The sequence below is a fragment of the Paraburkholderia sp. BL9I2N2 genome, from assembly GCF_004339745.1.
GTDB lineage: Bacteria > Pseudomonadota > Gammaproteobacteria > Burkholderiales > Burkholderiaceae > Paraburkholderia.
Map to the genome: position 1 here is coordinate 1,553,696 of NZ_SMGP01000002.1, position 115,343 is coordinate 1,669,038.

Below are 115,343 nucleotides of genomic sequence, written 5' to 3' on the forward strand. Positions count from 1 at the left end.
GCGCTGGCTTGCGGGTTACGAAGACACGGTCCGCTTGCTGAAGCGCGCGCCCTGGCGGGAATCATTGGACCCGATGGAAGGCCTCTCGGTCTTTCGCATGGCCTCGGCGGAAAGCCAAAAATAATCGCGTTAGCACCGCCGGCAGCGACTAGCGATGCCGGGCGCGGCGTAAGCCTCGCGCGCCCAACCGCCGCAAATCCCATTTGTACCTCGCACGCAAGACTGTTTGTCCATGGCGGGTGTTCGAGATCGGCGCCGATGCGCCTAGATTTCATACCCATCGGAGCCGCTGGCCCGATCAGCATTTGATCCCAAGTTACTTATCCGGAGATTTAGCCATGAACACGTCACAAAAAGTCGTCGTCGTTACGGGCGCATCGCAAGGCATCGGCGCCGAACTGGTCAACGCGTTTCGCAAGCTCGACTACCGCGTCGTCGCCACCGCACGTTCGGTCAAGCCCTCGGAAGATCCCAACGTCCTGACCGTGGCAGGCGATATCGGCGACCCGGCCACCGCGCAGCGCGTGATTGCCGAAACCATCGCCCGCTTTGGCCGCATCGACACGCTCGTCAACAACGCCGGCATTTTCGTCGCCAAGCCCTTCACCAGCTATACGGCCGAAGACTACGCAAACGTCACCGCCGTGAACCTCAACGGCTTCTTTTTCATCACGCAACTCGCCATTGCCGAGATGGAAAAGAATGGCAGCGGCCACGTGGTCAGCATTTCGACGAGCCTCGTCGACCACGCTATCGACGGCGTACCGTCGGTGCTGGCCTCGCTGACCAAGGGCGGCCTGAACGCGGCCACGAAGTCGCTGGCCATCGAATACGCGAAGAGAGGCATCCGCGCGAACGCCGTCTCGCCGGGCATCATCAAGTCGCCCATGCATGCGCAAGAAACCCATGCGGCGCTTGGCGGGCTGCATCCTGTCGGGCACATGGGCGAAATGAGCGATATCGTGGGCGCTGTCCTGTATCTGGATTCAGCGCCGTTCGTGACGGGCGAAATCCTGCACGTCGACGGCGGCCAGAGCGCGGGCCACTGATCACGCCAGGGCGCCGCTGATCGGCGCCTTCACGTCAACCGAGAGTTACGGAGAACGCCATGCCTATCGTCACAATTCAGGTGACCCGCGAAGGTTCCAAACCCGGCAACGATGCCGTCACAGCCGACGAAAAAGCCCAGCTCATCGCAGGCGTCAGTCAGGTGCTGCTGGACGTGCTGAACAAGCCGCTCGCAGCGACCTTCGTTGTCATCGAAGAAGTGGACACCGAAAACTGGGGCTGGGGCGGATTGCCGGTCGAAGCCTATCGCAAGCAGCTGGCCCAGAAGCCGGGTTGAGCGTCGGGCGGGGATCGCTCTACCCGTTGTGGCCTTCCAGTTTTTAGCTCGCGAACTGCCGCAGCTGCTCGATGCTCTGCTTCAGTTCGCGCTCCAGCTGGACCATCAGTTCCGCCGCGGGCATCGACCTCGCCAGCGCGGCGGCCTGGCCTGCCCAATGCGCGCCGTAGCCGAACTCGCCTTTCGCCTTCGCTGCCGCATTCAGCGCCTTACCGGCGTCGTAGGCAATCGGATAGGCGGCCGGCCTGGGTGAATGCGGGTCGGCGCCGAGCGCCGTGAAGCTGTTCGCCATGCTTCTCGCCAGCCGCCCGGAGATCGCCGCCGTGAACGTCGTGCGGCGAGCCGCCTCGCCGAGCATCGCGCGACGATAACCCTCGTCGATCGACGTTTCCGGGCACGTCACAAAGGCCGTGCCAAGCTGCGCGGCCTGAGCGCCGAGCGCGAGCGCCGCCGCAATGCCGGCGCCGTCCATGATGCCGCCGGCCGCGATCACCGGCAGCCGGCATTCCCTGACCAGCAAACGCGTCAGGGCGAACGTGCCCAACCTGTCGTCGAATGCATCCGGGTCGAACACACCGCGATGCCCGCCGGCCTCGATCCCTTGCGCCACGATCGCATCGACGCCGGCCGCTTCGACCTGCGCCGCTTCCTCCAGATTGGTCGCACTGGCAAGCAGCTTGATGCCCGCCTTCCTCAGTTCGGCGATGACATCGGCGGAAGGCAAGCCGAAGTGGAAACTGACGATCGCCGGCTTCTCCTCCAGAAAAACCGCCAGCATGGCGGGATCCGCAAGAAAGCTCGTGTAAATCTCCGACAGCTTGGCCGGCGGCGTTGCCCCATATTTTTCGAAGTGCGGCGCAAGCCAGCTCAACCATTGCTGCTCGAGCGCCGCGTCCGCTTGCGCAGGCTGATGGCAGAACACGTTGATGTTGAACGGCTTGCCCGTCAGTGCGCGCGTCTCCCTGATCACCTTGCGCGCGCCGTCAGCGTTCATCGCTCCGACGCCCAGCGAGCCGAGCCCGCCCGCATTGGAAACAGCCGCAGCCAGGGCGGGCGTGGTGACGCCGGCCATCGGCGCCTGAATGATCGGTTTGTCGATGCCCAGCACGTGCAGCAAGGCGCGGTTGTCTGTCTGATTGCTCATGTCGCTTCCTCATCGAGTCTCACTACAATATAGTCCTGATATTCCGTTTGAACCCTTGTTCCGCATCCAACGCGGCCGCGCCGCCGTTGCGTTCGCGCTGCGGCCGTTCCGGGCGGCATTCTGCCCGGACAAGACAGCGCGATCAGGCACTTCGCCGAGAGACCATGCAGCGTCAATTTGAAGATGTCCTTCTGGGCAGTATCGAACTGTTCTGTCTCGCGGCCGAACTGGAGAGTTTCACCGAGGCCGCCAACGCCGCGAGCGTCACGCCGGCCGCCGTCAGTCGTACGGTCGCGCGTCTGGAAGAGCGCCTCGGCGTGCGATTGTTCGTGCGGACCACCCGACAGATCCGCCTAACCGATGCGGGACGACGCTACTTCGAACAATGTCGTCTGGCGCTGGCCCAGCTCGCCGAAGCCGAGCGCGAAGCGACCGGACAGCAAACCGCGCCGACCGGCGTGCTGCGCATCAGCATGCCGACGCCGTATGGACACTACCGCGTGCTTCCCCTGCTGGCCGAGTTTCGCAAGCGCTATCCGGGCGTGACGGTGGAAACGCATCTCAGCAATCGCAACATCGATTTTGGCGAAGAAGGCTTCGACCTGGCCATTCGCGGCGCGGCGCCCGGAGACTCGGGGCTGATCGCGCGCACGATCGAGGACGCGGAACTGGTGGTCATCGCTTCGCCGGCTTATCTGCGTGGCGCCGCCAAGCTGAAAACGCCGGACGACCTGAACCATCACGACTGTGTCCAGTACGCGTTGCCGAGCACCGGCCGCAATCTTCCGTGGCTGTTCAAACACGAAGGCGAAGTTGTCGAGACGATGACGAGCGGCGCTTGCACGTCATCGGGCGACGTGCTTGCCGGGGCGACGCTCGCGCGTCACGGTGCGGGTATTTTTCAAACCTACCGGTTCATTGTCGAGAAAGACCTTGCTGAGGGAACGCTCAAGGAATTGCTCATTCCCTATGGCGGTTGCTCGCGGCCGTTCGTGCTGCTTTATCCGCATGCGCGGCATCTGTCCTCGCGCGTGCGCAGTTTCGTCGACTTCCTGATGGAAAGGCTGGGGTCGTAGGCTTGCGGACGGTCGCGCGACGCTCTCCGCCACGGCCCGTCACAGGCGCAGCGGGAAGATGAACTTCGCCGCCAGCAGTCCAAGCACGCCGCCGAGGAGCGTCTCCCAGGCGCGCGCGCCAAGAATCGAAATGGAGTGCACGCCGCCGATCGCCAGCGTCACGATCAGCGTGAAGGCGAACGCTCCGCAAGCGATGTCGTAGCGATCGGGCAACGTCATCGCGTAGACGATCATGGCGGCCGCGACGGCGGCCCAGGCGAGCAGCGGCGCGTGCTCGACGAGCGGCAGGCAGGCTAGACCCACCGGAACGCCGATCAACGTACCGATGATCCGTCGGCGCACCCGTTCCGCCGTGCCGCTCGCGGAGCCCGCCACCACGTAGGTGCTTGCCGTGATCGCCCACGCCGACTCCTTGAGTCCGATCGTCTCGTTCAGGACAACGACGACCAGCGCGCCGCTTGCCGCCTGCAGGCCCATGATGAGTTCAGCCGAAAGCATCCAGCGATCCGGCACGTTGACAGGCGAAAGCACCGTCATGGCGGGACGCTCCGCCGGGCCGCTGAGCAACCGCGGAACGATGCACGCGATGATCGCGATCAGTCCCGCCACCCCGACCGCCGGCAGATCGACCGTCGTCAGATGGACGTTGTAGGCCAGCAATTGGCCGATGTATATCTGGGAGCCCATTCCCGCGCCCAGAATGCCGAAGCGCTTGAGATAGCCGACCAGAAAGGCGCCTGTGACGAGCGTCAGTTCCGGGCCCGATTTGCCGATCGACTGCAGGAGCGGGGCGAATGCGATGAACATGGCCGCGCCGAGCACGGCGGCGGCACACAGGAGTGCCAGGTCGCGGCTGGATTCGGGCCGCGAGACGCGCGCTTCCGAGACGCTGGCCCACAGCGCGAAGTTGCCGGCCAGCGAAGCGACGAGCGTCGCGCCGGGCAAACCATGCGTGATGTCCTGCAACGTCCCGAGCGCAGCGGCGATGCCGTAGGCGGTGATAAGCCGCAGTCCCTTGATCCGGCGATGCGTGCCGGGATCGATCTGTTCCAGCCATGTCGTCGCTCTTCTTAGGACGCCACGCCCGTCCTCGCCCGTAGGTTCGCCTCGAATGCCATCGCTCGCCGCGCGGTTTTGCGCGTCGGCGCTGGTCTCTTTCTTGTCGTTCTCCGGGATCGTCGTTCGCTTCACGGCGTTGGGCGCGTCGGATTGGGCTACCCGTAGTCTAGTTGATCGGAACGGCGTGGACCGGTCTGAAATCGTGGTCAGCGGCTTGTTTCGCCAACCCGGTAAGACAACCGCTTCCTGACAGCCATCGACTAATCGCGGCTTTGGCTATGGAAAATCGTATGCGATTTAATCTCATGCGCTTGACAAGGCCAAACTTCTCCCTCATTATGCGACGCATGCGATTGCATCGCATGCGATTTAAAGCGATTAGACACCCTCTCTCTTTCAAGGAATTCATCATGACCAAGATCGAAACCGTCCTGCTCACCGGCAAAACCCACACGAAGTTCAGCGGCCGCGGCGGCCGCGTCGACCTCAATCTGTCGACGGCCAAAGGCGCCGGCGACGACATCGCGTTCCCGGCCGTCCAGGCGCATCCGACCGCGGAGCAGCTGTTCGCGGGCGCCTGGTCGGCCTGTTACATCTCCGCGATCGGCCTCGTGGCTCAGGCGAAGAAGGTGACGCTTCCGGCCGATCTGTCGGTGGATATCGAGGTGGATCTGGGCATGACCGGCGACGCCTACTTCCTGCAGGCACGCTTCGACGTCAGCGTGCCGGGCGTGGCGCGCGAAGTCGCCGAGGCCCTCGCGCACGAAGCGCACGAAATCTGCCCGTATTCGAAAGCAACGCGCGGAAACATCGACGTCGTGGTCAACGTGGTCTGATCCTTTTCCATCACAGAACCGGCTTTTCGGGGCGCGATCCGGCAAGGCTCGCGCCTCTTACCAAACATCTTTTAAGCGGAGTTCCATCATGAAAACCAAATTCGTTGCTGCATTGCTCGTCGCACTTTCTGCTTCCGCCGCCGCGCCCGCATTCGCCAGCGGCTATGGTCCGGCCCCCTTCTATCGCCCTTCGGTCGGCGCCCCGGCGTCGCAACGCGGGCAGAGCGCGCAAACCGTCGCGGCGAGTGCCGACGACGCAGCCGGCTCGCAAGCCGCGTATGGCGGTGTCGTCTCCGGCCACTCCGAGTCCGCGAGCCGCGCCGCCGTCGCGCTTCACGACAATCTTTACGCACGTCACTAAAGCGCGCCGCCGGCCGCGGCACGCAGCGCGGCCGGTTAGCTTGCCAATGCCCCAGGTCGGCACGATGGGCTTTGCCCGCCGGCCGACTGGCCTGGCCGATCTCTGGCATGCTTGCGGGACCGCAGCCGATAAAACGGCGAGCCAACCACTGACGAAAAGGATTGGATAGAAATGACGACGCAAACCGAAACCGCCATCCTGGCCGGCGGCTGCTTCTGGGGCATGCAAGACCTGCTGCGGCGCTATCCCGGCGTGCTGTCCACGCGTGTGGGCTACACGGGCGGCGACGTGCCCAACGCCACTTACCGCAACCACGGCACGCACGCAGAGGCGCTCGAAATCGTGTTCGACCCGCGCCAGATCAGCTATCGCAAGATCCTGGAGTTTTTCTTCCAGATCCACGATCCGACGACGAAGAACCGCCAGGGCAACGACATCGGCATGAGCTACCGCTCGGCCATCTTCTATCTCGACGATGAGCAGAAGCGAGTGGCCGAGAACACCATCGCCGACGTCGAGGCATCGGATCTCTGGCCCGGCAAGGTCGTCACCGAGATCGTTCCCGCCGGCCCGTTCTGGGAAGCCGAGCCGGAACATCAGGACTATCTGGAGCGCATTCCCGACGGATACACGTGCCACTTCGTCCGCCCGAACTGGAAGCTGCCCGAGCGCGGCTGAAGGTTAAATCAAGCGCCAACGGTCGAGCAACGCCGTGGCGCAAAGAAGAAGCCCGCGAACATCGTTCGCGGGCTTCTTCGTTTTGAAAGGCGCTTGATGCGCGCACGGATCGCGTGATCCGCCGCTCATTCCCCGTTCTGAACCGCTTTGACGAGATTGTTGCGCAGCGTCACGATCGCCTTCTGCACTTTTGAGAACTCGTCCGGCGCGAGGCCGGTTGCCTCAACGAGGTCCATGTTCAGGCCTTTTTCGCGCAAACGCCGACCGCTTTTCGTCAAGCCGACCCGCACCTGACGCTCGTCTTCGGGGTCCCGCTGCCGTTCCACATAGCCCGCCGCCTCCAGCTTCTTCAGGATCGGCGTGAGCGTGTTGGACTCCAGGAACAGTTTCTCGCCCAGACTGCTGACGGTCTGGTTGTCCTCCTCCCACAGCGCAATGATGGTGATGTATTGCGTATAGGTGAGCCCAAGCTCTTCGAGAATCGGCTTGTATGCCTTGCCGAACGCCAGGTTCGCGGAATAGACCGCAAAGCACAGGAAGTCGGAGAGCTTCACATCCGCGGAAGCTGGTTGGTCGGTCGATTTCATCTGCGTCCTCGTTGGGTAGAGGCTAACGCCTCGCTAACGACATTATACATCGCATGCGATTTTATCGTAATCGCGTCAAATTTGCCGGGTTGGCGGACGAGCACTGACGATCGGCTTCACCGGCCCCGTCGGCACGAGTAAGCTACCAGCGCAGACAATCACGACCTCGAATCGGCCGCTGCGCCGAGGATTTGAAGGTCCGCACGAATTTCCCTGGGAGAGCGTCTTGAAGCGGATCGTGGTGATCGGCGCAGGCTTCGCCGGACTCTGGAGCGCGGTGGGCGCGGCGCGCAAACTCGACGAACTGCGCGTTCCCGCCGATCAGGTGGAGGTGGTCGTCATCAACGGCACGCCGTACCACAGTATTCGGGTGCGGAATTACGAACAGAATCTGGACGAGACGCGCGTGCCGCTAGCCGATGTGCTCGAGCCGATCGGCGTGCGGCTCGTCGAAGGCACGGTATCCGGCATCGATGTGGCGAACGGCGGCATCACGCTTCAGACCCAAGGACAGACGCAAACACTGGCTTACGACCGGCTCGTCATCGCGGCGGGCAGCCAACTCGTCCACCCCGATATTCCCGGTTTGACCGAGCACGCGTTCGACGTCGATACGTTCTCTGGCGCAACGAAACTCGCCGCGCATCTGCGCGGCTTGCCGTCGCTCGCGAGCGCGGCGAGTGCGGCGAGTGCGGCGAGTGCGACAAGTGCGTTTACGGCCGTGGTGGTCGGCGCCGGTTTGACCGGAATCGAACTGGCGGCCGAACTGCCGGCGCGGCTGCGCGGCATCGCGGGCGACGCGCATCGCGACGCCGTGCACGTCGTGCTGGCCGATCGCTCGGCGAAGATCGGCCAGGCCATGGGCGGCGCGCAGTCTGTCATCGAGCGCGCAATGGATGCCCTCGGCGTCGAGATGCTCGCCGGCGTGTCCTTGCAGTCAGTGGACGCCGACGGCGTCGAGCTCACGAATGGCCGGCGCATTGAAGCGGCCACGGTGATCTGGTGCGGCGGCATGCGCGCGAACGCGCTGACCGCGCAAATCCCCGTGACACTCGATCCGCTCGGACGCCTTCCAGTGGATGCGTTCATGCGCGTGGAAAACGTAGCGCATGTATTCGCTGCCGGCGATTGCGCGCGCGTGTTGATCGACGGCGCGCGGCCATCCGTCATGTCATGCCAGCACAGCCGGCCGATGGGACGCTATGCCGGTCACAACGTCGTCTGCGATCTGTTCGGCGGAGAGATGCTGCCGCTTCATATCGACTGGTACACGACCATTCTCGATCTCGGTCCCTGGGGCGCCGTGTACACGGAGGGTTGGGACCGGCATCTCGTGTCCGAAGGCGACGCCGCCAAGACGACGAAGCAAACCATCAACTGCGTACGCATCTACCCGCCGCGCACTCGCGTTCGGGACGACATTCTGCAAGCTGCCGCGCCCGTCGTGCAGACCCCGCCGCCAACAGCCGCGGCCCGATAAACACGCGGAGTTCACGAAACCACGCAAATCGATCCGGTTGTCAGAAATACGCGCCGCACACGCAACTGGATGTGATGCCGGGCCTCGTCGATCACGAAATCTTCGCCAACGAATGTGATCAGTACGGCCGGGACACGTGGCCGGAAATGTGTATCGATGCGCCCGGCGTGGATCGCACCGAACTGCACGAGTACATTGGAAATGCGGCGCTGAAGTTCTTCGACACCAATCTGAATGTGACGCGCAGCCCGCAAAACTAATCTAATCGCTCAACGTTCAAGCCGTGCCATTGGATTCGAGTTGCGCTTCGATGGCCGCCTTATCGATCACTGACCACACCTGCTCGATCTTTCCATTGCGGAATTGATAGAACACGTTCTCCGTGAAGGAAACGCGCTTTCCGTTGACGGCGAGGCCGAGGAACGTGCCCTTTGGCGTACAGACGAAGCCGAGCCGGCTGGCTATATAAGGCGGATCGGAAATCAACAACTGAATGTCGAAATGAAGGTCCGGAATTTCACGGAAGTCTCTCTCGAGCATCTCGCGATAGCCGGATAAGCCGATGCGCTGACCGTTGTAGTGCGCGTCGTCGTCGACGAACTGGCCGAGATTCGGCCAGTCCTGTTTGTTCAGGCAGGCAATGTAATTCCGGTAGAGGTTGGAGAGATCGGTCGTGTCCACGGCAATTGCTCCGTCCTTGTACGAGGTCCGTGCTGCGAGCCTAGCGCATCCAGCGGCACGACGTCAGGCCGCCGCACCAACTTGCGCGCGTTGCATACCAACCGCCTCCAGCACCGCCTGCGCGACCCGCTCGACGCTCGGCCAGTTTCGTGCGTGTTCGCCCGCGACATACTGCTCGGGCGACACGCTGCGATACGGCGGCGGATAACCCCAGATGGCGTCGTGCCGGTCGGGTTTGGTCACGCTCCCGCCGATCACCGCGACGGTAGGACGACGAAACGCCGCCGCGACGTGCATCAGCATCGACGAGTTCGTCAGCACGACGCCGGCCCCTTCGGTGAGGGCGAACATGATGCGCATCGGCACTTCGCCCGCCAGCGAGCGGACCGGCACGTCCGGCCCCGCCGCTGCGATCGCCTCGGCGGCGCGCAACTGATCCGCCTTGCTGCCGACGATCACGATATCGCACGCGTCGCCGGCTTTTTCCAGTGTCTGTGCGATCTGCGCGAGCGCGGCGCCGACCTGGCGTGCGTCCCACGCCTTGGTGGGAACACCGGCCCCGACGCCGACGATCAACCGCACGGTTCGGCGCCCCGGCACGCCGCCCGCATTCCAGATTTGCGCGGCTGTTGCACGCTCGACGTCGGTCAGGAACAGTTGCGGGCGCGCTTCCGGCAGCGCCGTCGCGCCGAGCAGTTCGCCCTGCGCGAGCGCCGCGCGTCCACATTGCCGGGCGGCGAATTCGATAAACGCCTGACATCCGCTCCAGCCGCCGCGATAACCGCGCACGCCGATGCGATAGCGCACGCCCGTGCGCATCATCAGCAGCGCGCCCATATAGCTGCCGAGCACGTCGATACCGACATCAAAGCCGCCGCGCGCGCGCAGTAAGGCAACCTGCGGGGACTTCGACAGAAAACGCAACACGTTGCCGTGTGAGCGGTCCTCGACCAGCTTGTTGTTCCAGGGCGCGTCGATCTCCACGATCTCGTCGACGAAGGGATTGTTCTCGAGTATCGGACGCCCCCAACTGCCCACGCCGGCGATCAGGCGCGTCGTCGGAAAGCGTTTGCGCAGCGCCTCGAAGAGCGGCGTGGTGGTGAGCAGTTCGCCGAAATCGTTCGGACGCAGCACCAGAATCTCGCGCGGCGTGTCACGATTCGGATCGAACCGTGGCGGGTAGAAACGGGCCATCAACCAGACCGGCGTTTCGATCAGCAGACTTTTCCAACCCATTGCTTCTCCAATGCGGCAGGTGGTGATCGCCGTCACCGTGCATCGGTTCGCGCGGCAGGCGGCCCGGACGCGCAGGGCGCAAGTGTGCCGCAGGCGCCGCCCGGATAGCGCTTTCGATTGTGCATGGTTGCCGCAGCGCGCTCTGTGGCCGGGCGTACAGAGCCGTGCGCTGCGCATGCGTGCGCCGCGTAAAATCCCCGCCGGTCGAATCTTGCCGCGTCGCCCGCGAATACCGCCGGGGACGCCGCCCGGTTCTGCGCCTCGCTCTCAGCAGGTCTCGACCGCGCGGCGATTTGCTGCACGGCCGGCGAACACCAGTATCAAGCCCGCCGCGGCCAGCACCGCGCCGGCAATCGGTACGGCCGTGTAGCCCAATCCCGCCGAAATCACCGCGCCGCCGGCAGCGGCGCCCAGCGCATTGCCGAGATTGAACGCGCCCACATTGACCGACGACGCCAGCCCCGGCGCGTCGGCCGCCGCGTGCATCACGCGAATCTGGACCGGCGGCACGATCGCGAACGTGGCCGCGCCCCACACGAGCATGCCGATCAACGCCCCCACGTGGCTGGTGAGAACGAACGGCAGCGCCACCATGATGACCGCCAGCGCGCCGAGAAACAGCTTGGTGCTGCCGTCGAGCGACCAGTCGGCGAGCCGACCGCCCAGCCCGTTGCCGATCGTGAAGCCGATGCCGATCAGCACCAGCGCAATCGTGACGAAACCGGCGGAGGCGCCCGTCATATTCTCGAGCACCGGCGCCACATAGGTGTAAAGCGTGAACATCGCGCCGGCGCCCATGACCGTGGTGGCCATCGCCATCAGCACGTCAGGACGGGCCAGCACGCGCAACTCGCGGCGAATGTCCGGCATCTTGCCTGCGTCGCCTCGAGGCAACGCGACGGCCAATGCGGCGATCGCCAGCACACCGAGTCCGGCGGTGCCGGCGAACGCCATGCGCCAGCCGATCTGCTGACCGATCCAGGTCGCCGCCGGCACGCCGCCGATGTTGGCGATCGTCAGGCCCATGAACATGGTGGCGACCGCGCTCGCGCGCTTCTCACGCGACACGAGATTCGCCGCGACCACCGAGCCGATGCCGAAGAACGCGCCGTGGTTCAGGCTCGTCACGAGGCGCGCGGCGAGCAGCGTCCAGTAGCCGGGAGCCATCGCCGAGAGCAGATTGCCGATGACGAAGATCGACATGAGCGCGATCAGCGCTTTCTTCGCGCGCAGCCTGCCGAAGGCGAGCGTCATCAACGGCGCGCCCAGCATGACGCCGAGCGCATAGGCGCTGATCAGCAGGCCCGCGGCCGGAATGGAAACGCCCACGCCGTTCGCGATCACCGGCAACAAACCCATTGGCGCGAATTCCGTGGTGCCGATGCCGAATGCGCCGACAGCCAGGGCCAGCAATGCCCAGGTTGATTTCATGCCTTTTCTCCGTCCAGATATCACAAGCGAAGAATTGTCGGCTAACGGCCGGCCGACAAACAGCCCTGCCGCAGCAATTGAATCTTGATCGCGAGGCACGAATGACGATTCATGCCGGAGTCCGGGCACGTCACGTGCTTCCTCATACCAACGTACGAAGCTGACTGTTGAACAGCCATCAAGGAGCCGAAAATGAAAGCAAAAACTCTGATTTGCGCGACCGCACTCGCCGCGATCTGCGCCTCACAAGGCGCCTACGCGCAGATTGCCGGACTGCAACCGCTCGGTGGCACGGTCGAGCAAACCAATGCGCTGCTGAAGGGCTGGAGCGTGCGGCGCGCCCTGGTCGACCAGCCGGTCTACAACGATCTGAACGACAAGATCGGCAGCATCTATGACGTGATCATTTCCCCGGACCGTAAGGCGACGTATGCGGTCGTGTCGGTGGGCGGCTTCCTCGGTATGGGCAAGCACTATGTGGCGATCCCGGTCGATCACTTCGAGATCCGCGACGGCAACCTGTTCCTCGCCGGCGCGACGAAGGATGCGCTGAAGTCGGTGCCTGAGTTCGAGTACAACAAGCTCGAAAAAGCCACCAAGCCGCACAAGGTCAAAGTGGAATGACCGGGGTGGCAAGCCGTGAGCGAGAGTGAGACGACTCACGCTCGCACCGGCCATGCGACGGGCCGCGTTCAGCGATTCGCGGCCGTGACGAGTTGCAGCGGTGTTTCGATCACGCTCGACAATTCACTCTGCTTCTTCTGTTCGGTGACCGCCTTCAACGCAACGTCGACGCCGAATACGGCCTGCCGCGCGGCGAACTGATTGATCGTGGCGAGCACGCGGCCATCGGCGATCAACGGCTTGATCGCATCGATATCGTTGTAGCCGGTGACGTAGACGCCGCCGGTTCTGCCCGCATCGCGGACCGCGTCGACCGCGCCCATCGCCATATTGTCGTTGCCGCACAGCAGTCCGCGGATCTGCGGATGTTCGCTGAGCATCTTCGATGCGGCGTCGCGGCCCTTCCCATACTCCCAATCGCCGGCCTGAACGGCGACGATATTGATGCCCGCCGCGTTCATCGCATCCCTGCAGCCGTCCGTGCGTTGCTGTGCATTGCGATCGGCTGAACTGCCTTCGATGATGCCCACCTGATCGCCCGCCTTGAGCCGCTGCGCCAGATAATTGCCCACCTGCTGCGCGCCCTTGCGATTGTTCGGACCGACGAACGGCACGGAAATGCCGGCCGCGTCCTGAAACGCCTCGTCGAGCGGATTGTCGATCGCGACCATGATGATGCCCGCCTTGATCGCACGCGCGACGACCGCCGTTAGCGCCTTCGAATCGGTCGGCGCGATCACGACCGCGTTCATCTTCGCCTTGATCATGTCCTCGACCATGCGGATCTGCCCGGCCGTGTCGCTTTCGGTGGCCGTGCCGCGCACCGTCAAATCGAATTGCGATGCGTAATGCTGCTGGTAGTTCTGCGCGGCGTTCGCCATCGCCACCGTGAACGGATCGCTCAGGGACTTCAGCACGAGCGCGATCTTGAGCTTGCTGCCCGGCGTGACCGCCGCATCCGCCGCGCCGCTGATGCCGGCCGCGGCCAGCGCGCCGGCAAACACCATGCGGCGGCGCATCCCCCAGGAGGACGTCCTTCGGGGCGTCTTCTGCATCATCGAATCTCTCCTTCTGGACAGGGCTGACGAATCGCTGCGCTGCACTCGGATGAAAGGCTGCCGTGGCTCTGCCTGCCGCTCATCAATCGCCCTTCAGCGCCAGTAAACGCGCTGCGATTTCGTCGAACAACGGCCGGCTGTCGATAGCCTCGCTCAGGCAATTGTCCTTCAACTCCACCAAGCGCGCCTGGATGTTCGTCTGCGCATGCGGCCAGACGCATCGTTCGAGCAACTCTTCGAGCAGACAACCATAGGCTCGAACTTCGAGGCGCTGAAGCGCGAGACCGATGTCGCGATCGTCCAAAGCATAGAAAGACGCGGCGCCGAAATCTCCCAACAGCGCGCGCCCCTGTCCACCGTACAGGATATTGTGAGCGTACAGATCGCCATGCATGATGCCCTGCTCATGCAGATGACACGCCGCCGATGCCATCCCGTACGCAATGCCCAACGCCGCAGCCAAATCGAAGCGTGTGTCGGCGCCGTAGATATCGCGCGTGCAGGAGTCGAGGCTCGGCGGACCGGCAAGGTTGGTGAATTGCGGATCGATCAGTTCCATCACGAGACCGTGCGTGCCTGCGGGATGATCCTTCACTTTCCCCGCCACCGGAATCAGATTCGCATGATCACCCGCGCGAATGCAGGCTGCCATTTCGCAGTCGGGCAAACCATCGCTGGTCACTGCGCCCTTGAACAGTTTCACCGCGACGTGGCGCAATGCGCCGTGCTGATCCGCCAGCTCCGCGCGATAGATGACACCGGAGGCGCCCTCGCCCAACACCGCCTCGAGTTTCAAGTCAGGCCACGCAATCGCGGCGGTCGGCGTGTCGATCAACGCCTCCGCTTCGAGCGCTTCGCTGAACGGATTGCCCGCATACGCCAGCCAGGACAGCCGCGGCAGCCGCAATAGCCAGGCAGGCAGTCCACTGAGCTGATTCGCCGCGAGACGCAGCAATTCGAGCTGCGAGCAGGCGGCCAATTCCTCGGGAAGCGTCCGCAGACGATTGCCCGCCAGCATCAACTTTTGCAATTGCGTGCAGCCGCCGATTTCGGCAGGCAACGCTTCGATCTCGTTGTCCGTGAGAATCAACCAGCGCAATTGCGGCGGCAGCGCATTGCCGGACACTCGCCGGATGCGGTTGGCCTTGAAGCCGACCATGCTCAATTGCGAGCACTGTCCCAGCACTTCCGGCAATTCGGTGAACGGGTTGTCGGAGCCGAAGAGAATACGCAGCTTGGTGAGCCGTGGCAGATCGTCGGGCAGCGACGTGAGCGCGTTGCCCGACAGGTCGAGAACTTCCAGTGTCTCGGCGAGGTCGAAAATCTCGCGCGGAAATTCAGTCAGGCCGCAGGCCAGTTTCAGCCGGCGCGTGCCCGCGAGTTGGCCAGCCCGCAATTGTTCAAGTGTCGTCGTCACAGTCGTGGAAGAGAGGTCCGGTTGCCGATGCGCTTCGTATCGAAGGTATCAATTCTACTGAGTCGCGGGCCTGGCGCGAAAAGGGTTGTACAGTGATGCATCGTCCCGTCCAGAACAACGAGCCGCCCGGCCGTCATCGGCCGCGAGGAATTGGACAGCAAGTTTCGGAGCGCAATCAGAGAGTACGAGACTCACACTGTCGGATATCGGCGCGCTTGGCGCGTGTATTCGCAGACTCGCCTTGCAGCAGCTGCGCCTCCAACCAGTCAGGAGCAAGCAAAGTGACATACGCCTACAAGTTGATGAACTCGCCCGTCGGCCAGTTGAAACTCGTTGCAAACGGCGACCACCTCGCCGCCATTCTGTGGGAGCACGACAAGCCGAACCGGGTGCGCCTCGGGGAGCTGGTCGAAGCGAACGACCGGCCTGTGCTGATCGAGACCGAACGGCAGTTGAACGAGTATTTCGCCGGCACGCGGCATGAATTCGACCTTCCGCTCACCTTCCAGGGAACGGACTTTCAGAAGCAGGTGTGGGCCGCGCTGTTGACCATACCGTTCGGCCAGACGCGCAGCTATTCGGAAATCGCGACGCAGATCGGCAACGTCAATGCCGTGCGGGCGGTCGGCGCGGCGAACGGCAGAAATCCGATTTCCATCGTGGCGCCGTGCCATCGGGTGATCGGCGCGTCCGGTGATTTGACCGGGTTTGCGGGCGGTTTGGCGAACAAGATGCTGCTGCTGTCGCTCGAAGCCGGACAGACTTCGATCGAAGCGGAAGCGGACGGGCAAGCGGATATGTTCGCGGCCGAAGAAAAGACCGAGACCGAGGGCAAGGCCCAGTTCAAATCCGAAGCTCAGACGAAACCCCCGCGCCATGCGCCGAGCCGCGGCACGCAAGCCTCGCTGTTTGGAAATTGACCGGATGCATGGTCCGCGATGGCAGTGGACTCACTGCGTCGCGTTGACCGCTTCGTAATAGATCACCTTGCCGGCCGCATAAAGCAACTATCCTTAAGAAGCCCTTTTTGGGCATCAACAGGAGGATGACATGCGCATGCTTCTCAACATACGAATCCCGCACGAACCGTTCAACACCATGGTGCGTGATGGCACCGTCGGACAAGTGATCGGGAAAATACTGGAAGAGATAAAACCGGAGGCCGTCTACTTCACCGAGCAGAGTGGAGCGCGCGGAGCAGTGGTCGTGGTGGATGTCGAAAGCGCATCGTCGATTCCCGCGCTCGCGGAGCCGTGGTTTCTGAAATTCAACGCCGACTGCGAAATGCGCATTGCGATGTTGCCGGAAGACCTGATGAAAGCCGGACTGGACAATCTCGGCGCGAAATGGAAATAGTGTTTGCCATCGGCGGTCCGCAACTGGCACCGCCAATGGCTGCGCAAACAAGCCTCTTCACGCTGCGCTCTGGTCAACCCAGCTCGAACGACGTCACGCCGAACACGCGTTCCATGGAAATAGCGGGCGGTTCCTCCGTGTACATCCGCGCGGTTTCAAACACGCTCGTCATGCCGTGCCGTTCGGCCAACGCAACGGCATCCACGTTGATCTCCGGCACATCGAAGAAAAACACCTCGCCGGCAATGCTCGACGTCAACGCAGCGAACAGACGACCGGCAATCTCGTCGTTATCGGCGAAGAGCGGGCCGATCTTGTAACCCGTCAAGCAACGCCGCAACACGCCGTAGCCCACCACGCGGCCGTCGCGCAGCGCGACTCGCGTCATCGCGCCAGGCTGCGCGAGCCATGCGGCGAGAAAGCGCTCGCGCGCTGCGGGAAAGCACTGCCGATCGTAGTCGCTCAACGATTCGAAGGGCAGCGCCGAAGCATTCAACACGTCTGCATAGTGCTCGCCCTGAGTGGTCTCTTGCGCGACGCCCTGAAAGCGAATGTTGCGATAGGCAAGCTGAAATCCAGACTTCTTATAGTTCGCCTGCTGGGCGACCACGCCGTCCAATCCGATATTGCGGTTGCGCAAATAGTCCATGCCGTGCTGCCAGACACGCATGCCGAAGCCTCGACCGCGAAACGCCTGTTTCACGATATAGAGCCCGATAAAGCCAAAGTCCTCGCCGTACGCGACAGCGGATAGACACGCCACCGGCTCGCCGCGCCATTCGCCGATGAAAAACCCGTCCGGGTCGGCCGCACGAAAACAGGCGGCATCGTGCAGACCAGGGTTCCATCCTTCCTGCGCGGCCCATTCGACCGCCAATGCGACGTCCTCGGCCGACATCGTGCGCACGACAAAATCGCCCGGCTCGCTCACGTTCGTCACGATCGTTTCGCCCATTGTTCCTCCAGAATCGCCGCGGCAGCCGTGGCCGCAACCTGACAGCCGAGAACGATATGCGCCTCGGCCGTATCCTCGATGAAATCGTGGCTCACGCCGCCGATGCTCGGCACGAACATCATGCAAGCCGGCATGCAGCGGGCGATGACCTGCGCGTCGTGCGCGGCGCCGCTCGGCATGCGGATCCATTGGCCGGGCGCCACCGCGTTGGCGGCGCGGGCGAGATGGTCCGCGAGCGCGGCGTCCATGGTCACCGGTTGCATCGGTTCGTCGATGGTCGTCAGTTCCACGTTCACCGAACCGCGCGCATTGAAGTCGCGCACCAGCTCGGCGAGCCGGACTTCCATCGCTTGCAAACGCGCGGCGTTCGCGTCGCGGAATTGCAGGTCCATGTCGGCCGCGCCCGGCACGACGCTCAGCGAGCCAGGGTCGAGGTCGATGCGGCCCACTGTCCAGACGGTATCGGCATCCGCGAGTTGCGCGAACGCTTCGTTCATCTGCGGGACAAAGGCGACCAGCGCCGCGCCCGCGTCGCGCCGGATCGCCATGGGCGTCGTGCCGGCATGGTTGCGCTGCCCCGTGAAGCGCAGCCGCAATTCGCGCAGCCCGACGATCGTGGTGACGACCCCGATGGACATGCCGGCCGCTTCCAGCCGGCCGCCCTGCTCGATATGCGGCTCGAGATAAGCGACCTGCCGGCCAGGCTCGAAGCGCGCACGCGGCCGCCCGGCCAGACCCGCGGTTGCGAGCACGTCTTCGAGACGCTGGCCTTGCCGGTTCGTGGCGTCGCGAATCGCCTCGTCGACGCTATCGCCCACAAAGCTGCGGCTGCCGAGCAGGCCGGAGAACGTGCCTTCTTCATCGATCCACGATGCCACGTCCAACGCGAGGTGACTCGTCGCGTCGTTCTCGGCCAACGCGCGCGCAATCTCCAGCCCGTAGATCACGCCCATCGCGCCGTCGAGCCAGCCGCCGGTCGGCTGCGTGTCGGTATGAGAGCCGATCACGAGGGCGGGGCCGCTTTTGCGCGAGCGTCCGAACACGGTCCCCACGCCGTCGATCACGGCCTCGAGTCCCGCCTCCGTCATGCGCCCGGCCAGCCATTCGCGCGACGCCAGATCCACCGGCGACAACGCCAGCCGGACAACACCTGGGCCCGTGGCGCCGAAACTGCGCAGCCGCTTGAGATCGGTCAGCAACCGGTCCGGATCGATCTTCACCACGTTCTCATCTCCTTCGATTATCGGTTCATGATGCCTTGTCACATCGACAGATTACACGGCCTAAGCCTTTCCTAAGGTTGGCTCGTTATCATCGCTCGACATCAGTGCGCCGGAGCGGCGCAGACGTCCATCGAGAAACACACCGTATGCAGACACTTGAAGCGTTCAACCAGGCGCTCTTTCTGATGATCAACGCCACGCCATCGACACCCGCGTGGCACATCGACCTCGCGCGTTCAATCGCCGATTACGTCATCTATCTCGTGCCGCTCTGCCTGATCGCCATGTGGCTCTTCGGCGACGAAGGTCAGCGCGAAACCGCCCTGCGCGCATGCTGCGTGACGTTCCTCGCGCTCGGCATCAATCAGCTCATCGGTCTGGCGTGGCCGCATCCGCGGCCGTTCGTGATGGGCATCGGCCATACGTTTCTCGAACACGCGCCGGACCCGTCGTTCCCCAGCGATCACGGGACGATCTTCGCGAGCATCGCACTGAGCTTGCTGCTCGGCGGCGTGCCGCGGTACGGCCTGCTCATTGTGCTTTCGGGGCTCGCGGTCGCCTGGGCGCGCATCTTTGTCGGCGTTCACTTTCCGCTCGACATGGCAGGCGCCGTCGTCGTGGCGGGCGTGGCCTTCCTGTTGGTGGCGCCGCTGTGGCGGCTCGCCGGCGCGAGCGTGACGCGCGGACCGGTCGCGCTGTATCGCAAGTTGCTGGCGTGGCCGATCGAACGCGGCTGGTTGTCGTTCTAGGCGATGTGTCGACACGCAAGCGCGAGTTCACGCCCACCGCGGCGAGCCGCCATCCCCTATCGGGTCAACGCCCGGAAATCGCTCGGCGACATGTCGTAAGCTCGACGAAACGCGCGAGTGAAATCCGACGCGCTATTGAAGCCGAGGCCATAAGCGATCTCGACGATCGCTTTGTTCCGGTATCGATGCAGATCTTCGGCGGCTTCGCGCAGCCTGCGGCTGCGGATGTAGGCGGCCAGCCCGCCTTCGGGCTCGAACAGGCGATAAAGCGTAGACCGGGACAGTCGCGACGCGGCGAGCACGCTGTCGGGCGTCAGATCCATCTGGTCGAGATTGGCATCGATATAACGGCGCGCCGCGGCAAACATGGCGGTGCGAGCAGCGGCGCGCGCATTGCCGCTTAAACCGGCCTGCTTCCCGAAGGCCGCCGCGATCAGCAATGCGCAGCTTTGGATGGCGTCGTATGCCGCCTGCCCGCTCATCGTGGGCAAGCTTCGGCTCAGGTCGGCGAGCTGTGCGGGAATCATGCGCGCAAGCGGCGAGTGATAGTCGATCACGCTGCCATGAATCGACTCCGCCTCCGGCAAAACGGATTCCACCAGCTCACGCGGCAGGAAAAACGCCTGCACGCGGCAGGCGCTGCGGTCCATGTGCATGGGCTGGTTCATATCGAGCGCGAGAATGCCCGGCGTGGACTGGGTGGCCTTGCGCTTCGGATGCGGTCCGGTGCCGGTTTCGATCGTGCCTTCCACGGCCACGTGGAATACGAACTGGCGCACCGAGTCCGTGGAAATGCGCGCGACGGATCGCGTCTGCGAGACCGGATCGGTACGGCAGTCCATGAATGCCAGATCGGCCACACGGTAGCTGTCGATCAGACCACTGAAGCCGTCCGCCAGTTGCCGGCGCGATATGGGTACATCGAGAAAATGGCCCAGACGGTCGCGCCACGCGGGCAACTGCGCGCGCGGCGCTTCGTGGTGCGTACTAAAGTGGCTATGAATGCAGTTCGCGGGAGCCGCATCTCTCGTCACGGACTCGGTCGTCAAGTTTTCCCCCGCCAGATTCGTTGTCTGCGCATGATAGCCGCACTTCGCGAACATCGCTCGGGGCGGAATTTCAGCTTTGCACCCGCTCAGAAGGTGTCGAAGAACGCCCGCGCCGCCACCAGGCAGAATGACGCGACCAGTTGGCCATGATAGGCCCGCAGCACCGCTGACGCCCCGCCGTCGGTCGCACCACCGGCCACGGCCTGACTCGCGACCTCCGCCTTCGCACTCGCGAACTCCCGCTTGATGGATGCATACGGATCGCCGGGCCCGACAACGGGAGAGTCTACATCCAGCACGGACGTGAGCCCCGCGGGCACTTTGGCGTTCTGCCAATACGCCTGCTCGATGCGCGCGTTGAAAAAGAACACCGTGGGATCCGACTCGCCGCCACACATCAAAACGGGCGTAACCGGCAGCCAGTTGCGCAAGTCGTTGCGCTTGAACGCCTGGCGCAAGGGATGCAGCGGATTCGCGGCCGGTTTCATCGCAAGCGTCGGGTTGGGAAACGCACCGTCGGGATTGGCGGCGGCGTCCTCCAGCAGCGTCAGGCGATAAGCGTTGCGCACGAGGTTGGGATTGCCGAATCCCGCGGCAAACAGCGGTGTCAAGGCGGGCGGCGTCAAAGGCGTCGAAGCAGGCGGCGTCATCGAGGCGAACTGCGGCGCGGGCGGCAACTTGCTGAAGAGATGCGCGGACGGCAGTTTGCCCGTGGTGAATAGCGTATTGAGCGGCTGCAGGCTCGGCAGCAGCGTTTCGATACCCGGCGCGTAGGCCGCGTCGTAGAAGTCGCCGGGGCGGCGGTAGATATTCTCGTAGGCATGCTGATAACCCGTCACGATCAGCGTCGAGAACAGCGTCGAGCCCAGGTTGACCTCGCCTTCGATGAGTGCGTCGGCGGTAGCGGCGAGTGCGTATGGCCCCGAACCCGGTGCGGACGCTGTCACCTTGACGCCAGCCGCCTGCAGCGCGCGATGCGTCGCCATTGCAACGAAGCCGCCTTGCGAATAGCCGGTGACGAACAGCTTGCCGTTTTCGCGCGGCCTGCTGTCCGGCGCTATTCCGGCTAGCGCCGCGCGCGCGGCTCGCAACGAGTCGATCATATCGGCGGATTGCTGGTCGGCATTGAGATACGGGTGGTACGGGAGGTCGGAGCCGGCGTAGCCCGCGTAGTTGGTCGCCACCACGATATAGCCTTGCGCCGCATACATGGCCGCCACGCTGATGCCTTCCCCGGCGCCGTCGCCGTTGCCCGGGTCCGTTTGCGTGATATCGGCGAGGTTGTAGTTGCGATACGCGGTGGTGCCGTGTGCATAGAGCATCAGCGGAAGCGCTCGGCTGCATGCCGCCGAACGCCCCGAAGGGATCATCAACGCACCGCTCGCGTTGGTGGGCTCGCCCGCGCCGCCGATGGTCCCGTAGCGAAAGCTCACGATCTCGATGCCGCACGCGGGCGCGCCGGCAATCTGCACGAGCCGCCGGCCGCCCGCGCTCGACGCCAGCAATTTTGAAAACGCCGCGGCGCTCAGCGTGAGCGTGACGCGGTGATCGAGAAGCTGGCCGCGCGCATGGCACCCTTCGTCGCATCCGGAGTCGGCTTGCGCAGCGGCACTGGCGCCCAACGTGAAACATGTCAGCAGCCCGAGGGCCGCGCTTCGCATTGCTACAGACATGTGAGGCTCCGTCTTGTTGGTATGACGACGAGTGGGCGGCCTTGCAGAGTGACAGGAGTATAGGTAAACGGGTCGGCGCGCCGCCAGCCTGACCGCTCTGGAAATGCGGTGGCGCCAGGTGTGGTTGAAACCGATACGTCGAACTTCACGAAGACCGACGCGGGACGCGCGGTGACGCTGGGGCTGCAGGAATTGAAACGCGTGGCGCAAGCGGATGACATCGGCGGCGCGGTGGCCTTTCTCACCTCGGATGCCGCTCGCCGGATTGCCGGCGAAACGTTGCATGTCGACGGCGGGTCGAAACTCTCAATCCGTAAAAGCGATCCTGTTTGCGATCTCGCCGGGAAGTCTTTCTGGAATGCCGCCCATGCATGGCGGCACGCCCGCGGACTTCACCGGCGCGACCCCGACGCGCTCCGCCCCGTTAGCCGGACGTAGCGCGTCTCAAGCGGCGAGCGAGCCGCTTACTTCCACAAGGTGCGGCCGAAAAACGTCAGCGTGCGATCCCAAGCCAATTGCGACCACACCGGATCGAACTGCGTCCTGGCGATACGGCCCGGACCGACCGCCGTTTCGTTCGCGAACGCGTGGTGTGCGAGATAGCGGTGAAACTCGACGTCGACATTCGCGTCTTTCAGTTTCCTCTCCAGCGCGTCGACCGTTTCGGACACGAAGAACTCGTCTTGCGTCGCCCAGTGACCGATCAGCGGCGCCTTGATTTTCGAAGCGTCGATATATTCCAGCGGCGGGAAGCCGTACCAGACCACGCCGGCCGACACTTCCGGGATATTACACAGCGCGAGCAAGGTCAGCGCGCCGCCCATGCAAAAGCCTGTCACGCCGACATTCGTCGCGTGCTGCTTCAGATATTGGACAGCGCCGCGCACATCCTGAGTAGCGGCGTCGCCGAAATTGAGCCCGTCGAGCAGATGGTGGGCTTCTTCCTCTTCCACCGTCGTTTTGCCTCGAAAGAGATCGGGCACCAGCGCCAGATAGCCGGCCTGCGCGAGCCGGTCCGCCACGCCGCGAATCTGGTCGTTGACGCCCCACCACTCCTGAATCACGACGATGGCGGGCGCGCCCTCCAGCTTCTGCGGCTTGGCCAGATAGCCCTGGATCTGCTGGCCGTCGGGCCGGTTAAAGGTGATCATCGAACCTGCTGCCTGTTTCATCAGTTGCTCCTCGAAGTAGACGAAAGCGCTAGCATAGTCCTAGCATGGCAGGTTCTGCTCGCCCGCTGCCGCGTCCGGCCGGCGATGCGAACAGCGCGCCGTGCAGCGAAGGAATGTGCCGCTTGGCGCCAAGCTTGACCTGGTCGAGTTGCAACGTCATGAAAGGCCGCTCCGCCTCGTCAATGGAATCCACGGCCATCAAAAAGGCCGAGCGGCAAGTTGCGCCTCAGGTCTGGAAATAGCGCGGCCGGTCGAGGTCGGCGATCAAGCCCGGCTGCTTCGGTTCCCAGTCAAGCAGCTTGCGCGTCTGCTCGCTCGAAGTCGCGGCATCCATTCCGGCAAACAGCGCGAACCAGCCGAAATGGTGGGCCGCCTCATCAACCGATTGCGCGACGACCGGCACGTTCAGGCGTCGGCCGATCACACCGGCGATCTCGTTGAACGGCACACCTTCTTCGGCAATGGCGTGATACCGGCTGCCGGCGACGCCGCGTTCGAGCGCGAGCCGGTAGACGCGCGCGGCGTCGAGCCGGTGCACGGCGGGCCAGCGGTTGAGGCCCTCGCCGACGGTCGCCGAGACGCCCTTTTCGCGCGCGAGACCGATGAGATGCGGAACGAAAGCATGATCGCCATCGCCATGCACCGACGGCGGCAGACGAACCACCGACGCACGCACGCCGCGCTCCACCAGCGACGCAGCCGTCGCCTCCGACACGCGAGGATAGGCGTCGGAGCGTGGAACCGGCGCGTCGTCCTCGGTCGCGAGGCGGCCCGACGCCAGCAGCGCGACCCCGGACGTGACGAGGAGCGGCCGCTCCGAGCCGACGAGCACGGAGCCGAGCGCTTCGATGACGCGCCGGTCCAGCTCGCAGTTCTCCGCGAATCGGGAGAAGTCGTGATTGAACGCCGTATGAATGACACCGTCCGCAGCGGCCGCTCCGGCTTTGAGGCTGTCGAGATCCTCGAGCGAACCGCGCAGGACCTCCGCTCCGGTCCTGGCCAGAGACTCGGCCGCGGCGTCCGAGCGTACCAGGCCGAGCACGGAATGTCCGGCGGCAATGAGTTCGGCAACGACGGCGGAGCCGACGAATCCCGTCGCTCCGGTAACAAAGACGCGCATCGTAAGACCCTCCAGTTGAAAACGAAGGTCGACTATCGGCGGGTTTCCTTCCGAGGTGAAGTAGTGACGTTTTAGGGGTATACGGACTAACAGGCTGCGCCGTTCAGGCGCCAGGCAAGCATCTTGCTGAGCTTACCGAAGATGGGTCGTGCATCTTCACTGCCGGGAGCGCGGGATGCGTCAGTTAAACCGCTTTGTCTTATTCATGCTGCTGCCGCTCGCCGCGTGCGCGGCGGGGCCGTCGAGCCCCACCGATACCGGCTTTGGGCCGTCACCCGTATTGCCCGCGCCAGAATCGTCGCTGGTTACCACGGTCAATATCGCGCCCGTCCGGCCGAGAACCGCCGACTTTCTCCCAACCGCTCCCAACGGCTTTGTCGTGACGGAATTCGCTCGCGGGCTGACTCACCCTCGCTGGCTCTACCCGTTGCCGAACGGCGACGTGCTCGTGGCGGAAAGCAACGCGCCGCAGCGACACGACGAAGGCAGCGGCGTATTCGGCTGGATTAGAAAGCAGGTCATGAAACGCGCGGGAGCGGGCACACCGAGCCCCGACCGTATCGTGCTATTGCGCGATACCAACGGCAGCGGCGTCGCCGATCAACAGACGGTGTTCCTCCGTGGCCTGCACTCGCCGTTCGGGATGGCGCTGATCGGCAACCAGCTCTATGTCGCCGACACGGACGCCATTCTGCGCTTCGACTACACGCCCGGCGCGACCCGGATCGACACGCCCGGCGTGAAGGTGGCTGATTTGCCGGCTGGCCCAATCAATCATCACTGGACCAAAAACATCCTGGCCGACCGTTCGGGCAAGCATCTCTACGTGACGGTGGGATCGAACAGCAACGCGGGCGAAAACGGCGCCGAGGCCGAAGCGGACCGCGCACGGATTCTCGAATTCGACGTGGCGTCCGGCCAGATGCGGCCCTTCGCGACCGGCTTGCGCAACCCCAACGGACTGTCCTGGCAGCCGGAGAGCGGCGCGCTGTGGACTGCCGTCAACGAACGGGACGACCTGGGCAACAACCTCGTGCCGGATTACATGACTGCCGTGAAAGACGGTGCGTTTTACGGGTTTCCTTACAGCTATTACGGCCAGCATGTCGACACGCGCGTCAAGCGTCAGCGCCCCGACCTGGTCGCCACGGCAATCGCACCGGACTATGCGCTCGGCAACCATACGGCATCGCTCGGGCTGGTTTTTTACGACCGGACGCTATTCCCGGCGCACTACCGCAGCGGTGCCTTTGTCGGTCAGCATGGGTCATGGAATCGCAAGCCGTACAGCGGCTACAAAGTGGTGTTCATCCCATTCGTCAAAGGCCAACCCGCGGGCGTCCCGGAAGATTTCCTGAGCGGCTTTCTGACCGCCGACGGTCACGCCGTGGGCCGGCCAGTCGGTGTCGCGCTGGATAAGCGCGGGGCACTGCTGGTGGCGGACGACGTCGGCAATACGGTCTGGCGCGTGGCCCCGCGCACCGATACCGGCGCGGCAGTTGGCACGCCGCCCGCTCAATGACAGCGGATCCGCCTGCCACTTGCGTGGCATAACAACGGACGATCCACTTCAGTCTGCTCACGCAGATCAGAAGCGCTCCAACACGCCAAGCTGCACACCCTTGACCGGCGCGCCGGGATACGCGACCGGCAGCCCGATCACGTTGACGCCACGCAGCGTGAAGCTCGCATCGTCGTGATTCGCCAGATAGGCCGCGCTGAAATAGAACAGCAAAGTACGCGACACGTTGTATTCGAACGCCATGCTGAACTGGTCGGCGCTCGCGCCCGCGCCGGTATAGTCGCGCACGTGCGCATAGCCCAGCGACGCGCGCGCATTCGAAGAAAAGCTGTATTGCGCTGAGAGCGATCCGCCCGCGCCGTGATAAAGCGGCGTGCCGCCATCGCCGTTGAAGAACGCGAGCCACACCCGCACTTTATCGATCGCGTAGGTCGCGCCGCCGAGATTCGCCCGCAGCGCGCCCGCGCCGTGCGTCTGCTGACGCGCGTACAACAGCCTGAGGTTGTCGAGCTGGTAGGTGGCGGTGACGTAGTATCCGTCGATACCGTTGCCGTCGTTCTCCGACGGATCGCGCGTGGCCATCATGACCGTCGCGCTGAATCCGCCGACGACCGGCGACAGATACTCGATCGCGTTGCTCGCGTAGGGTGTGATCTTCGACAGGTTGTTCAGCCCGGACGCGATCGTGCCCGCGCCGAACGCATCGAGGTCGCCCTTGAACGGGATATAGATGGGCGAATATTGCCGGCCGAAGCGCACCTCGCCCAAGGCGTTCCGCGCGCCGATCCACGCCTGGCGGTTGAATAGAACACCGGGAGTCTGAAGCGTGCCGTCGACCGAGCTAAAGCCGTTTTCCAGCGTGAAGAGCAGGTCGGTGCCGTTGCCGAGCGGCTCGCTGCCCCGCAAGCCGACCCGCGAACCGCGATAGGCCCCCGAGTCCAGACGTGGGGTCCAGCCGGACCCTGGGTCGGTTACTTCGAGGCTCGTGTCCAGCACGCCATACAGCGTAACGGTGCCCCCGCCGCCATCCGAGGCCGCCGCGCTCTGCAAGCAAAATAGCAGCCCCGCGCCGCCCATGCCCGCGCGCCAGCCCACGCGACGGCTCCAGGCGGCGATCTGCGCGACCGGATCCCACTTTCGTCGCGGCTTGTCGAGTGAAGTTTTCGCGGCGCCGACCAGATGCAGTCCTCCATAGGCACGTCGAACGTGTGTTCCGGGAACGAACTTCTGCCATGTTGAGACAGGACGTTCGCCGCCGAATCACGAGTGGGATGTGAGCAGGCATTGAACGGTCCAGCAGCGAACATAACAGACCTGAGCCGGTTTGCAATTTTCAGCGCCCTTAATTCGGAGCGTTCAGGTGCGTCTATGGGTGAGCAACGCTCAAACGACGGCTGCGAATTCGCGTGCTTCTTTCGCCGACGGCCTATGGACCCGCAACGAGCCGCCTTCGTCGCCGGAACCCTGCGGCTCCAAGTTGAACTGGCTGATCGACACTTGCAGCAGCCGCGCCTGTTCGGTCAGCGTCTGCGCCACCGCCGCGGCCTGCTCGACCAGCGCCGCGTTTTGCTGCGTCACGCTATCCATTTGCGCGACGGCGTCGCCGACCTGATTGATACCGGCGCTTTGCTCGGCAGCCGCCGCCGCGATCTCGCGCATGACGCCCGACACTTTTGCAATGGCCTCACGCGCGGAGTGAATCGTCGCGCCGGTTTGCCCGACGAATTCGGCGCCGGTCCCCACCTTGTCCACCGCGCGGCTGATCAACGTGCGGATTTCCTTCGCGGCCGCCGCGCTGCGCTGCGCGAGCGTGCGCACCTCGCCGGCGACCACCGCGAAACCACGCCCCGCATCGCCGGCCCGGGCCGCTTCCACCGCCGCGTTCAGCGCGAGAATATTGGTCTGAAAGGCGATGCCTTCGATGACCGAGATGATCTCCACCATCTTGTGCGACTCCGTCGATATCTCCTGCATCGTCGATACCGCTTGCGCCGCCATTTCGCCGCCGCGATTGACGATCTGCTCCGCGCCGGAGGTCAGTTGGCTCGCTGTCTGAGCGTTCTCCGCCGTCTGTCGCACCATTGCCGTCATCTGTTCCATGCTCGCCGCGGTCTCCTCGAGCGACGCCGCCTGATTCTCCGTGCGTGCCGACAGATCCGAGTTGCCGCCGGCAATCTCGCGCGCGCCTGTCGCCACCTTGTCGGCCGCGCCCTTGATCTGTTCGATCGTGTGGGCCAGCGCGTCGCGCATGCGCTGCATGGTGTAAAGCAGGCTCGAGTCGTCGCCGTGACGGAGGTCGACGGGAATGGCCAGGTTGCCCTGCGTGATTTCGCCGGCCACTTGCGCAACGTAGGCCGGATCGCCGCCGATCGTGCGCTGGATGCTGCGATTGGTCAGCGAGACCAGCGCCGACAGCAGCAGCGCGACGACGGCAAAGATTCCGCCGACGAAATACAGCGACTCCTTGAACGCGGCGTCGATGTCGTCCACGTAAGCGCCCGTTGCGATGATCCAGTCCCACGGCGCGTAACGCACGACGTAGCCGATCTTGCCGACCGCGGCGGCGGGCGGGTTTTGCGGATGCGGAAACACGTAGTCGACGAAACCGCCGTTCGGCGCCTGCGCGACCTTGGCGAATGTCACGTAGTGGTGACGGCCGTCGGCATCGGCGGTGCCGGCGAGATCCTTGCCGTTCAACGCGGGCTTCATCGCATGCATGACCATGCGCGGTGTCGAATCGATCACGAGGAAGTAGCCGTCCTCGCCGTAACGTACACCGCGCAGCCGTTCGAGCGCCTGCCGGCGGGCGTCCGCTTCGCTGAGCGCGCCGCTTTGCGCCAGCGCCGCATATTCCGTCACGATACTGAGCCCGACATGGGCCACGTTGACCAGATCGTTCTTGCGCTCCTCGATGCGGGTCTGCCGCGACAGCCACGCCGCCGACACCGACACGGCGAGAAGTGCCACGAGGCTGACGACCAGCGGCAGCCAGAGCTTCTGTGTGAAACTGAATCGGACCATGCACGCGCCCCGCATCTGTATCGAATGATCGAGCCGGATCTCATCATGGCAACACGTGCCGATATCGGAATCGACACGTCGTTGCTTGGATGCGACCACCCGATTCATTTATCGGCAATCGCGTGCATGTTCTGTGTAGAGACAAACCCTTTACGGGGAATGAGCGAGCCTGAGCTACAGCAATGCGTTCGGCCCGCAGTTGCCTCAGTGCTTCTCGTACTCGTCATGCCGACGCCACCACACCCCCGTCTCGTTACGCCCTTTGGGCGCGCGGTCGAGCCACTGATACATGCCCCACAGCGCGTCCACGCCGCGCCCATAAGTGGAATACGTGTGGTACACCACGCCGTCTTCGAGCACGAACGCGCTCATGCCGGGCCTGTCCAGCGAATACGTCGGCGCGTCGGTCCCGCAGGCGGCCGCGAACTCAACCACGGGCGCCGGCGCCGGTGTCGCATCCATCGCATGGCCACCACGCTGGAAGTTGTATTCGACGCTTCCTTCGCGTTGCTGCTGCTCGGTGAACGAGACGTTGATATCGAAGTTGAAGTCGCTGCCCGCCGACGACGCCCACGGAAACGTCCATCCCATGCGCCGCTTGTACGCCTGCAGCTTCGCGAGCGGCGCGCGCGATACCGCCGTCATCGCGACATCGTGATTCGCCAGATGGACCACGGAACCGTTGAACCCGTCCGCGACCGCCGAACACGACGGGCAGCCCGCGGTGTAGTCGGGGCCGAACATGAAGTGATAGACGAGCAACTGCGAGCGTCCTCGAAAGAGATCGGCCAGCGAGGCGCTGCCTTCATCGGTCTCGAACCGGTAGGCCTTGTCGATTCGGACCCAGGGCAGCGCCTGCCGCTGCCGGGCCAGTTCGTCGCTCTGCCGCGTGAGCGCCTTTTCCGCTTCGAGCAGGTCGAGCCGCGCGGCCAGCCATTCTTCCCGTGTGCCGATGCTGTGTTTCGTCGTCATGCTTGACTCCTTGCTTCGCTATGCGAAGTGCTGTGGGTTGGTCGTGCTAGATTAGCCCCGGGCTTCGAACGACGGGAGTGACAAGTGTGGCGTGATTCACCTGGACCATGGACTCGCTAATCACGGCGGCGGCGCGCGCGCTCGCCACGGGCGATCCGCTCGGCGCGCTGAATCGCGTCGCCTTGCGCGATGACGCGCCCGCGCTCGCGTTGCGCGGCATCGCCATGGCGCAGCTCGGCGATCTGGTGCGGGCGAAGGCGCTCGTGCGAAGCGCCGCGCGTGCCTTCGGTGCGCGGGAGCCGGTGGCCCGCGCGCGATGTATCGTCGCCGAGGCCGAGATCGCGCTCGTCTCACGCGATCTGAACTGGCCCACGAAGGCTCTGGAAGCCGCTCGCGCCACGCTCGAAGCGCACGGCGACCGGCTCAACGCCGCTCATGCGCGCTATCTCGCGGTGCGGCGCCTGCTGCTGATCGGACGTCTCGACGAAGCCGAACGCGCGCTTGCCGGGCTCGATCCCACACCGTTCCCACCGCCTTTGAGGACCGCGCACGAACTGGTCGTGGCAGGCGTCGCGCTGCGCCGTCTTCAGACCAAAGCAGCGCGCTCAGCGCTCGAACGAGCCCGGCGCGCAGCGGGTCTCGCGCGTATTCCTGCACTGACGGCGGAGGTCGACAACGCCGCGCTCGTTCTGAACGCACCCGCGGCGCGGCTGCTCGCGCGTGGCGAGGAACGCCCGTTGCTGCTCGACGAAGTGGAAGCGCTGCTGGCATCGAAGGCATTGATCGTGGACGCGTGCCGTCACGTCGTGCGCGACGCCGGCGCGGTGATCTCGCTCGCCAGCCGTCCGGTGTTGTTCGTGCTCGCGCGCGCGCTGGCCGAAGCATGGCCGGAGGACGTATCGCGCGACGTGCTCGTCGCGCGAGCCTTCAGGGCCAAGGCCGCCGATGAATCGCATCGCGCGCGCCTGCGGGTCGAACTCGGGCGGCTGCGTTTGGTGCTTCGCGCAGTGGCCAGCGTGAGCGCGACGCGGCGCGGGTTCGCGCTGGTGCCGCGGCATGCGCAGGAGGTAGTCGTGCTGGCGCGGCCTGTCGAGGACAAACATGCGCCCGTGCTTGCCTTGCTCGCCGACGGTGAGTCCTGGGCGAGCTCGGCCCTCGCGCTCGCGCTTGGCGCGAGCCAGCGCACCGTGCAGCGAACCCTCGACACGCTCGCGGCGCAAGGCAAGGTGCAGTCTCTCGGCCAAGGGCGGGCGCGTCGCTGGATGACGCCGCCCATGCCCGGATTCACGACGACCTTGTTACTCCCCGCTCCGTTGCCGGTTGATTAGGATGGCAACACGATAACCACGAGGGACAAACCATGAAACGATCAGCCGCGGAAATCATCAACGAGTACGGCCCCTTTGCGGGCATAGAACGCGTGCATGGCGTGACATACGACGGCCAGCACGTCTGGTTCGCGACGGGCGACGCGTTGAACGCGCTCGACCCGCAGAGCGGCAAGACGGTCCGCTCGATCGACGTCGCGGCGCACGCGGGTACGGCCTTCGACGGCCAGCATCTGTACCAGATCGCCGAGGACCGTATCCAGAAGATCGATCCCGCCACTGGCAGCGTGCTCGCCACGATCCCCGCGCCCGGCGGCGGTGCCGACTCGGGACTCGCGTGGGCCGAAGGGACACTGTGGGTCGGACAGTATCGGGAGCGCAAAATCCATCAAGTCGATCCGCAGACGGGCGCGATTTTGCGCACCATCGAGTCCAATCGCTTCGTGACCGGCGTCACGTGGGTAGACGGTGAACTTTGGCACGGCACGTGGGAAGGCGACGAAAGCGAATTGCGGCGAATCGATCCGCGCACCGGCGAAGTTCAGGAGCGGCTGGAGATGCCGTCCGGCGTCAGCGTGTCGGGGCTTGAATCGGACGGCGGCGATCGGTTCTTTTGTGGCGGCGGAAGCAGCGGCAAGGTACGGGCGGTGCGGCGGCCTAAGTGAGGTTGTGGGGTGGGGGCCGATTGCAAAAGCAAGCCGCAATCGGCGCCTACGTCCGCCTATTTGCGCTCGCGTCCCGGCAAATCCTGCAACAGATCCATGAACGCCCGCACCTTGGCGCTCAGTAGACGCCGCGAGTTGTACAGCGCCCAGATCTCGACCGGCGGCCCATCCGCCACACCCCAACAAACGAGCCGCCCCGCCGCCACATCCTGCTCGACCAACAACTTGGGCAACAGTGAAGCGCCCAGCCCATCGAGCACCGCTTCGCGCACCATCAGCAGCGATGAGAGCCGCAGCACCGGCATCGGCGCAAACGTCCTCACTCCAATTTCCGTGCGCACGCTCCAACTCGCACCCGCCGATGCCGCCACCAGCACGACCGCGGGCACCGCCAACGCGGCAGCGTCGCCAGTGGGCTGAGAAGGTACCGACATTGTGGGCGCCGCGACCATGAGCCGTTCGTCGCCGAGAATGCGCCGCCCCACGAGTTGCTGGTCAGGCGATGGATTGATGCGGATGACCAGGTCGTAGCCGTCCTCCACTGGATCGACGACGCGGTCCTCCGCAATCACTTCGAGTTCGACCTGCGGATAGGCCAACGCAAAACGCGTCGCGATCCGCACCAGCACGACGTGCGCGAACACGACCGGCGCGCTGATCCGCAATCGTCCGCGTGGCACCGGCGCGCGCGACGCCACCGCCTCACCCGCCTCCTGAATTTCCGCCATCAACCCCCGCGTGCGCTCGTGCAGCACGAGACCTTCTTCGGTCAGCCGCAGCGTGCGCGAGCCTCGCTCGATCAGCCGCACGCCAAGCGTTTCCTCCAGTTCCGCCACGCGCCGCGACAGCGTGGCCTTGGGGCGGTCGAGCGCCCGGCTAGCCGGGCCGAAGCCGCCGTGCAGCGCCACCGCATTGAAATCGGCCAGTGACGTCAAATCCATAATCGTTCCAAATATGAGACGAGGTGTCTGGATTTTTGCACTTTCGCGGTTCAAATGGAACATCTATTGTGTGTCTACGGGCTGACTTCCAGTCCATCCAACCCTCAAGGAGAAAGTCATGGCAATCCTCGTAACCGGCAGTACGGGCGTAGTTGGTAAGCAGGTCCTCGAACATCTGAGCGGCAGCGGCGCGCAAGTTCGCGCGCTGACTCGCACGCCGGAAAAAGCGCAATTCCCGGACAGCGTCACCGCAGTCCAGGGCGACCTGTCCGACGTGGACGGATTGCGCCGCGCGATGAACGGCGTCAGCACGCTGTTCCTGCTCGCACCCAACGCCCCGGACGAACTGACGCAAGCGCTGCAGACCCTGAGCGTGGCGCGCGAAGCCGACGTGAAAGGCGTCGTGTACCTGTCGGTGTTCAAGGGCGCCGAGTATGTCGACGTGCCGCACTTCACCGGCAAGCACACGGTTGAGCGCATGATCGAGCACTGCGATCTGCCCGCCACCGTGTTGCGCCCCGCGTATTTCATCCAGAACGACGTGCGCCAGAAAGAGCCGCTGCTGACGCACGGCGTGTACGGCATGCCGATCGGCGCCAAAGGTATTTCCATGGTCGACGTGCGCGATATCGGCGAGGCCGCCGCGCGCGAACTGCTGCGCCGCGAGCGGGCCGCGGGCCGCTTGCCGCGCGAGACTTATGAGCTGGTCGGCCCTGACGCGATCACGTCGGAAACCGTGGTGTCGATCTGGGCTGAAGCGCTGGGCCGCACCGTGCGCTACGGTGGCGACGATCTCGACGTGCTGGAACAGCGTTTGAAAGCGGCCGCTCCGGGCTGGCTCGCTTACGACATGCGCCTGATGATGAGCCGCTATCAGCAGGACGGCGCGGTCGCATCGCAAGCGCAAATCGATCATCTCGCGACGCTGCTCGGCCGGCAGCCGCGATCTTATCGGGACTTCGCGGTGGATATGGCGGCGGCCTGGGCGAAGGGTTAATGCCCGAACATATATGCGCCGGCGCGCTGCACGACTTCAACCGCGCGCGCAAGGCGCTGGACTTGATACGCGAGATTGCCGAAGGCGTAGCGCGCGTGAAAGCGGGGCGTCGCTTCGTGGGATAAAAGGCCCTGCCGAAGCGGGACATTTTGACAACTTAATCTGCATCTTCGGCGTATAGCCCTTTGTATTTGACTTGTCCGAACATTAAAGCAAATCCAACCGTATCCTGAAGACCTTCATTTACCCCTGCGATTACCACTGCGGCCGGCGCGCCGCGAGTCGCCATGCCGATCAGGTCCGGCTTTACGACTCCCATGAGAAGAAGCTCACGGTTTACACCAAGAAGCATGAATGAGCCTGTGCCACCGAATAGATATCCGGCTGCGCCTTCCACATAGATCGTCCCACCTTCGAGGTTTTCCGGATTACCCGAATTTTCTAAAGCCACCAATAAAAGCACCCCTCAAGTTCTGGATTCACCCGGCCGTTTACATGGCATGCGCCGTGTACCACATCATTCACGCTGCATAAACAACGCTAATTATTGGCCAAAATACAAACCACACTCCTTTCAATTCGTAATGAAAAAGTACATCGCACTCTTTGCCATTGCCGGCGCGCTATTGACGTCAGGCTGCGCGACTGTTTCCACCATGTCGCCGACCACATCGACGAGTTCGGTCGACACCACGAAAAACTCGTACGCGCTAATGACGGTGACGCTCAAGAACGCTTATCACACCAGCTACCAGCCGAGCCCTATCGTCGTGCATATGGAGCGCGGTGCGGCAGACTCGCGGGATGATCGTTTGAATTTCAAAATTCGACGATCAAGCCGCCACGACGAGTGACACGGGTAATCACTATTTCATTCGCCTCCCGCTCGCGCCGGGCAAATATGTGATGCGCGGCATTACCGGTCAAAGCGGCGTATTCCCGTTCCACGGCATGTTCTTTACGCCGCTTCACGAAGTCGTCGAAATCAAACCGAATTCGATCGTGTATCTCGGCCATATCGACGCCACGATCGTCGAACGTAAAGACGGTGAATTGCGCGCGGGACCGGTCATTCCGCTGGTCGATCAGGCGGTCGCCGGTTTCAGCGGCGGGACGTGGGACATCAGCGTGACCGACCAGTTCGACGACGACGTGACGGCATTCAAAAAGGACTTTCCGGCGCTGACCAACGCATCCATCGATCGCGAAGTGCTGCCCGCCTGGGATAAACAGAAAGCCACCGAATGGTGGAATAACCACTAAATTCAAGCTGCAAATCTGAACGGCGCGCGCAGCGCGAATGGCTTGCCTGCGCCCGATTCCAAACAAGCCGATAATCGCATGACCGACAGGATGGAGACGTCACGGTCATGCGCAATCTCGACGAAAACACGATCACGGAAGCGGTTCTGGCGCGCCACGCGCACGCAGGCGACGAGCGGCTGAAAACCGTCGTCACGAGCCTCGTGCGGCATCTGCATGCGTTCGCGCGCGAGGTGAACCTGAGCGAGAACGAATGGGAACAGGGCATTCGTTTCCTCACCGACGTCGGCCATATCACCGACGACAAACGCCAGGAATTCATCCTGCTCTCGGACACGCTCGGCTTGTCGATGCTCGTCACGGCAATGGCCAACCGCAAGCCGCCGGGCTGCACGGAAGCGACGGTCTTCGGGCCGTTTTTCGTCGAAGGCGCGCCCGCCTATCGAAACGGCGACGACGTGTCCAACGGCGCACGCGGCGAACCCTGCTTCGTGTCGGGAACCGTCAAGGGCGCGGACGGCGAAGCGGTGGCCAACGCACGCATCGAAGTCTGGCAAGCCGACGCGGACGGCTTCTACGACGTGCAACACGCCGGCAACGACACGCATCGCGCCAGAGGCGTGCTCCATAGTCTCGCTGACGGGCGTTATCACTTCCGTTCCATCGTCGCCGAGCCTTATCCGATTCCACACGACGGTCCGGTCGGGCGCATGCTCGCAGCGCTCGACAGGCATCCGTGGCGTCCGGCCCATCTGCATTTCATGATCACTGCGCCGGGCTACGAGCGCCTCGTCACCCACGTGTTCCGCGAAGGCGATCAGTACCTCGATTCGGACGCGGTGTTCGGCGTTCGCTCATCGCTCGTCGCACAGTGGAAGCACCATGAGGCAGGCACGGCGCCGGACGGCACGTCCATGACTACGCCGTTCAGCACGCTCGAATTCGACTTCGTGCTGAACCGATCCACATAACACGAGTCACTTTTCTATCGCAAAAGACGCATTGAGCCCGCGGATCAAACCCGGTCGTAGAACCGCTCCGCGTCGACAGGCATTCACCTACTCACTTTGATTCCCATGGAAAAACGAGCACTCATCATCGGCGCGAGCGGCATTGTCGGCGGCAATCTGGCAGACCAGTTGCTTTCGAACGGCTGGCAGGTCGCCGGACTCTCGCGCGGCCGCACGCCGGTGTCGCCGGCAATCGAATCGATTACGGCCGATCTGCAGTCCGCCGACTCAGTCAGCAAGGCGCTCGCGGGCCAGGCATTCAGCCATGTGTTCCTCACCGCGTGGTCGCGCCAGGCCACGGAGAAAGACAACATTCGCGTGAACGGCGCGATGGTGCGTCACGTCATGGACGCCGTGGGCCCGTCAGGCACGCTCGAGCATGCCGCGCTCGTGACAGGCCTCAAGCATTACCTCGGCCCGTTCGAAGCGTATGCGACCGGCGCGGTGCCCATCACACCGTTTCGCGAGGAACAGGGCCGCCAGCCAGTCGACAACTTTTACTATGAGCAGGAAGACCGTTTGTTTGAAGCCGCGCAGCGCTACGATTTCAGTTGGAGCGTGCATCGTCCGCATACGATCATCGGCTTCGCGCTCGGCAATGCGATGAACATGGGCGTGACGCTCGCCGTCTACGCGACGCTGTGCAAGCAGACCGGCCAGCCGTTCGTCTTCCCCGGATCGGCGGCGCAATGGAACAGCCTCACCGACATGACCGACGCGCGGCTGCTCGCGCGCCACCTCGAGTGGGCCGCCACGTCCGAGAAGGCGCGCAACGAAGACTTCAACGTGGTCAACGGCGACGTGTTCCGCTGGAAATGGATGTGGTCGCAAATCGCCGGCTACTTCGGGATCGAAGCTGTACCGTTCGATGGCGAAACACGTCCGCTGGAAGGCCGTATGCAGGACGCGGGCAAGGCATGGGCCGATATCGCCGCGCGCTTCGATCTGAAGGAGGCCGACATCGGCAAGCTCGCCTCGTGGTGGCACACCGACGCGGACCTTGGCCGCCCGATGGAAGTGCTCACGGATATGAGCAAGAGCCGGCAGGCAGGCTTCCTCGATTATCAGAGCACGCCCGACGCCTTCTTCGCGCTGTTCGACCGGTTGAAGGCGGAGCGCATTCTGCCCAGCGATACGCGCACGCGGCTAGCGGCCTCGATTGAACAGAGGTGACGCGTGGCTCGCGGCGGCGAGTTCCGAAGCGGCCGCGAGCAGTGTCGAGCCGAGGCTGGCCATGCGTTTTTCGTCGAGCCGCACGAGCGGCCCGGCAATGCTGATCACGCCCATGGCGGGATAGCCGCGCCGCTGCACGGGCGCGGCCATGGCCGTCATGCCGGGGGCAAAGACTTCGTTGATCGTCGCATAGCCTCGTTCGCGCGCGGCGTGCACGAACTTCAGCAGTCCGCTGATCGTGGTCGGCGCGTTGGGACCGTATTGCTTGGGCTGCCCGAAGCCCTGGCGTGATACGAGTTCGAGCGCGCGTTCGTCGGTCATGGTCATCATCCATGCGTGGCCCGTGGCGCTGCACGAGAGGATCGTGTCCATGCCCATGTCCGGGTCGTAGCGCAAACCCTTCAGCGCGCCCTGCGCCTTGGCGACCCACGTCAGCCGGTCGCCGTCCACGATCGCGAGCCGCACCAGTTCGCCGGATGTCTCGGCGAGCCGATCGAGCATGGTCTGCGCAATGTCCACGATGCCGGAGGTCGCGAGAAAACCGAGCCCCAGTCCGACGAGCTTGGTGGTGAGCACGTAATCGCCGTGCTCGCGCAACTGCCGCACATAACCGCATTGCTTCAGATCGACGAGCAGCCGATGGCATGCGCTACGCGGAATATCCAGCTCGTCCGCGATCATTGCGAGCGGCGTTCCCTCCATTTGCGTGGCGAGGAATTCGAGTACCGCGAGGGTGCGCTCCGTAACGCCGGGCATATCGGTCTCCGTTTGCAGGGGTTCGCGCAGGCAGTTTTGCACATTATGGGATCAAATTCCACCCTGGAACGGCATCCCACCCAAGGATGCTAACCTTGGTTTCAAGGCGGCGCGACGCGCACAGCGAGTCGAGAGCGCCCCGAGTTCATCGATTAGACAAGAGAGCGGGAAACGGTCGGCGGCGCTCCTCGCTTGCGACCTGCATCCCGCGCGGCGACGGTTAAGGAGACAACATGATTCAGGAAACGCAACAAGGCACGCATGCCGCGATGCGCACGCGAGCGGTCACGGCGGCGGCCGTCGGCACCGCGCTCGAGTGGTTCGATTTCACGCTTTACGGCGCATTGGCCGCCACGGTTTTACCCAAACTGTTTTTCCCTTCGATGGACTCGACGTCCGCCCTGCTCGCCTCGCTCGCGACTTTCGGCGTGGGGCTCGCCGCGCGGCCGCTCGGCGCGATCATCTGCGGCCATTTGGGCGACAAGCTCGGGCGACGCAACCTCATGCTCGGCACCGTCACGGTGATGGGTCTCGCGTCGATGCTGATGGGCCTGTTGCCGACCTACGCGAGCATCGGCGTATGGGCGCCGGTCCTGCTGGTGCTGCTGCGCATTCTGCAAGGCTTCGCGCTCGGCGGCGAATCGACCGGCGCGCAATTGATGGCGATCGAACACGCCAGCGCCGACCGGCGCGGCAAGTACTCCGGGCTGCTGGGCCTGTGCTCGCCGCTCAGTCAGATCATGGCCAATGGCGTGCTGCTTCTGCTGTCGTCCACGATGTCGGCGCAGGCGTTCGATTCGTACGGCTGGCGCATCCCGTTCGTGCTGAGCTTCATTCTCGTGATAGTCGGCGTGTATATCCGCTTGCGAGTCAGCGAGACGCCTGCCTTCGTGGCGCTGCGCAAAACGGAAGTCGTACACGTGGGCAGCCCGCTGCGCGACGCATTGCGTCTGCACTGGAGAACCGTTCTGCGCTGGATGCTGTTCTTCTGCGGACCGGCGGCGATCTTCTACCTGATCGTGGTGTTCTCGCTCAGCTACATCACGAAGACGCTCGCCATCCCGAAGCAAACCGGCTTTCTTCTGCTGATGGGCGCCAATGTCTGCGCGATCGTCGGCGCGCTTGCCGGGGGCATGCTGAGCGACCGGATCGGCCGCAAGAAAGCGCTCGCGATCGGTTCGACCGCGACCTTGCTGATGCTCTTCGTGTACTTCCAGATTCTCGACACCAAAAGCTTTGTACCGATGCTCGCGGCGATGGGCTTCTTCCTCGGCTTCACGCAGTTTCAAAGCGGCATTCAACCGGTCGCGTTCGCCGAAGCGTTCCCGACCAATGTGCGTTACTCCGGCTCCGCGCTCGCCTACACCGGTGCGAACCTGGTGGCGGGCGGTCCGATGCCGGTGCTGGCCGTGTGGCTCTTTGCCGTGTGCAACGGTTCGCCGTGGGGCGTGGTCGCCGTGTGCGTGGTCTTCAACGTGATTTCGCTGGTGATGATCCTGACTGCGCGCGAAACCCTCGGCATCGACATGAACCGCACCGACTCGACGGCGGCCGTCACGGGCGAAGCGGACTTTGCGACGGCGGGCGTGAGCAACAGCCATCGCACGTAATAAACGTGCTCTACAGCGTGACACTGAATCATCGAATATTTGCAGACAGGCGACCGAACAATGACTGAACTCGTATATGTACTGAATGGCTCGAACCTCAACATGCTCGGCAAGCGTGAGCCGCATCTGTATGGGACGACCACGCTGGCGCAAATCCAGCAGCAGGTGGAGGCGCTCGCGGTCCGGCTGGAGCTCGAATGCGAGTTCCGCCAGACCAACAGCGAGGCCACCATGGTCGACTGGCTGCAGGAAGCGTTCGAACGCGACGCCGCGGTGATCATCAATCCGGCGGGATTTTCGTTCGCGTCGGTGCCGGTCTTCGACGCGGTCAAGCTGATCGAGCGGCCGTTGATCGAACTGCACATCACCAACATTCATAAACGCGACGAAACCTATCGCCATTCGCTCATCTCGCGCGCGGCGACCGGCGTGATTTGCGGACTCGGCGCCAACGGCTATCTCATCGCGCTGCAGGCAATGGCGATGGCGCTCGGCAAAAGTCCGAGTTTCGGCTGAAGCTGCGCGCGCGGAGCGGCCAGTACATCGCCCGCGCGCAACCCGACGCCTCTTGCCCGCTCGCTCCACCCATCAAGCCGTGCCGGCCGCGCACGGCATTTTTTTTGCCCCGAAATTCCAGAGAATAGTTTCGAATAAGGGAAAACCCGTATAATTCATTCCAAGAGGTCAGACAACTAGAGGACATCAGTCGTCAAGACCCTGACCTGCGCCGGCCGCGCAGCGTCCACATTGAAAAAAAGCTTTCCCCTCAGATCCGTGAATCCGACTGCCACTGCCCTGCCTTTCCGAAACGCGCTGTTCGCCATGCTCGGCATCGGCCTCGTCAATATGCTGGTCGCACTCGATCAGACGGTCGTCAGCACCGCGCTGCCTTCCATCGTCGCCGAGCTGCACGGCTTCGAGTACTACGCGTGGATCGCCAGCGCGTACCTGCTGGCTTCGGTGGTGACGGTCCCGGTGTTCGGGCGGCTCGGCGACTACTTCGGCCGCAAGCGTTTCGTGCTCGCCGCGGTCATCACGTTCACGGTGGCGTCGGTGCTCTGCGGCGTCGCGAACGACATGCTGTTTCTCGTGATCGCGCGCGGCTTGCAAGGTGTCGGCGGCGGGATGATGGTCGGCACGGCGTTCGCGTCGATTCCCGATCTGTTTCCCGATCCGCGCGCGCGAGTGCGCTGGCAAGTGGTGATGGCCGCGGCGTACGGCATCGGCACCGCGGCGGGACCGTCGCTCGGCGGCTGGATGAGCGAACACTGGGGCTGGCGCTCGACCTTTCTGATCAATTTGCCGGTCGGCGCGGCGGCGCTCTATTTCATCTGGGCGCATCTGCCGAGCTTCCGGCGTCCGCATGAAGGCGAAGTCAAAATCGACTGGCTCGGCGCGGCGCTGGTTGCCGCTGTGCTCGGCGGTCTGCAGGCTTTCATCGAAGCAGTGCCGAAAAGCGGCCTGACCGCCGGCAATCTCACCTTGGCCGTTTGCGTGATCGTGGGCACGGTCGCACTGCTGATCTGCGAGAAGCGCGCCACGCATCCGATCATTCCGCTCGATCTATTCAAGGACCCGCAACTCGTCACGCTGTTCACGCTCGGCATGCTGTCGGGCTTCGTGATGTTTTCGCTGATCTTCTTCGCGCCGCTGCTGCTGCAAGGCGGCTTCGGACTGTCGCCGCAACAGGCCGGCCTGCTCGCCACGCCGATCGCCGCCTGTATCGCGCTCGGCAGTCTGCTGAATACGCGCATCGTGATTCACATGAAGAAGCCGACGCAGATCCTGTCGATCGGCTTCGCGCTGCTGCTGTTCGCGTCGATCGCGCTGGCGTTTGCGAATCCGGACACACCGCACGTGCGGATCGAATTGCCGATGGCCGCGGTCGGTATCGGTCTCGGTTTCATCCTCAACAATCTGAATGTGTTCGGCCAGGAGATTGCCGGACGCGAACGCTTCGGCATCACCACAGCACTGCTGCAATCCACGCGCATGGTGGGCGGCATGCTGGGCACGAGCATTGTCGCGACTGTGGTGCAGCATCACTATCGCGACGTGGTCACGCGCACGATGAGCGTGCTCGGCGAGCCGGCCGCGTCGCAATGGCGGCCTCGCTTCGTCGACCTGCGCATTCTTATCGACGAAGCGTCGCGTCTGAAGCTGATCGCGGATATGAAGCCGTCAGGGCTCGATACGTTCGCCTTGATCGACACGGCGCGCGATGCGCTTGTGCAGTCGATTCATATCGGCGTGTGGCTGACGGCAGTGGCGGCGCTGGCGGCCGCGCTGCTGGTGCAGCGGATCTCGCACGTGGTGTTTCGCAAGAGTTGAAAACGGCGGTCGGCCCCGACCGCCGCTGTAGCTGGCACGTTGCTTACTGCGTGCCGAGCTTCCTGATCAGCGCATCGAGTTGCGCGATCTCTTCGTCCGTCAGATCGGTCAGCGGCGCGCGGACCGGACCGGCGTCGTGGCCTACCAGCTTCGCACCCGCCTTCACGATGCTCACCGCGTAACCCGCGCGACGATTCCGGATCGCCAGATACGGCAGGAAGAATTCGTCGAGCAGCCTGGCTTGCGTTGCATGATCGTCCGCAGCGACCGCGCGGTAAAACTCCATCGCCGTCTTCGGAATGAAGTTGAATACCGCCGACGAATACACCGGCACACCCAGCGCCTTATAAGCCGCGGCATAGACCTCCGCGGTCGGCAGCCCGCCGAGATACGAGAAACGATCGCCGAGACGGCGGCGAATCGTCACCATCGCTTCGATTTCACCCACGCCATCCTTGAAGCCGATCAGGTTCGGGCAGCGGTCCGCGAGACGCTCGAGCATGTCGGCGTTCAGCTTCGAGTTCGCGCGGTTGTACACGATCACGCCGATGTTCGGCACGGACTTGCACACCTGCTCCACGTGCGCCGCGATGCCTTCCTGCGACGCCTCGGTCAGATAATGCGGCATCAGCAAGACGCCGCTTGCGCCGAGACGTTCGGCTTCCTGCGCGTAGTCGATCGCCACGCGGGTCGGGCCGCCCGCGCCCGCGAGAATCGGCACCTTGCCTCTGCAGGTATCGGTCGCCGTGCGGATCACGTCCGTGTAGTCGCTTTTCGTCAGCGAAAAGAATTCACCCGTGCCGCCCGCGGCGAACAGCGCGGTCGCGCCGTAGGGCGCCAACCATTCGAGACGCGCAGCATAGGTGTCGGCACGGAAATCGCCGTGCGCGTCGAAGTCGGTCACGGGAAAGGACAGCAGCCCTTCGGAAACGATGGCTTTGAGTTCTTGAGGTGAAGTCATGGCGTGAATAGCGTTTAAGGCTTCAAGTGTGGTGAGCGCGCGGTCATGCGCGCCCCATCCGGATCATCGTCGGTTTAGCGCACCAGGCACGGGCGCTTGTTATCGAACTTCCAGTTCGGAATCAGATATTGCATGGCCACGCCGTCGTCGCGCGCGCCCAGGCCGTGCTGCTGATAAAGCGCGTGCGCCTTCTCGATCTCATCCATGTCGAGTTCGATACCGAGCCCCGCGGCCTGCGGCACCTTGACCTTGCCGCCGACGATCCGCAGCGGCTCACGCGTCAGACGCTGGCCGTCCTGCCAGATCCAGTGCGTGTCGATTGCGGTGATCTTGCCGGGCGCGGCGGCCGCCACGTGCGTGAACATGGCGAGGGAAATGTCGAAGTGATTGTTCGAGTGCGAACCCCACGTAAGGCCCCAGTCATTGCACATCTGCGCGACGCGCACCGAGCCTTGCATGGTCCAGAAGTGCGGATCGGCAAGCGGAATATCCACGGACTGCAACTGGATCGCGTGGCCCATCTGGCGCCAGTCGGTGGCGATCATGTTGGTCGCCGTCGGCAAGCCGGTCGCGCGGCGGAACTCGGCCATCACCTCGCGGCCCGAATAGCCGTTTTCCGCGCCGCACGGATCTTCCGCATAGGCGAGCACGTCGTGCTGGTCGCGGCACAGGCGCACCGCTTCCGCCAGCGACCAGGCGCCGTTCGGATCCAGCGTCACGCGGGCCTTCGGGAAACGTTCGGCGAGCGCGGTGACGGCTTCGATCTCGGCGTCGCCCGACAGCACGCCGCCTTTGAGCTTGAAGTCGTTGAAGCCGTAGCGCGCCTGCGCCGCTTCGGCGAGACGCACGACGGCCTCGGGCGTCATGGCTTCTTCGGTGCGCACGCGCTCCCAGTCGTCGCGGCCATCGGCGCCGCTCGCGTATTCCAGGTCGGTCCTCTTGCGATCGCCGATGTAGAACAGATAGCCGAGCATTTCCACTTCGTCGCGTTGCTGGCCTTCGCCGAGCAGCGCGGCGACGGGCACGCCCAGATGCTGGCCGAGCAGATCGAGCAGCGCGGCTTCGAGCGCGGTCACCGCGTGAATGGTGGTGCGCAGATCGAAGGTCTGCAAACCGCGGCCGCCTGCGTCGCGGTCGGCGAATTGCGTGCGCGCCTTGTTCAGAACCGCTTGCAGATTGCCGATCGACTGACCGACGACGAGCGGACGCGCATCGTCGATGGTCTTGCGGATGCTCTCGCCGCCCGGCACTTCACCGACGCCGGTATGCCCCGCGCTGTCGCGCAGAATGACGATATTGCGCGTGAAGAAAGGGCCATGCGCGCCGCTCAGATTGAGCAACATGCTGTCGCGGCCGGCGACAGGCACGACACGCAGTTCAGTAACGACCGGAGTGGCGTTCGATTCGGAAGGTTTCGTGGACATGATGTTGGACCGGATGAGTTAGTGAGCCGGGCGGCGGAAATCAAGGCGCTGTGCAGTCGCGCTCGACACGGGCACCGGACGGAAACTGGAAAGTGCGCGACGCATGATTGGCGGTTCTGTCAGTCAGTGTAGTCAGTGGACTTCATGCTGGAGCGATTCCGGCAGCGCGTCGTGGTTCACGCGCCGGTTGCGGGTCAGGAAACCGGCCACCGCCGCGATCAACGAAGCCACGGCAAGGCCATACAGGCCGCCGGCAATCGACCCGGTGTGCTGCTGCAAATAGCCGAACGTGGCCGGCGCGAAGAATCCGCCGAGGTTGCCTACCGAGTTGATCAATGCGATCACCGCTGCGGCCACGCGTGCGTCCAGGTAACCTTGCGGGATCGGCCAGAAGAGCGAAGCCGCCGCCTTGAAGCCGATCGCCGAGAAACAGATGGCCACGAACGACAGCACCGGATTGCCCGAAGTCGAAGCGAACAGCCCGCACGCCGCAATGACGAGCGCCACGGCCAGCCACGCCTGCTGGAAGCGCCATTTCGCCGACAACAACGCGAAGCAGTACATCGCGACCATGGCGATGAGCCAGGGAATCGCGTTGAGCATGCCGACCTCGAAGTCGGACAGGCCACCCATTTTGCGGATGATCGTGGGCAGCCAGAAGGTGGCCGCGTAGATGGTCAGTTGAATGGCGAAGTACAGAAAGCAGAACAGCAGAATCTGCGGATCCTTCAGCAGCTTCATGGCCGGCAGATGCGCGCCGCCGTGCGCCTCGCGTTCGGCCTGCTCGGCCGCGATCGACGTCTGCAGCACGTTCTGCTCTTCAGCCGTAAGCCACGAGGCATCGCGAATACGCGACTTCAGCAGCATCCAGCTCACCGCGCACAGCACGATCGAAAAACCGCCTTCGATGAGAAACATCCATTGCCAGCCGTGCAAACCGAAGCCGCGAATGGACAGCAGACTGCCGGTGACCGGACCGGACAGAACCGATGCGAGCGCTGAGCCGCCGAGAAAAACCGCCACCGCCTTGCCGCGCTCCTTCTGCGGCAGCCACTGCGTGAAGTAAAAAACCACGCCGGGAAAGAAGCCGGCCTCGGCGACGCCGAGCAGGAACCGCAGCACATAGAACGAGGTGTCGTTCCAGACGAACGCCATCGCCGCCGCGACCAGCCCCCACGTGCCCATGATGCGGGTGAGCCACGCGCGCGCGCCGTACTTCTGCATCAACACGTTCGAGGGCACCTCGAACAGCGCGTAGCCGACAAAGAACAGACCGCTCCCGAGGCCGTAAGCCGCAGCGCCAATGCCCAAGTCCGTCTGCATGTGGGAATTGACGAAGCCGATGTTCACGCGGTCGATGTAGTTCGCGATGAACATGATCAGAAACAGCGGCAGCACGTGCCGCTTGACCTTGGAGACCGCGGATTCGAGCGGATCGGCGGCGGTGGTGAGAGCAGAGGTCAAGATGGTCTCCAGTTTCGGCCGCTCTGGCGACCTGATCGAGCGCAACGCTCCGCATTCAAAAGGCCGGTGTCCCGTCCCGAAACGCGTGATACGTTGTCTGACGACAGTCTACCGTGCTTTTATTTGCAATTCCAATGCAGTGTTTACCCTGAAAATATGCCCACACCACCGTACTGGCAACGCATTCAGCCGAATGAAGACGAATATTTAGATTTGAACTAGGATGTCTGATGACATAGAAATCACTCCCGTTTTTCATCTGTCATGCAGGGGCCAAACCTCATCTCCGCCAACCATAGCGAACGCGAGGATCAAATCGTTCTGATCCGGACAGGCGCTATGATGGCTATGTCGAGGCGTCGCACGACGCCACTCGCACGCAACGTGTGTATTTCCAGCCGAACAATCAACCAGCCACAGAAATGAGCAGCCTAACTGAGAAGGTGGTGGCCACCCTTTCCGATGAAATCCGCCGCGGCACCTTGAGGCCAGGCGACCGCATTCCCACCGAAGTCGCGATGATGAAGCAGCTCTCGGTGAGCCGCTCCGTGGTGCGCGAGGCGATTTCGCGGCTGCAGGCGGCCAAGGTGGTCGAGACACGTCACGGCATCGGCACCTTCGTGCTGGCGCCGGCCACGGAAAAATCCATGCAGTTGCCCGCCGCCGATCTCTCCAGCATGCTGGACGTGATGGCGATCATCGAATTCCGTATCGACGTCGAAGCCGCCTCCGCCGCGCTCGCCGCGGCGCGGCGCACCGACCAGAACCTGAAGCAGATCCGCGGCGCGCTGGAGCGTTTCGAGTCCGAACTCGAGCGCGGCAGCACCGATACACTCGCGCACGACATCGAGTTTCATTTGCAGATTGCACGCGCGAGCGGGAATCGCTATTTCTTCGACGTGCTCAGCCAGCTTGGCCGCGCGGTGAGTCCGCGCACGCGGCTCGGCTCCGCGGAGATCGCGGAACTCGACCATATCGAGCATCTGCGCAACGTGCTCAGCGAGCATCAGATGATCTATCGGGCGATCGAACGGCAAGACCCGGACGACGCGCGCGCCGCCATGCGCATGCACCTGAGCAACAGCCGTGAACGGCTGCGCCGCGCTCACGAGTTGAGTAAAGCGGGCGGCTGATTCGCCGGTGAGCGGGCGGCCGCCCACCGCCCTCCTTTCTTCTGAAAAATACAAGCGTACTGGTTGACGTACAGGCCGGGTGGAACGGCGCGACCACATGCCGCGCCACTCGTGCAGCATTGTTAGTCTCAGCGGAATAGTGCATTCATGTCGAGCCGCTTGATGGGTTTAATACGTTCGTCCATATTTCCTCCATCGCGCGTTTGCCGTCCAACCCCGACAACAACGCGGACCTTGAATCCACTTTGAGATATCCATCATGAAACTCACGGGCAACACTATTTTCATCACCGGCGGCGGTTCGGGCATCGGCCGCGGACTCGCTGAAGCGTTCCACAAACTCGGCAATCAGGTCATCATCGCCGGCCGCCGCAAGGCGAATCTCGAAGAAACGATTGCCGCCAACCCCGGCATGCAGTCGGTCGAACTGGATATCACGGACCCGCGGAGCATTGCCTCGGTCTCGCAACAACTGATCGCGCAGTACCCGTCGCTAAACGTGCTGATCAACAACGCCGGCATCATGCAGATCGACGACCTCAGCAAACCGGTCGACGACGCGCTGATCGTCTCCACGCTCACCACCAACCTGATGGGCCCGATCCGCCTGACGGGCGAACTCGTCGAGCATCTCAAGCAGCAAGACGACGCGACCATCATCAACGTGTCGTCGGTACTCGGCTTCGTGCCGATGGCCATCTCCGGCGTCTATTCGTCGACCAAGGCCGCGATCCACTCGTACACGCAATCGCTGCGCTACAAGCTGAAGGACACCTCGGTGCGCGTCGTCGAAATTGCGCCGCCGTGGGTGCAGACGGACTTGCTCGACAGCAAGAACGAACCGCGCGCCATGCCGCTTGCACCGTTCATCGAACAGACCATGCATGAACTCGGCACGGACGCCGACGAAGCCGTCGTCGAGATCGCCCGCCCCATGCGCAACAACCCCGGTCCGAACGAAGCCGCATTCGTCACGCAGTTCAACGACCAGTTCGCCGGCGTCTAATCCATTGTTGTTTGGTCCGGCCGGAAACAGGCTAGTGCGTTTCCGGCCGGACCCGTCGCGCGCTCTCGCGCAGGTGTTTCCATGACTCAAAATTCCGCAGTAAATTCCGCAGTATCCAGCGCCGCGCCGATCCGCGTCGGTATCGTCGGCGTGGGCAACTGGGCGCAACACGGGCACGTACGCGTGCTGAGCCTGCTGCCCCAATACGAACTCACCGCCGTGTTCAGCCAGCGTCGAGAGGCGGCCGAGGCCGTGGCCGAACGCTACGGCTTCAAATATGTGGTCGATTCACTTGATGAGTTGGTCAAGCATCCCGAAGTCGATCTGGTCATCGTTCTGACGACGGCACCGCAGCACGCAGAAGGCGTGCGCGCCGCGATCGCGGCCGGCAAGGACGTCTACTGCGAGTGGCCGCTGACGCCACGCGTCGCCACCTCGCAGGAACTGATCGATCTGGCGCGCGAGGCCAATGTGCGTCACGTGGTCGGGCTGCAAAGGCGGCTCGCGCCGCACAACCGTTACGTACGCGATCTGCTCGCGCAAGGCTATGTCGGCAAGCTGCGCTCGGTGCGCATTCACGTGAGCATGAACTACTTCCAGGCGCTGCGTTCGCAGTCGCTGCGCTGGACCGTGCCGCCGGAAAACTTCTCGAGCGTGATCGCGATCTACGCTGGCCACTTCCTCGACATGCTGTTCGAAGCGACCGGGTGGCCGCACAGCATTGCCGCGCTCAGCATCAATCAGTTCGAGCAGGTGACGATCGCGCAGACCGGCGAAGTCATGCCGACCACCACGCCCGATCAACTCGTGCTCGCCGGCCGCCTTGCAGACGGCGCGGTGCTGTCGGTGCATATCGAAGGCGGCAAGCGCAATGGTTCGGGCGTGCAGATCGACATCACGGGTACGGAAGGCGATCTGCGCATCACGAATCGTTCGGCGTTCGGCAATGTCGGCGACGACTACGTGATCGAAGGCGCGCACGGCGACAACCTGCCGCTCGCGACGCTGCCCGTGCCCGCGCCGTATGACCAGTTGCCGCCGTCCGATCTGCCATCGGCGGTACTGGAACTCGCCCAGTTGTACGCAGCCTTCGCCGACGACGTCCGCACCGGCACCCACACCGCGCCGACCTTCGAACATGCGGTGCGTCTGCACAAGCTGCTCGACGCCGCCGTAGAATCATCGGACAGCGGCCGCCATATCGAACTCGATTGACGCGGTCCATTCATCAGCCGCCCCGCACTTGTGCATGACACAATGCGGGGCGCCTGTATTGCCAGAGAACTTCCGACCATGCCGAAACCTTCACACAAAGACACGCTGATCGCCGAAGGCATGCGCGTCATCCACGAATTCGGCTTCAACGGCGCGAGCGTGCGGGACATCGTCAAGGCGGCGGGCGTGCCGCATGGCTCGTTCACGAACCACTTCACGTCGAAGGAAGCATTCGGCCTCGAAGTGATCGAACTGTATCTCGACCGGGCACAGGCCGAGATGCGCGAGACGCTGCTCAACGACGAACTGAAACCGCTATTTCGTCTCAGCAAATACATCGACGTGCATATCCGGCTCATCAGCCAGAACGATTCGCGCAATGGCTGCCTGCTGGGCAATTTCGCCGCCGACTCGAGCGACAGCGAAGCGATCCGCTCGCGGCTCAATGCGATCTTCGCCGAAATCGAAAAGTCCGTTCTGTATTGCCTGCGAGCCGCTGTCACGGCGCGCGAGGTGCGAGCCGATACGAACTGCGAGCAACTCGCCACCTTCATCGTATCGTCGATGCAAGGCGCGTTTCTGCTCGCCAAAGCGCAGCGCGATCCGGCGCCGGTCGTCAATCTGAAGGAAGTGCTGTTTTCCAGCGTTTTGCAGCGGGCCTGACAAGGAGCTCCCGATGACGCCGCCCAATCACGCAGGCCGTCCTGCCGCAGTCACGGCGCGTTCAACGACGCCGGCTGCTACCGGCGAGAGCGGCGCTTCGCAGGGTGCGATGGACCGGTTCGGTTCGCTCAACGTGTTCGTGCGCGCCGCCGAAACCCGCAGCTTCACTGAAGCGGGCCGCCAGTTGGGCATTTCGTCGTCGGCGGTCGGCAAGGCGATCTCGCGGCTCGAAGGACGGCTCGGCGTGCGCCTCTTTCACCGCAGCACGCGCAGCATCGCGTTGACGCCCGAGGGCGCGACCTTTCTGACGCGCTGCCAGCGCATCATCGGAGAAATCGAAGCGGCCGAGACCGAACTGGCGCTCGCCAATTCCGCGCCACGCGGACTGCTGCGCGTCAGTATGCCCATGGTGAGCACGCTGATGATGCCGGTGATCGGCGCGTTTATGAAGGAGTATCCAGATATCACGCTCGATATCGATTTCTCTGATCGCATGGTCGATGTGATCGAGGAAGGGTTTGATGTCGTGACCCGCACCGGCGACGTGGCAGACTCGGCGCTCGTCACGCGCGCGATGGGCACGTACCGGCATGTGATCGTCGGCTCGCCCGCTTACTTCGAGCAGCGTGGTGTGCCTGGCGAACCCGAGCAACTGCGCGACCACGCCTGCCTGCAACATCGTTTTCCGACCACCAACAAACTGCGCCGCTGGCCGCTGAGCCGCGATGGCGAAACGCTGGACATCGACCTTCCAACGGTGGCCATCGCCACTGCCATCGAGCCTTTGACCATGCTTGCCGAACAAGACCTGGGCTTTGCTTGCGTGCCCGACTTCACGATACGTGCGCAGCTCGCGCGAGGCTCGCTGGTTGCCGTGCTGCAACCGTACACGGATACGCCTACCGTGTTTCGCGCGCTGTGGCCGTCCGGGCGTCAGATCTCGCCTAAGGCGCGAGTCTTCGTCGATTTTCTGAGCGAGCATCTGTTTCCTGTCTCCGCTGCGGCGGCACGTGGCGCTGGCCGCGCTTGAGTGGACGATCCGCGCTCGAGACTCTTCACCGCGTACTGCCTCGCACGAAAAAGCCGGCGTATTCATCAACTCACTGAACACGCCGGCTTTCACAACATCCGCTTCGACAAGCAACGAGCTTATGCGCTCACCGCCTCTTCTTCATAAAACGGATAGTCCGTGTAGCCCACTTCCGTGCCGCCGAAAAACGTCGGCCGATCGTACGTATTGAGGGGCAACTTGCGGCGCAACCGCTCCGGCAAATCCGGATTGGCGATGAAATCGCGGCCGAACGCGACGAGATCGGCATCTCCATCAACAAGAATCGCTTCCGCCGAATCGCCCTTAAAACCACCCGCAGCGATGATCGTCCCCGCGTAGTGCTGGCGGATCGTCTGCGCGGCGACCGGGTTCGGATCGCGGCTTTCATCTTCGACATTGCCGGCAATGCGCGGCTCGATCAGGTGCAGATACGCGAGATCGAGCTTGGCCAACTCGGCCGCAACGTAGGTGAAGAGACCGACCGGATCGCTGTCCGACATATCGCCCCACGACCCGCTCGGTCCGAGACGCACGGCGACCTTGTTGCTGCCCCACACGGAAATCACCGCACGGGTGGCCTCCATCAAAAAGCGCGCGCGATTCTCGAACGACCCGCCATAGGCGTCCGTGCGCTTGTTGCTGCCATCTTGCAAGAACTGGTCGAACAGATAGCCGTTCGCAGCGTGCAATTCGACGCCGTCGAAGCCCGCCTTCACGCCGCGTTCAGCCGCCGTGCGAAAACTCTCGACGATCGCCGCAATCTCGTCGATCTCCAGCGCGCGGTTCGGCGTGTTCGGAATCCAGCCGGCGTTGGTATAAGCGACGCCGCCGTGCAGCACTTCCGACGGGCCCACCGGCCGGCGTCCTTCAGGCTGCAATTCGGCATTCGACTGACGTCCTGCGTGATACAGCTGCAGGAAGATCTTGCCGCCTTTCGCGTGCACCGCATCGGTGACTTCGCGCCAGCCGGCGATCTGGCTGTCGTCGTAAAGGCCGGGGGCGCCGAGGTAGCCGTTGCCATCGGGCGCGGCAGTCGTCGCCTCGCCGATCAGCAATGCGCCCGCGGAAGTGCGCTGCGCGTAATACTCGGCCATCAGGCGACCGGGGCGCGCGCCGTCTTCGGCACGCATGCGGGTCAGCGGTGCGAGCACGACGCGGTGTGCGAATTCATAAGGTCCTACTTTGACGGGGGTAAACAGCTTGCTCATGATGTTCTTTTCTCTTGAAGTCGATCCGGTGAATGATTGCCGCCGAGCGCTTCACGGCGCCGACCGGCGTTGATTGACAATCTATAGGCGCGGCCCGCGCAGAAAAACGGGCCGCTGCTCCGAAGACTTCGGAGCGTGCAGTCCGCAATGCGCCGAAACCCTTGCGCCTGCTGGACTGCACTCCCATCACCGATTGTTTGGATTGCGCGGCAACTGTGTTTCAACAGCGTGCCGGCTACTTGACGAGCACGTCCTTCAGGCTCGCGTGACGCGTGCTGAACGTCATGATTACGAGCATGCTCAGCACAGCTAGCAAGCCGCCGAAGTGCATCGTCGAGGCGATGCTGAGGTGATCGACCACCGCGCCGCCGGCCAGCGAGCCGAGCGCGATCGAAGTCTGCACGGTGCTGACGAACATCGACGAACCGGCTTCAGGGCGGTCCGGCGAAGTCCATTGCATCCAGATGCTCAGGCTCAGCGGGATCGCGCCGTACGCGATGCCCCACGCCATCACCGCGGCGATCACACCCACACGCGAGATTTGCAGCATCGGCAACGCGAACAAGGTGAGCGCCATCAGCGCGCTCAACATCAGCAGCGAGACCTTCAGATGGCGCGTCACTACAGCGGAAACCGCGAAATTCGCAGCGAAGCCGACCACGCCGAAACCGAGCAACAGCGCCGTGACCCACGACGGACCGAACGCCGCATTGCGCTCGAGGAACGGCGCGATGTACGTATAGGCCGCGAAGTGCGCGCCGAACAGCAGCCCGACCAGCCACAGACTGCGGCGCACGTTCGAGCGTTGCAGCATGGCGCGGAAGTCGTTCATGCGGATTGCGGACTTGGGCGGCAGCGACGGCAGAAATACGGCCTGCGCGGCCAACGCGACGGCCGCGAGCACCGAAGTCGCGAGGAACGACATGCGCCACGAACTCAAATCGGCGATCAAGGTGCCGAGCGGCACGCCGATCACCGTCGCCAGCGTGATGCCCATGAAAATCGTCGCGCCAGCGCGGGCAGCCTGGTCCTCGCGCACGAGTTGCCCCGACGCGCCGAGCGCGACGGTCCAGAACCCGCCGAGGCTTGCGCCCAGCAACGCGCGGCCCACCAGCATCACGGCGAAGCTCGGTGCGATTGCGGAGATCACGTTCGACGCGAGCAGCAGCACGGCCAGCAGCAACAGGATCAAACGGCGGTTGATGCGGCCCGCGGCAAGCAGCAGCGCCGGCGCCGAGATCGCGGCGATGATGCCCGGCGTCGTCACCATCAGTCCTGCTGTGCCGGGCGTGACGCCGAGATCGTACGCGATCTGCGGCAACAAGCCGACGGGCATGTACTCCGTGGCGACGAAAGCGAACGAGCCGACCGCGACGGATAAAACCGCGGCCCATGACGGTCCGCGCGTGGCCGCCGCCACAGTCGGCATGAGCGGCGTACCGTCGCTCGCGAGTGCCGGTCTCGCGGACGAGCTGGCAAGTTGATTGGCATCCATGGATGTTTCTCCGATTCAGACATTGAAATTGAGGGCATTGCGTCCTGAACGCAGAGTAGGAGGATCGATGGGGAATGTGGCTCCCCTTCACCGCGACAGACGGGCGACGCGCTATCATCGGAGCGCGACGGATCGCGCGAAGCCGCTCATCCACGTTGCACACACCCGTTGGGGAGGATCTCGACTTGGCGCTCGGCAACATCAACGACATCGCGACCTTCGTCACCGTGGTCAAGGCCGGCAGTTTTACGTCGGCGGGGCAGCAACTCGGGATCACGCGCTCGGCGGTCGGCAAGATCATTGCCCGTCTCGAAGCACGCTTGCAGGTGCGCCTGCTGCATCGAACGCCGCATAGTCTGGGACTCACGGACGACGGCTCCGTGTTTTACGCGCGCTGCACGCAGATTCTCGAAGACCTCGAAGAGACCGAGACGGCCATGGCGGTACGCAGCGGGACGCCGGCAGGCACGTTACGCATCAGCCTGCCGATTGCGCTCGGTCACCGCCAGGTGTTGCCGATCATCACGTCGTTTCTTGAACGCTGGCCGGCGGTCAGCGCCGAGGTCAGCTTCACGGACCGCTTCGTCGATCTCGTCGACGAGGGGATCGACGTCGCCATCCGCGTCGGCGAACCGAAACCGGACTCGCGGCTCATCGCCCGCACGGTGGCCACGCAAAAGCTGATCACGTGTGCGTCGCCGGCTTATCTGGCGAAGCGCGGCGCGCCGCTCTCGCCGCTCGATCTCGCGCACCATGAGTGCCTGCAATTCGTCAGCCTGGGACGACCGCAACCGTGGCTCTTTGCCGGCGTCGAGCAACAGGTCGTGGAAACCGGCGGCAGATTGAAGATGGACAGCGCCGAGGCTCTAATCGGCGCGGCGGTGAAAGGCGTGGGCATCATCAATCTGCCCACCTATCTGGTCGCGAGCGAAATCCGCCAAGATCGCTTGCAACCGTTGCTGCAATCGTTCGCAGCGCAGGCGCTGCCGATTCGCGCGATCTATCCGACGCGCCGGCACCTGACTCCGAAAGTGCGGCTTTTCATCGATGAGTTGATCGAAGCGTGGCAGCCGGTGCCGCCTTGGGAAGAAGCGGACGCCTGAAGGCGGCCGCATTCGCGTACTACGCGGTCGGCGCCTCGACATCGAGATCCATCAACGACGAACTCAGCGACTTGCCGTGTGCGTCGAGTGCGAGCGAACGCGTCACGCCGCCGCCGAGCGCATTGCCCAGCACGAAGTTGAACGCGGCAATCGCGGGCAGGTCGTAGCGCGCCACCTCGCCCTGCACTACATCACGCAGATGCGCTTTGACCCGCTCCGGCGTGAGCACCGTGCATAGATGTTCATAGTTCTTCGCGTCATAGCAGATCACCGAGATGTTCAGCGTATTGCCTTTGTCGCCGGTACGCGAATGAGCCAGCTCACGTAATTTCATCTCACGCCTCCACCATCGAGAATGCCGGCGTCACATGCTCGCGCGGCAGTAAAACCGATTGCACCGCGACGACTTCGCGCGCCAACTTCGTGACGCCGCCTCCGCCTGCCGGACCATTGGTGTAAAGCGTCTCCACCTCGTTGCCGATCCGCACCGCTTCCGCGAGCGAAGCCGTGCGCCCCGCCACTCGCGCACGCACCTCATACGGCTCCGCATAACCGGCAACCGCCGTTTCGCCATGCAATGCGTTCACGCCGATCAGATCGAAGCGCAATTCACGCGTCTGCACGCCGGTCAGCGTGAGCCGTTCCCGCACGATATCGAGTGCGAGCCGCGCGCGCGCCAACGCGCCAGGACCGCCGTACGAGATTTGCCCTTCGCCGATATAACCATCGAAGTAAGCAACCGAAACCTTCAGCGTATGCGTGCGCGGCGTGCCTCGGCCGCCGCTCACGCGAACGCGATCCGGCGCTTCCTGCGCGACACGCACCTGTGAGAAATCCGCGACCACATCCGGTTGCAGATAGCGCTGCGGGTCATGAATCTCATACAGCAGTTGCTCCTTGCAGGTCGCCTCGGTGACTCGTCCGCCGGCTTGAGCGAGCTTGGTGACGACCACCGCGCCGTCCGGCCCGACTTCGGCAATCGGAAAGCCGAGTCTCGCCAGGTCAGGAACATCCTTGAAGCCCGGATCCGCAAAATAGCCGCCAGTGATTTGCCCCGCGCATTCGAGCAGATGGCCGATCACCGTCGCCTGCCCGAGCGTCTGCCAGTCTTCCATGCGCCAGCCGAATTCGTGAATCAGCGGCGCGACGAACAGCGACGGATCGGCCACGCGTCCGGTCAACACGATCTGCGCGCCGGCCGCGAGCGCATCGACGATCGCGCTCGCGCCGAGATACGCATTCGCGGACACGAGCCGATCCTTGTAGTCCGACACACGCTCTCCGGATTCCACGAAGCAGAAATCGCCCTGACGAACGACGTCGAGTACGTCGTCGCCGGTGACCGCTGCGATCTTCACCTCGCCAAGCCCTAGCGAGCGCGCGATCTCCGCGGTCTTGCGCGCCGCCGCGAGCGGATTCGCCGCGCCCATGTTCGAAATGATCCGCACGCCGTTGCGCAACGCGGCGGGCAGCACCGCCTTCATGCGCGTTTCGAGCAACGGGTCGTAGCCGAGCTGCGGGTCCTTGCTGCGCGCCTGCTGCGCGATCGCAATCGTGCGCTCCGCGAGGCACTCGAAGACGAGGTAATCGAGCGCGCCGTGCTCCGCCAGTTCGACGGCGGGTTCGATACGGTCGCCGGAATAACCCGCGCCCGCGCCGATGCGCACGGTCCGTTGAGATTGAGTGGCTGTCATGCTGGTCACATCCATTCGGTGAAGCTCACAGTGAGAATATCCCCAGCGCGACGCAGGCGATCGTCATGACGATCGACGCGCCGAACAGCAAGGGGAACGTGAATTTCTGATGGTCGGCGAGATCGATCCCGCACAGGCCGACCACGAGGAAAGTGGCGGGTGTCAGCGGGCTGACTGGAAAGCCGGTGGTCATCTGGCCGAGCAACGCGGCCTGGCCGACGTGCACCGCGGGCACGCCGAGCTGGCCGGCCACTTCGGCGATCACCGGCAGCACGCCGAAATAGAACGAGTCGGGGTCGAACAACATGCTGAGCGGCATCGACAGCAAGCCGAGCGCAACGGGAATATGACTGGCCATCGCGGGCGGCACGAAACCGACCGCCGACTGCGCCATCGCCTTCAGCATGCCGCTGCCTTGCATCACGCCGGTGAACACGCCGGCCGCGAGCAGAATGCCGGCCATCATCAAGGCCGCGCGGGCATGCGCGTCGATCCGTTTGCGCTGCATGTCGACGTTCGGATAGTTCACCATCAGCGCGATGCACAGGCCGACCATGAACATCATCGCCGGCGGAATCTTCTCGCCCATCACGACCATCGTGCCGAGCACAACCAGCGTCAGCACGATGTTGAACCAGAAGTTCTTTGGCCGGCGCAGCGCCTGTTCTTCGGGCGTCAGTTCGCGTTTAGGCATGGGCACCGAACCGCTCGCGGCCGTGAGACCGAGGCGTTTTTCCTCGCGCCGCCCGAGCCAGAACGCCATGCCGAACACGAATACGAGGCCGATCGCCTGCACCGGAATCAACGGATTGAACAGAGCCGAGATGGGCAGATGAAGCGAGGCGGAGGCGCGAATCATCGGCCCCGTCCACGGCAGAAAGTTGATGCCGGCCGCCATCGAAACCGCTGCGGCCAGCACGCGCCGGTCCATCTTCAGCCGATCGTAGAGCGGCAGCATGGCGGGAATCGTGACCAGAAAGCACACGGCGCCGGAGCCGTCCAGATGGATCAGCAGCGCGAGCAGCGTGGTGCCCATCACGATTCGCGTGGGCCGCGTGCCGACCGCGCGCAGAATGCGGTCGATGATCGGATCGAGCGTGCCCGCGTCGGTGATGGTGCCGAAATAAAGAATCGCGAACACGAACATGCCGACGACCGGCGCAAGACTCTTGAGCCCGTCGATCACGAACTTGCTGGTCTGAAAACCGAAGCCGCCGATGAGCGACGCCGCAATCGGCACGATGATGAGCGCCACCAGCGGCGACATGCGTTTCGACAGAATCGCGCCGAGCAGCACGACGATGGTAGCGAGCCCCAGTAATGGCAGCATGTGCTTGTCTCCGAGATTGTTTTTTACTGCGATCCAGCGTAAGTTCGAAGCGGCTATAAATCAATTGAAATGATTTGATCGCAGCAATTACAAACCATCATGGATCTGAATCTTCGGGACATCCGCGCGTTTATCGCCGTCGCGCAAACGGGCAGTTTCACGCGCGCGGCGACGCGGCTGCATCTGTCGCAACCGGCGTTGACGGTGCAGATTCGCCGCCTCGAAGAAACGGTCGGCATGCGCCTGTTCGACCGCAACAGCCGCAATGTCGCGCTCACGCCGACCGGCCGTGAACTACTGCCGCTCTTGCAGAAGTCGCTCCATGACATGGAGCACGTGCTGATCGACGCGCGCGCGCTCGGCGAAGGCGCGAGCGGCACCGTGCGGATCGCTTGCTTGCCGACGTTCGCGGCCAGCGTGTTGCCCGAGCTCGTGCAGGGCATCAAGAAGGCCGTGCCGCGCGTGAGCTTCCATGTACGCGACGTGGTCGCCAGCATGGTCAATACGTTGGTGCGCAATGAAGAGGTCGATATCGGGCTGACCGGCGGCCCGCTCGACGACGCCGCTTTCGAGGTGCTGCATGCGGGCATCGACCGGCTGGTTGCCGTGTTCCCGAAGCGGCATGCGCTTGCCCGGCGGCGGCACATCACGCTCGCCGATCTTGCCGCCACGCCGCTCGTGCTGACCGCCCAAGGCACGAGCGTGCGGACAGTGGTCGACAGCGCTTTCGCTAACGCTCACTGCACGCCGGAGATCGCGTGCGAGCCGACCTACATGATGAGCGCGGTCGCGATGGTGCGCGCGGGACTCGGCGTGACGATCCTGCCGGCGTCGGCCCGCGAAGTCAGGGCGGAGCCCGAACTGATCGTGCGCGCGGTCGACGACCCCGCGTTCACTCGCCCCATCGCTCTCATCAAAAAGCGCGGCCGGACACTGCCGCCCGTGACGGAAACCTTCGTTGCGATGCTGATCGAGAAACTCGCCGAAGATTGAACGGCGGATGCGCGTTACCTTTCATTTTCAAACAGAGCCCGATTTCCACCATTTATCGTCTGATTTAATCGAACACGCTCACGCTAATATCGGCTTCGCGCGAGTTCGAGGATAAATAACCGCTCGCGCGTATTCTCCAAAACTTCGAAAACGAAAAAATGATAATGAGTCAATTTCGAATACTCGCGGTGACCGCGGCGTCGTTTGCTCTGGCCGCTCCGGCGTATGCGGCATTGGGTGGCGCGCCGACCTATCCGGTTACGGCCAGTAGCACGAGTGCAGGGGCGGCTAACCAGAATAGCGCGGCGGTGGCGCGCTTCGCCGCTAGCGGCAGTGCGGCCTCGGCGAGCTACACCGTGAGCCAGACGACGCTGCCATCGGGCACCGTGGTGAGCGAATACATCGGCGCGGGCAATACGGTCTTCGCGTTGAGCTGGGAAGGCCCGACCATGCCGCCGCTCAAAACGCTGCTCGCCACTTACTTCCCGACCTATGTCCAGGCACTCACCGATGCCCACGCCACGCAAGGCGGCGGCTACGGGCCCGCCGTCGTGCATCAGTCGGCGCTGGTCGTGGAGACCGGCGGCCATATGGGCGCCTTCGTGGGCCGCGCCTATTTACCGCAAGCGCTGCCGCAAGGTGTGAGCGCTGACGACATCAAGTAACTCATTAAAATCATTAGAGAGAGAACAACAGTGCGCAAAATCGCAAGGATTATTGCCGCGGCGCTCGGGCTCGGATTGGCACTCAATCTCGCCGGCTGCGGCGGCGGTGGCGGTGGCTCCAGCAGCAACTCCACGGCAAATGCACCGGCTGCCGCCAGCGCGCCGACGGGACCGGGCGGCACGACGTCCAATCCCCTTACCAACGACTCGACACCCAATGTACTCGCCGTCGATGCGTCTGCCGTGCCGACGCCGGCCGGCCCCGGCAACACGATGTCGGTGACGGTGAGCGGAACGGGCATTCACAACCAGCCGATGGTCAGCGTCAAAATCTGCGCGCCCGGCTCCAACGCGACCGCGAGTTGCACGACGATTCCGAACGTGATCGTCGATACGGCATCGTTCGGGCTGCGTCTGGTTCGCTCAGCGATTCCGAATGCCACCTTCAGTGCGCTCACCGCCGAAACGGATCAGTCGAGCGGCCTGCCGCTCGCTGAATGCGCGTTGTTCGGCAGCGGCTATGCATGGGGTTCGGTGCATCTCGCGGACATCGCGCTGTCGAGCGAGATTGCACCGTCGGTGCCGATTCATGTGATCGGCGATTCAGCGCTGACCCTTGCCGCGCCGAGCGAATGCCAGGTCGGCCGGCCACTGGCCACCGCGGCCGATCTCGGCGCGAACGGCATTCTCGGCATCGGCGTGAGCCCGACGGACTGCGGCTCGCAGTGTGCCCTGACGACGCTCTCGCAGTTCTATTACACCAATGCCGGCAATGCCACCTCGGTGCCCGTCGCAAAACAGATCAGCAACCCGGTCGCGCGATTCCCGCAGGATAACAACGGTGTGATTCTGGAAATGGCGCAGGTGTCCGATAGCGGCAGCGCGATGGCTCAAGGCACGCTTGTGTTCGGTATCGACACGCAGGCCAATAACGTGCTGAACGGCACGGGCGCGCCGATTATCCGAACGGACCTGAAGGGCGACTTCACGTCGTCCTATGGCGGCACCACGTTCACGCAGACGTTCTTCGATTCGGGCTCGACGGTGCTGTTCTTCCCGGACACGACCATCGCGCGCGACGTGTCGTCGGGATACTACATTCCGGCTGCGACCGTGGGCCGTACCTCGACGCTGGCGGGGACCAATCCGGCGAGCGTGACACTCGGCTTCAATATCGCAAACGGCGCGACGCTGACTTTATCGGGGAATAACGCATTCAATAATCTCGGCATCTATATGACCCGGCAGTTCGACTTCGGTTTGCCGTTCTTTTATGGCCGTCATGTGTATTACGGGATTTCGGGCCGCGCTTCTTCGGGCGGTGGCACGGGGCCATATGTGGCTTACGTTTCTAGCTAAGTGTCGATAATCCCGCGCGGTGGTTATCGTCAATCCCGTCGATATCCACTGTTCGCGGGACATGCAAAAGCTCGCTTGACGGAGCAGCAATCAAAACAGTGCAGATCGCACGCCTTTTTTCCGTTGCCCCGGGGGGTTCTCCAAGCGTGATCTGATCGTGACCATCGACCCGAATGGGGTGGTATCGGATGTGAGTTACGAGTCGTCCGGTATGCAGTGACAGCGGACTTGTCGGCACGCAAAAACTCGTAGGTCGGTTGATCTTCTGGTGGCAACGCTGGCAACCTAGCGAATCCCATACAGCGGAGACAACAGCGATGGAATCCTCCACCAACCCGCACGACGACGACCTCGAACACTTCGAAGCTCACGGCGCGGCGCCGCTGCCGGTCCCGAGCGACGAAGGCTATGCCGAGCACGAAGGCGCGCGAATCTGGTACGCGTCGTATGGCGCCGGCGCGCCGGTGATTCTGCTGCACGGCGGTCTCGGGCACAGCGGCAATTGGGGCTACCAGGTGCCCGCGCTGCTCGGCGCGGGGCATCGCGTGGTGGTCGTCGACAGCCGCGGCCACGGCCGCAGCACTCGCGACGCGCGACCCTACCGCTACGAGCTGATGGCGTCCGACGTGCTGGCCGTCATGGATACGCTGCAACTCGAACGCGCTGCGCTGGTGGGCTGGAGCGACGGCGCCTGCGTCGCGATGGTGTTGGGCAGCACCGCACCGCAGCGCGTGGCGGGCGTGTTCTTCTTCGGCTGCAACATGGACCCGAGCGGCACGAAAGCCGTTCGCGCCGACGCCGGTGATCGAGCGCTGCTTCAGCCGTCATGCGAAAGACTACGCGCAGCTATCGTCGACACCGGACGACTTCGAGGCGTTTGTCGGCGCGGTCAGCACGATGATGAAAACCGAGCCCAACTATTCCGCCGACGATCTGGCTCAGATCGATGTGCCGGTCGCGATCGTGCAAAGCGAGCACGACGAATTCATCAAGCCGGAACACGCCGACTATCTCGCCCGCAGCATTCCCGGCGCGGAGTTGATCCTGCTGCCCGGCGTGAGCCATTTCGCCCCGCTGCAACGGCCGGCGCAATTCAATCGCGCAATGCTCGATTTCCTGCGCCGGATCGCGGGTTGATTGGAACGGTGGCGCTCGCCACGGTTCTTTGCCATCCGGCCCGCCCGCGCGAGGGCCGCACCGGAAACCCCTTCAATTTCACGATGCGGAACGATCACGCGCTTCGTAAAAAATCGTGGTGCGTGGCACAAAACCGGCATTTCGCAATGTCGCCCCACGTTGCACATCGCGAAACACATACGATAAGCCTTTCTTTTTGCAGGATATTTTTTGATAAAGCGAGGCGTCTAACAACCACTTGCGACACTACCTGCTGACGTAGACTCTTTTACAAGAGCCGGTGCTTCAGTAATCGAGCGGAGTGGGATAGGCGGAAACATAGTCTGAAGAATCCCAACCTGTGAAACGAAGCCGCCACGGCATCGCGGTTTTTAAATGGCAATTGGGAGACTAAAAATGAAAGGCTTTCGCTTCGGTTCGAATCAGGGTGCTTTCTACATTTTGCCGGGCCACGACGGCTGGGAAGCAACCTACGGCAACGAAACGCTCGGTGAATTCGCCAGCCCGCAACAGGCCGCCGACGACCTCGCACGCGGCTTGATCTGCCCGCATCTCTCGGAAGGCGACGACACGTCGACGCTGGAAATTCCAGAGAAGCTCAGCGATTGGGAAATCGTTCACGTGTGATGGCCGGTATGGCCGCTGCTCACGTTGGAGTAAAAACGACGATGGCGCTCGAAAGCGCCATCGTCATGTTTACCGCTTACTTCTGTGCTTTAAGCAACCGCGTCCACGATCTTGTTCAGCGTGGCGCTCGGGCGCATGGCCTTGCTCGTCAGTTCGACGTTCGGACGATAGTAGCCGCCAATGTCCACCGGCTTGCCTTGTGCCGCACCGAGTTCTTCGACGATCTTCGCTTCGTTCTCAGCCAGTGCCTTCGCCACGCCGGCGAACTGCGCCTGCAGCGCGGCGTCTTCGGTTTGCGCGGCCAGCGCTTCCGCCCAGTACATCGCGAGGTAGAAGTGGCTACCACGGTTGTCGATACCGCCAACCTTGCGCGCCGGCGACTTGTCGTTGTCGAGGAACTTGCCGGTTGCCTGATCCAGCGTCTTGGCCAGAACCTGCGCCTTCGGGTTGTGATAGGCGCTGCTCAGATGTTCGAGCGACGCGGCCAGCGCCAGGAATTCACCCAGCGAATCCCAACGCAGGAAACCTTCTTCGACCAGTTGCTGAACGTGCTTCGGCGCCGAACCGCCCGCGCCGGTTTCGAACATGCCGCCACCGGCCATCAGCGGAACGATCGACAGCATCTTCGCGCTGGTGCCCAGTTCCATGATGGGGAACAGGTCGGTCAGGTAGTCGCGCAGCACGTTGCCGGTGACCGAGATCGTGTCCTTGCCGGCGCGGATACGCTCGATCGAGAACTTGGTCGCTTCGACCGGGGTCATGACGCGGATGTCCAGACCGTTGGTGTCGTGGTTCTTCAGGTATTGCTCGACCTTCTTGATGATCTGGGCGTCGTGCGCGCGAGCCGCGTCCAGCCAGAACACGGCAGGCGTGTCGGTGGCGCGAGCGCGGTTGACCGCCAGCTTGACCCAGTCCTGAACCGGTGCGTCCTTGGTCTGGCACATGCGCCAGATGTCGCCCGCTTCCACCGGTTGCTCGATCAGCACCGTGCCGGCCGCGTCCGTCACGCGAACCACGCCGTTTGCCGGGATCTGGAACGTCTTGTCGTGTGAACCGTATTCTTCAGCCGCTTGCGCCATCAGGCCGACGTTCGGCACCGTGCCCATCGTGACCGGGTCGAACGCGCCGTGCTTCTTGCAGTCTTCGATCACTGCCTGATAAACGTCCGCGTAGCAACGGTCCGGAATCACGGCCTTGGCGTCGTGCAGCGCGCCGTCCGCGCCCCACATCTTGCCCGACTCGCGGATCATGGCCGGCATGGATGCGTCGACGATCACATCGCTCGGCACGTGCAGGCTGGTAATGCCCTTGTCCGAATTGACCATGGCCAGTTGCGGACGCTGTGCGTATTGCGCTTTGACGTCGGCTTCGATCGCTTCGCGCGTTTCAGCCGGCAGGTCTTTCAGGCGCGCGTACAGATCGCCGATGCCGTTGTTCGGGTTGAAGCCGGCTTGCGCCAGCACGTCGGCGTGCTTGGTCAGCACGTCTTTGTAGAACACCGACACCACATGATCGAAGATGATCGGATCCGACACCTTCATCATGGTGGCCTTCAGGTGCACCGAGAACAGCACGCCCTTCGCCTTCGCGTCGGCGATTTCCGCTTCGATGAAACTGCGCAGCGCGTTCTTCGACAGCACGGAAGCGTCGATGATCTCGCCCACTTGCACGGCGGTCTTTTCCTTCAGGACCGTCTTCGAGCCGTCGGCGGCCGTGAGTTCGATCTTCACCGCGCCGGCTGCCGCGATCAGCGCCGATTTTTCGCTGCCGTAGAAATCACCGCCGCTCATGTGCGCGACGTGCGACTTCGAGTCCGCGCTCCAGGCGCCCATCTTGTGCGGATGCTTGCGTGCGTAGTTCTTGACCGACAGCGGCGCGCGGCGGTCCGAATTGCCTTCGCGCAGCACCGGGTTGACCGCGCTGCCCTTGATCTTGTCGTAGCGAGCCTTGACGTCTTTTTCAGCGTCGGTATTCGCGACGTCCGGGTACGCCGGCAGCTTGTAGCCCTGATCGCGCAGTTCCGTGATCGCGGCCTTCAGTTGCGGCACCGACGCGCTGATGTTCGGCAGCTTGATGATGTTCGCTTCCGGACGCGTCGTGAGTCCACCCAGTTCCGCCAGATCGTCGGAGCCCTTCTGTTCCGCGCTCAGGTAGTCAGGAAATGCAGCGATGATCCGGCCGGCAAGCGAAATATCGCGCGTCTCGACGATCACGTCGGACGAGCGCGTGAACGCCTTCACGATCGGCAGCAGCGAGTAGGTCGCCAGAGCAGGCGCTTCGTCGGTCAGGGTGTAGATGATCTTCGGCGGTGTGGACATGTTCGGTGCTTTGCTAGGTGAAGTGTTAGACAGAGCGTTGGGTGGTGCCGACCGGCGCGTTGCGGCAAAACAACAAGGCGGCGCGACGCACGGCACTACTTTCTACGGCCAGAGCGTGAGTATATGCGTGTTTTCCTCTACTCGCTGCTAAACAAACATATCCCGGAAACACCCTCCAAGGGGCCGAGCCCCGCCGGACAAGGCTTTGGGCCGATTTCTTCTTGTCTTATGACAGATGTCTTATAGATGACTAAGGACACGAAACAAACAGATTGTTAATGCGAATCAGATGCATTACCATTTGAGCGCAGTCGCGTTCTTACACTTCGATTACTTAACCACTCGCTTCCGATGACGTCGTTTCGCACATTTCTGGTGCGCGACGAGCGTTACTCTGTCCAATTCGAACAACATGCAGAAATTCTTTGTCGCCGGCCGACCGGCGTTTGTGCGCGGCCAACGCCGTACTCCCTCGCTGCTGAGCGCGGGGCTTCTGGCCAGCGTCGGTTTGACGCTTTCCACGCTGTCGACTCCGGGCTGGGCGCAGGTCGCGGCCAGCGACGCCGCCGCGACGCTGCCGGCCGTGAGCGTTTCGGCGGCAAAAGACACCACCGTGGCGCAGGCCGACACGGTCAGCGCAGGCGCGCTGGGTTCGCGCAAGCAGGTGGACACGCCGTTTTCGACTCACGTCGTGACGAGCGACGAAGCGCAGGATCTGTTCGCGACGACCGCCAACGATCTGTACAAGTACGATCCGGCCGTGTCGGTGATCAGCGAAAACGCGATCAGCGAAAATTCGATGTTCACCGTGCGCGGCATGCCGATCGACACGCTGAACAGCATCAAGGTGGACGGCCAGACCTTCCCGTCGTGGGATACGGACCTCTCGCTCGAACCGTTCGAGCAGGTCGAATTGCTCAAGGGCCTGTCCGGCTTCATGTATGGCTTCGGCTCGCCGGGCGGCATCGTCAACTACGTGTTGAAGCGTCCCACCAACACGCCGTACCGCAGCATCACGGTCGGCTACAGGTCGGCCGGCGTATTCAGCGAGGCCGTCGATCTGGGCGGCCGCTTCGGCAATGACGACCGTTTCGGCTACCGCCTGAACCTCGTCAACGAAAACGGCAACACTGCCGAGGACCACGGCCACGTGCGCCGCCAGGTCGCCTCGCTCGCGTTCGACTTCCGCATTACGCCGGACCTGACGTGGAGCGCCGACGCGTTCTACCAGAAGCGCAGAACCAACGGCACGCTGTTCGGCCTGATGTTCGGCGGCGACGCCGGCGGCATTCCCGACGCAAGCAAAGTCACCCACGCGCTCACGCAACCGCAGAACTACTACGAGACCGAGATGGCCTCGTTCGGCACGGGCCTGGATTACCGCATCTCCGACAACTGGCACGCGAGCCTGAAGTACCGCTTCGCCAAGGAGAACCGCACCAACTCGGATAGCTTCCTGTTCGTTTCCGACGCCGCAGGCAACTACTCGAACACGCTCTATGCGGCCATGACGCGTTACTTCTACCAGAACGTCGACGGCATGGTGCAAGGCCATTTCAACACGGGCAGCATCAAGCATGACGTGGTGGTGGGCGCCGGTTTCGAAACGCAGACCAGCGAATACAGCAACAGCACGGGTTGGAACGAAGGCTACTTCCTCGGCAACGGCAATCTGTACGCCAGCACCTTGCTGACCAACGACGAAGTCAGCATCGGCTCCAACCTGTACCGTCAGCAGCGCATCACGCAGGCCGCCGTGTACGCGAGCGACACCGTGCAACTCACGTCGCGTCTGTCGGCGCTGGTCGGCGTGCGCTACACGCAATATCAGCAGCACGTGTACGACCCGAGCGGCGCGGTGTCGTCGCAATACCAGGCGGACCCGGTCACGCCGACCTTCGCGCTGATGTTCAAGACCGATCCGTACTCGACGCTGTACGCGAGCTACGTCGAGTCGCTGGAACAGGGCGGTGCCGCGTCGAACACCAACCTCAACTACCCGGACACGTTCGGCCCACTGCGCAGCAAGCAGTACGAAGTCGGCTTTAAAACCGACCACGCCAAGTGGGGCGCCAACCTCGCGCTGTTCCGCGTCGATCAGGGCTACAACTACACGAACGTCGACAACATCTTCGTGCAGGACGGCACCAAGCGCTATCAGGGCCTCGACGCGAGCGGCTGGCTTGCGCTCACCAGCGAATGGCGTGTCATGGGCGGCGTAATGTGGCTCGACACGAAGGCCATGGACGTCAACGATCCGACCGTGGAAGGCAAGCGCATCTACGGCGCGCCGCGCTTCACCGTGACGGGCCGGATCGAATACAACCCGTCGTATCTGCGTCCGCTGACGCTGGCGTTCGGCGGCAAGTACGTCGGCAACCAGGCCGTCGACGCGCAGAACACGCAGTTCGTGCCGGCTTACACCACGTTCGACCTGAGCGGCCGCTATGAGACGAAAATCGCCGGCAAGGACGTGACATTCCGCGCGGGGATCAACAACCTGTTCAACCGCCGTTACTGGACGACGGCGTGGGGCTACTACGTGGCGCCGTCGCCGACGCGCACCGCCGTAGCCAGCGCAACGCTGCAGTTCTAAGCATCGCGTGAACTCGGGGCGCCCGCGGCGGGCGCCCCGATCATGGCGGGAATCTCCGCGACCAGCGCATCGATCGCGCAGCGGGTTTTCAGCGCCAGATAGCGACTCTTCGGCCACACCAGGTGGATCTCCTGAGCAGGCCGGAAACAATTCTCCATGACCGTCACCAGCTCGCCTGTTTGCGCATAACGGGCCAATAGCCAACTCGGCAGCCACGCGAGGCCGAAGCCGGCGAGAGCGGCATCGACAATACCCTTCATGTCGTCGAAACCGAGCTGCGGCTGAACTTGCGCGCGGTGGATTTGCCCGTCGACGTCGACCACATCCCACGGCTGCGCCGACCCTGCCCGCAAGTAGGCAATCACGGCGTGTCCGCGCAATTCGTCGACGCTCGCCGGCGTGCCATGCCGCGCCAGATAGGCTGGCGCGGCGCCGATGCTCGCGTGCTGCATGCCGAGCTTGCGCGCGGCAAGACTCACGCTGTCCGCGAGCGGACCCACGCGCACCACGAGATCGAAACCCTCTTCGATCACGTCGACGAAGCGGTCGGTAATCGAAATGTCGATCTTCAGTTGCGGATGTTTGCGGGCGAGGCCGAGCAGCACGGGCGCCACGCAGTAATGACCGAAAGCCTGCGGCACGCTCACGCGCAATCGGCCTTTGGGCTCGCGTCGTCCAGAGTCCAGATCGGCTTCCGCGGCTTCGAGTTCGGCCAGCGCGCGCACGCAGCGGTCGTAGTAAGCCTGGCCGTCTTCGGTGAGGCTCTGGCTGCGCGTCGTCCGATTGAGCAGGCGCACGCCGAGACGCTTCTCCAACCGCACGATCACTTTGCCGACCGCCGAGCGCGTCAGGTTCATCCGTTCCGCCGCGAGCGCGAAACTGCCCGTTTCGACCACGCGCACGAACGTCGTCACACCATCGAGGATGTCGCTCATACCCTTTGCCTTATTGGTTCCCACTGAGACACATTTCTGGGACTTTCATGCGTCAATGGGGACATAGATTCCCCCTATATTACACAGTCCGTGGTGGGCAAGCCCATCGACTAACCAGGTGAAATTTCATGTCCAATGATCCGATCGCGCCGCCACGGCGCGAAGAACGGCCCCGCGCGGCTGCAACTGCAGAGCATCGAGCGATCTCGCGCGAGCCGCGCCCTGCACGAACCATCGCGAGCGAAACTTCGCAACCGGCCACCTTCCTCTCGCTGCGCAAAAACACGCTGGCGTTGGGCGCGGTGTGTCTTGCGTCGCTGATGTTCGGCCTCGAAATCTCCAGCGTGCCGGTGATCCTGCCGACGCTCGAACGCGTGTTGCACGGCGACTTCAAAGGCATGCAGTGGATCATGAACGCGTACACGCTCGCGGTGACCACCGTCCTGATGGCAACCGGCACGCTGGCAGACCGATTCGGCCGCCGACGCATCTTCGTGATCGGCATCGCCCTGTTCGGCATCACCTCGTTGATCTGCGGACTCGCGCAAAGCGTGCCGACGCTGATCGTCGCGCGTCTGTTGCAAGGCGCGAGCGGCGGCGCCATGCTGATCTGCCAGGTGGCCGTGCTATCGCATCAGTTCAACGAAGGACCCGAACGCGCTCGCGCATTCAGCGCGTGGGGCATCATCTTCGGCATCGGGCTCGGCTTTGGGCCGATCATCGGCGGGGCGATCGTGGCGCTATCGAGTTGGCAATGGGTCTTCTGGGTGCACGCGCTACTCGCTGTCGTGACCTTGACGCTCGTTTTCAGCGGCGTGCAGGAATCGCGCGACCCGCACGCGCATACGCTCGACGTTGCCGGCATCGTCACGTTGTCGCTGGCGGTGTTCGGGCTCGTGTATTTCATCACGCAGGTTCCGGCGCTCGGCTTCGGCAATCCGCGAGCGCTTTTCATCATCGCGGTAACACTGGTCGCCTTCGTGGCTTTTCTGTTTGCCGAGAAGCTCAGTGCGCGTCCCATGTTCGACTTTTCTGTGTTCAGGATTCCGCAGTTTTCCGGCGCACTGATGGGCTCGGCGGGCATGAACTTCAGCTTCTGGCCGTTCATGATCTACCTGCCGATCTATTTCCAGATCGGTCTCGGCTATGACAGCGTGAGCGCCGGACTCGCCTTGCTCGCCTACACGTTGCCGACGCTACTATTTCCGCCGCTCGGCGAACGGCTCGCATTGCGTTATGGCTCGGGAATCGCCATACCTGCCGGCCTTTTCACGATCGGCCTCGGCTTCATGCTGATGCGATACGGCAGCAGCGCCGCGCATGCTGACGTGTGGACCATGTTGCCCGGTTGCATGTTGGCGGGCGCGGGCCTCGGCCTCACCAATACGCCCGTCACCAATACGACGACCGCCGCGGTTCCCGCCGAACGCGCGGGCATGGCCTCGGGCATCGATATGAGCGCGCGGATGATTACGCTCGCGATCAACATCGCGTTGATGGGCGCAATCCTGGTCGGCGGCATTCTGTTCAATCTGAAGACGCGACTGCCGAAGTCCCTCGACACCGCGCCGCTCGGCAAGCTCGCGGAGAAAATTGCGGCAGGCGATGTCGAAGCGATCAGAACCGGGATGCCGGCGCTGACACAAATCGACCGTTCAGGAAGCGTCGTGCATGCCGCGTTGATGCAAGGCTTCGGCTGGGTAATGGTCTACGGCGGAGTCGGCGTGTGGGTGCTTGCTGCGCTCAGTTTCGTGATTTCCGGCAGCGCGTCGCAAAGACTTGGCGTCAAGAAGCACACGCCCGCGCAACAGCAACCAGCCCGATGCGACGCGTGCTGACCAGTGTTCCGTCGACGGCGGCGTGCGCCCGCAAGTAAACTCCAAAGCGGCGCACGCTTCGCTAATCACGCCTCGACTTGCACCGACTGCCCGGCCATCATCGCGAGCCCTTCGTTCAAAGCTGGAAAAAGGCTGCGGTTGAAATTGTTCCAGCGCAGTTCGAGGATCGTATCGTCCTTATCGATTTCGGTATTCAGCACGTCGTGAATCACCTCGCCGGAATCGATCCCGTTGTCGACGTAGTGAAACGATGCACCGGTCAGATAGAGCGGTTCGACCACCACGGTTTCCATCGTCTTCCAGTTGACCACTTTCTTGCCGCGCGCGCCATAGAGAGCGTCGAGCGTCGCATACGCGCCGCGCCGCTCGTACGGCGATTCGGCGCGCGTCACGCCCGGATGAATATTGACGATCTTGCGATAGAACGGCGCACCCGGCCGCACAAGTTCGTCGAGAATGATCAGCAAACCATCCAGCACGACGATATCGGCCTTCAACTCCACCAACGTATCGAGCAGATGCTTTTCAAAGGCGCTCTTGCCTGCCGGGCGGCCTGGCGCATCGAGCGGCTCACGCCGATACGTCGACGGAATCGCGAGCAACAGATCGTTGACCGGCTTGCCCTGCACACGCAAGTTCGGCGGATAGAACCAGCGCTTGCCCGGCTCATAGGCGAAGCCATATTCCTTCAGTTTCTCGCGATCCACGCTGGAGCCCGCATCGTCGTCGTAAATGACTTTTTCGAGCGAGTACTGATCGCCTAGCTCGGTGCCGTTGAGCGCCTCGACGAGCGACTCCAGCACCGACTTCATGTAGCGCGTGCCGCTCTTGTACGCGATCTCTTGGCCGGCCTTGTCGGCGGCGGCGTTTCTGAGCGACCAGATGTAAACGAGTTTCTTCTTCGGCATAGTCGGTTCCTATGTGTGAGTCATTGCCACATGCTTACCAGTCGTATTTCGCGGTTGCGATCACCGTGCGTGGATTCCCATAGAAACAGGTATTCACGGACTGACAACCGCTCACGAACCGGCGATTGAAAATGTTCTGGCCGTTCACCGCGAAGCGCCAGTTGCGCGTTTCGTAGTGAACCGCCGCGTCGTACACGGTGTAGCTCGGCACATACAGCGAGTTGTCGGCGGCGCCCGCCGCGCCGCTCTGGTAGCGAATGCCCGCACCAAAGCCGAGACCTGCCAGCGGCCCGGCATGCCACGTCCAGTCGCCCCACAACGACGCCATCTGGCGCGGCCGCGGAATATCCACCGGCCACTTGCCGAGCGTGTCGTCGCCGGCCTTGATGTTCTTCACGTCCTGATACACGTACGCGGCGATCACCGAGAAGTTGCGCGTGACATTGCCCACGCCGCTCAACTCGATCCCGCGCGAACGCACCTCGCCGGTCTGCACGCTGGTGCTGCCGGTCGGGTCGATAGCGAGGTCGGGCGTGACGACGTTGGTCTGGTTGATCTGATAAACCGCCGCGCTGAGCATCAGGTTCTTGCCGGCCGGTTGCCAGCGCAAACCGGCTTCGATCTGCTTGCCTTTGGTCGGCTCGGCAATACCGCCGCCGGCGATCTTCACGCCGACCAGCGGATTGAACGACGTCGAGTAGCTGATGTACGGCGACAATCCGTAATCGCCGAGGTACACGAGCCCAACCCGCCCGGAGAACGCATGATCGTTCTGTTCGAGGCGGCTGCCTCCGGCGATGTCGTTCTGCGTGGTGTTGCTCCAGTCCTGACGCCCGCCGAGCGTCAGCACCCAGCGTTGCCACTTGATCTGGTCCTGCGCATACACGCCGAACGCATTCATGGTCGACTTCGTGTCGGTGCGTGGGAACGCGTCCGGTCCGCTGAAGATCGCGTTGGTGATCGGCGTATACACCGGGTTGTACATGTTCAGGCTCGGACCGGTCGCCATCGATTCGCTATCGGTGGTCGATTGCCGGTTGTATTCGAAGCCCAGCAGCACCGTATGATCGAGCGGACCCGTGCCGAAGCGGGCCAGCGCCTGATTGTCGACATCGAAGCGGCTGTAGTTCATCTGGTACAGGCCGACATAGCGCAGCAGCGACGCCTCGGTCGGATCGGCCGGATCGAGACCGCCGCCGAACACCTGCCCCTGATCGAGCGAGAGATGCATCAAGCGCGTGTTCTGCCGGAACGTCCACACCGGATCGAACTTGTATTCGAACTGATAACCCACCGACCATTGCTTCTTGCGGTAGTGCGAAAACTCCGGATCGCCCGTGTACAGGTCCGGCGAGATCTTGCCATTCGGATTCGGCAAAATCGTGCCTTGCGCCGGCAAGAAGTTATTCGATGCGTCGCCCCAATCCTGCAGATAAGTCGCCTCGACCGTCAGCGAAGTCTTCGCGTTCGGCTGCCACTTCACCGAGGGCGCCAACGCCACGCGCTGCTCCGGATTCGGCCCGGTCTGCGAATTGCCGTCACGTCCCACGCCGAGGAAACGATAGGACAGCGTGCCGTCCTTATCGACCTTGTCGCCCACATCGAATGCGATCTGCTTGCGCGCGTAGTCGCCCAATTGCATTTCCACTTCGCGAATGCGCTCGCCGTTGGCGAGCTTGCTCTGCACGTCGATGATCGCGCCCGGGTCGCCCTGGCCGTACAGCACCGAGGTCGGACCGCGCAGCACCGTGATGCTGTCGATCATGTACGGATCGACACGCCAGCTCGCGAGATTGAGTGTATTGGGCACCTGCAGGCCGTCGACGAACACGGTCGGCGTGAAGCCGCGCAACACCGAATACCAGTCGGAGCGTACATCCGCACCATAGGTCGAGAAGCCCGGAATGTAGCGCAGCGCCTCGTTGATGCTGGTCGCGCCGGTCTCCTCGATCTGCAGTGCGGTAACGACGTTGATCGTCTGCGGAATTTCCTTCAGCGGCGTGTCGGTCTTGGTGCCGGTGCTGCTGCGGCGTGCAACGAGGCCCACCGTGTCGTCATTGTCGGCCGAGCCTTCGACGCTGATCGAAGCCAGCGTACTGGCCGACCTCACGCCCGCTTGGCTCGTACTGGTGTTCTGCTGCGCGTTGCCCCCGGTTTGCGCCGACTGCTGCGCCTGTGCGGTAGCGGCTGCCGCCGCATAAAACGCCACGCTCGCCGCGGCGGCGGTTGCACTCCGGCGCGTGCCTATTGCCCACTCCATCTCTCGATGCTCCAGGTTCTTCCGCGGCCAAAAGACCGCTTTTTATTAAAGAGCGAAGGCCATGCGGCCCACGCTCGTCGCGTTTTCTTGTGCTTGTTGTGTCCGGCCGGCCGACCGGTCTTGCGATGTGTGATGTGCGAGCGAAGCGGCGATTTCGTCTGAGCGCAGCGCGAGCACCGACAGCAGCGTGTCGGACAACCCGTGACTGTCTTCGCAGCAGCCCTGCAGGTAAATGCGCGGCTTGAAGCTCGCCGGCGTGGCGAGCCGGTAATCGCGTTCGACGTTGCCTTGCGCGAGCGCATCGCCAAGATGCGGCGCAAGCCCTTCCAGCAAGTCGAAATGGGTGTCGCGGCGATATCCCGTTGCAAGCACGAGCGCGTCGAATTGCTCGGCGCGTGCGTGACCGCTCAGACGGTCACGCAATGTGAGTTCGATCTGGCCGCCGGCCGTGCGCACTGCCGTTTCGATGCCGGTGTTCGCCAGCAGCCGGTGGCGCGCATCGGCGGACACGTTCTGCAGATAAAGCATTTCATAGATCTGCTCGATCAGCGGACGGTCGACCACCGCGTAGTTGGTGTCGCGAAAGCGCTCGATCAGCGAACGGCGGCCGTCGCGCGGCTGCGCGTAGACGATATCGGTAAAGGCGGGGCTGAAGATTTCATTGACGAACGGGCTGTCGTCGGCGGGTTTCAGCGCGCTCGAACGAATGATGAGGCTCGCGTCAACGTGCGGATAGCGGCGCGTCAGATCGACGAACACCTCGGCCGCGCTCTGTCCCGCGCCGATCACCGCCACGCGTTTTTGCGCGCCGCTCGCGGGTCCGACCACGCGGTCGATGGAAGTCAGGTACTGCGACGAATGCACGATGTTGTGCGTGCCGAGCGCGGCGAACGCCTCCGGCACCTGCGGCCCGCCGCCTATGCCGACCGAGAGCGCCCGCGTCACACGTTGCCATTCACGGCCTTCGCTGTCGCGCGAGAAAACCCGCAGCGCTTCGACGTCGTTCGTATTCCCAGCGCTCTTGATTGCTTCGATGCCGGTCACGGTCTGCCCATAGTTCACGCGATCGTCGAACGACGCCGCGACCCAGCTCAGGTAATCGTGAAACTCCACGCGCGTCGGATAGAAGTTCTTCAGATTGACGAAATCCGCCAGACGTCCGCGTTCGTAGAGATAGTTGATGAACGTGAAGCGGCTTTTCGGATCGCGCATCGTCACGAGATCCTTGAGGAAGGAAATCTGCATCCGGCAATCGTCGAGCAGCATGCCGCGGTGCCAGCCGAATTCCGGCTGGCGCTCGATGAAGCAGTGCGCGAGGTCCGACACGCCGGCCTCTTCGGCGAGCCGCACGGCAAGCGCGAGATTCGACGGTCCGAAGCCGATTCCGATCAGATCAAATACAGTGTCTCTGTGCATGTCGCAGGTCCTTATCGGTGGAAGCCGGCGCGCCGGATGCGCAGGCCGGTGAAAATCTTTCGTGATTGATGCGGTTTTTTATTGACTGCGTTTTTTGCCGGGTTTTGTGCTCGGCCTACGCGCCGTCGCGTAACGCAGCGACGTTCGACGCCTGCGCGACGAGCCTCACCGCCAGTTGCGCGAAGGTCGGCGCGGCGAATACGTCGGCGATCTCCAGCGCATGGCCGGCTACTCGCGCGGCATCGACGAAGCGCACCACGTCGAATGAACTCGCGCCCGCCTCGAACAGGTTGTCGTGATGCGCGGGCGTGTTGCCCTCGAAGAGATCGCTCCAGACTTGTTCGAGCGCCTGGGCGCGCTGCGATGCTTCGTCGTGAGATGTCGTGCTTGCCTGCGCACCGGTCGCGAGGCTTGCGGACTCCAATGCAAAGCGCGCCGCCGAAGCACCCAGTTGCTCATGCGGCGCATCGACGAACTGCTGCACCACGTCCAGATAGTCGGCGGTCAGTACCTCGACAAAGCGGCCGTCCACCAACTCGTTCGCATACGAAAAAGCGCCGGTCACGCGGCCGTCGGCGTGCTCGACCACATCCAGTTCCAGTTCGAACACCACTCGATGCCGCACGTCGTTGAAGTCGTCGAGCGTGAGGCCGGCCCAGTCGCGTTCCGCTGTTCCCGCCGGGCGCAGGTAGTTGAACATCACTGAGAACAAAGGATTGCCGGCTTCGGTGCGAGGCGCACGCAATGCCGCCACCACGTCGGCGAATGGCGTGTCCGCGTGCGCATAGGCGGCGAGCGCGGCGTCTCGGACTTCGGCGAGCAGCGTTGCCGGCGTGTCGGTTTTCGCGAGCCGCGTGCGCACGACAACGGCGTTGATGAAGAGTCCCAACGCGCGGCGCGCGGCCTCGCCTGTCAATTCGCGCGTCGAGGCGAGAACGCCGACCGGTTGATCGGTGACGCCCGTCGCACGATAGAAGGCTACGTTCAGCGCGGCGTGTAACAACATCGGCAACGTCGCGTGAACTTCGAGCGCCATCGAGCGGGCGCGGCGCACGAGCGCCGGGCTGAATTCGAACGCGAGACGGCCGGCGCTCCAACTCGGCGACGCGGCACGGCCAGACGAGGGCGACGGCAGCACGTGCGACGGGACATCCGCCAACGCATCGCGCCAGAACGATAGACGCGCTCGCGGCGCGGCGACCGGCAGGATCAGTTCCTGATGCAAGGGCGATCCCGATACCGAAACCGCCGGCGACGCGCCTCGCACAATCGCGACATAAGTGGTCCGTACATCATCAAGCCATAGATCGATCGACTGACCGTCCGACACGATGTGATGCACGACCAGCGACAACACGTGATCCTGCTCGGCAAGGCGCACCAAGCGCACGCGCCAGAGCGGGGCATCGTCGAGCAGATGGAATGGCGTGAGCGCGTCTTCGTCGGTCAGCGCGACAGCGGCATGCTCACGGGCAGCTTCTGTCGGATCGCCGGACAGATCGATCATGCCCAGCTCAAATGACATCGACTCGCCAACTCGTTGGCCCGGCAATTGCCCTTCACGTTCAACGAGCCGCACACGCAACGCCGGATGCCGCGCAGCCGCCTGAGCAAACGCTTCGCGCAACGCATCGACATCGAGCGCGCCGCGCAGACGCAGCGCAACAGGAATGTTGTAGGCCGCGCTATCCGGCTGCGAGCGCCACAGGAACCACAAGCCCAATTGCGCGGAAGAAAGCGGCAGCACGCCGTTCGCATCGGGTGCGAGGCGTGAATTCGAGGCGCCGCTCGAAGCTTCGTTGCCGACATCGGCCATCGCCTCGCTGCGTGCCGCCGCCATCACCCTCTGCGCGTATTGCGCGAGCGTCGGCGCTTCGAAGAGTGTGCGCACCGGCACATCGCGTGCGAGCCGTTCGGCCACGCGCGTCGCTACACGAACCGCCGCGAGCGAATGCCCGCCGAGCTCGAAGAAATGATCGCCGCGGCCGACACGCTCCACACCCAGCACTTCGCGGAAAATCTGCGCGAGCGCGGTTTCGAGTCCCGCTGCGGGCGCCTGATAGGCACGCGCGACACGCTGCGGCTCCGGCAACGCCGCGCGGTCCACCTTGCTGTTGGCATTGCGCGGCAACGCGTCGAGCACGACGATATGCGCGGGCACCATATAGTCGGGCAACGTATGACGCAGATGCGCGTCGAGTTCGGCCGCATCCGTGCGCGTGCTGCGTTCACGCGCTTCGGCGCTCAATTCGACATACGCGACCAGCGCCGCTTGCGCACCCTTGCCATGCACGATCGCCACGGCTTCGCGCACATCGTCGTGCGCGGCGAGTTGCGCTTCGATCTCACCCAGTTCGATCCGCAAGCCGCGCAGCTTCACCTGATGATCGACCCGGCCGATAAAGTCGAACACGCCGTCCGCGCGCCGCTTGACGAGGTCGCCTGTACGATAGAGTCGCGCGCCCGGCACGCCGAACGGATCCGGCACGAAGCGCTCGGCCGTGAGCGCCGGCCGGTCGAGATAACCTCGCGCGACACCCACGCCCTCGCCGCCCAGATACAACTCGCCGATCACGCCGACCGGCAGCGGATTCAAGCGTGAATCGAGCACATGCGCCGAACGCGCGCCGACCAGCGTGCCGATCGGCAGATAGGCGCTGTCCGCGAGCTTCGTACTGTCGTCGGTCGGATAGAACATCCACAGCATCGGCGTGATGACGGTTTCAGTCGGCCCATAACCGTTGACGATGCGCGCATTCGGAAACGCCCGGCGCATCAGCGCGAACGCTTCACGCGAGGTGGCTTCACCGCCCACCGTCAGCGAACGCAAGCTCGGCGGCGCACCGTGCGCGAGTGCCCACTCGGCGAGTTGGGTCGCGCAACCGGGCGGCACGTAGGTCATGGTCACGCCTTCGCGCACCATCATCCGGCAGGTTTGCGCGGGCGGCCACAGCGTGTCCGCCGTGATCGCCACGGCCGCGCCCGACATGTACTGCGAGAACCAGCCTTCATGCGCGCCGTCGAAATTGACCGACTGGAACAGCAGGAACACGTCACGCTCGCCTGCGCCGTAGCGCTCCGCGATCGCGGCGCAATGCAATGCAAACGAACAGTGATCGACCACCACGCCCTTCGGCTTGCCCGTCGAGCCCGACGTATAGATCACATACGCCGCCTGGTGCGGCGACACACGCGGCAACTCGACATCCGCCGCCGAGGGTTCGTCAGCTTGCGGTTCCTCGTCGATCAGCCACAACCGCAGACGATCCGACTCCGGCAACGCGGCGAGACTCGCGCGTTCCGTGATGACGTGCGTGATCTGCGCATCGTCGAGAATCTGTGCAAGACGCTCACGCGGATGGCTCGGGTCCAGCGGCACGAACGCACCGCCCGATTTCAGCGCGGCGATCAGACCGACCAGCAGGTTCACCGACCGGCTCAGCGCCACGCCGACCCGCATCTCCGCACTCACCCCGGCCGCGACGAGGCGTTGCGCCAAATGCGCGGCTTGCGCATCCACTTCGCCGCGCGTGAGCGAGCGATGCATATCCGCGACGCCCCGCGCGTCCGGCCGCGCGCTAGCGTGGTCGGCCACGCGCTGATGCACCGGCCTGAATCCCGTCTCATGCGGGAGCGCCGTGCTATTCCACGCGTCGAGTTGTGCACGCTCCGCTTGCGGCAGCCATTGCAAATCTCCCACTGCGGTGGCCGGTGCTGCCGTGGCATTCCACAGCAACTCGATGAATCGCGCAGCGAGGCGCTCTATCGCATCGGCGTCGAACAGGTCGAGCGCGTAGATGAAGTAGGCATCGATCGAACCGTCGTCCCGTTCCTCGAAGCTCAACGTCAAATCGAATTTGGCAAACGGCGCACCCGACGGCAACTCCGTCATGCGCACTTCCGCGAGCGACGGCAGACGGCGCCGCGCGCCATAAGCGGCCATCACCTGAAACAGCGGATGATGACTCGCGCTGCGCACCACGCCGAGCGCTTCGACCACCTGTTCGAACGGCACGTCCTGATGCGATTGGGCGTCGATCAGCGTTTGCTGCGTCGCGCCGACCAACCGAGCAAACGACTGCGCTGCGGGAACCGGCGCGGCCAGCGTGAGCGTGTTCACGAAGAAGCCGACGAGCCCGGCCACTTCGCCGCGCTCGCGATTCGCCGCGGGTACACCGATCTGAATCTGCGTTTCACCCGACGAGCGCGCGAGCAAAGCACTCAATGCCGCCAGCAAGACGGCAAACGGCGTCGCGCGCTGCGCATTGGCCAGTGTCTTTACTTGCTGCGCGAGCGCGGCATCGATAAGGAACCGATGCCTTGCACCACGCGCGCTGCGCTGCGCCAGACGCGGTGCGGCGCCTGGCAACATCAGCACGTCGCGATTCGCATCCAGCCGTTCGCGCCAGAACGCCAACTGGCGCTCACGTTCTCCCGCGTCGAGCCAGCGGCGCTGCCACAGCGCGAAGTCGGCGTACTGGATCGGCAACGGCGCGAGCGACACCGCTTCGCTCTTCGCATACGCGCGATAAAACGACGCCAGTTCGGCCAGTATCACGTCCGCGGACCAGCCGTCGGAGACAATGTGATGCGTCGTCAGCGCGAGCCAGTGCGTGGTCGCGTCGAGACGAATCAGGTGCGCGCGCATCAACGGCCCGAGCGACAGATCGAAGGACTTCGCTTCGTCGGCGCGTGCGATGTCGGCGGCGCGCGTCTCGCGCTGATCCGCGGGCAATGCGCTCACGTCACTCGCGTGCCACGGGCAGCGAGATGGCGCATGCACCGTTTGCAACACGCCGTCGCCGCTTTCGGTGAAGGTCGTACGCAGCGCTTCGTGACGCGCGATCAGCGCATCGCACGAAAGACGCAACGCATTGGCATCGAGCGCGCCGTCGAGCCGTAAGCGTTCGGTGATGTGATACGCCGCCGGTTCATCGATCATCCGCGCGTGCAGCCACAAACGCGTTTGCGCAAACGAAGCCGGCACGCTCGCCGTGCGCTCGGCGCGCGGTGGAATCGGCAGCACGCGAAAGTCGATGCCGGCGGCGTCGAGCTTCGTGAGAAAGGCCTTGCGCTGCGCATCCGGCAACAGCGCGAAGCGTGACGCGAGGGAAAGCAGATCCGGTTTGGCAGTGGTCATGCTGGGTTGTCTCAGTACGGGTCGGCTGGTCGACGGATCGACGTGTTGGGCGGCGTATTGGGCGGCGAATTGGGCTTATTGCAGCTCGAATTCGTCGAGAAGTGCATCGATCGCGCTCGCGGTATCACCCGCGCCGTGTGCACCGCGCTCGGCAAGCGCGCGATCGATCGCGGCGGCACAGCGCTGCAAAGTGCGTTCGTCGAACAAGGTGCGCAGCGGCAGAATCAGCGTCCAGTGCAGATTCGCCTGCGCGTTGGCTTGTGTCGCGAGCAGCGAGTGACCGCCCAGCGCGAAGAAGTCGTCGTCGCGGCCAATCGTGTCGACACGCAGCACCCGTCTCCAGATCCCGGCGAGTTCACGCTCGGTCTCGGTGGCGGCCACGCAGACGGCGTTTTCCGGGGCCGTACCGCGCACGGGAGCCGGCAGCGCGTGACGGTCGCATTTGCCGTTCGGCGTGACCGGCAGTGCATCCATCGCGATCAGATACGAAGGCACCATGTATGACGGCAGTTGCGCGCGCAAATCATCGAGCAGCGCCTGCGTGTCGAGCGCGTTGTCCGCGCCGCGCGCCACGTAGCCAATCAATTGCTCGTCACGCACGATCACCACGGCGTCATGCACGCCCGGCGCCGCACGCAACAGCGCTTCGATTTCGCCGGGCTCGATGCGCTGGCCACGTAACTTCACCTGCGTATCCATGCGGCCGAGATAGTCGAGTGCTCCATCTGCGCGGCGGCGGGCGAGGTCGCCGGTTCGGTAAAGCCGCGCACCATGCGAGAACGGATCGGGAACGAAGCGTTCCGCCGTCAACGCAGCACGGCCAAGGTAACCGCGCGCCAGTCCGACGCCGCCCAGGTACAGTTCGCCGATCGCGCCTTGCGGCAGCGGTTGCAACGCCGCGTCGAGCACGTGCAGTTGCACGTTCGCAATCGGATGACCGATCGGCACGGACGCCGCGTCTGCATCACGCGCGCCGCATGTCCAGTGCGAAACGTCGATGGCGGCTTCAGTGGGGCCGTAGAGGTTGTAGAGCCGCGCGTGGGGCAATTGTTTTGCGACGCGAGCCACTAGTTCCGGCGCGAGCGCTTCGCCGCTGGCGACGATCCGCTCGACGCTCGCGCAGCGCACCGCGGCGTGAAAGTCTTCCAGATGAGCGACGAAGGCCGCGAGCATCGACGGCACGAAATGCAGCGTCGTGACACGGTGTGTTTCGATTGCCGCGACGAGGCGCGCCGGATCGCGATGGTCGCCGGGCGCCGCAATCGCGAGCTTCGCGCCGACGGCGAGCGGCCACACGAATTCCCACACCGACACGTCGAAACCGAACGGCGTCTTGTGCAACACGACATCGTTGGCATCGAGTCGATACGCGTCCTGCATCCACGCAATGCGGTTTGCCAGCGCGCGATGCGTATTGCCCGCGCCCTTCGGCTTGCCGGTCGAACCAGACGTGTAGATCAGGTAAGCAAGCTGATCGGGCGAGACTGCCACGGGAGCGCTGAGCGTAAAGTCGGCGCCGCGTAGTGCGTCGACGGTCAGGACTTTTGCGCGTGTGCTGTCGACCGCTGCCGCGAGGCGTTCCAGCAGATGCGGCTGTGTCAGCACGACTGCGGGCTTCGCGTCGCCGAGCAGATACGCGATGCGGTCCGCCGGATAGTCGGGATCGATGGGCAGATAAGCCGCGCCCGCTTTGAGCACGCCGATCAGCGCCACGACCATGTCGAACGATCGCTCGACGCACAGCGCCACCGCCGTGTCCGCGCGAACGCCGGCTTCGATGAGCGAGGCGGCGACGCGATCGGCGTTCGCATCGAGCTCGCCGTAGGTCATCTGCTGCGTGTGCCCTTGCGGGTCGACGAATTCGAGCGCGATAGCATCCGGCGACGCCAGCGCCTTCTGTTCGAACTGGCGATGCAGCGCCTGCTGTTGCGCGTGCGGCCACCCTTGCGTGGTCGAGTTGAAGCGGGCCAGCGTGGTCAGATCGTCGGCGGTGGAAATTGAAATCGTGCCGAGCGTTGCGTCCGGATCGGCAGTCAAGCCCGCAAGGCACGCGGCAAACACGCGATGCAATGTGGCGACGCGCGTCTCATCGAGTTGCGCGGCATCGTAGCCGTAGTCGATCGTGAGCGTGGCACCCGCTTCGATTACCAGCGTGAGCGCGAAATCCGTCGCTTCGATATTGCGCAACTCACGCAGCTTGAGCGCGCGCTCGTCGCGCCCTTGCCATGCTTCATCCACGGGATAGTTTTCGAACACGAGCAGCGTGTCGAACAATGCGCCACCGCCTTGGCCGGCCCATTGCTGGATTTCGTACAGCGGCGTATGTGCGTGCTCCGCAGCCGCGGCATTGTCACGCTGCAAATCGTGCAGCCATGCCGATGCGCGGCGTTGCGGCAGCGGTGCGGTAATCACCGGCAGTGTGTTGATGAAAAGACCGAGCACGGTGTCGACGTCCGGCAAGGCATCAGGACGGCCGGCGACGGTCGCGCCGAAAGCGACGGCAGTGTGATGCGTCATCCGCTGCAAGGCGAGCGCCCATGCACCCTGCACCATCGTGTTGACCGTGACCTTCAGACGGCGCGCGGTGTCGGTGAGACGTGCCATCGTCGCCGCGTCAAGCGACTCACGCCGCGTGAAATGCTGCGGCTCGCGGTGGCTCGCGGATTCACGTTCGGCAACCAGCGTCGGTTCTTCGAGCAATGCAAGACGTTGCAACCAGAAGGCGCGCTCGCTTTCTGAGTCGCGCGCGGCCAGCCACGCGATGAAGTCGCGATAGCGCGTCTTCGCGGGCGCCGCGAAGGGTTGCGGACGCGACGGCTCGATATAGTCGCGCAGCACGTCGGCAAAGAAACGCGCCGTGCTCCAGCCGTCGAGCAGCAAATGGTGACGCGTCCAGACGAGACGCCACGCGTCGTCCGTGATGCGGATCAGCGCGACGCGCATCAACGGCGGCGAGGTCAGATCGAAACCGCGCGCACGGTCGGCGCTGAGCCAGCTTTCGAATGCATCATGCGCATCCGCACCGCGCTCGCGCCAATCGAGAATCTCCACCGGCATGCGCGCCTGGCGATGCACGAACTGCATCGGCGTCGCTTCGACCGGCGTGAAGCTCGTGCGCAGAATGTCGTGGCGCGGCACGGCGGCTTCGAATGCCGCGCGCAGGCGTTCCACGTCCGGCTCGATCAACGTCGCGACCAGTTGATTCACATAGGTCGATTGCTCCGGCGCGAACAGCGAATGGAACAGAATGCCGTGCTGCATCGGCGAAAGCGGATAGATGTCGTCGATGGTGCGCAAGTCGAGCGGCACGCGCTCCAGCGCGGCCTGCGTCAAACCGCCCGCGCGCGCGAGCGGATAGTCGCCTGGCGTTGCGCCACCGCCGCGTTGCGCAAGACGCGCCGCACATGCGGCGGTCAAGTCCGCGAGCGCACTTTCGAAGCGCTGCGCGATGGCTTCCACCGTGGCGCGCTCGAATTGCGTCGCGCCGTAGACCCAATGGACTTTGAGCGTGCGCGTGGCGTCGCCGTCGATATAGGCGTGGATCGCCAACGCATTGCCGATCGGCCCCGCTAGATCACGCTCGCAGCCCGCGCCGCCGAAACGCGGCACGAGCGCCGCATCGCGCGGCGCGTCGAACTGGCCGAGATAGTTGAAGGTCACATGCGGGCGCGGCACGGCCGCGAGCGCGGCGCGCGTCGCCGTGTCGCCGTAGTGGCGCAGCACGCCAAAGCCGAGGCCTTTGTTCGGCACCGCGCGCAGTGTGTCCTTGACCGCGCTGAGCGTGGCCACCGGCGTGCTTTCAAGCGTGAACTGCACCGGATAGTGACTCGTGAGCCAGCCGGGCGTACGGCTGACGTCGACGTCGTCGAACAAAGCCTCGCGGCCGTGGCCTTCGAGTTCGATACGGCACACAGGCATATCGAGCGATTGCGCCAGCGCCGCGATCAGCAGTTCGATCATCTGCGTACGGTAAGCGGCATTCGCTTCCGTCAACGCGGCCCGCGTCAGATCGGCGTCGATGGTCTGGATCACGGATTGCGCGTCGGCGTTGCTCGCCTTGGCTTGCGGACGGTCGAGCGGCAGATCGTCGTACGGCGCGGCGAGCGCGGTCCAGTACGGCAGTTCGGCGGCAAACGGAGAGTTCGTGATGTCGAGCGCGGCGCGTGCCAACCGTGCCGCCCATTCCTGCGCACTCGTTCCCGTCGATGCGAGTCGCACGCTGCGGCGCTCGCAAGCGGCGCGATAGGCGGCGTCGAGATCATCCAGCAGCACACGCCACGACACGCCGTCGACGATGATGTGGTGGATCGCCAGATAGAGCTTCGTCGTGCCGTCGGGCAGCAGCGCGGCCAATGCGCAGACGAGCGGGCCGTGCGTCAGATCGAGCGTGCTTTGCAATGCGTCGAATTGGGCTAGCGCGTCGGCTTCGTCGCGTGCGGAAACTGCGGCGAGCGGCAGTGTTTCGAATGCGCGCTCGGCCAAAGTCAGTCGCCATTCGCCTTGCGCACCAACCGGTGTGAAACGCTGGCGGAAAATTTCGTGGTGTGTCAGCAGCGTTTCGAATGCGCGCGCGAAAGCGTCGAAGTCAAAAGGCGCTTGCGTGTCGAGTTCGATGGATTGATTCCAGTGGCCACGCCGCGGAATCTCCAGTGCAAAGAAACGCAGTTGCGCAGGTGTGAGCGCGGCGGACTGCTCAAGTTTGGACGGTGCGGCTTGCGCCTTCGATGCGCCCGGTGCAGCCTGTTGTGCAGCAACATCCACCGTCGTCGCGACACGCGCGAGTTGCGCGAGCGTGGGCGCATCGAACAGTTGCTTCGGCGTAAAGCGCACGCCGCGCTTGCGCGAACGGGCGATCACCTTCAACACCAGAATCGAATCGCCGCCCAGCTCGAAGAAGTTGTCGTCGCGGCCTACGCGTTCGGCTTTGAGCACGTCCATCCAGACGGCGGCGAGGACTTCTTCCGTTGCGCCTTGCGGCGCATCGCCCGTGGCCACCAGCGGCGCCGGTGCAGCCGCCAGCGCCCGCAATGCCGCGCGGTCCACCTTGCCGTTGGCGGTCACAGGCAAGGTGGCGACACGCTGCAACACGGCCGGCACCATGTAGTCCGGCAAACGGGCGCTCAATGCCGCGCGTAATGCGGCTTCGTCGAAGCGCGCACCGCTCGTCAACGTGACGAACGATGCCAAACGCAAACGCCCTTCATGCTCGACAGCAAGTGTTTCGGCTTGAGCGATGCCGTCGAGTGCGCGCAGTGCCGCACTGACCTCGCCAGGTTCGACGCGGTAGCCGCGAATCTTTACCTGATCGTCCAGCCGGCCCAGAAAATCCAGACGATGATCTGCGCGCAGTCTCACGCGGTCGCCCGTTCGGTAAAGACGCTCGCCCGGCGCGAATGGATTCGGTACGAAACGCTCGGCGGTCGCGGCGGCGCGATTCAGATAGCCGCGCGCCAAACCCGGTCCGCCGAGATACAACTCGCCGATTGCGCCCGGCGGCACGCTCGCGCCGTGGCTGTCGAGCACACAGGCATAGGCGTTCGGCAATGGCAGCCCGAGCGGCACGGCGTGCGCGCTCAGCGCATGCACTGCGGCTTGCGCTGACGAAGACGTGTCGCACGTCAACGCGCCCACCGTTGCTTCGGTCGGGCCATAGTGATTGATGACGCGGCAGGCCGGCTTGATTACCGCGATTCGCTCGACCAGCGACCAAGGCAGCGTTTCGCCGCCTGTCACCAGCGCATGCGCGGGCAGCACATCGGCCGGATGTTGCGCGTCGAGCAGCGCGTGCAGGTGACTCGGCACGATCTTGAGAATGCCGACGTTGCGCGTGCGCATTTCGTACGCGAAGCGATCGGGATCGAACGCGCATTGCGCAGGCAGCAGATGCAGCGTGCGGCCCGAGCACAGCGCGCCGAATAGCGTCGTATGGCCGAGGTCGGCAGCGACGGTGGAGACCATTGCCATGGATGCGTTGGCGGCGAATGCGAGTTCGTCCAGCATGCCCTCGACGTAGTCGGCCAGTGCGCCATGCGAGATGACCACGCCTTTCGGCGTGCCGGTCGAGCCCGAGGTGAAGATCAGGTAGGCGGCTTGATTCGCCAACGGGGGCGTGTGCGATGCGGTTGCGGTCGTGTCACCCACGCTCGCCGACGATGACGCTTGCGTGAGCGTATCGAAATCGAGCGCGGTCGCTGCGCCTACAGTCGTGACGTCTTTACTTGTTGTCAGGATCCACCGCGCGCCACACGCCTGAACCGAAGCCGTCAGACGCTCATGCGGCGCGGCAGGATCGAGCGGTACGACGTACGCACCGGACTTCATCACGCCAATCAGCGCGGCGGCAAAGCGCACCGACCGTTCGATACACACGGCCACCGGTTGCTCTGCACTTACCCCACGCTCCCGCAAAGCGAACGCGATACGGTTCGACGCTGCGTCGACTTGGGCATACGTCAGCTGCGTATCGGCATCCGCGAGCGCCACGCGATGCGGTGTTTCACGCGCATGCCGCGCGAACAGCGCGAGCACGTTGTCAGCCGCCGGCTTCAACTCGCGGCCACGCCGCGCGGCGCGATAGTCGGCGCTATCCGCGCAGTCCAGTTCGGCAATCGCACGCTGCGGATCGCGCACGGCATCGGCGACGAGCGCGGCGTAACTGTGCAGCCATGCATGCGCAGTCCGTTCGTCGATACCGTCGAGCGCATAAGCGACGACAAGCTCGATGCCACGCGGGTCGTCCGTGAAATCGAGCGCGTAGTCGAAGCGGGCGGCGAGGTCCAGCCCCGGCGACATGCGCACCGAAGCGCCAGGCAATTCAGCCGACAGTTCCAGATCGAACTGCTGCGCGAACTTGACCTTCAGCCAGGCATCGCCGCGCCGCATCGGCGGCTTGACGGCGTCGAGCACCTGATCGAACGGTACATCCTGATGCGCGAACGCATCGAACGCGGAACGGCGTACACCGTCGAGCAACGCAGCGAACGATTGGTCCGGCGCCACGCGCGCGCGCAGCGCAAGCGTGTTGAGGAAAAGACCTACCAGCGGCGCAGTCTCCGCCCGCTGCCGATGCGCGATCGGCGCGGCCACGACGACATCGGTCGCGCCGGTCAATCGGTAAAGCCAGGCGTCGAAGGCGGCAAGCAGCACCGTGAACGGCGATGCCTGCGCGCGTCGCGCCGTTTCGCGCACGGCTTCGGATAGCGCCACGGGCAAACGCAGCGTGAGGCGGCCCCCGCGATAGTCGTGCTCCGGCGAGCGCGGCCGGTCTAGCGGCAGTGCTAGAGCTTCGGGCGCGTCGCGCAATGCGTCGCGCCAGTACGCCAGTTGCCTTTCGCCTTCGCCGGCCGCGAGCCAGTCGCGTTGCCATTGCGCGTAGTCGGCGTACTGCACCGTCAGCGCGGGCAATTGCGGCTCGTTTCCCGTCGCGAAAGCGGCGTAGGCGGCGCGCAGTTCTCCGAACGCACAGCGCGAACTCCAGCCGTCGCTGATCGAATGATGCGCGGTCAACAGGAAGCGCTGCGTGTCGTCAGTGAGCGTAACGAGCGCGGCCCGCACCAGCGGACCTTTCGACAGATCGAAAGGTCCGCTGACATGCTGTTCCGTGAACGCCACCAGGCGCGATGCACGCTCGGCGTCGCCGGCGCCGCGCAAGTCGATTTGCGCAATCGCAACCGGTAAGCGGGCATGAATGCGTTGCACGACGATGCCGTCGTCGGACTCGACCAGCGTCGTTCGCCACGCCTGATGACGCGCGATCAAACAATCGAGCGCGCGTTGCAGCGTGCCGATATCGAGTGCGCCTTGCACATCCCATTGCACGGCAACGTGATAAGCCGCGCCGGCGTCCTGTGTTTGCGCGAGCACCCAGAACCGCTGTTGAGCGAACGACGCGGCACGATCCATGAACGGCGCATCGGCGGTCCGCACCACAGTGATGGCATGCGAACCCATCGACGTTTCAGTCTCGCTGGCATCGATCAGACGGGCCAGCGCTTCGAGCGGTTGATCGTCGAACAACGCGTCGAGCCGTAGATTCACGCGCCATTCGATGCGGATCGCCGCCTGCAACTGCATCGCTGCTAGCGAATCGCCGCCACGTGCGAAGAAGCGGTCGTCGCAGCCGATCGGCGCAGGGTCGTTCAACAGGCTTTGCCAAAGCGTGGCGAGGCGCGTTTCAGTGGCGGTTCGAGGCGCGACGTGATTCGCATCGACGACAGCCGGCATCGTGGCAATGAAGTCGCGCAACGCGGCACGATCGAGCTTGCCGTTCAACGTATACGGCAGGCGCTCGAAGCGCACCAAACGATGCGGCATCCACGCCTGCGGCAAATGCGCGGCGAGATGCGCTTGCAGCGCGGCATCGTCGAGTGTGTCTTGCAGCACGACGCATGCGATCAGTTGCGTTCGGCCATGAGCAGATTCGGCCAGCACACTCGCGTCGGCCACTGCCGGATGCGTCAGCAGACAAGCCGCGATCTCGCCGGGTTCGACGCGCACGCCGCGCACCTGAACCTGATCGTCGATGCGGCCGAGATAATCGAACGAGCCGTCCGCGCGTTCACGCGCGAGGTCGCCGGTGCGGTAAATCCGTTCGCCCGGTTCGCCAGTCGGATCCGGCAGAAAACGTTCAGCCGTCAGTGCGGCGCGGCCGTGATAGCCGCGCGCGAGACACACGCCGCCGAGCAGCAGTTCGCCGCTTTCGCCTTGCTGCGCCGCGCCGTCGATGCGCGCCACGCGTCGCCCGATCGGCCAACCGATCGGCAGCGAAGCAAAACCATTGCCGTCCTCGAGTGCCGGTGTCATGCCCGGATCGACGGGCCACAACATCGGCGAGATCACCGCCTCGGTCGGTCCATAGCCGTTGACGAGACGCACCGACGGGAACACGCGGCGAATCTCGTCGAAACTGTCTTGCGACATCGCTTCGCCGCCGAACAGCAGCGTGCGCAGCGAAGGCGGCACGCCGAGGCGCTCGCAAACGTTCGCGAACTCGCGCACATAAGCGGGCGGCAGCGTCGTATTGGTGACGCCTTCACGCAGCATGAACGCATGCGTGGTTTCCGGCGCGAACGGCGGTGGATCACTGATCACCACGCTGCCGCCGACGGCAAGCGGTACTAACCACGCTTCGATCGAGACGTCGAAATTGACCGATGCGAAATGCAGCACGCGGTCATTGGCACCGATCGGCAACGAGTCAGCGAGCGCTTCACCGTGCGCGGCAAGCGGCCCGTGTTCGACGGCCACGGCTTTCGGCGTGCCGGTCGACCCCGACGTGTAGATCATGTAGGCCGCCGCGCGCGGATGCACCGGCGTGTCTTCTGCATCGCCGTCGAAACGAGGCGCCGCCACATCTGTCGCAGCAGCGCTTGCAACGTCGAAGCATTGCGTGAAACGCGCACGCATCGCCGCATCCGCGGACCCGTCGACGATGCCGTGCACGAGCCCCGCATCCCGCGCGACCCAATCGAGGCGCGCCGCCGGATGACGCGGATCGAGCGCGACGAACACGCCGCCCGCCTTCAATACAGCGAGCAATGCGACGAACAGATCGCAGGAACGCGCGACGCAAACACCCACGCGCACTTCAGTCGTCACACCCGCCGCGCGCAGTCTTGCGGCAAGGCGCGCCGCGCGACTGTCCAGTTCGCCGCGCGTCAGCCGCACGGTATGCGGCGTGAAGGACGCCAGCGCGGGCGCATCGGGATCGATGCGCGCCATGGCGCGGATCTGGTGGTGCAACGCAATCGGGAAGCTCGTCATGGGCATGAAATCCGTTAGAACTGGCCGCATAGGCCAAGTCGCAGGCCGCAATGGGCCGCTTCATTGGTGTGACGATCCGCGATCGCAAATCTTTACCGCGTGCGTTGTTTTTATTTGGACTGCATCTTTTTGACGTGGCAGAGGAACGCGCACGGTAAATGTTTGCTTCGCCCATTCGTCTATCAGGCGAGGGGCGTGTCTTTGCGCCCCGCTGAATGGCCACATGCCCGCATGCGCCGCCATTCGCCGATCCATTTGCGACCCACTGCGACACATTGCCGATGACCGCTGCCAACGAGCGCTACGACGCGCCACCCTCGTCTGCTTCACCTCCCTCCAACCCTGCGGGCAAACCCGCCATGCGCCTGATCGTGGCGCTGCTCAAGCGCTCTCGCGGTTCCTTCGCGATCGCCTTGACGGCCTGCGTGCTGAACGGCATCGCCAGCGTGCTGCTCGTGGCGACACTTAGCCGCGCGCTCTCACAACCGGGCGCCGCCGATATGTCGCTCGCGATGCGCTTCGCGTTGTGCGCGGTCGTCGCGCTCGTCACGCGCGTGATCACCGGCGTGCTGTTCGCGCGCCTCTCGCAGGACACGATGGCGCAGTTGCGCGAACACGTCGCGCGGCGCGTCGCCGAAGCCGAGTTGCGCGATGTCGAACGTATCGGCGCGGCGCCCGTGCAGTCCGTACTGACCGACGACGCCACCAACGTGTCGATGCTGTTCTTCGCGCTGCCCAATCTGGTGATGCATGGCTCGATCGTGTTCGGCTGCCTCGGTTATCTGGCGTGGCTGTCGTGGCCGGTCTGCCTGCTCGCGGTGGCCGCGATCCTGGTCGGCTCGCTCGGCTATCACGCCGGCGACAAACGCGCGATCGCCTCGCTCGAAGCCGCGGGCCGCTCGCAGGACAAACTGTTCGGCTATCTCGGCGCGCTCTTCACCGGCGCGAAGGAACTGAAGCTGCATCAGGCGCGTTCGCGTCAGTTCGTGGACGGCCAACTCGGCTCGGCCATCGACGAAGTGCGCGACCATCGGCGTAAGGCGTTCAGCGCCTATGCGGTCGGGGTCGGCTGGATCGTGTTCCTGTTTTATGTGTTTCTGGGCGTCGCCGCGTTCTGGCCGGCACTCGGCGTGCACGCCGATGCGCCGTCGGCATCGGGCTACGTGGTGGTGTTCCTGTTCATGCTGCTGCCGCTGGACGGTCTGCTCAACAACGTGCCGACGCTGAATGCGGCGCGCGTCTCGCTCGATCGCATCGAGAAGGTGATGGGCGAATTCGGCGCGCTGCGCACCTCGCCGCCGCCCGATGAAAACGCTTCGCACGCGCCGTATCGCACGCTCACGCTCAGCAATGTCACGCACTCGTACTTTCATGAACGCGACGAGCGGATGTTCCGCGTCGGGCCGGTCAATCTGACCTTCAGGCCCGGCGAGCTGGTGTTCATCGTGGGCGGCAACGGCAGCGGCAAGACGACGCTCGCGAAAGTGCTGACCGGTCTCTATGAACCCGAAGACGGTACGATCGAACTGGACGGCAAGCCGGTCGGCTTAGCTGAACGCGCCGCCTATCGTCAGCGCTTCACGGCCGTGTTCAACGATTTCCATCTGTTCGACGCGCTGCTCGGCATCGTCGATCCGAACGACGCCTCGCGCGCGCAGGCGGATGCCCGTGCCAACGCGCTGGTCGCGAAGCTCGCGCTCGATCACAAGGTACAGGTGGTGAACGGTGCGTTCTCTACGCGAGCGCTTTCCACTGGCCAGCGCAAACGCCTGGCGTTGGTGGTCGCGTATCTGGAAGACCGGCCGTTCTATCTGTTCGACGAATGGGCCGCGGATCAGGACCCGCAGTTCAAAGCGGTGTTCTATGAACAACTGCTGCCGGAACTGCGCTCGCGCGGTAAGACCGTGCTGGTGATCAGCCATGATGACCGGTACTTCCATCTCGCGGATCGGGTGTTGAAGCTGGAGAATGGCAGTATCGTCAGTGAGACGCATGGTTCGGCACAAGCGGTGCTGAAGCCGGCGGTGGCCAACGGTACGATGGGATGATGAGGTGAATAGACTTGCTGGACGCCATTGTTCAGGCGCTCAGCAAGTCTCAATAGAAGCCGCTTATTTCTTCACTGCGGGTGGCGGCAACGACAACAACGTATCAGTCATCGTATCCGCAAGCCGCAGCGCCGACATCGGCCCACCAAAGCCCCAGATATTCCTCTCGACCAGCCCAACGCGCCCCGCGCTGCGAGCCGGCACGAAACGCCAGATCGGCGAATCGAGTTTGGTGGCAAGCGGAACATCCGTTTCAGTCGCGCTGACGAACAGCACGGTCAGCTTCGGCTTCTTCAATAGATCTTCCGAACTCACGTACGCCGTGCCTTCGCGAGTCGCTTCGGCGGGCCACAAGTTGAGCCCGAGCTCATGCGCGACGCCCGCCGCCGTGCTGTTGCCGGTGAATGCCCAGTAACGGTCCGGCAAGCCCAATTCCTGCAACCACGCGACCTGTTCGCCACGACGGCCTGCGTCGGCGAGACGCTGCGCGTCGCGGGCGAAACCTGCGTCGACCTTGGCTTCGACGGCGCGCGCCGCCTCCTCGCGTCCCGTGAGACAGCCGATGGTGCGCAAAATCTTGCGGCCCCAATCGAGCTGCGTGACGCGGGCGCCGTCTTCGCTAAAGTTCGGGCCGTACTTGAACAGTACGGTCGGCGCGATGCGTTCGAGTGCCGCAAAAATCGGTGCATGTCGCAAACCGACGCCGAGGATCAGATCCGGTTTGGCCGCGGCAATCGCCTCGAGACTCGGCTCCTGCCGCGTGCCGATATCGGGCACCGTCGCCAGACGTGCGTTGTCGTAGCCGATCCATACCGGGTAATACTCGGGATCGGCCATGCCCACCGGCGTGATGCCGACCGCCGCGAGGTCTTCGGCGAACATGAATTCGAGGACGACGATGCGCTTCGGCTGTGCGGGCAGCGACGGACTCGCTTGCGAGACGATCGGGTTGTCGGCGAGCGGTGTACAGGTTTGCTGCTGCGCTTGTGCGGTGTTCGGGTGAACTGGATGACTCGTGCCCGCTGAAGGCGCGACGCTGCCACTGCCTTGCGCATGCGCAGACGAGTTGGAGAACAGCGTGGCCGCCACCGCAACACTTATGCAAAGTCGCCTGAAACAGGGGGTTTTCTTCGTGCGGCGCGGCCACGGCGCCGACGGCGTCATTGGTGTCAATGCGAAGCGGCCTGCAATGCGATTTCCGCATCGCTCATCGTCAATAGCAGGGGGCAGCGTCCACACAGTTGCGTCTCTCCAGGAATTTCATAACGTACGCAGCACACGCGCCGTGCGCTGAACGGGTTTGGCAAACTCGCAGCGCGCGGTTTTGCAAGGCGCACCGGCAGACGCAGCGGATTGGCCTCGCCATCGGCAGCGATTGGACCGAACAGCCACGCGATGTCGTCGGTCAGATCGAGCTGCGGCGCGCATTGTTCGAACAGGTAGTCCAGCAGATTGCCCGCGTTGCTCCACAAGACGCGCGGCGCGATTCTGGTCATTGCGCACAGCGTCTGGATCACCGCATTGAGATGCTCGACGAGCGGCGCGTAACGGCGTGACGGGTCGCACTCAACCGGCTGCAATGCGCCGTGCTCGAAATACGCGGCGATAGGCAAGCCGTCGCGCAGCACGATATGGGTTTTATCCGGCGACATCGCAAGCGGCCGGCGCAGCAATGCTGCCGCAACGAATCCAGCCGTCGCCGCAAAACCGAAGTAGTACTTGGTCCATTGCGACAACAACGCGCGTGCATGCGTTTCGCGCTCGCCGCCGTAGAGCGTGACCATCGCATCGAGCAATTCGGCGCGATGCTCCGCCAGTTCGCTGACGCGGGCCACCTTCAGCGAGCCGGCGTGATCGTTAGCCGACGCGGGCTCCTCACTCGCGTTTGGCGTGCCGAGCCATACATGCTCGAGATAATGCGCGATCGACTCCGGCGCGAAGCCTGCGAAGCACTGCGCGCGCTTGTCGTGATCAGGTTGCCGCATCACCGTTTGCCCCGCTTCTCGCGCCGAGCCTCCACGATCAGCAGCGCAAGCAGATAAGGCGCGCCGATCAGCGCAGTCAATACGCCGGCGGGAATTTCGCGCGGCGCCAGCAGCGTGCGCGCCGCGATATCGGCCACGACCAGCACCAGCGCGCCGCACGCCGCCGCGAGCCACAAGCGCGTGCGATGAGCACGCGCGCCGAGCATCGACGCCAGATGCGGCGCCATCAAACCGATAAAGCCCACCGGCCCCACCGCGGCCACCGCCGCGCACGCCGCCAGCGTCGCCACGGTCAGCACCAGCGGACGCAGCACGCCGATCGGCAAGCCCAGCGACGCGGCCTGGTCGTCGCCCAATGCAAGCAGATCGAGCGGCCGCGCGAGCAGCGCGAACACCGGCAGGGCCAGCACGCACCACGGCAGCAGCGTCGTCACTTCGCCCCAACTGCGTCCATACGTGCCGCCGACCAGCCACACGACGAAGCGCGCCGGCTGCACGCTTTGCTGCGTGATGAGCCATTGCGACAGCGTCGTCCACAGCGTGCCGATAACGATGCCCGTGAGCGCGACCGCGAGCGGCGCATAGCGATGCCGGCGATTCAGCAAGAGCGTCAAGGCCAGCGTGACGCCGCCACCCGCGAGCGAAGCGGCGGCCAGCGTCGAATGTGCGGCAAGCGGCCACATCACGAGCGCCGCAAGCGTCGCGAGGCCTGCGCCTTGCGTCACGCCCAGCACTTCAGGTCCGGCCAGCGGATTGCGCACGATGCTTTGCATCAGCACCCCGCTCGCGGCAAGCAACGCGCCCGCCAGCAATGCGCAGATGAGGCGCGGCAAACGCAGATCGAGCAACATCCTCGCGAGCTCGTCGCGGTGATCGAACGCGGCGAGCCAGCGCGGCACGCCGATCGTCGTGGGGCCGAACGATGCGCCCGCGCACACGAGCACGATGCCGAGCAGCGCCAGCACGCTTGCGGTCAGCGGCCACGGCCACGCATCGACCATGCGTACGAAGCGCGTGGCGCGCACGACGGCACGCTCCTGACCGGCATGCAGTGCGCCCGACCACGCGGCGCCGCTGCGGATCATCGCGAGCATCAACGGCGTGCCGACGAAGGCAATCGCCACGCCGGTCGAGAGGGTCGCATCGAGATCGAGCGCCTGCACGGCGCTGTCGGTGACGAGCACCAGCGCGCCGCCGACCAATGCGGACAAGGGCACGAGCGCGGCGAGCCGTGACGATTTCGCGCCGCGCATCTGACGCAGCAGATTGGGTGCGATCAGGCCGACATACGAGAGCGGTCCCGCGACACTCACCGCGACGCTAGCGAAGCCCACCGCCACCAGCATCGCCGCTAGCCGCGTCGCGTCCACGCGAACGCCGGCCGCCGCTGCCGCGTCATCGCCGAGGGCGAGCGGATCGAGTGGACGAATCACAAAGGGCAAGGCAATCAGCGGCAGCACGAGCCACGACGCGGCGATCTTCAAACCCGTCGCGCCAGGTTGATAAAGACTGCCGCTCGCCCACAACGACACGCCGACGATGCTCTGCTCGAAGAACGCGAGAATCAGCGTGGTCAGCGCGGAGAACAACAGCATGCACACGCTGCCGGCGAGCACGAGCCGCAACGGCGTCGCGCGCCAGCCGCCTGCCGCCGCGGCCACGCACACGGCGGCGCCGAGACCGCACACGAACAGCAGCGGCACGGACGCCACGCCGGCCAGCGACGGCACCAGCATCGCCGCGAGCAAGCCCAGTTGCGCGCCGCCGGTGATGCCGAGCAGATCGGGCGAAGCCAAGGGGTTGCGCGTGAGCGATTGAAACAGTGTGCCGGCCACCGCGAGGCAGCCGCCCGCCACCAACGCCGCCAGAATGCGCGGCACGTTCAGGTCGAACAACAGGATGCCGGCGAGTTGCGCGGCGTCGCTGCCCGTGGGCGCGGCAAGCCAGGTGCGAAAACCGGGCGCAAGCCGCATCGCGGCCACGACGACGATCAACGCAATGAGCGCGGCGCCGATGGTCGTGACGCGGCTTTTCACAGGCGCACGATAGCTGTCCATCACCGGCGTGCTACGTCGCAGGCGTTTGCGTGCTGCAAGCGTCGTCATGCGGCGAGGTCCTTGCTCGTGGCTTCTTCGCGAAGCGAAGCCGCGTCGCCTTCATACGCCGGCACGCACATCGGCGCGCCCGTTTGCGGGTGCGCGATCTTGAGCATCGGCACGCTGAAGGTCTCATTCAGATGACGCGGGTCGAGCATCGCATCGGGCGAGCCTTGCGCGACGATGCGGCCGGCGCGCATCAACACGATTTCGTCGCTGTAGGCCGCCGCCTGGTTCAGGTCGTGCAGCACCCACACGATCGTGAGGCCGCGCTCGCGATTCAGGCGCCGCAACTCGCGCAGAATGTCCAGTTGATGATGGATGTCGAGATACGTAGTCGGCTCGTCGAGCAACACGATCGGCGCCTGTTGCGCGAGCGCCATCGCGATCCACGCGCGTTGCCGTTCGCCGCCCGAGAGCGCGGCGACGTCGCGCGCGGCGTCGTCGGCGAGACCGCTGGTGGCGAGCGCTTCGTCGATCGCCGCGTGGTCGGCGCGCGAGAGTCCGCGCAGCCAGCCGCCGTGCGCGTATCGTCCGTACGCGACCAGTTCGCGCACGGTGAGGCCGGACGGGATTTGGTTGAACTGCGCGAGCATGGTGAGCGTGCGTGCCAATACGCGGCGCCGGTGCGAAGCGAGCGGCACGCCGTTGACGTCGACGCTGCCGGACAGTGCCGGTTGCAAGCCGGCTAGCGTGCGCAGCAGCGTGCTTTTGCCGCAGCCGTTCGGTCCGCACAATGCCGTGACGCGGCCGGCCGCAATGTTCAGGTTCAGACCGTGGAGCACGACGTGATCGCGGTAGCCGACCGTCAGCGAATGCGCCGCAAGCGCCGCGCCCTGCGATTTCGTCATGGCGCGGCCGTCCGTTTTTCGCCCTCGGCCTCGCTGTAGCTTCGTGCCATCGCGACCACGACCTTGCGCGGCCCTTCGAACGGATCGCGCGCATGCGCGGTCAACATGTTGTCGAGCATCAGCACGTCGCCGGTCAGCCACGGGAACACAATCCGCTGCTGATCGAGCACGCCGCGGATTTCGGCGAGCGCGTCCGCTTCAAGCGGTTCACCGTCGCCGTAATAGACATTGCGCGGCACGTTTTCGAGGCCGACCGAATCGATCAGCGCTTCCTGCATGTCTTCATCGAGCGACGAAAGGTGGAACAGATTCGCCTGGTTGAACCAGACATGTTCACCGGTGCCAGGATGGCGCGCTACCGCCTGGCAGCGCTCGCGCGTGCGCAACAGCAGTTCGCCGTCTTCGCTGTCGCGCCACTCGCATGCAATGCCGCGCGCACGGCAAATCCGCTCGACCGTGCGCGGGTCGTCCGAACCGAACGCTTGTTCCCACGGCAGATCCAGCCCTTGCCCGAAGTTGCGCACGTAGAGCAGTTCACGCTTCGTAAAGCGCTGGACCAGCGCCGGATCGAGCGCGCGGTAGATCGCGCGGCTATCGGCGATCGGCGTCGCGCCGCCGGTGCGCGCGGCAAGCGCGCAGTGGAACCAGATACGCAACGGCCATTCACGCGTATACGACTGCTCGTTATGTAAAGGAATCGAGCGATGCGGCGGATATTCCGTCGACGTGTACACCGCGCCTTCCACCTGGCTGCGCGGCGTCGACGCGAACTCATAACCGATCAGCGGATGCCCGAACGAGCCCGCGAAACGTTGGAACGCGTCGATCGAAGCTACGCGAAAACCGGTGAACAGCACGCCGCCCGCGCGTTCGAGCGTGTCGTCGACGATCGCATGCAAGAGCGGCGCCGCTTCCTCCAATGAAATCTCCGCGCCCGCGCGCGGCGAGACGACAGTCGGCAAGCCCGGCTCGATCGACAAATCGGCGAGCGTGGGCAGCGGCATCGAAAGCATGGTCATACTCTGAATCCTTTTGCTGAAGCGGCGTGGCTGGGCGCATGCCCGAGCCCGCCGGATTGCACTGCGCGCGCGTTAGGTCGACGCGTTAGGCCGCCGCGTCCATGTGCCGGCGCAGGCTGGCTGGACGCATGTCGGTCCACACGGTCTCGATGTGCGCGAGGCACTCGGCCTTCTGGCCGCGCACGCCCACTTCGCGCCAGCCGGGCGGCACGTCGCGGAACGTCGGCCAGATCGAGTACTGCTCTTCGTCGTTGATGACGACGGTGTAGACGAGGTCGTCCGCCTCGCTGGCTGCCGCGTTGGAGGTCTGCTGTGCTTGCGTCATGATGAAAGGCTCAGTCGATGAAAGGTCAGGAAGCGCCTGGACAGACAGCGCACTGGCATGTCCCGGCACGGCGGCGCCGGCATTCGCTCGCGCGCCGCTTCTATTCAGTTGACGTTTGGCGCGCGCGCTTTTTTACCGCCGGCGCGCGCGGCCGCTGCAGAACGCGGGGCCGGCCACGCCGCGATTGCAGGCGTCGAGGCAATCGGCGCAATGCTTCTCGGCGTCGCGCACCATGAAATGCACCAGCGTCTGCGAGACGTCGAGGGCGCGCGCCGTGCTTTGCAGCGTTTCCTCGCGCAGGCGCACCATTTCGAAGGCGGCGCGGCTGCGCGGCGGCAGCTGCTCGAGCGCGTTGTACACGTGCCGCAGCGTGTCGCGCACGAGCAGCGCCGCTTCCGGCGAAGGTTCCGGCGACGGCACGTGCAGGCCGTCGTCCTCGTCGGCGTGATAGGTGTTTTCGAGGCTCTGGCGGCGAAAGGCATCGATCGACGCATTGCGCACCATGCGCGTCACGTACGCGACCGGTTGACGCACCGCGTCCTGATCCGGAAAGTCGACCAGCTTGATGAAAACGTCGTGCACCACGTCTTCCGCCAGACTCGCGCAACCCACGAAGCCGCGCGCCAGATTGACGAGCATCGGGCGGTTGTCGATCAGCACGTCGAGCAGCGTGCCCTTCTCCCAATCAACCGGACGCGCATGGCTGCGCGCACGCCGCGAAACGGGTGGACAGGCGCCTCCAGCGTTGAGAACCGATATCGGCATCGCTGTTGAAGCCTCTCGCCGGACGAGCACCTCAGCCATAGATTCGCTCCGTTTTCTCAAAAGGACAGGGCGTCAATCTAACGTAAACGCGAATCATTCTCAATCAAGAATTGGAATAACCTTACAATTTCCAATAGCTTTGTCTGATGATTCCAAATGCATAAGGGTGGCCGACCGATGTTTTCCGCTACGGGCAAGCAGGCGTGAAACTGTATAGGCATCCGTACTATTGACGGTGAAGCGTGTCGTTCGAAACAGCCGCGTAATCGCAGCGCGTCGACACATTGGAGCAAAGCGACCCGAATCTGGTACAACTGATGCCTGCGCCCATGCTCTCGCATCTGTCGAAGCAGGACCCCAAGGCCCTGCCGCCGATCGTCACGTCGGGTTTCGTCTGCAATAAGGGCGACGTGTTCGATGCGTTGAAGAACGGCGCCGCCGCGGTCTCGACCCGCGACAGCTAGTCATGGAATCTGGACCCTGAAGTTGACGCTGAAACGTTGAAGTATCCATCCTGTTGGAGTGACTGATGGCCAATGCTTACCTGCAGGTGATCGCGCATTATTTCGCCAAACCCGGCAACGGCGACGCGATCGTGAAGCTCCTTACCGAACTCGCCGCGGCAACCCGGAAAGAGCCGAAAAACCTTTACTACAAATTCTTCCGCTCGCCGCTGGAGCCTGACCACTTCGTGATTCTCGAAAAGTACAGCGACGCCGACGGTCTCGCCGATCATCGCGAAACCGAGCATTTCCAGCGACTCGGCTTCGGCACCATCATTCCGCTGCTCGACCGGCGCGAAGTCGAAAGCCATATGGTGCCCGGAGACGCGCCATGATGAACGCATTCCGGTTTCAAACGGTGCCGACGCTCGTCGTCGAGCTCGGTGCGGCGCGCCGTCTCGGCGCTTTGTTGCGTGCGCAATTTCCGACGCTGGCGCGTCTGTGCGTCGTCACGGATGGTTTTCTGCACACGAGCGGGTTGCTGAATCCGGCGCTCGCCGACCTCGCGGCGCACGGTTGGGACACCACCGTGATCGACGACGTGATCGCCGATCCGCCCGAACACATCGTGCTCGAAGCGACGTCGCGTGCACGGACTGCCGGCGCGGAGATCGTGCTGGGGCTCGGCGGCGGCTCGTCGATGGATGTGGCGAAGCTGATCGCCGTGCTCGCGCCGCAGCAACAGCAGGCGCTCAGCGAGATGTACGGCGTCAACAAGATCACGGTAGCGCGTCTGCCGCTCGTGCAGATGCCGACCACCGCGGGCACCGGCTCTGAAGTCACGGCCGTGTCGATCGTGACGGTGGGCGAAGCGAAGAAGATGGGGGTGGTTGCGCCGCAACTGATCGCGGACCTGGCAGTGCTCGACGCTGAACTCACGCTTGGCCTGCCCGTTGCGGCGACCGCGGCGACCGGCGTCGATGCCATGGTGCATGCCATCGAGGCGTACACGTCCGCGCATCTGAAGAATCCGGTCTCCGACATGCTTGCGGTGAAGGCGCTCGACCTGTTGTCGCGCAATCTGCTGCCCGCCTGCGAAAACGGCCGGAACCGCGACGCGCGAGAAGCGATGCTGCTCGGTGCAACCTTCGCGGGCCAGGCGTTTGCGAATTCACCGGTTGCCGCGGTGCATGCGCTCGCGTATCCGATCGGCGGCATTTATCACGTGCCGCATGGTCTTTCGAACGCGCTCGTGTTGCCGCATGTATTGCGCTTCAACGCGGAAGCGGCGGCGCCGTTGTACGCGGAACTCGCCGAGGTGGTCGTGCCGGGTTTGACCGGCAGTGATGAAAGCAAGACGCAAGCGTTGATCGAACGGCTCGAACAGATGGTTGCCGCGACGGCGATTCCGGCGCGTCTGCGTGATGTCGGCATCGAACAAAGCGGGCTCGAGCGGATGGCGAGCGACGCGATGTTGCAGACGAGGTTGCTGGTGAATAACCCGCGGCCGGTTAGCGAGGCGGATGCGCTGGCGATTTATACGTCTGCGTTTTGAGGCTGGTTTGCGTTGTGCTGCGCTGTTGGTGGTGAGGTGACAAACCAGCAGATCATGCAGCGCAACAAGCGCACCTCAGATTGAACAAACCGCGCGACGACCCGGCTTGTGTCGGGTTTTCCTTGCGTCGATCAGCGTCGGAAACCTTGACCGACGAATTGTGAGTTTGTAGGATGATGACCGCCGCTTTCGGACAAACACCACCTAACGGACTCTGTCCACGCGCGACATAAGAACCAAAGCGACTACTCAATGGCGAGGTCATCGGGGTTATGGCATGACAATGGATGAAGACATCGCGCACGTGGCGCGTGTGATGGTGCCGTCGCTGAGCGCATTTCGCGGTGAGCCCGTGCTACAGCCGGCATATTGGCGAAGACGCCTGCATCGCATACAGAACGAATTCCGGTTGACCGAAACGCAAGCCTCGCAGATCCAGCATTTGCTTAGGGATCTGGATAGCTCAAGAGTGCCGAGTTTTCAGGGATGAACAGGGTCAGAGCTTATGCCCTGCAGGGTAAGCGCTCGCCGTGAGCATCACTCGTTTGGCCTGGTTTTTGTACTATGCGGCCGCAGAGAACATTTCAAATGTTTCGGTATCCTGCCTTTCCATGATGAATTTTGCGAAGATGTGGCTCCCAGCGTTGTTCACGAGAAATTCGGGAAGGCTTTGCCGTAGGGCATGAGCGACGACCAGTTCCGATGGAGGGATCCCGGGGCGGATGGTGCGCAGCCACGATCCAAAGGAGTTCCAGACGTGCGAAGGGAACGCCACTGCCAGATAGTTTTGCAGTCCCTGACAGATGATGGCGGCCTGGATAAAGACGTGATACGCGTGGATCTTGCGCTTGACCGCGTTGCGGTACTCGAGCGACTCGCGATGAAGGTATTGATCGCCGCTTCTGCGGGTAAGCGGCTTCATGTCCTGCATCCAGAAGTGATACGCGAATGCGCCGATCCGATGTACCGCCTGTTTGAAGCTGAGCTCGATCTTGAATCGCAACCCATACAGCCGGATAATCTCGATCGGATCCAGGGTCACGTCGGTACACATCAACAGGCAGGTCCCCCTGCGAGGGTGAATCACGACGACGAAGCGAACGACCCGTGCGCACGGCCGCCACAGCAGATCCATGACGCGATACTGGATGGTGACGTTCTCCTCGCCATAGACCGGGCTGGGAGCGCATTGGACATCCCTCGGATCGTCCAGCAGCGATTTGAGTTTGATCTTCTCACCATAGAGCTTGGGGCGGCCTCGTTTGCGCGGTCCCTGTTCCTCATACTGCTCATAGGCGACGGCAGTGGACTTCACACGTGTGACCAGATGGTTGCCCTTGTCGCACAGGCCATTGACGATCTTGCCGGCAGCGTAGTAGGCATCGGCAACGAAGTAGAACGGATCCTTGACAGAGACGATCCCCAGCAACGCGATCATCCTGTCGAGTAAGGTGCGCCGATCGCGGTTGGACCAAACCAGCCCTTCATGAATGCGCGTGGCCAACGGTACCGCGATGACGCTCCTGTCGGCCTGCACGAGCACGTTGATCTGCTGCATGGAGTGTCCCATGATGAACTCGGGCTTGGTGTTGGAGTCCGACTCCTGATGAAGCCGCTTGACAGCAGGCATCTTCTTGCCACTCTTTGCCACCTTGATGCCGTCACCCACCAGGACGCGTCGGCCATTGACGCGTACCGGGTCAGGAAACAGGCGCAGTACCGCCTGAGTCCACAGCGCCGAGAGCCGATCGAGCTGCACGGCGTCGCTATGCAAGCTCTGACATAGCTTGTTATACAGGGCCGGTCGAAGTTTGAGTGCCCGCACGATGCTGGTCACGCCCAGCAATTCGGTACGTACGGTCAAGCCAGCGACCACAGTCGCGAACCACATGAAGCTGCGCAGGCGAGAGAACGCTGCACGCAGCATCGAGATTGCTTTCCACCATTGCATCCAGAGCATCATCAACATCCTAATTATTATGGACTACTATTTATAACATGCGTAGCCATACGAATCACGCAGAAATAGCCTTATTCAAGTAGAAAACCGCATGGAGACGATGAAGGCGAAGCTCGATACGATTGATGAAATGCAGGCGTGGATCACGCAGTTTTCGACGCATGGACCGGGCCAGCCGAAGCGGGCCGTACTGGGATACGACGGGAGCCACCAGATCGGAAACGACAAATACTTCACCGCGCTGGCCAGGGAATTGGCTGGTTTGAGTATTGAGCAAAGGCGCCCGAAGATGACACTGGTGCGCGCGGGCAATCAGGCGGGCCGGATCGGGTCAACGGGAAGTGGTTCGGCGCTCACGGGCGTCATGGAGAGACCGACAAAAAGCGCCGAGAACTCGGCACTCTCAAGTGGATAGCTTTGAGGCGAAAAATGGCGCGAAGAAAAAGCCGATCGGCACTCAGATTCGGGCGCCTTGGATACCGCGGTAATGAAGTGCGTGTGCTAACGGGCACACTTAGCGCTTTTCCCACCTAACGATGCAGAATTGATCCGCTGTCCAACTGATCAATTGCGCAAGCGTGCGCCGTTCTCGCATCAGACTTTACCGCTCATGCGGTCCATCACCGCCAGCAGATCGGCGAGCGACTGTTTGCATTCCGTTGCATTCGGCGTGCTGGCGCGCAAGGCGCTCAACGCGCGATCTATTGCTTTGTCGACCGTATGCCAATCCGTAGCTGCGCGTGGCTTCAGCGACGGTTCGGCGTCGTCCCATGCGAGTTCGAGATCCTTGATGCGCGCCTTACCACCCGCCAGATCGCCTTTCTCGACCAGCGCTGCGGTGTCCGCTGCGATCTTGCGGAACGGTGCGAGATCGCCGAGCTTCGACACTTTGACCGGCTCCGCGGCTTCGGCTGACAATAGACTCACACGGCCCGCATCGATATGACCAAAGCTGATCGCGGAGAGCGCGATAAACGAAGCGATAGCGGCTTTGCCAAGAGCACGTTGATTCATGATGGTGATCTTCCGTTTGATTCGGTACGGGATTGAAAGGGACTACGTGGCAACTCGACGAGCGGCACCCGTTCAAGGTTCATGTGCGGCGCTCGGGCGCACCGTACGCTGTTCGGCCACACTGGCGACAATCACCAGCACGACAATTGCGCTCAGGAATAGCGCGCTCGTGTTGATGGTGCCAAGGCCGAAGCCGCCGTACGCGCGCGACTGCGACAGCATGTCGCCGAGGGAGGCGCCCAGCGGCCGCGTCAGAATGTAGGCCAGCCAGAATGTCAGTACCGGATTACCGCCGGCGTAATAGATCGAACTCACCAGAACAATCAGCGCGCCGAACGCCATCACACCGATCACGAAGCCGAGCCCTAGCGCTTCGGTCGCGAGATCGCCAGCCGCCGTGCCCAACGCGAACGTGACCAACACTGCGGCCCAATAGAAAAACTCTCTGCGCGTCGTATAAATGGTGTGAATCGAGAGCGTGCGTTCGCTGCGAAACCAGAGCGCGAAAACCAGAGCGAGCGCCAGGCCGAATACGATCGTGCTGACATACAGACTGACACCGAGCTTGTCGGTCAGTGCGTCGGTGATCTGCGTGCCGACCACACTGACCAGAACCACGGTCAGCCAATAGATCCACGGCACATATTTGTTCATACGGAGTTGCATGGCCAGCGCGGCGAGCAGTAGCACAGCCATAATCGCGTCCGTCAACGCGGTGCCAAGACCCATGTGAACGGCCAGATAATCAGCCCCGGTCTCGCCGACCGTGGTCGCGAGAATCTTGATCGCCCAGAAAATGAGCGTAGCCTCCGGCACTTTGTTGTTCGCCAGAACAACCCGATAGTTCGACGTTTCCATCACGCTGGTTCTCCGTTTTTATTAGCACGGGGTTCGAAGTTTCGAACACGCGCGCGCCTATTCAGCCAGTACGCCGAATATGCAACGGAGAACCTTATGGAAACCTTACGTGAGAGGCCAATGCTGCCGATATATGCAGCCGGTGAAGACTCGTTTTCACCGACACCTTTCCTAACCTGCCTGCGGGCTTCAACCCGTTTGGGATTGCTCTGCCGCGGCCCGCGGAAACGACACGCTGATGTGCACGCCCTTGCCGCCCTCGCCCGGCTTCAGCGTGATCTCGCCGTGATGGGCGTCCGCGATTTCACGCACGATGGCGAGACCCAAACCGGTGCCCTCCGTATCCGCCGACGCCCGGAAGAACGGCTCGAACACCCGGCTGCGCGACTCGGCCGGAATGCCGGGACCGTCGTCCAACACGCTCACGTTGACGGTATCGGCGTTGGCGCGCACGCCCACCGTGACGTGACCGCCACTGCCGGTATAGCGGATCGCATTTTCCGCGAGGTTTGAAATCAACGCCTGAAGCAGCCCGCGATGCCCCGCCACCGGCGCAACGCCGTGCAGTTCGGCGCCTAAATCGATGCCTCTGGCCTGGGCGAGCAACGCGAGGTCTTCCACGACCTCCAAGGCGAGCGGCACCAGATCCACCGTTTCCACGGCCAGTTGCGTGTTGTCCGCAGCCTCCGCTTGCGCGAGCAGAAGCAGCTTGTTCGTGAGGCCCACCATCGAACGGTTACTGCGATGCATGGCGGCCAGTGCTTCGTCGAGCGCGGGCTTCAAGCCGTCCTGTTGACGCGCGAATTGTAATTGCGTGCCGAGCAATGTAAGCGGCGTGCGCAACTGGTGCGCGGCGTCGGCGATAAAGCGGCGTTGCGCAGCCACCTGCACGCCGAGCCGCGCGATGCACTGATTGATCGCTTCCACGATCGGCCGCAACTCGGTATGCAGACGTTCGACACGAATCGGCTCGAGTTGCATCGGATCGCGGTCCGTCACATCCTCTTTTACTTTCATCAGCGGACGCAACTCGAAAGTCAGGCCGATGCATACCAGCGCGACCGCCAACACGATCATTTCGATCTGCCTCACGAGTTGCGGTTGCCACAACTGCTGGGCCATGGCGTCGCGCGAACGCACGGTTTTACCGACCGTCACACGCACGCGGCGTGTCGCGCCGTTGTCGTACATGAGGCGCACGAGGCCGACCGCCCGTACCTTGTGGCCTTGCAAATGGGAGTCGTAATGATCCGGCGTATCCGGCGCTTGCTGCGGACGCGTCGGGAAATCGGGAGTACCGGCGAGCAGGCGTCCGTCGTCAACGCTCACGCTGTAGAACACCTGATCGCGATAGGGCGACACGAATACTTCGAGCGCGGCGGGCGGCACATCCACACGCAGGAAGCCATCCACCCATTCCACTTCGCCCGCGATCATGCGCGCCGATGAGATCAGCTGATTGTCCTGCACCAGATCCGCCGTGCGCCGCGCGTTGTCGTATTCGGCCTTGCCGGTCACGAACACGTACAACGCGAGTGGCACCAGCAGCCACCACAGCAGGCGCATGCGCAGACTATTGGTCATCTTCTTTCTTGCGCAGCAGATAGCCGAGCCCGCGCAGCGTGACGATCGCCGCCGAACTGCCATCGAGTTTCTTGCGCAGACGCGAGATATAGATTTCGACGGCGTCTTCACTCGGCTCGTCGGCGAGCGTGAAGATCGCGTCGACCAGCGCCGGCTTCGTCACGGTTTTGCCCAAACGCAGGATCAGCGTTTCGAGCACCGAGCGCTCGCGCGGCGTGACGTTCAGCGGCGCGCCCTTCAGCGTGAACTGGCGCGTGTCGATGTCGAACGCGAGATCGCCGCACACCACTTCGCTTGCCTTCGAGGGCGACTGCCGGCGGATCGCCACCTTGATCCGCGCGATCAACTCGCGCACTTCGAACGGCTTGACCAGATAATCGTCCGCGCCGGCGCCGAGCAGTTCCACCTTTTCGTCGATCGAGCCGCTCGCCGTCAGAATCAGTACCGGCGTCGCGTCGCCGCGCTGGCGCAGACGCCGCAGCACGTTCTTGCCCGACAGCTTGGGCAGATTCAAGTCGAGCAGGATCACGTCGTAGTGATTGGTGCGCAGCAGCTGGTCGGCCGCGTCGCCGTCCTGCACGGCGTCGAGTGCGAACGCCTCCTGCTCCAGCATCTTCGCGAGCCAGTGAGCCAGCGTGGGGTTGTCTTCGATGAGCAGCAGCTTCATGGCGGGAACGGCAAAAGTCAGGCCGTCGATTGTGCCGTAAAACAAAGGGCTTGCGCGCGTCCTATGTGGTTTGCAGCATACGTTGTCGCGTTTGGGGCGGGGTTGCGGCAAGCTTGCGGGTTAACACCCATGATTTACCCTCAGTCCAGAAAGCTGGCAGAAGGTTTCCAATTTCTATAATCGCCGTCATTCACCCAGAAAGCGCCGCGCGCAACACCCAGCGGCGACCAAACCAAAGGAGACTGCCTCATGCGTACCTTGCGCCAGATTGCCGCCGTGTCAGGTGTTGCGTTCACCCTTGCCGCCGCTTCGGCCGCCGCTCATGCGGAAAAACTCACGATCATGGTCGGCGGTGCCACCAAGATCATCTATCTGCCCGCCAAGCTCACGGAGCAACTCGGCTACTTCAAGGATGAAGGCCTCGACGTCGAAATCCTCTCGCAACCGGCCGGCGTCGACGCGGAAAACGAACTGCTGGCGGGCGCGGTGCAAGGCGTGGTGGGCTTCTACGATCACACCATCGACCTGCAGAGCAAGGGCAAGGAAATCCAGGCGCTGGTGATCTTCGGCCAGGTGCCGGGTGAAGTGGAAATGGTCTCCACCAAGGCCGCGGACAGCTTCAAGAGCATGGCCGATTCGAAGGGCAAGACGCTCGGCGTGACCGGGCTCGGCTCGTCGACCAGCTTCCTCACGCAATACCTCGCGCAACGTGCGGGCGTGCCGTCCACGCAGTACACGCTGCTGCCGGTGGGCGCGGACAACAGCTTTATCGCGGCCATCAAGCAGAGCCGTATCGACGCCGGCATGACGACTGAGCCGACCGTCTCGCAGTTGCTGAAGACCGGCGACGCCAAGGTGCTGGTCGACATGCGCACGCTCGAAGGCACGCGCGCCGCGCTCGGCGGCACGTATCCGGCCTCGAGCTTCTACGTGCAGCGCGCGTGGGCGGAGTCGCACAAGGACGACGCCGCGAAGCTCTCGCACGCTTTCGCGAAGACGCTGAACTTCATCGCCACGCATAGCGCGGAAGAGATCGCCGCGAAGATGCCGAAGGACTACTACGGCAACAACAAAGACCTGTACGTCGGCGCGCTGAAGGCGTCGCTGCCGATGTTCACGAAGGACGGCAAGATGCCCGCCGACGGCCCGGAAACCGTGCTGAAAGTGCTGTCGGCGTTCAATCCTTCGGTGAAGGGCAAGCATATCGACCTCGCCAAGACCTACACCAACGACTACGTGTCGGCGCCGGTCAAGACCGCGGCGAAGTAACGCCCTTTCAACATCACGAGAACAGCGAGGCACCAGCCGATGAATCAATCCCTGTCACGCGATACGCCAGCGATCGAGATGCGCAACGTATCGTGCCGTTTCATTTCTCCTGATGGCAAGGCGACGATTGCGTTGCGCGACTTCAGCATGTCCGTGGCACGCGGCGAATTCGTCGCGGTGGTCGGCCCCACGGGTTGCGGCAAGTCCACCACGCTCAGCATGATTACCGGCTTGCTAAAGCCCACCACCGGCGAAGTGCGTGTGATGGGCGCGCCGGTGGACGGCATCGATCCGCGTATCGGTTTCGTGTTTCAGGCAGACGCCGTGTTCCCGTGGCGCTCGGTGCTCGACAACGTGGCGGCGGGTCCGCTGTATCGCGGCCGTTCGAAATCCGCCGCGTACGACGAAGCCAACGAATGGCTGCGCCGCGTGGGCCTCGACAAGTTCGGCAAGCATTATCCGCATCAACTGTCCGGCGGTATGAGAAAACGCGTGGCGCTCGCGCAGACCTTCATCAATAAACCGGAAATTCTGCTGATGGACGAGCCGTTCTCGGCGCTCGACATGCAAACCCGCACGCTGATGCAGGACGAACTGCTGCAACTGTGGGCCGGTGTCGGCTCGGTGGTGTTCGTCACGCACGATCTGGAAGAAGCGATTGCGCTCGCCGACCGCGTATTCGTACTCACCGCGCGCCCGGCGACGCTGAAGAAAGTGTACGAGATCGATCTGCCGCGCCCGCGCGTCACGTCGGAAGTGCGCTACGACCCGCGTTTCATCGAAATCTCGCGCGACATCTGGCACGACCTGCGCGAAGAAGTACAGATCGGTTAATCAAGGAACGGCAAACATGTCTACTACCCCTCAACAGATGATGCCCCGCTCGGGCATCGACGCCGCATCGCTCGCGCAAGTCGAGCGTGTGGCGCAAAAACGCATCCGGCAGCGTCACGCGCTGGTGATCACGCTGCGTATCGTGGTGCTGGTGGTCGTGCTCGGCGGATGGGAATTGTCCGCGCGTCTGAAGTGGATCGACCCGTTCTTCTTCTCGATGCCAAGCGCGATTTTCGAACAGATCATCGACTGGTTCGTGAACGGCACGTCGCAAGGTCCGCTGCTCACCCAAGTGTGGGTCACGCTCGAAGAAACCGGACTCGGCTTCATTATCGGTTCGGTCGCCGGCGTGTTTTGCGGCATCCTGCTCGGTCGCAACAAACTGCTCTCGGACGTCTTCAGTCTCTACATCAAGATCGCCAACTCGATTCCGCGCGTGGTGCTTGGTTCGGTGTTCGTGATCGCGCTGGGTTTGGGCATGGCATCGAAAGTGGCGCTGGCGGTGGTGATGGTGTTCTTCGTCGTGTTCGCCAATGCGTTCCAGGGCGTGCGTGAAGCGGATCGCTACATGATCGCGAATGCGCAGATTCTCGGCGCGTCGCGCCGTCAGGTGACGACCTCGGTGGTGATTCCGTCGGCGTTGAGCTGGATCCTTGCGAGCCTGCACGTGAGCTTCGGTTTTGCTTTGGTCGGCGCGGTGGTCGGCGAGTTCCTCGGCTCGAAGCAAGGTATTGGTCTGCTGATCTCCACTGCGCAAGGCGCGTTCAACGCAAGTGGTGTGTTCGCGGCGATGATTGTGTTGGCCGTGGTCGCACTGGCAGCGGATTATCTGTTGACTGCGGTCGAACAGCGGTTGTTGAAGTGGCGGCCGGCTGCGGTTTAGGCGAACTACATTAGCCGTGTAGAAGGCCGCGTTAAAAAGAATGCCGTTCAGCCTCGGGCTGAACGGCATTGTTCTTTTTGTGCTAAATGAAAGATGAAAGTAAGGCTAAATTAACCTGATCGGATTTTTTGAAGCAAAGAGCCATATACGCATTCAGGATGGCTGATTAACGCTTGAATTTTCATGCGACCTACCCGTCTCCTTCACATGGTGGAGGCAACACCGGCTCTCCGAGCCGCCGCCGAACAACAAAGCCTCCGCGCGCACCTTTCCTTGCTACACGAAGGACTTCGATAACGCACCTCTCTGGTGCGCTGCGCGGAGTTCGACAAGGAAGCCGGTGACCGTCTCCGCCCTGTGTCCCGTCAGATTGTCCAGCATGTGTCGCGGACAATTCCGGCGGAACTTTCGCAATGAGGTGTCGCAAGGGCGACGCCGAGGGTTTGAAGGAGAGGGACATGAAGAAGGCTCTGATCATCGCAGGCGGACTGCTTTGCGCGTTCGCATGGCAAGCGCACGCTCAGGACGCCAGTACGGAAAATACAGCGCAAGCTCAACCGACAGCAGCCGACGCAGTGGGTGGGCAACCCTCCACCACTTCGATGTCCGGTGGCCCTGCAAAAGCACAGGGACTGACGCGTGCGGATGTCTACCAGCAACTCATTCAATCGCAGAAAAATGGCGAGGCGGCGCGCCTGCAAGATCTGTTCAAAGGAGGCAACTGAACGACGCCGTGGTATTGGAGCCGACCGCATAGCCGAATAGCTTGCCTCCCGGCTTCGCTGCACGAATGACGCCGTATTTTCCCCGTCGCGCAACAGGACGAAGCGAATACGGCGCCTAATCGAAGCATCCCTTTCTCCCCTCTCCGCAAACTCCCCACCTGTCTCCCGCCAGCAAACTTGCGATCGGCATTCGTTGGCCCGCGCGCAACACATTTCCGCTCTCCCGGTCGCCGCAATAGCGTACAGGCCCGCTGCATAAGGCACTGTGCGCAATGGCACGGTCGATGCGTAATACCCGTCACCTAGTCGTGCAGTTACCAACATCGGCTGAATCGAGGTGCGTCATGTCGAGTGTGCAGAGTCAACGTCGACCAATGAATTGGCGAAACCGGTCTTTTTCCGCGGCAAGCGGTTCGACGCATCGCGCGGGAAATCACCACTTTTCAGCCGGACTCGTGCCGTTCGGGTTGCGGACCGCAGGTTTCATCGGTCGCGGCCCGAAACAATTGTGGCCGTATGTCTTGCCGTGGGTTTTCGCGGTGCTCACCATCGGTTTTTTCTGCCTCGTCGTGCGCGGCGTGCTCACGAGGCAACTGCTGGTGCCGCCTGTCGAGACGCCGCAGTCGCTGGTGGAACGCGGCTACACGTCGAACTTTCTCGCGGAACGCATCATGTCTTCGATGCGGGCCATCGGCCAGGACGCCGAGTCGATTCCTCACGACACCATGACGGACAACGACGCACAACCGGACATTCAGATCCCCGGTCAGGAGATGTCGTATGCGACCACCGTGCGCTTCATCAAAGGCGTCATCAAACGCACGGATGTCATGGTTCATGTCGGCATCACGAAGGTCAACGACAGCGCGGATTCCTATGTAGCGCACGTGCAGATTGAAGGCGGCCCCTTCAATTCCCGCGAAAGCACGGTGCCTTTTGAAGGACGCGATCTGGAGAAGTTCGTGCACGACATCGCCGTCAAAGCCATGCGTCTTGCCGAGCCGAATATTCTCGCCAGTCATCTCTATTCGCAAGTCCAGAGAACCAAGTGTTCGCTCGCGCAATGCGACTACGGCGAGGTCGTTTCGATCTACGACGAAGTGCTGGCACTGCCCGCCTCCGAGCAAGGCGAATGGGCGCTCGCCGGCAAAGCGTGGCTGCTTGCGAATCAGGGGCTATCCAAAGAGGCCGAACAGCAGACTCGCGAAGCGCTGACCGTGTACAAGCATTCGGCGGTGCTGCACGCAAGCCTTGGCATCGCACTCGAACAGCAGCATCGCATCGATGACGCGCTCGAAGCGTTGCGAGCTGGCGCCAGCGAGAAATCGAAGACGGCCGAAAATCTGCGTCTTCTCGGCGACGTGCTGTTGCATGCGAATCGCTATGCCGAAGCACTCGATGCATTCAAGCAGGCGGACAGAATGAAGCCGGACTCCGTCGACAACCTGCACGATTGGGGCGAAGCGCTCGTCACCGTCGGCCGCTATGACGAAGCGATCGAAAAACTCTCGCGCGCCGTCGCGCTGCGCCCCGATCTGGCGCCCTCTTACGCGGAATGGGGCCGGGCACTGGATCGCAAAGGCGATCTGCCCGGCGCCTCGCGCAAATATGCCCAAGCGTTACAACTCGATGCAGGGACTTTGTCAGCGCGGGAAAGTCATCTCGCACGGCTTGCGCGAGCGGCGCAGGGGGGCAATCGGCCGGACGCATCGAAACCCAATGGCGGAGTCAGACCTGTTGCGAACCCGCCCGCCTCGCTTTCGTTGCAAACCGCATAATGAACACCCAGCCGCACCGAGTGGTACGCAATGCAGATGGATTGATCCCGCAGCACCTAACCGTTGCACTAAAGCACCTAGTTGAAGAGGAGATGTTCGATGGACAATTTCGAAGAGGCGTTCAAGGCTCTGATCGGCAATGAAGGCGGTTACTCCTTCAATCCGCATGATCCTGGCGGTGAAACGATGTGGGGCGTCACGGCGCGCGTGGCACGCAGCGCCGGTTATACCGGCGCCATGAAAGACCTGCCGCTGGATACCGCCAGACAGATCGCCAAACAGAAGTACTGGGATCCTCTGCATCTCGACGAACTCGATCCGCGCGTGGCCTTCCAGATATTCGACGCCAATTACAACGGCGGTCTGGTGGTGTTGTGGATGCAAAAAGCTTCCGGCGCGAAAGAAGACGGCAAGTTCGGCCCGGACACACTCGATGCGGTCAAAAGCGCGGACCCACTGAAGTTCGTCATGCGCTTTGCCGCTTATCGCTTGCGTTACCTGCGCAATCTGCACGCCTGGCCCAATTTCAGCCGTGGATGGACCGAAAGAATGGCCGCTAATCTTCTCCTGGGAGCAGCATGATGGACTGGTCTAAAGTAGCGTCGAACATCGGCAGCAGCGCACCGCTTCTTGCCGGCCTCGTGGGTGGTCCGATTGGCGTGGGCGTGACGGCCGCCGCCGCGATCATTTCGCATGCGCTCGGCACGCCGAGCGATCCCGGCGTCGTGGAACTCGCGTTGAACGATCCCACCGCACTGGAGAAAGTGCGGCAAGCCGAAAGTGCGAACTCGTTGCAATTGCAACAACTGATGGTCAGCGCCGCCCAGGCGAGCCTCGCGCACGAAAGCGATATGGCGCGCATCCAGGCCGCCGATCGGGCCGACGCGCGCGCCATGGGAATCAGCAATAAGGACTGGGTGCCCAAAGTCCTTGCGATGGCGGTCACTGCCGGCTTCTTCGGCATTCTGCTGCTCATGGCCTTCCAGCCGCTGCCGGGCACGAACAAGGATCTCGTCAACGTGATCGTCGGCGCATTGGGTACGGCGTGGATCAGCATCATCGGCTACTACTTCGGCACGTCGGTGGGATCGATGCGAAAGACCGAATTGCTCGCCAAGCCCAGCGTTCCCATCACGCCGGACAGCGCCGTCACGCTTCGCGAGCCCGCAACGGCCTCGGCGGCGCGTCCACAAGCAGCGCAGGGTCCGTCGCACAGCGAGGTATTCCAGCAATTCTCGCCGGGTGGACAGGGTCCGATTTTCTCGGGCAGTTGATTGGCGTTTCGTTCAAGAACCAGACGATGCACGCGACGAGTGAACGGCTCGCCGCGTGCATCGTCGCGCGTTTCTCGCCCGTGGAATTCCGGCTGGTTGTCTCAAATTTAGCAACAAACATTACCTCAAACGGGGATTACTCTATCCAGGTCGCAAAACTACAATCCAATCACTGAATACGAACAAGAACGTTCGTAGCAAGATAAAACCGAATTGGAGGTAGTTCATCATGAAATCGCTCATTCAAGCTGTTGTTATCGCCGCTGTACTGGCCGCTCCTGTTGCTTCGTTTGCGCAGTCCAACCAGCCGGTGACCCGCGCTCAAGTGCGTGCCGAACTGATTCAACTCGAAAAGGCAGGCTATCAGCCCGGCCTCGCCGACCCGTACTACCCCGCCGACATCCAGGCCGCGGAAGCTCGCGTCGCTCGTGAGAACGGCACCGCACAGGCAGCGGAAAGTGGTTACGGTGGTGTGGTGAGTGGCGCCTCGCAAGCGGGCAGCCCGGTTCAAGCGAACGGCCCGAAGTCGATTTACTTCGGCAACTAAGCGGCGTCGCGCGGTAATCAAGCAGTAACCCGACCGTAACCAGCCATTCGGCGAGTCGAACTGCACTAGCGCCAAGTTCTGCGCGGCGATTGACCGCCTGGCGCACCAGTAACCGGTGCGCAATGATTCAAAACGAACTGGCCCGCGACCGAGTATCCCCGATCGCGGGCCAGTGGTGTATTGGTTACCTCCGTCATCGGGCTCCCGATGGCTTCGCCTGGACCCTTCACGGTCCGGGCGCTTTTTATTGGCGCCTTGTTCGGCAGCGCCTTTGTCAGTATCGAAACGGCGCCCGCAATGGCGGACTACGTGCCGGTTTCAGATAGTGGGTCCGGTGACCCGCGTCAGTCGCGTGCGACCAGATCGCCCACTTGACCGCGCCCGGTGACGAGACAGCTCGAGAGGAAATTCTCGCCCTGACTGCTGGCCCCGATGTCTCCAAAGCCTTTTTTCAGCGCGTTCGATTTGACCAGCTCAGCCCCCTGGTGACACGTTATTGTCCCCATCTCTCCCGCTTGCGCACGCATCAGCGCCCTATCTGCCATCAGATAACCTAGCAACAGCACTACGGCAATATTGAACGCTTGTCTCATGGTTCGCCTCCTCTTTTGAAGAGACTAACGCGAACCATGGATACACGGTCCTAGGGGTTTCCCGATCGATGGCTATTCCATGATGCAGATTAAATCAGGTCACGCTTTCACGCAGTCCGTTATGCGGCGTGGCTCGATCCGGTCTTGCCCGTAGAAAATGGAACTCCTGAATGCTTCGCTGACACAGCGCGTGTTCCATCATCCTCACATCCGGGCTTCGATCTGCCTGATTCGCTGTTCGATGGCATTGCGCACCAGCGCATTCGAAGGCACCAGCAACAGCGACGACGCGATGATCTGATACACCCTATTGCGTCGCACCTTGGACACTTTCTGCGGATCGAGCCAGGCGCTGTTGTCCGCGAGCAGGATCAACGTCTCGAGACCGATCAGAATCGGCCACAAACATGCGAGCCGCAAACGCACGGAAAACGCGGGAATCGCTAGCGTGTAATCGAGGGCTTCGCGGAAATGATCGAGTGTCTTGCGCAGAAGTTCGACCATCAGCGGCCGGGCACGCACCGAATTCGCCGGCAGCAGCAGATCCTGCGCGCTTAGGCCATATTGGTCGAGCAGGGTCTGCGGCAAATAACAACGGCCGATTCGCAAATCCTTGCCGCAATCGCGCAACACGTTGGTCATTTGCAGCGCCTTGCCGAACCGCACGCCG

The 115,343-nt window shown here is 63.4% G+C and carries 98 protein-coding genes and 3 pseudogenes (2 of these 101 running past the window's edge); 50 read left to right on the forward strand and 51 right to left on the reverse strand.

The genetic code is table 11. From position 1 onward, the window contains the following. The 3 genes from B0G74_RS28920 to B0G74_RS28930 all read left to right on the forward strand — a co-directional run. Positions 1-124 carry the 3' portion of a patatin-like phospholipase family protein gene (locus B0G74_RS28920; RefSeq protein ID WP_132378658.1) on the forward strand. 1,040 nt of this gene lie to the left of the window's left edge, so the window shows 124 of its 1,164 coding nt (coding positions 1,041-1,164); the start codon falls outside the window, past its left edge; the stop codon is at positions 122-124. Positions 125-338: 214 nt separating this feature from the next. Next, complete coding sequence (locus tag B0G74_RS28925) at positions 339-1,049, forward strand: SDR family oxidoreductase (RefSeq protein WP_132378660.1); 711 nt, start codon at positions 339-341, stop codon at positions 1,047-1,049. A 59-nt stretch (positions 1,050-1,108) separates the two neighbouring features. Further along, positions 1,109-1,345, forward strand: coding sequence for a 4-oxalocrotonate tautomerase family protein (locus B0G74_RS28930; RefSeq protein WP_132378662.1), 237 nt, complete (start codon positions 1,109-1,111; stop codon positions 1,343-1,345). 43 nt (positions 1,346-1,388) lie between these two features. On the opposite strand, the gene B0G74_RS28935 is transcribed toward B0G74_RS28930, so the two are convergent. Continuing rightward, on the reverse strand, positions 1,389-2,489 hold the full coding sequence (locus tag B0G74_RS28935) for a nitronate monooxygenase (RefSeq protein WP_132378664.1): 1,101 nt from the start codon (positions 2,487-2,489) through the stop codon (positions 1,389-1,391). A 164-nt stretch (positions 2,490-2,653) separates the two neighbouring features. Here B0G74_RS28935 and B0G74_RS28940 point away from each other — a divergent pair, with 164 nt between their 5' ends. After that, on the forward strand, positions 2,654-3,565 hold the full coding sequence (locus B0G74_RS28940; RefSeq protein WP_132378666.1) for a LysR family transcriptional regulator: 912 nt from the start codon (positions 2,654-2,656) through the stop codon (positions 3,563-3,565). A 39-nt stretch (positions 3,566-3,604) separates the two neighbouring features. Here B0G74_RS28940 and B0G74_RS28945 read toward each other — a convergent pair whose 3' ends face one another. Further along, positions 3,605-4,756, reverse strand: a complete 1,152-nt coding sequence (locus B0G74_RS28945; RefSeq protein ID WP_243658339.1) for an FUSC family protein — start codon at positions 4,754-4,756, stop codon at positions 3,605-3,607. Positions 4,757-5,034: 278 nt separating this feature from the next. Here B0G74_RS28945 and B0G74_RS28950 point away from each other — a divergent pair, with 278 nt between their 5' ends. The 3 genes from B0G74_RS28950 to msrA all read left to right on the forward strand — a co-directional run bounded on the left by B0G74_RS28950 (position 5,035) and on the right by msrA (position 6,499). Next, positions 5,035-5,460 (forward strand): Ohr family peroxiredoxin, encoded by a 426-nt coding sequence (locus tag B0G74_RS28950; protein WP_132378668.1) that lies wholly within the window; start codon positions 5,035-5,037, stop codon positions 5,458-5,460. An 88-nt stretch (positions 5,461-5,548) separates the two neighbouring features. Continuing rightward, positions 5,549-5,821, forward strand: coding sequence for a hypothetical protein (locus B0G74_RS28955; protein WP_132378670.1), 273 nt, complete (start codon positions 5,549-5,551; stop codon positions 5,819-5,821). 171 nt (positions 5,822-5,992) lie between these two features. Continuing rightward, positions 5,993-6,499, forward strand: a complete 507-nt coding sequence (gene msrA / locus B0G74_RS28960) for a peptide-methionine (S)-S-oxide reductase MsrA (RefSeq protein WP_132378672.1) — start codon at positions 5,993-5,995, stop codon at positions 6,497-6,499. Positions 6,500-6,624: 125 nt separating this feature from the next. Here msrA and B0G74_RS28965 read toward each other — a convergent pair whose 3' ends face one another. Further along, the gene (locus B0G74_RS28965; RefSeq protein WP_121309326.1) at positions 6,625-7,086 is read right to left on the reverse strand and encodes a MarR family transcriptional regulator; all 462 of its coding nucleotides are present in this window, start codon (positions 7,084-7,086) and stop codon (positions 6,625-6,627) included. Positions 7,087-7,312: 226 nt separating this feature from the next. On the opposite strand from B0G74_RS28965, the gene B0G74_RS28970 reads away from it, so the two are divergent. Then, positions 7,313-8,566, forward strand: coding sequence for an FAD-dependent oxidoreductase (locus B0G74_RS28970; protein ID WP_132378674.1), 1,254 nt, complete (start codon positions 7,313-7,315; stop codon positions 8,564-8,566). Positions 8,567-8,640: 74 nt separating this feature from the next. After that, positions 8,641-8,826: a hypothetical protein gene (locus B0G74_RS28975; RefSeq protein ID WP_207915714.1), complete on the forward strand. Its 186-nt coding sequence runs from the start codon at positions 8,641-8,643 to the stop codon at positions 8,824-8,826. Between the two features lie 16 nt (positions 8,827-8,842). Here B0G74_RS28975 and B0G74_RS28980 read toward each other — a convergent pair whose 3' ends face one another. The 3 genes from B0G74_RS28980 to B0G74_RS28990 all read right to left on the reverse strand — a co-directional run bounded on the left by B0G74_RS28980 (position 8,843) and on the right by B0G74_RS28990 (position 11,914). Then, complete coding sequence (locus B0G74_RS28980; RefSeq protein ID WP_132378676.1) at positions 8,843-9,247, reverse strand: ester cyclase; 405 nt, start codon at positions 9,245-9,247, stop codon at positions 8,843-8,845. A 63-nt stretch (positions 9,248-9,310) separates the two neighbouring features. After that, the gene (locus B0G74_RS28985) at positions 9,311-10,483 is read right to left on the reverse strand and encodes a glycosyltransferase family 9 protein (protein WP_132378678.1); all 1,173 of its coding nucleotides are present in this window, start codon (positions 10,481-10,483) and stop codon (positions 9,311-9,313) included. Positions 10,484-10,750: 267 nt separating this feature from the next. Then, complete coding sequence (locus tag B0G74_RS28990) at positions 10,751-11,914, reverse strand: MFS transporter (protein WP_132378680.1); 1,164 nt, start codon at positions 11,912-11,914, stop codon at positions 10,751-10,753. A gap of 192 nt (positions 11,915-12,106) precedes the next feature. Here B0G74_RS28990 and B0G74_RS28995 point away from each other — a divergent pair, with 192 nt between their 5' ends. After that, complete coding sequence (locus B0G74_RS28995; protein ID WP_132378682.1) at positions 12,107-12,538, forward strand: PRC-barrel domain-containing protein; 432 nt, start codon at positions 12,107-12,109, stop codon at positions 12,536-12,538. A 68-nt stretch (positions 12,539-12,606) separates the two neighbouring features. Here B0G74_RS28995 and B0G74_RS29000 read toward each other — a convergent pair whose 3' ends face one another. Both B0G74_RS29000 and B0G74_RS29005 read right to left on the reverse strand, forming a co-directional pair. After that, the gene (locus B0G74_RS29000) at positions 12,607-13,596 is read right to left on the reverse strand and encodes a substrate-binding domain-containing protein (RefSeq protein ID WP_132378684.1); all 990 of its coding nucleotides are present in this window, start codon (positions 13,594-13,596) and stop codon (positions 12,607-12,609) included. 82 nt (positions 13,597-13,678) lie between these two features. Continuing rightward, positions 13,679-15,013 carry a leucine-rich repeat-containing protein kinase family protein gene (locus tag B0G74_RS29005; protein ID WP_132378686.1) on the reverse strand — a complete coding sequence of 445 codons (1,335 nt, stop codon included), beginning with the start codon at positions 15,011-15,013 and terminating at the stop codon, positions 13,679-13,681. A gap of 281 nt (positions 15,014-15,294) precedes the next feature. Here B0G74_RS29005 and B0G74_RS29010 point away from each other — a divergent pair, with 281 nt between their 5' ends. Beyond that, positions 15,295-15,933 (forward strand): methylated-DNA--[protein]-cysteine S-methyltransferase, encoded by a 639-nt coding sequence (locus B0G74_RS29010; protein ID WP_132378688.1) that lies wholly within the window; start codon positions 15,295-15,297, stop codon positions 15,931-15,933. Between the two features lie 130 nt (positions 15,934-16,063). Continuing rightward, a complete protein-coding gene (locus tag B0G74_RS29015) occupies positions 16,064-16,369 on the forward strand; it encodes a panthothenate synthetase (protein ID WP_132378690.1) in 306 nt (101 codons plus the stop codon). A gap of 73 nt (positions 16,370-16,442) precedes the next feature. On the opposite strand, the gene B0G74_RS29020 is transcribed toward B0G74_RS29015, so the two are convergent. Both B0G74_RS29020 and B0G74_RS29025 read right to left on the reverse strand, forming a co-directional pair. Further along, positions 16,443-17,324 carry a GNAT family N-acetyltransferase gene (locus B0G74_RS29020; RefSeq protein WP_207915715.1) on the reverse strand — a complete coding sequence of 294 codons (882 nt, stop codon included), beginning with the start codon at positions 17,322-17,324 and terminating at the stop codon, positions 16,443-16,445. Continuing rightward, the gene (locus B0G74_RS29025; RefSeq protein WP_132378692.1) at positions 17,306-18,547 is read right to left on the reverse strand and encodes a Zn-dependent hydrolase; all 1,242 of its coding nucleotides are present in this window, start codon (positions 18,545-18,547) and stop codon (positions 17,306-17,308) included. Before B0G74_RS29025 ends, B0G74_RS29020 begins: the two co-directional genes overlap by 19 nt. 146 nt (positions 18,548-18,693) lie before the next feature. Here B0G74_RS29025 and B0G74_RS29030 point away from each other — a divergent pair, with 146 nt between their 5' ends. Then, entirely contained in the window at positions 18,694-19,296 is a 603-nt protein-coding gene (locus B0G74_RS29030; protein ID WP_132378694.1) for a phosphatase PAP2 family protein, read from the forward strand. A 56-nt stretch (positions 19,297-19,352) separates the two neighbouring features. Here B0G74_RS29030 and B0G74_RS29035 read toward each other — a convergent pair whose 3' ends face one another. Together B0G74_RS29035 and B0G74_RS29040 are read right to left on the reverse strand one after the other, a co-directional pair. Next, positions 19,353-20,345: a helix-turn-helix domain-containing protein gene (locus B0G74_RS29035; protein ID WP_243658340.1), complete on the reverse strand. Its 993-nt coding sequence runs from the start codon at positions 20,343-20,345 to the stop codon at positions 19,353-19,355. Positions 20,346-20,431: 86 nt separating this feature from the next. Continuing rightward, positions 20,432-22,018 carry an alpha/beta hydrolase gene (locus tag B0G74_RS29040; RefSeq protein ID WP_132378698.1) on the reverse strand — a complete coding sequence of 529 codons (1,587 nt, stop codon included), beginning with the start codon at positions 22,016-22,018 and terminating at the stop codon, positions 20,432-20,434. A 102-nt stretch (positions 22,019-22,120) separates the two neighbouring features. Here B0G74_RS29040 and B0G74_RS46815 point away from each other — a divergent pair. Next, a pseudogene (locus tag B0G74_RS46815) lies at positions 22,121-22,324 on the forward strand (SDR family oxidoreductase); the annotation flags it as partial. A 158-nt stretch (positions 22,325-22,482) separates the two neighbouring features. Here B0G74_RS46815 and B0G74_RS29050 read toward each other — a convergent pair. The 3 genes from B0G74_RS29050 to B0G74_RS29055 all read right to left on the reverse strand — a co-directional run bounded on the left by B0G74_RS29050 (position 22,483) and on the right by B0G74_RS29055 (position 24,310). After that, complete coding sequence (locus tag B0G74_RS29050) at positions 22,483-23,190, reverse strand: dienelactone hydrolase family protein (RefSeq protein WP_132378700.1); 708 nt, start codon at positions 23,188-23,190, stop codon at positions 22,483-22,485. A gap of 28 nt (positions 23,191-23,218) precedes the next feature. Further along, entirely contained in the window at positions 23,219-23,350 is a 132-nt protein-coding gene (locus B0G74_RS47520) for a hypothetical protein (RefSeq protein ID WP_279388623.1), read from the reverse strand. Positions 23,351-23,416: 66 nt separating this feature from the next. After that, the gene (locus B0G74_RS29055; protein WP_132378702.1) at positions 23,417-24,310 is read right to left on the reverse strand and encodes an SDR family oxidoreductase; all 894 of its coding nucleotides are present in this window, start codon (positions 24,308-24,310) and stop codon (positions 23,417-23,419) included. Positions 24,311-24,485: 175 nt separating this feature from the next. Between B0G74_RS29055 and B0G74_RS29060 the strand changes: the two genes are divergently transcribed. Continuing rightward, a complete protein-coding gene (locus tag B0G74_RS29060) occupies positions 24,486-25,832 on the forward strand; it encodes a sorbosone dehydrogenase family protein (protein WP_132378704.1) in 1,347 nt (448 codons plus the stop codon). 66 nt (positions 25,833-25,898) lie between these two features. Here B0G74_RS29060 and B0G74_RS29065 read toward each other — a convergent pair whose 3' ends face one another. The 3 genes from B0G74_RS29065 to B0G74_RS29075 form a co-directional block, all read right to left on the reverse strand. Further along, positions 25,899-26,909, reverse strand: coding sequence for a porin (locus tag B0G74_RS29065; protein WP_132379472.1), 1,011 nt, complete (start codon positions 26,907-26,909; stop codon positions 25,899-25,901). Positions 26,910-27,215: 306 nt separating this feature from the next. Continuing rightward, positions 27,216-28,853: a methyl-accepting chemotaxis protein gene (locus B0G74_RS29070; RefSeq protein ID WP_132378706.1), complete on the reverse strand. Its 1,638-nt coding sequence runs from the start codon at positions 28,851-28,853 to the stop codon at positions 27,216-27,218. A 204-nt stretch (positions 28,854-29,057) separates the two neighbouring features. Continuing rightward, on the reverse strand, positions 29,058-29,825 hold the full coding sequence (locus tag B0G74_RS29075; protein ID WP_132378708.1) for a DUF899 domain-containing protein: 768 nt from the start codon (positions 29,823-29,825) through the stop codon (positions 29,058-29,060). 107 nt (positions 29,826-29,932) lie between these two features. Between B0G74_RS29075 and B0G74_RS29080 the strand changes: the two genes are divergently transcribed. Beyond that, on the forward strand, positions 29,933-31,153 hold the full coding sequence (locus B0G74_RS29080) for a helix-turn-helix domain-containing protein (RefSeq protein WP_132378710.1): 1,221 nt from the start codon (positions 29,933-29,935) through the stop codon (positions 31,151-31,153). Positions 31,154-31,185: 32 nt separating this feature from the next. After that, entirely contained in the window at positions 31,186-31,818 is a 633-nt protein-coding gene (locus tag B0G74_RS29085; RefSeq protein ID WP_132378712.1) for a PQQ-binding-like beta-propeller repeat protein, read from the forward strand. 56 nt (positions 31,819-31,874) lie between these two features. On the opposite strand, the gene B0G74_RS29090 is transcribed toward B0G74_RS29085, so the two are convergent. Beyond that, positions 31,875-32,759 (reverse strand): LysR substrate-binding domain-containing protein, encoded by an 885-nt coding sequence (locus tag B0G74_RS29090; RefSeq protein ID WP_132378714.1) that lies wholly within the window; start codon positions 32,757-32,759, stop codon positions 31,875-31,877. A gap of 118 nt (positions 32,760-32,877) precedes the next feature. On the opposite strand from B0G74_RS29090, the gene B0G74_RS29095 reads away from it, so the two are divergent. After that, a complete protein-coding gene (locus B0G74_RS29095; RefSeq protein ID WP_132378716.1) occupies positions 32,878-33,756 on the forward strand; it encodes an NmrA family NAD(P)-binding protein in 879 nt (292 codons plus the stop codon). Positions 33,757-33,913: 157 nt separating this feature from the next. Here the strand turns inward: B0G74_RS29095 and B0G74_RS29100 are convergent, their stop codons facing one another. Then, complete coding sequence (locus tag B0G74_RS29100) at positions 33,914-34,219, reverse strand: hypothetical protein (protein ID WP_165923940.1); 306 nt, start codon at positions 34,217-34,219, stop codon at positions 33,914-33,916. A gap of 111 nt (positions 34,220-34,330) precedes the next feature. Beyond that, positions 34,331-34,486 carry a hypothetical protein gene (locus B0G74_RS46820; RefSeq protein WP_243658341.1) on the reverse strand — a complete coding sequence of 52 codons (156 nt, stop codon included), beginning with the start codon at positions 34,484-34,486 and terminating at the stop codon, positions 34,331-34,333. Positions 34,487-34,662: 176 nt separating this feature from the next. Here B0G74_RS46820 and B0G74_RS46825 point away from each other — a divergent pair, with 176 nt between their 5' ends. The 3 genes from B0G74_RS46825 (at position 34,663) to B0G74_RS29115 (ending at position 37,202) form a co-directional block, all read left to right on the forward strand. Beyond that, entirely contained in the window at positions 34,663-35,019 is a 357-nt protein-coding gene (locus tag B0G74_RS46825; RefSeq protein WP_243658342.1) for a hypothetical protein, read from the forward strand. Between the two features lie 107 nt (positions 35,020-35,126). Beyond that, positions 35,127-35,990, forward strand: coding sequence for an intradiol ring-cleavage dioxygenase (locus B0G74_RS29110; protein ID WP_132378720.1), 864 nt, complete (start codon positions 35,127-35,129; stop codon positions 35,988-35,990). 105 nt (positions 35,991-36,095) lie between these two features. Beyond that, positions 36,096-37,202, forward strand: a complete 1,107-nt coding sequence (locus B0G74_RS29115; RefSeq protein ID WP_132378722.1) for an SDR family oxidoreductase — start codon at positions 36,096-36,098, stop codon at positions 37,200-37,202. Here B0G74_RS29115 and B0G74_RS29120 read toward each other — a convergent pair. Then, on the reverse strand, positions 37,176-37,958 hold the full coding sequence (locus tag B0G74_RS29120) for an IclR family transcriptional regulator (RefSeq protein ID WP_132378724.1): 783 nt from the start codon (positions 37,956-37,958) through the stop codon (positions 37,176-37,178). The two genes, B0G74_RS29115 and B0G74_RS29120, sit on opposite strands and share 27 nt — an antisense overlap. Before the next feature lie 233 nt (positions 37,959-38,191). On the opposite strand from B0G74_RS29120, the gene B0G74_RS29125 reads away from it, so the two are divergent. The 3 genes from B0G74_RS29125 to B0G74_RS29135 all read left to right on the forward strand — a co-directional run bounded on the left by B0G74_RS29125 (position 38,192) and on the right by B0G74_RS29135 (position 41,899). After that, a complete protein-coding gene (locus B0G74_RS29125) occupies positions 38,192-39,568 on the forward strand; it encodes an MFS transporter (RefSeq protein WP_132378726.1) in 1,377 nt (458 codons plus the stop codon). A 60-nt stretch (positions 39,569-39,628) separates the two neighbouring features. Then, positions 39,629-40,084 carry a type II 3-dehydroquinate dehydratase gene (locus tag B0G74_RS29130; protein ID WP_132378728.1) on the forward strand — a complete coding sequence of 152 codons (456 nt, stop codon included), beginning with the start codon at positions 39,629-39,631 and terminating at the stop codon, positions 40,082-40,084. Positions 40,085-40,390: 306 nt separating this feature from the next. Continuing rightward, a complete protein-coding gene (locus B0G74_RS29135) occupies positions 40,391-41,899 on the forward strand; it encodes an MFS transporter (protein ID WP_132379474.1) in 1,509 nt (502 codons plus the stop codon). A 43-nt stretch (positions 41,900-41,942) separates the two neighbouring features. Here B0G74_RS29135 and kdgD read toward each other — a convergent pair whose 3' ends face one another. The 3 genes from kdgD to B0G74_RS29150 form a co-directional block, all read right to left on the reverse strand. Continuing rightward, a complete protein-coding gene (gene kdgD, locus B0G74_RS29140; protein ID WP_132378730.1) occupies positions 41,943-42,860 on the reverse strand; it encodes a 5-dehydro-4-deoxyglucarate dehydratase in 918 nt (305 codons plus the stop codon). Positions 42,861-42,934: 74 nt separating this feature from the next. Then, entirely contained in the window at positions 42,935-44,284 is a 1,350-nt protein-coding gene (gudD, locus tag B0G74_RS29145) for a glucarate dehydratase (RefSeq protein ID WP_132378732.1), read from the reverse strand. Positions 44,285-44,416: 132 nt separating this feature from the next. After that, positions 44,417-45,748 carry an MFS transporter gene (locus B0G74_RS29150; RefSeq protein WP_132378734.1) on the reverse strand — a complete coding sequence of 444 codons (1,332 nt, stop codon included), beginning with the start codon at positions 45,746-45,748 and terminating at the stop codon, positions 44,417-44,419. A 422-nt stretch (positions 45,749-46,170) separates the two neighbouring features. Here B0G74_RS29150 and B0G74_RS29155 point away from each other — a divergent pair, with 422 nt between their 5' ends. The 5 genes from B0G74_RS29155 (at position 46,171) to B0G74_RS29175 (ending at position 50,795) form a co-directional block, all read left to right on the forward strand. Beyond that, positions 46,171-46,881, forward strand: coding sequence for a FadR/GntR family transcriptional regulator (locus B0G74_RS29155; RefSeq protein ID WP_132378736.1), 711 nt, complete (start codon positions 46,171-46,173; stop codon positions 46,879-46,881). A gap of 259 nt (positions 46,882-47,140) precedes the next feature. Beyond that, positions 47,141-47,887: an SDR family NAD(P)-dependent oxidoreductase gene (locus B0G74_RS29160; protein ID WP_132378738.1), complete on the forward strand. Its 747-nt coding sequence runs from the start codon at positions 47,141-47,143 to the stop codon at positions 47,885-47,887. An 81-nt stretch (positions 47,888-47,968) separates the two neighbouring features. Continuing rightward, a complete protein-coding gene (locus B0G74_RS29165; protein WP_132378740.1) occupies positions 47,969-49,102 on the forward strand; it encodes a Gfo/Idh/MocA family oxidoreductase in 1,134 nt (377 codons plus the stop codon). A 78-nt stretch (positions 49,103-49,180) separates the two neighbouring features. After that, positions 49,181-49,765, forward strand: a complete 585-nt coding sequence (locus B0G74_RS29170) for a TetR/AcrR family transcriptional regulator (protein WP_132378742.1) — start codon at positions 49,181-49,183, stop codon at positions 49,763-49,765. Between the two features lie 109 nt (positions 49,766-49,874). Continuing rightward, positions 49,875-50,795 carry a LysR family transcriptional regulator gene (locus tag B0G74_RS29175; protein WP_132379476.1) on the forward strand — a complete coding sequence of 307 codons (921 nt, stop codon included), beginning with the start codon at positions 49,875-49,877 and terminating at the stop codon, positions 50,793-50,795. 119 nt (positions 50,796-50,914) lie between these two features. Here B0G74_RS29175 and B0G74_RS29180 read toward each other — a convergent pair whose 3' ends face one another. Together B0G74_RS29180 and B0G74_RS29185 are read right to left on the reverse strand one after the other, a co-directional pair. Next, complete coding sequence (locus B0G74_RS29180; protein WP_132378744.1) at positions 50,915-52,024, reverse strand: alkene reductase; 1,110 nt, start codon at positions 52,022-52,024, stop codon at positions 50,915-50,917. Between the two features lie 235 nt (positions 52,025-52,259). Further along, a complete protein-coding gene (locus B0G74_RS29185; protein ID WP_132378746.1) occupies positions 52,260-53,519 on the reverse strand; it encodes an MFS transporter in 1,260 nt (419 codons plus the stop codon). A 185-nt stretch (positions 53,520-53,704) separates the two neighbouring features. On the opposite strand from B0G74_RS29185, the gene B0G74_RS29190 reads away from it, so the two are divergent. Beyond that, entirely contained in the window at positions 53,705-54,622 is a 918-nt protein-coding gene (locus B0G74_RS29190; protein WP_132378748.1) for a LysR family transcriptional regulator, read from the forward strand. Positions 54,623-54,641: 19 nt separating this feature from the next. Here B0G74_RS29190 and B0G74_RS29195 read toward each other — a convergent pair whose 3' ends face one another. From B0G74_RS29195 to B0G74_RS29205, 3 genes are read right to left on the reverse strand one after another with little or no spacing between them, the layout of a single operon-like run. After that, complete coding sequence (locus B0G74_RS29195) at positions 54,642-54,956, reverse strand: hypothetical protein (protein ID WP_132378750.1); 315 nt, start codon at positions 54,954-54,956, stop codon at positions 54,642-54,644. Between the two features lies 1 nt (position 54,957). Further along, the gene (locus B0G74_RS29200; RefSeq protein ID WP_132378752.1) at positions 54,958-56,316 is read right to left on the reverse strand and encodes an acyclic terpene utilization AtuA family protein; all 1,359 of its coding nucleotides are present in this window, start codon (positions 56,314-56,316) and stop codon (positions 54,958-54,960) included. A gap of 25 nt (positions 56,317-56,341) precedes the next feature. Next, positions 56,342-57,646 carry a citrate:proton symporter gene (locus B0G74_RS29205; RefSeq protein WP_132378754.1) on the reverse strand — a complete coding sequence of 435 codons (1,305 nt, stop codon included), beginning with the start codon at positions 57,644-57,646 and terminating at the stop codon, positions 56,342-56,344. A gap of 99 nt (positions 57,647-57,745) precedes the next feature. On the opposite strand from B0G74_RS29205, the gene B0G74_RS29210 reads away from it, so the two are divergent. From B0G74_RS29210 to B0G74_RS29230, 5 genes and pseudogenes are all read left to right on the forward strand, one after another. Then, positions 57,746-58,639: a LysR family transcriptional regulator gene (locus B0G74_RS29210; protein WP_132378756.1), complete on the forward strand. Its 894-nt coding sequence runs from the start codon at positions 57,746-57,748 to the stop codon at positions 58,637-58,639. A gap of 158 nt (positions 58,640-58,797) precedes the next feature. Next, entirely contained in the window at positions 58,798-59,304 is a 507-nt protein-coding gene (locus tag B0G74_RS29215) for a DUF2844 domain-containing protein (protein WP_132378758.1), read from the forward strand. Between the two features lie 30 nt (positions 59,305-59,334). Next, on the forward strand, positions 59,335-60,663 hold the full coding sequence (locus tag B0G74_RS29220) for a DUF3443 domain-containing protein (RefSeq protein WP_132378760.1): 1,329 nt from the start codon (positions 59,335-59,337) through the stop codon (positions 60,661-60,663). 317 nt (positions 60,664-60,980) lie between these two features. Further along, positions 60,981-61,800 (forward strand): annotated as a pseudogene (locus B0G74_RS29225) (alpha/beta hydrolase). 396 nt (positions 61,801-62,196) lie between these two features. After that, on the forward strand, positions 62,197-62,427 hold the full coding sequence (locus B0G74_RS29230; RefSeq protein ID WP_132378762.1) for a hypothetical protein: 231 nt from the start codon (positions 62,197-62,199) through the stop codon (positions 62,425-62,427). A gap of 89 nt (positions 62,428-62,516) precedes the next feature. Here B0G74_RS29230 and B0G74_RS29235 read toward each other — a convergent pair whose 3' ends face one another. Further along, positions 62,517-64,745 carry an NADP-dependent isocitrate dehydrogenase gene (locus B0G74_RS29235; protein WP_132378764.1) on the reverse strand — a complete coding sequence of 743 codons (2,229 nt, stop codon included), beginning with the start codon at positions 64,743-64,745 and terminating at the stop codon, positions 62,517-62,519. Between the two features lie 412 nt (positions 64,746-65,157). On the opposite strand from B0G74_RS29235, the gene B0G74_RS29240 reads away from it, so the two are divergent. Next, positions 65,158-67,341, forward strand: coding sequence for a TonB-dependent siderophore receptor (locus B0G74_RS29240; RefSeq protein ID WP_132378765.1), 2,184 nt, complete (start codon positions 65,158-65,160; stop codon positions 67,339-67,341). Here the strand turns inward: B0G74_RS29240 and B0G74_RS29245 are convergent. Continuing rightward, complete coding sequence (locus B0G74_RS29245) at positions 67,338-68,276, reverse strand: LysR family transcriptional regulator (RefSeq protein WP_132378767.1); 939 nt, start codon at positions 68,274-68,276, stop codon at positions 67,338-67,340. The two genes, B0G74_RS29240 and B0G74_RS29245, sit on opposite strands and share 4 nt — an antisense overlap. 128 nt (positions 68,277-68,404) lie before the next feature. On the opposite strand from B0G74_RS29245, the gene B0G74_RS29250 reads away from it, so the two are divergent. Beyond that, a complete protein-coding gene (locus B0G74_RS29250) occupies positions 68,405-70,114 on the forward strand; it encodes an MFS transporter (RefSeq protein ID WP_279388624.1) in 1,710 nt (569 codons plus the stop codon). A gap of 65 nt (positions 70,115-70,179) precedes the next feature. Here B0G74_RS29250 and B0G74_RS29255 read toward each other — a convergent pair whose 3' ends face one another. From B0G74_RS29255 to B0G74_RS29275, 5 genes are all read right to left on the reverse strand, one after another. After that, positions 70,180-71,022 carry a N(5)-hydroxyornithine transformylase PvdF gene (locus tag B0G74_RS29255; protein WP_132378769.1) on the reverse strand — a complete coding sequence of 281 codons (843 nt, stop codon included), beginning with the start codon at positions 71,020-71,022 and terminating at the stop codon, positions 70,180-70,182. 34 nt (positions 71,023-71,056) lie between these two features. Further along, entirely contained in the window at positions 71,057-73,282 is a 2,226-nt protein-coding gene (locus tag B0G74_RS29260; RefSeq protein WP_132378771.1) for a TonB-dependent siderophore receptor, read from the reverse strand. A gap of 45 nt (positions 73,283-73,327) precedes the next feature. After that, a complete protein-coding gene (locus B0G74_RS29265; RefSeq protein ID WP_132378773.1) occupies positions 73,328-74,698 on the reverse strand; it encodes a lysine N(6)-hydroxylase/L-ornithine N(5)-oxygenase family protein in 1,371 nt (456 codons plus the stop codon). 115 nt (positions 74,699-74,813) lie between these two features. Then, on the reverse strand, positions 74,814-79,838 hold the full coding sequence (locus tag B0G74_RS29270; protein ID WP_132378775.1) for a non-ribosomal peptide synthetase: 5,025 nt from the start codon (positions 79,836-79,838) through the stop codon (positions 74,814-74,816). Positions 79,839-79,913: 75 nt separating this feature from the next. Next, the gene (locus B0G74_RS29275) at positions 79,914-89,600 is read right to left on the reverse strand and encodes a non-ribosomal peptide synthetase (protein ID WP_132378777.1); all 9,687 of its coding nucleotides are present in this window, start codon (positions 89,598-89,600) and stop codon (positions 79,914-79,916) included. Positions 89,601-89,881: 281 nt separating this feature from the next. Here B0G74_RS29275 and B0G74_RS29280 point away from each other — a divergent pair, with 281 nt between their 5' ends. Continuing rightward, positions 89,882-91,648, forward strand: a complete 1,767-nt coding sequence (locus B0G74_RS29280) for a cyclic peptide export ABC transporter (protein ID WP_132378779.1) — start codon at positions 89,882-89,884, stop codon at positions 91,646-91,648. Positions 91,649-91,711: 63 nt separating this feature from the next. Here the strand turns inward: B0G74_RS29280 and B0G74_RS29285 are convergent, their stop codons facing one another. The 7 genes from B0G74_RS29285 to B0G74_RS29315 all read right to left on the reverse strand — a co-directional run bounded on the left by B0G74_RS29285 (position 91,712) and on the right by B0G74_RS29315 (position 98,728). Further along, positions 91,712-92,749 carry an iron-siderophore ABC transporter substrate-binding protein gene (locus tag B0G74_RS29285; protein WP_132379480.1) on the reverse strand — a complete coding sequence of 346 codons (1,038 nt, stop codon included), beginning with the start codon at positions 92,747-92,749 and terminating at the stop codon, positions 91,712-91,714. Between the two features lie 68 nt (positions 92,750-92,817). After that, positions 92,818-93,633, reverse strand: coding sequence for a siderophore-iron reductase FhuF (gene fhuF / locus B0G74_RS29290; protein WP_132378781.1), 816 nt, complete (start codon positions 93,631-93,633; stop codon positions 92,818-92,820). Beyond that, complete coding sequence (gene fhuB, locus B0G74_RS29295; protein WP_132378783.1) at positions 93,633-95,738, reverse strand: Fe(3+)-hydroxamate ABC transporter permease FhuB; 2,106 nt, start codon at positions 95,736-95,738, stop codon at positions 93,633-93,635. The genes fhuF and fhuB overlap by 1 nt, the downstream gene beginning before the upstream one ends. Next, the gene (locus tag B0G74_RS29300) at positions 95,735-96,580 is read right to left on the reverse strand and encodes an ABC transporter ATP-binding protein (RefSeq protein ID WP_132378785.1); all 846 of its coding nucleotides are present in this window, start codon (positions 96,578-96,580) and stop codon (positions 95,735-95,737) included. The genes fhuB and B0G74_RS29300 overlap by 4 nt, the downstream gene beginning before the upstream one ends. Next, entirely contained in the window at positions 96,577-97,599 is a 1,023-nt protein-coding gene (locus tag B0G74_RS29305) for a TauD/TfdA family dioxygenase (RefSeq protein ID WP_132378787.1), read from the reverse strand. Before B0G74_RS29305 ends, B0G74_RS29300 begins: the two co-directional genes overlap by 4 nt. A gap of 85 nt (positions 97,600-97,684) precedes the next feature. After that, positions 97,685-97,924 carry an MbtH family NRPS accessory protein gene (locus B0G74_RS29310; protein WP_132378789.1) on the reverse strand — a complete coding sequence of 80 codons (240 nt, stop codon included), beginning with the start codon at positions 97,922-97,924 and terminating at the stop codon, positions 97,685-97,687. Positions 97,925-98,056: 132 nt separating this feature from the next. Beyond that, positions 98,057-98,728 (reverse strand): RNA polymerase factor sigma-70, encoded by a 672-nt coding sequence (locus B0G74_RS29315; protein WP_165923941.1) that lies wholly within the window; start codon positions 98,726-98,728, stop codon positions 98,057-98,059. 245 nt (positions 98,729-98,973) lie between these two features. Between B0G74_RS29315 and B0G74_RS29320 the strand changes: the two are divergent. The 3 genes and pseudogenes from B0G74_RS29320 to B0G74_RS29330 form a co-directional block, all read left to right on the forward strand. Beyond that, positions 98,974-99,153: pseudogene (locus tag B0G74_RS29320) on the forward strand (glycerol-3-phosphate responsive antiterminator); the annotation flags it as partial. 65 nt (positions 99,154-99,218) lie between these two features. After that, complete coding sequence (locus tag B0G74_RS29325) at positions 99,219-99,527, forward strand: putative quinol monooxygenase (protein ID WP_132378793.1); 309 nt, start codon at positions 99,219-99,221, stop codon at positions 99,525-99,527. Next, positions 99,527-100,687: an iron-containing alcohol dehydrogenase gene (locus B0G74_RS29330; RefSeq protein WP_132379482.1), complete on the forward strand. Its 1,161-nt coding sequence runs from the start codon at positions 99,527-99,529 to the stop codon at positions 100,685-100,687. Before B0G74_RS29325 ends, B0G74_RS29330 begins: the two co-directional genes overlap by 1 nt. Before the next feature lie 562 nt (positions 100,688-101,249). On the opposite strand, the gene B0G74_RS29340 is transcribed toward B0G74_RS29330, so the two are convergent. Further along, positions 101,250-102,650 (reverse strand): transposase, encoded by a 1,401-nt coding sequence (locus B0G74_RS29340; protein WP_132378795.1) that lies wholly within the window; start codon positions 102,648-102,650, stop codon positions 101,250-101,252. 88 nt (positions 102,651-102,738) lie between these two features. Here B0G74_RS29340 and B0G74_RS29345 point away from each other — a divergent pair, with 88 nt between their 5' ends. Next, positions 102,739-103,062: a hypothetical protein gene (locus tag B0G74_RS29345; protein ID WP_132378797.1), complete on the forward strand. Its 324-nt coding sequence runs from the start codon at positions 102,739-102,741 to the stop codon at positions 103,060-103,062. Positions 103,063-103,241: 179 nt separating this feature from the next. On the opposite strand, the gene B0G74_RS29350 is transcribed toward B0G74_RS29345, so the two are convergent. The 4 genes from B0G74_RS29350 to B0G74_RS29365 all read right to left on the reverse strand — a co-directional run bounded on the left by B0G74_RS29350 (position 103,242) and on the right by B0G74_RS29365 (position 106,770). Then, complete coding sequence (locus tag B0G74_RS29350; protein WP_132378799.1) at positions 103,242-103,661, reverse strand: histidine kinase; 420 nt, start codon at positions 103,659-103,661, stop codon at positions 103,242-103,244. 72 nt (positions 103,662-103,733) lie between these two features. Continuing rightward, complete coding sequence (locus B0G74_RS29355; protein WP_132378801.1) at positions 103,734-104,519, reverse strand: hypothetical protein; 786 nt, start codon at positions 104,517-104,519, stop codon at positions 103,734-103,736. Between the two features lie 189 nt (positions 104,520-104,708). After that, the gene (locus B0G74_RS29360) at positions 104,709-106,103 is read right to left on the reverse strand and encodes a sensor histidine kinase (RefSeq protein ID WP_132378802.1); all 1,395 of its coding nucleotides are present in this window, start codon (positions 106,101-106,103) and stop codon (positions 104,709-104,711) included. Beyond that, positions 106,093-106,770, reverse strand: a complete 678-nt coding sequence (locus tag B0G74_RS29365) for a response regulator (protein ID WP_011492737.1) — start codon at positions 106,768-106,770, stop codon at positions 106,093-106,095. The genes B0G74_RS29360 and B0G74_RS29365 overlap by 11 nt, the downstream gene beginning before the upstream one ends. A gap of 249 nt (positions 106,771-107,019) precedes the next feature. On the opposite strand from B0G74_RS29365, the gene B0G74_RS29370 reads away from it, so the two are divergent. The 8 genes from B0G74_RS29370 (at position 107,020) to B0G74_RS29405 (ending at position 114,080) form a co-directional block, all read left to right on the forward strand. Continuing rightward, on the forward strand, positions 107,020-108,039 hold the full coding sequence (locus B0G74_RS29370; RefSeq protein WP_132378803.1) for an ABC transporter substrate-binding protein: 1,020 nt from the start codon (positions 107,020-107,022) through the stop codon (positions 108,037-108,039). A 39-nt stretch (positions 108,040-108,078) separates the two neighbouring features. Next, on the forward strand, positions 108,079-108,873 hold the full coding sequence (locus tag B0G74_RS29375) for an ABC transporter ATP-binding protein (RefSeq protein WP_132378805.1): 795 nt from the start codon (positions 108,079-108,081) through the stop codon (positions 108,871-108,873). Positions 108,874-108,889: 16 nt separating this feature from the next. After that, on the forward strand, positions 108,890-109,756 hold the full coding sequence (locus B0G74_RS29380) for an ABC transporter permease (RefSeq protein WP_132378807.1): 867 nt from the start codon (positions 108,890-108,892) through the stop codon (positions 109,754-109,756). 458 nt (positions 109,757-110,214) lie between these two features. Then, positions 110,215-110,481, forward strand: a complete 267-nt coding sequence (locus B0G74_RS29385) for a hypothetical protein (RefSeq protein WP_132378809.1) — start codon at positions 110,215-110,217, stop codon at positions 110,479-110,481. Positions 110,482-110,825: 344 nt separating this feature from the next. Further along, positions 110,826-112,259, forward strand: a complete 1,434-nt coding sequence (locus B0G74_RS29390) for a tetratricopeptide repeat protein (protein WP_132378811.1) — start codon at positions 110,826-110,828, stop codon at positions 112,257-112,259. Positions 112,260-112,358: 99 nt separating this feature from the next. Next, positions 112,359-112,841 (forward strand): glycosyl hydrolase 108 family protein, encoded by a 483-nt coding sequence (locus tag B0G74_RS29395; RefSeq protein WP_132378813.1) that lies wholly within the window; start codon positions 112,359-112,361, stop codon positions 112,839-112,841. Next, positions 112,841-113,533, forward strand: coding sequence for a hypothetical protein (locus tag B0G74_RS29400; RefSeq protein ID WP_132379484.1), 693 nt, complete (start codon positions 112,841-112,843; stop codon positions 113,531-113,533). Before B0G74_RS29395 ends, B0G74_RS29400 begins: the two co-directional genes overlap by 1 nt. Positions 113,534-113,762: 229 nt before the next feature. Then, positions 113,763-114,080, forward strand: a complete 318-nt coding sequence (locus B0G74_RS29405; protein ID WP_132378815.1) for a DUF4148 domain-containing protein — start codon at positions 113,763-113,765, stop codon at positions 114,078-114,080. Between the two features lie 344 nt (positions 114,081-114,424). Here B0G74_RS29405 and B0G74_RS29410 read toward each other — a convergent pair whose 3' ends face one another. Further along, a complete protein-coding gene (locus tag B0G74_RS29410) occupies positions 114,425-114,673 on the reverse strand; it encodes a hypothetical protein (RefSeq protein ID WP_132378817.1) in 249 nt (82 codons plus the stop codon). Positions 114,674-114,877: 204 nt separating this feature from the next. Continuing rightward, a protein-coding gene (locus B0G74_RS29415; RefSeq protein WP_132378819.1) for a phytoene/squalene synthase family protein crosses the window boundary here: on the reverse strand, positions 114,878-115,343 show its final stretch. Its footprint extends 581 nt past the window's final position; the window shows 466 of its 1,047 coding nt (coding positions 582-1,047); its start codon lies off the right edge, out of view — the gene reads right to left on this strand; the stop codon is at positions 114,878-114,880.

Bases quoted from the DNA above. Each gene is read 5' to 3' on its own strand.
- B0G74_RS28925 (WP_132378660.1), top strand. From the start codon at position 339: ATGAACACGTCACAAAAAGTCGTCGTCGTTACGGGCGCATCGCAAGGC.
- B0G74_RS28930 (WP_132378662.1), top strand. From the start codon at position 1,109: ATGCCTATCGTCACAATTCAGGTGACCCGCGAAGGTTCCAAACCCGGC.
- B0G74_RS28935 (WP_132378664.1), bottom strand. From the start codon at position 2,489: ATGAGCAATCAGACAGACAACCGCGCCTTGCTGCACGTGCTGGGCATC.
- B0G74_RS28940 (WP_132378666.1), top strand. From the start codon at position 2,654: ATGCAGCGTCAATTTGAAGATGTCCTTCTGGGCAGTATCGAACTGTTC.
- B0G74_RS28950 (WP_132378668.1), top strand. From the start codon at position 5,035: ATGACCAAGATCGAAACCGTCCTGCTCACCGGCAAAACCCACACGAAG.
- B0G74_RS28955 (WP_132378670.1), top strand. From the start codon at position 5,549: ATGAAAACCAAATTCGTTGCTGCATTGCTCGTCGCACTTTCTGCTTCC.
- msrA (WP_132378672.1), top strand. From the start codon at position 5,993: ATGACGACGCAAACCGAAACCGCCATCCTGGCCGGCGGCTGCTTCTGG.
- B0G74_RS28965 (WP_121309326.1), bottom strand. From the start codon at position 7,086: ATGAAATCGACCGACCAACCAGCTTCCGCGGATGTGAAGCTCTCCGAC.
- B0G74_RS28975 (WP_207915714.1), top strand. From the start codon at position 8,641: ATGCCGGGCCTCGTCGATCACGAAATCTTCGCCAACGAATGTGATCAG.
- B0G74_RS28985 (WP_132378678.1), bottom strand. From the start codon at position 10,483: ATGGGTTGGAAAAGTCTGCTGATCGAAACGCCGGTCTGGTTGATGGCC.
- B0G74_RS28990 (WP_132378680.1), bottom strand. From the start codon at position 11,914: ATGAAATCAACCTGGGCATTGCTGGCCCTGGCTGTCGGCGCATTCGGC.
- B0G74_RS28995 (WP_132378682.1), top strand. From the start codon at position 12,107: ATGAAAGCAAAAACTCTGATTTGCGCGACCGCACTCGCCGCGATCTGC.
- B0G74_RS29000 (WP_132378684.1), bottom strand. From the start codon at position 13,596: ATGATGCAGAAGACGCCCCGAAGGACGTCCTCCTGGGGGATGCGCCGC.
- B0G74_RS29015 (WP_132378690.1), top strand. From the start codon at position 16,064: ATGCGCATGCTTCTCAACATACGAATCCCGCACGAACCGTTCAACACC.
- B0G74_RS29020 (WP_207915715.1), bottom strand. From the start codon at position 17,324: ATGGGCGAAACGATCGTGACGAACGTGAGCGAGCCGGGCGATTTTGTC.
- B0G74_RS29030 (WP_132378694.1), top strand. From the start codon at position 18,694: ATGCAGACACTTGAAGCGTTCAACCAGGCGCTCTTTCTGATGATCAAC.
- B0G74_RS29040 (WP_132378698.1), bottom strand. From the start codon at position 22,018: ATGTCTGTAGCAATGCGAAGCGCGGCCCTCGGGCTGCTGACATGTTTC.
- B0G74_RS29050 (WP_132378700.1), bottom strand. From the start codon at position 23,190: ATGAAACAGGCAGCAGGTTCGATGATCACCTTTAACCGGCCCGACGGC.
- B0G74_RS47520 (WP_279388623.1), bottom strand. From the start codon at position 23,350: ATGACGTTGCAACTCGACCAGGTCAAGCTTGGCGCCAAGCGGCACATT.
- B0G74_RS29055 (WP_132378702.1), bottom strand. From the start codon at position 24,310: ATGCGCGTCTTTGTTACCGGAGCGACGGGATTCGTCGGCTCCGCCGTC.
- B0G74_RS29060 (WP_132378704.1), top strand. From the start codon at position 24,486: ATGCGTCAGTTAAACCGCTTTGTCTTATTCATGCTGCTGCCGCTCGCC.
- B0G74_RS29065 (WP_132379472.1), bottom strand. From the start codon at position 26,909: ATGGGCGGCGCGGGGCTGCTATTTTGCTTGCAGAGCGCGGCGGCCTCG.
- B0G74_RS29070 (WP_132378706.1), bottom strand. From the start codon at position 28,853: ATGGTCCGATTCAGTTTCACACAGAAGCTCTGGCTGCCGCTGGTCGTC.
- B0G74_RS29075 (WP_132378708.1), bottom strand. From the start codon at position 29,825: ATGACGACGAAACACAGCATCGGCACACGGGAAGAATGGCTGGCCGCG.
- B0G74_RS29080 (WP_132378710.1), top strand. From the start codon at position 29,933: ATGGACTCGCTAATCACGGCGGCGGCGCGCGCGCTCGCCACGGGCGAT.
- B0G74_RS29085 (WP_132378712.1), top strand. From the start codon at position 31,186: ATGAAACGATCAGCCGCGGAAATCATCAACGAGTACGGCCCCTTTGCG.
- B0G74_RS29090 (WP_132378714.1), bottom strand. From the start codon at position 32,759: ATGGATTTGACGTCACTGGCCGATTTCAATGCGGTGGCGCTGCACGGC.
- B0G74_RS29095 (WP_132378716.1), top strand. From the start codon at position 32,878: ATGGCAATCCTCGTAACCGGCAGTACGGGCGTAGTTGGTAAGCAGGTC.
- B0G74_RS46825 (WP_243658342.1), top strand. From the start codon at position 34,663: ATGCGCGGCATTACCGGTCAAAGCGGCGTATTCCCGTTCCACGGCATG.
- B0G74_RS29110 (WP_132378720.1), top strand. From the start codon at position 35,127: ATGCGCAATCTCGACGAAAACACGATCACGGAAGCGGTTCTGGCGCGC.
- B0G74_RS29115 (WP_132378722.1), top strand. From the start codon at position 36,096: ATGGAAAAACGAGCACTCATCATCGGCGCGAGCGGCATTGTCGGCGGC.
- B0G74_RS29120 (WP_132378724.1), bottom strand. From the start codon at position 37,958: ATGCCCGGCGTTACGGAGCGCACCCTCGCGGTACTCGAATTCCTCGCC.
- B0G74_RS29125 (WP_132378726.1), top strand. From the start codon at position 38,192: ATGATTCAGGAAACGCAACAAGGCACGCATGCCGCGATGCGCACGCGA.
- B0G74_RS29130 (WP_132378728.1), top strand. From the start codon at position 39,629: ATGACTGAACTCGTATATGTACTGAATGGCTCGAACCTCAACATGCTC.
- B0G74_RS29135 (WP_132379474.1), top strand. From the start codon at position 40,391: ATGCTCGGCATCGGCCTCGTCAATATGCTGGTCGCACTCGATCAGACG.
- kdgD (WP_132378730.1), bottom strand. From the start codon at position 42,860: ATGACTTCACCTCAAGAACTCAAAGCCATCGTTTCCGAAGGGCTGCTG.
- gudD (WP_132378732.1), bottom strand. From the start codon at position 44,284: ATGTCCACGAAACCTTCCGAATCGAACGCCACTCCGGTCGTTACTGAA.
- B0G74_RS29155 (WP_132378736.1), top strand. From the start codon at position 46,171: ATGAGCAGCCTAACTGAGAAGGTGGTGGCCACCCTTTCCGATGAAATC.
- B0G74_RS29160 (WP_132378738.1), top strand. From the start codon at position 47,141: ATGAAACTCACGGGCAACACTATTTTCATCACCGGCGGCGGTTCGGGC.
- B0G74_RS29165 (WP_132378740.1), top strand. From the start codon at position 47,969: ATGACTCAAAATTCCGCAGTAAATTCCGCAGTATCCAGCGCCGCGCCG.
- B0G74_RS29170 (WP_132378742.1), top strand. From the start codon at position 49,181: ATGCCGAAACCTTCACACAAAGACACGCTGATCGCCGAAGGCATGCGC.
- B0G74_RS29175 (WP_132379476.1), top strand. From the start codon at position 49,875: ATGGACCGGTTCGGTTCGCTCAACGTGTTCGTGCGCGCCGCCGAAACC.
- B0G74_RS29180 (WP_132378744.1), bottom strand. From the start codon at position 52,024: ATGAGCAAGCTGTTTACCCCCGTCAAAGTAGGACCTTATGAATTCGCA.
- B0G74_RS29185 (WP_132378746.1), bottom strand. From the start codon at position 53,519: ATGGATGCCAATCAACTTGCCAGCTCGTCCGCGAGACCGGCACTCGCG.
- B0G74_RS29195 (WP_132378750.1), bottom strand. From the start codon at position 54,956: ATGAAATTACGTGAGCTGGCTCATTCGCGTACCGGCGACAAAGGCAAT.
- B0G74_RS29200 (WP_132378752.1), bottom strand. From the start codon at position 56,316: ATGACAGCCACTCAATCTCAACGGACCGTGCGCATCGGCGCGGGCGCG.
- B0G74_RS29205 (WP_132378754.1), bottom strand. From the start codon at position 57,646: ATGCTGCCATTACTGGGGCTCGCTACCATCGTCGTGCTGCTCGGCGCG.
- B0G74_RS29210 (WP_132378756.1), top strand. From the start codon at position 57,746: ATGGATCTGAATCTTCGGGACATCCGCGCGTTTATCGCCGTCGCGCAA.
- B0G74_RS29215 (WP_132378758.1), top strand. From the start codon at position 58,798: ATGATAATGAGTCAATTTCGAATACTCGCGGTGACCGCGGCGTCGTTT.
- B0G74_RS29230 (WP_132378762.1), top strand. From the start codon at position 62,197: ATGAAAGGCTTTCGCTTCGGTTCGAATCAGGGTGCTTTCTACATTTTG.
- B0G74_RS29235 (WP_132378764.1), bottom strand. From the start codon at position 64,745: ATGTCCACACCGCCGAAGATCATCTACACCCTGACCGACGAAGCGCCT.
- B0G74_RS29240 (WP_132378765.1), top strand. From the start codon at position 65,158: ATGCAGAAATTCTTTGTCGCCGGCCGACCGGCGTTTGTGCGCGGCCAA.
- B0G74_RS29245 (WP_132378767.1), bottom strand. From the start codon at position 68,276: ATGAGCGACATCCTCGATGGTGTGACGACGTTCGTGCGCGTGGTCGAA.
- B0G74_RS29250 (WP_279388624.1), top strand. From the start codon at position 68,405: ATGTCCAATGATCCGATCGCGCCGCCACGGCGCGAAGAACGGCCCCGC.
- B0G74_RS29255 (WP_132378769.1), bottom strand. From the start codon at position 71,022: ATGCCGAAGAAGAAACTCGTTTACATCTGGTCGCTCAGAAACGCCGCC.
- B0G74_RS29260 (WP_132378771.1), bottom strand. From the start codon at position 73,282: ATGGAGTGGGCAATAGGCACGCGCCGGAGTGCAACCGCCGCCGCGGCG.
- B0G74_RS29265 (WP_132378773.1), bottom strand. From the start codon at position 74,698: ATGCACAGAGACACTGTATTTGATCTGATCGGAATCGGCTTCGGACCG.
- B0G74_RS29270 (WP_132378775.1), bottom strand. From the start codon at position 79,838: ATGACCACTGCCAAACCGGATCTGCTTTCCCTCGCGTCACGCTTCGCG.
- B0G74_RS29275 (WP_132378777.1), bottom strand. From the start codon at position 89,600: ATGACGAGCTTCCCGATTGCGTTGCACCACCAGATCCGCGCCATGGCG.
- B0G74_RS29280 (WP_132378779.1), top strand. From the start codon at position 89,882: ATGACCGCTGCCAACGAGCGCTACGACGCGCCACCCTCGTCTGCTTCA.
- fhuF (WP_132378781.1), bottom strand. From the start codon at position 93,633: ATGCGGCAACCTGATCACGACAAGCGCGCGCAGTGCTTCGCAGGCTTC.
- fhuB (WP_132378783.1), bottom strand. From the start codon at position 95,738: ATGACGACGCTTGCAGCACGCAAACGCCTGCGACGTAGCACGCCGGTG.
- B0G74_RS29300 (WP_132378785.1), bottom strand. From the start codon at position 96,580: ATGACGAAATCGCAGGGCGCGGCGCTTGCGGCGCATTCGCTGACGGTC.
- B0G74_RS29305 (WP_132378787.1), bottom strand. From the start codon at position 97,599: ATGACCATGCTTTCGATGCCGCTGCCCACGCTCGCCGATTTGTCGATC.
- B0G74_RS29310 (WP_132378789.1), bottom strand. From the start codon at position 97,924: ATGACGCAAGCACAGCAGACCTCCAACGCGGCAGCCAGCGAGGCGGAC.
- B0G74_RS29315 (WP_165923941.1), bottom strand. From the start codon at position 98,728: ATGGCTGAGGTGCTCGTCCGGCGAGAGGCTTCAACAGCGATGCCGATA.
- B0G74_RS29325 (WP_132378793.1), top strand. From the start codon at position 99,219: ATGGCCAATGCTTACCTGCAGGTGATCGCGCATTATTTCGCCAAACCC.
- B0G74_RS29330 (WP_132379482.1), top strand. From the start codon at position 99,527: ATGAACGCATTCCGGTTTCAAACGGTGCCGACGCTCGTCGTCGAGCTC.
- B0G74_RS29340 (WP_132378795.1), bottom strand. From the start codon at position 102,650: ATGATGCTCTGGATGCAATGGTGGAAAGCAATCTCGATGCTGCGTGCA.
- B0G74_RS29345 (WP_132378797.1), top strand. From the start codon at position 102,739: ATGGAGACGATGAAGGCGAAGCTCGATACGATTGATGAAATGCAGGCG.
- B0G74_RS29350 (WP_132378799.1), bottom strand. From the start codon at position 103,661: ATGAATCAACGTGCTCTTGGCAAAGCCGCTATCGCTTCGTTTATCGCG.
- B0G74_RS29355 (WP_132378801.1), bottom strand. From the start codon at position 104,519: ATGGAAACGTCGAACTATCGGGTTGTTCTGGCGAACAACAAAGTGCCG.
- B0G74_RS29360 (WP_132378802.1), bottom strand. From the start codon at position 106,103: ATGACCAATAGTCTGCGCATGCGCCTGCTGTGGTGGCTGCTGGTGCCA.
- B0G74_RS29365 (WP_011492737.1), bottom strand. From the start codon at position 106,770: ATGAAGCTGCTGCTCATCGAAGACAACCCCACGCTGGCTCACTGGCTC.
- B0G74_RS29370 (WP_132378803.1), top strand. From the start codon at position 107,020: ATGCGTACCTTGCGCCAGATTGCCGCCGTGTCAGGTGTTGCGTTCACC.
- B0G74_RS29375 (WP_132378805.1), top strand. From the start codon at position 108,079: ATGAATCAATCCCTGTCACGCGATACGCCAGCGATCGAGATGCGCAAC.
- B0G74_RS29380 (WP_132378807.1), top strand. From the start codon at position 108,890: ATGTCTACTACCCCTCAACAGATGATGCCCCGCTCGGGCATCGACGCC.
- B0G74_RS29385 (WP_132378809.1), top strand. From the start codon at position 110,215: ATGAAGAAGGCTCTGATCATCGCAGGCGGACTGCTTTGCGCGTTCGCA.
- B0G74_RS29390 (WP_132378811.1), top strand. From the start codon at position 110,826: ATGTCGAGTGTGCAGAGTCAACGTCGACCAATGAATTGGCGAAACCGG.
- B0G74_RS29395 (WP_132378813.1), top strand. From the start codon at position 112,359: ATGGACAATTTCGAAGAGGCGTTCAAGGCTCTGATCGGCAATGAAGGC.
- B0G74_RS29400 (WP_132379484.1), top strand. From the start codon at position 112,841: ATGGACTGGTCTAAAGTAGCGTCGAACATCGGCAGCAGCGCACCGCTT.
- B0G74_RS29405 (WP_132378815.1), top strand. From the start codon at position 113,763: ATGAAATCGCTCATTCAAGCTGTTGTTATCGCCGCTGTACTGGCCGCT.
- B0G74_RS29410 (WP_132378817.1), bottom strand. From the start codon at position 114,673: ATGAGACAAGCGTTCAATATTGCCGTAGTGCTGTTGCTAGGTTATCTG.